The sequence below is a fragment of the Stenotrophomonas sp. SORGH_AS_0282 genome (assembly GCF_030818125.1).
GTDB lineage: Bacteria > Pseudomonadota > Gammaproteobacteria > Xanthomonadales > Xanthomonadaceae > Stenotrophomonas > Stenotrophomonas rhizophila_A.
Map to the genome: position 1 here is coordinate 3,884,065 of NZ_JAUTAB010000001.1, position 115,343 is coordinate 3,999,407.

The following is a 115,343-nucleotide window of genomic DNA, read 5'->3' on the forward strand; positions in this document are numbered from 1 at the left end:
GTCCACCTGGCCGACGAAATGGCGGTGGCGGTAGACCACGCCCTTGGGCACGCCGGTGGAGCCGCTGGTGAACAAGATGGCGGCGACATCCTCACCATCGGTGGCGGCCATCGGCTGCGGCTGGCGTGCGCCCTGCGCTTCCAGCTGGTCCAGGGTGGTGCCACCCCAGCCCCAGCGGCGGCCGACCGTGACCAGGCGCGTGGCGGACGGGCACCAGCGCAGCACCAGCCGCGCCACGTGGGCCAGGCCGATGCCGATGAAGGCTTCCGGCTGGGCCTCGTCCAGGCACTGCTTCAGCGCGCGCTTGTCGATACCCGGGTCGACCAGCACCGGCACCGCGCCGTTCTTGAACAGCGCGAACATCAGCAGGAAGAACTCCGGCGAGGGCCGCACCATCACCACCGCACGCACCCCGCGGCCGATGCCGTAGGCCGCCAGGCCGGCGGCCATGGCGTCGCTGCGGGCGTCCAGGGTGCGGTAATCGAGGGTCACGTCATAGCGCGCCATGCCCCCGGGGCCGGGCCGGCCGGGGCAGCGGATGGCGATCTGGTCGGGGCGTTCGCGGGCCAGTTCGGGCAGGCGCGCGGCGATGTTGATCGGGCTGTTCATCCGTTCATTGTCGCCGCTGCAGAAAATTCTTGCGCGGCGGCCGCAGGCGTGGAAAATTCGCCCCCTTCGCCCTTCCATCCCCCTGCCGCCCGAGGCGGCACGCCCATGTCCCATCCCTGCATGACGTGCGGCGCCTGCTGCACCCAGTACCGCGTGGCCTTCCACTGGATGGAATCGGACGAGGTCACCCCCGGCGGCGTGCCGCACCAGCTGACCGAGCCGCTCGACCCGCACCGCCTGTGCATGCGCGGCACCCATTCCAAGCCGGTGCGCTGCGTGGCGCTGGATGCGGAGATCGGGGTGTATTCACGCTGCAGCATCCACCCCAACCGCCCCAGCGTGTGCCGCGAGGTGGATGCGTCGTGGGAGTTCGGCAAGGCCAGCCCGCAGTGCGACAAGGCGCGGGCGATCCATGGGCTGCCGGCGCTGAGCCTGGAGAGCTGGGCCTGGCGCGATGGCGCGGACCACCCCGACGCGGCGTGACCGGTAGGTACCGACCGTTGGTCGGTACTCCGTCAAATCGGGTTCTGGTCCAGGAAAGCGCGGATTTCCGGCACAAGCACTTCGTGCTTGTCTTCCAGCACGTAGTGCCCGGCGTCCTCGAACGCGTGCACCTGCGCCTGCGGCAGCGCCGCCTGGAAGCCTGCCAGGAAGTGGTGGTCGAACACGAAATCGCGCAGGCCCCAGCCAATGAAGGCCGGTCGGTCGGCGAACGACGGCAGCGCCTTGCCGGCGCGTTCCAGCAGCGACCAGGCCTTGTCAGCCGGGCTCAGCGGAATGTCCTGCATGAAGCGGATGGTGCTGATCCGGTTGGCATAGCTGTTGTACGGCGACACATAGGCACGGCGCACGTCGGCCGGCATCTTCCGCTCAACGCCCAGCCACGAGGCACCGGACGAGAACGCGTTGAAGGTGCGGATGATCCACTCGCCGATCTTCCAGTGCCGGCCCAGCGCGATCTGCCACGGCATCTGCTTGGCCGCCGGCATCGGGAAGGCGGCGGTGTTGAGCACCACCAGGCGCTTGACCTGCGCATGGTGCGACAGCGCCCAGCCAAAGCCGATCATGCCGCCCCAGTCGTGCACGGCCAGGGTGACCGGGCCGGTGATGCCCAGGTGCGCCAGCAGCGCGTCCAGGTCGTCCACGCGCGACTGCAGGGTGTACTCGTAGTGCGCGTCATCGGGCTTGTCCGACAGGCCCATGCCGATGTGGTCGGGCACGATGCAGCGGTAGCGGTCCGACAGCCCGGCCACCAGCGTGCGCCAGTAGTAGCTCCACGACGGGTTGCCGTGGACCATCACCACCACCTCGCCATCGCGCGGGCCTTCATCGAGATAGCTCATCGTCAGGCCCGGGCGGACCTCGAAGCGCTGCGGATGGGTGGGGTAACCGGGAAGCTTGGGCATGGAAGCGCACCTGTGGAAAGGGCCGGTAGAACCGGCCCTCGAGTATGGAAAGAACCGCGCGGCGGCGCTGAAGTGGCGGTTTACCAGACCACTTCGGCCATCGAGCAGTTCAGGCCCGAACCGATGCCGAGCAGCGCGATGCGGTCGCCCTTCTTCAGGCGGCCCAGCTCCTTGAGCTTGCTCAGCACGATCGGCACCGAGGCCGGGCCGATGTTGCCGTGCTCACCGAAGATGGTCATCACCTTCTTCGGGTCGATGCCGAAGTTCTTGATGAAGGCAGCGGTGTGCGGCTGGCTGACCTGGTGGATGACGAACTGGTCCAGTTCCTCCACCGCCCAGCCCAGTGCTTCGCGGGCGGCCACGAAGGTCTTCTGGGCCAGCTTGATGCCTTCGATCAGCAGCATGCGGGTGTCGGTGACCATGCGGTCCAGGTTGCCCCGGCACAGCTGGTTCCACTCGGTGGCCGAACGGGTCACGCCACCGCGGTAACGCGGTGCGTCGGGCACCAGTTCGGTGCGCGCCATGACCATGGCGGCAGCGCCACAGCCCAGGGTCAGGGCGGCCATCTCGTTGCGGAAGTCGTCGGCGGTCACGCCCGGCAGGGCCATGCGCTCGAGGGTCTTCTCGTAGACGAGGTTGGCGGTTTCGCCATCGACGATCAGCGCATAGTCGATCTCGCCGCGTTCAAGCATGCGCGCGGCGATGTCCATGCCGTTGATGAAGGCCAGGCAGGCGTTGGCGACGTCGAAGGTCATGCACTGGTCGCTGACGCCCAGGTTGCCCGAGACGATGCTGGCCGTGGACGGCTCCAGGTAGTCGCGGCTGACCGAGGTGTTGACCAGCAGGCCGATCTTGTCAGCGCCGATGCCGGCGTCGTCCAGCGCCTTGCGGGCAGCCAGGGTCGCGGCGTCGGAGGCGAGCATGTCCGCGTCCCACAGGCGGCGGGCGTGGATGCCGGCGATATCGCCCAGCACGTCGGTACGGATGCCCAGACGATCCAGCGTCGGCTGCAGACGTTCGTTGATTTCCTTGGACGTCAGCGTGTGCGGCGCGTCGATGTGCGCTAGGCCGGCGATCGATACATTCTTGAAGAGCATCAGTTAGCGCCAAGGCTCAGGCAAAGGGGGCGCTATTGTAAGCCCCCTGCGCCTTCACCGCACCTTTACCAATTCACGTTCGGGCGTATGGTTCCGGCCCGGACCTGACGGGTTCAGCGTGGCGGGCACTGGAAGGCAGCAAAGCGCTGGCTGCCATCCGCCGGCAGGCCCGACGCCTGGACCGCATTTGCGCCGGCGCTGGGCGCCTCGTTGCGGGCCAGGGTTTCCAGTTCTTCCTGCACCCGCAGCGGGTTGCGGTTGTAGAAGCCGACCTTGTCCTTCACGGTGACCACCACCTCGCCCTTGGTGACGCAGCCGGTGGGAACCGGCCCGTTCGGCAGCACCCGCACGGCCTTGCCCACCGGTTCGATCGGCACCCAGGTGCAGGCGGTGGCGCTGAGGGTAAGAAGGGAGAGCAGCAGAATGCGCATGGCGGAGGGCTCGTGAAGATGAGAAAGGCAGTGTGCCTGAACGGGCTGAATCGCGGGTAGATGGACCCCGAGGGCCGGCCAACGGCCGGCGCTACCGGGAACTGCCGTTGGTTGATTGATCCAGATCCCAACCGCCACGTAGCAATTCGTAGGTCCGGCCGTTGGCCGGACACCGCGCGCAGCGCGGCCAAAGCGTCCGACGCGGGAAAAACGCCGGTCGAATCAACCCGACCGGCGTTTACACCCACCGAAGCCACCCGGTCGCCCGTTACGGAACCGGCTTGCCATCGGCATCGATGATGGTCACCTCGCCCAGGTTCAGCGCGCGCACCGGGGCTTCGGTCTGCTTCAGGTCGCCCACCACCACCCAGGTCAGGGTCTTGGGATCCAGCGTGGCGGCGGCCTGCTGCACCTGGGCCGGGGTCATCGCTTCGATCTCGGCCTTGCGCTTGAACACGTAGTCGTCCGGGCGCTGGTAGCGGACGATGCCGCTGATGGTGCCCAGCACCGCGCTGGCGGTCTCGTAGGCGCCCGGCAGGCTCAGGTTCTGGATGTTGCGGATGCGGGTGACCTCGGCCGGCGTGATGGTTTCGGCACCGGAGGCGAAGTCGGCGATTTCCTTCTGCATCTCCTTCATTGCCTCGGCGGTCTTGTCGATCTGGACCGGGGCCACGGCCATCCACGGGCGCTGGCCCAAGGTGCTGCTGGCCATGGTGCGGGCACCGTAGGACCAGTGCTTCTCCTCGCGCAGGTTCATGTTCAGGCGCGAGGTGAAGTCGCCGCCGAGCACGCCGTTGGCGATGTCGAAGCGGGTGGCACCCGCGTCCATGGTGGAGGGCACCACCTGGCCGGCGAACAGGTTGGCCTGCACCGCGCCGGGCTGGTCGATCAGGTACACGCGGCCCTTGGCCGGGCGCGCGACATCCACCGGGGCCTTGGCCTGCGGTGCCGGGGTGCTGCTCTTCCAGTCGCCGAGCTGGCGCTCCAGCAGCGGCACGATTTCCTTCAGGGTGGTGTCACCGACCACGATCAGGGTGCCCTGCTCCGGGCGCAGCCAATCGCGGTGGAAGTCGACCAGGTCGGCGCGGGTCAGCGACTGGATGTCGGCTTCGTTGCCGCTGCCGGTGAACGGAATGGCGTACGGATGGCCAGCCCCATACAACAGGGTGGGCAGCACCCGCATGGCCGAGGCGTTCGGGTTGACCTTCTCCTGCTGGATGCCGGCGATCCAGGTGGCCTTGACCCGGTCGATCTCGGCCTGGTCGAAGCGCGGCTGGCGGAGCATGTCCGCGTACAGGGCCAGCGACGGGGCCAGGTTTTCCTTCAGCGCCGACAGGTACACGGCGGCGCTGTCCAGGGTGGCCGATGCACCCAGGCTGGCGCCCAGTGCGTCGGCCGCATCGGCGAACGGCAGTGCGCCCAGCTTGCCGGCGCCCTCGCCCATCAGGTCCATGGTGAAGTTGGCGGTGCCGGACTTGCGGCCCTGGTCGGCGGTGAAGCCGCCGGGGAATTCATAGCTGAACTGCACCACCGGAATGTCATGGCGCTCGGCCAGGATCACCTGGGTGCCGTTCTTCAGCGTGGCGCGGTGCAGCTGCGGGAACTTCAGTTCCGGGAAGGTCTTGGTCTGCGGCACGCCGGTGCTGCGGTCCACCACGGTCGGGCTGGTGCTGAACCTGGGGTCCACGCCCGGCACGGTGAACGGCTTGGGGGTGGCCGACGGCAGTTCCGGCAGCGCCACGCGTGCGCCCGGTTCCACCACCAGGGTGTGGTCGCCCACGCCCAGCCACTTGGCACCGGCCGCGCGCACGTCGGCGGCGCTGGCGGCGTCGATGTTGGCCAGCGAACGGCGGAAGCAGCCCGGGTCGCCTTCGAACACGGCGCACTCGGCCAGCGCGTCGGCCTTGCCGCCGAACCCGCCGATGCGTTCGATGCCACGAATGAAGCCGGCGCGGAACGCGGTCTTGCCGCGGCTCAGCTCATCGGCGGTGGGGCCGTCCTTGACCAGGCGGCGCACTTCCTCATCGATGATCGCTTCGACCTTGGCCGGGTCCACGCCCTGCTTGACGGTGGCCATGATCACGAAGTTGGACCCCAGCTGCGAGGTGTAGGCACCGGCGCTGATGTTGTCCACCAGCTTGTCCTGGTGCAGCAGGCGCTGGTCCAGGCGCGAGGACTTGGCGCCGCCCAGTACCTGCGCGAACAGCTGCAGCTGGTCGATGTCGGTGGTGCCGGTCTGGGCGACGTTCCAGACACGGTAGATGCGTGCCTGCGGCACCTTGTCGGTCATGGTTTCGCGGGTCGATTTCTCGCGCTTGGCCACGTTGACCGCCGGCTGGGCCATGCTCGGGCCGGCCGGGATGTCGCCGAAGTAACGGGCGACCTTCTCCTTGGCGGTGGCCACGTCGATATCACCGGCCAGCACCAGCACCGCGTTGTTGGGGCCGTACCAGGTGCGGAACCAGTTCTTGACGTCGTCCAGCGAGGCCGCGTTGAGGTCGTTCATCGACCCGATCACGCCGTGGTGGTACGGGTGGCCTTCGGGGTACATGGAGCGGGTGAGCTTGTCCCACACCTGCCCGTAAGGCTGGTTCTCGCCCTGGCGCTTTTCGTTCTGCACAACGCCGCGTTGTTCGTCGAGCGCAGCCTGGTCGATCGCGCCGAGCAGGTGGCCCATGCGGTCCGATTCCATCCACAGCGCCATGTCCAGGGCGGTGGTGGGTACGTTCTCGAAGTAGTTGGTGCGGTCGGTGTTGGTGGTGCCGTTCTGGCCGGTGACGCCGACCTGCTTGAACGGTTCGAAGTATTCGCCGGCGTGGTTTTCGCTGCCCTGGAACATCAGGTGTTCGAACAGGTGCGCAAAGCCGGTGCGGCCGGCCGGTTCGTCCTTGCTGCCCACGTGGTACCAGATGTTCACCGCCACGATCGGCGCCTTGCGGTCGGTGTGCACCACCACGCGCAGGCCGTTGGGCAGGGTGAACTCTTCAAACGGAATGTCGACCTTGGCGACCTGCGCCGGCCTTGCCATCACCGGGGCCGGGGCGAAGCTGCCCAGGGCGGCGGAAAGCGCTACAGCCAGCAGCGCGGCACGCGGTCGAAGTCGGGAGGTCATTCCGTTTCCTTGGTCATGAAAGTGAAGGGGGATGCTAGCCCGGGACTACGGGTAAAGGCATCGGCCAACAGTCACTCCCTTTGTCAGGGAACTTTCCGGGCGCGTCGCTGACCGCCGCAGCGCCTTCTGCCGGCACCTGAACCCCTGTCCGGACAGTCGCGCAGCCCTGGATCGGACAGGTGTCCGGACAGCGGACACTCTGCGCATCCGACAAAACCCTTTCAAATCAACAACCAAAAGTTGGCACGGGGCCTGCTTATACCCAAGTGCGGAAAGGACGCGATCAAACCAAAGCTGACTGATCGCTGAACACAACACGGAATCTGAAAATTTCTCTTGCACTCCCAGATTCAGTGTACTACCTTACTACCACACCACTGCTCACCAACACTAAACAGGCCCCGTCATGAACACCAAGACCATCGCAATTGCCATCGCCCTCGCTGCCGGCTCCGCGTTTGTTTCGAACGTGCATGCCGCTTCCGCCATCACCACGCTGCCGACCGTGCAGGTCCGCCCCGCCGCCGACCAGCTGGCCCAGGCCGAAGTCGAACGCACCAGCAGCATCCCCACCCTGGCGCTGGTGGAAGTCCGTCCGACCGCCGGCCAGATCGCCGAATACCGTGCCGAACTGGCCAACAGCCAGCGCGTCACCACCCTGGCCGCCGTCGAGGTCCGCCCGACCGCCGAACAGCGCGAAGCCCTGGCTGCCGAGCAGGACACCCGCAGCACCGATTACATGGGTGCCCTGGCCTCGGCCGCCGGCACGATCGCCCGCGACGTGATCATCAACCTGCCGACCCTGCAGGTGCGCCCGTCGCCGAACGACCTGCAGGCCTTCGCGGTTGAAACCGCGTCGGTCCTGGTTCGTCCGTAACCGCAGGTATCGACCGACGGTCGATACCTGCCAGGGGGTCGCGGCGTAAAATGCACGAATGACCGCCAACCCTACGTTCCATGTTGTGTTGTTCCAGCCGGAAATTCCCCCGAATACCGGCAATGTGATCCGGCTCTGCGCCAACACCGGCGCGCGACTGCACCTGATCGAGCCGCTCGGTTTCGACCTGAGCGACAAGCAGCTCAAGCGCGCCGGCCTGGATTACCACGAATACGCTCGACTGCAGGTGCATCCGGACCTGGATACCGCCCTGCAGGTGATCGCGCCCAAGCGCCTGTTCGCCCTGAGTACCCGCGGCAGCGTGCGTTATGACACCCAGCAGTTCGAAGACGGCGATGCGTTCCTGTTCGGCCCGGAAACCCGTGGCCTGCCGCAGGACGTGCTGGATGCGTTGCCGCACGGCCGCCGCCTGCGCCTGCCCATGCAGCCGGACAACCGCAGCCTCAACCTGTCCAACACGGTCGCCGTGGTGATGTACGAAGCGTGGCGCCAGAGCGGATTCGCCGGCGGCGCTTAAAACGCGTTGATCCCCGTCAACTCGCGCCCGATCACCAGCTGGTGCACGGTTTCGGTGCCCTCATAGGTGATCACCGATTCCAGGTTCAACGCATGCCGGATCGCCACGTGTTCGGTGGTGATGCCGGCGCCGCCGAGCAGGTCGCGGCACTCACGGGCGATGTCGATCGCCATGCGGCAGTTGTTCCACTTGGCCAGGCTGACCTGCTGCGGCTGCAGCTGGCCGGCATCCTTCAACCGCCCCAACTGCAGTGACAGCAGCTGCGCGGTGGTGATGCGCCGGGCCATGTCGGCCAGTTTGATCTGGGCGCTCTGGGTGGCCGCCACCGGGCGCCCGAACAACACGCGTTCCTTGGTGTAGTTCAACGCCTCGTCCAGGCAGGCCACGGCCGCGCCGATCGGGCCCCAGCTGATGCCGTAGCGGGCCTGGTTGAGGCAGCCCAGCGGGCCTTTCAGGCCCTGCACGTTGGGCAGCCGGTTGCGTTCGGGCACGCGCACGTTGTCGAAGAACAGCGCGCCGGTGAGCGAGGCGCGCAGGCTCATCTTGTGCTTGATTTCCTGGGTGGTGAACCCGGCCATGCCCTTTTCCAGCACGAACCCCTGGATGCCGTCTTCGGTATGCGCCCAGACGATGGCGATATCGGCCACCGGGCCGCTGGTGATCCACATCTTGCTGCCGTTGATCACCCAGTCGCCGCCATCGCGCACCGCGCGGGTCTTCATCGCGGCCGGGTCGGAACCGCCGTGGGCTTCGGTCAGGCCGAAGCAGCCGATCATCCGGCCGGCTGCCATGTCCGGCAACCAGCGCAGGCGCTGTTCTTCGCTGCCGTAGGCGAAGATCGGGTACATGCACAGCGAGCTCTGCACCGAAACGAAACTGCGCAGGCCCGAGTCACCGCGTTCCAGTTCCTGGCAGATCAGGCCGTAGCTGACCGCGTTGAGGCCGCCACCGCCGTATTGTTCCGGCAGGCTGGAGCCCAGCAGGCCAAGCGAGGCGATTTCGGGAATCAGTTCATCCGGGAAGCGGCCCTCGTCAAACGCGTCGCCGATGATCGGCAGCACGCGTTCGTCGGTGAAACGCGCCACCGTGGCCTGCACTGCGCGCTCCTCTTCGGTGAGCAGCGAGCGGACATCGAACAGATCGTACGGATTGAGGGCCATGGGCGGCGACATCGGGGGCAGCAGCAGGACCTCCATTGTGATGCCTGGCCATCAGGGCGGCCAAGGCCGGGCGCAGCACGCTGCCGCCAAGCCACGCAGGGCGTGGCTCTACGCCGTTTGGTGCAACGCAGCATACGGTCGCCAACGTCGGCGAACTAGGCGGAAACGGCGTCTACCGGTACCCTGATGCACTGATCCAGCCGTTGCGCAGTGACACGTCGCGCGCGATTCCCAGGCAACCGCCGCCGGCTCCGGCCGGGACGGCACTACCCACGAGTTACGCACCCCCATGAGCGAAGAGACCACTGCCCTGCCCCCGCGTGAAGCCATGGAATTCGACGTGGTGATCGTCGGCGCCGGCCCTGCCGGCCTGGCCACCGCGATCCGCCTGCGCCAGCGCGCCATCGAGGCCGGCCGCGAGCTGTCGGTGTGCGTGCTGGAAAAGGGCTCCGAACCCGGCGCGCACATCCTGTCCGGCGCGATCATGGATACCCGCGCGCTGACCGAACTGTTCCCGGACTGGGCCGAACGCGGCGCGCCGCTGAAGCAGAAGGTCACCCGCGACGAATTCCTGTTCCTCAGCCCGGAGGGCGCGCGCAGCACGCCGCATGCGCTGCTGCCGGAATGCTTCCACAACGAAGGCAACTACATCATCAGCCTGGGCGAGGTCACCCGCTGGCTGGCCCAGCAGGCCGAAGCGCTGGAAGTGGCGATCTTCCCCGGCTTTGCCGCCGCCGAAGTGCTGTACGACGAGAACGGCGCGGTGATGGGCGTGGCCACCGGCGACATGGGCATCCGCAAGGATGGCTCGCACGGGCCCAACTTCGAACGCGGCATGGAACTGCATGCCAAGTACACGATCTTCGCCGAAGGCTCGCGCGGCCACCTGGGCCGCCAGCTGATCGCACGCTTCCAGCTCGACGCCGGCAAGGACCCGCAGGCGTACGGGATCGGCATCAAGGAGCTGTGGCAGATCGACCCGGCCAAGCATGAGCCGGGCCTGGTGGTGCACACCGCCGGCTGGCCGCTGGACAGCGATACCTACGGTGGCTCGTTCCTGTACCACGCCGACGGCGGCAAGGTCGCGGTGGGCTTCGTGGTCGGGCTGGATTACCGCAACCCGTGGATGAGCCCGTTCGAGGAATTCCAGCGCTTCAAGACCCACCCGTCGATCCGCAAGCACCTGGAAGGTGGCAAGCGCATCGCCTATGGCGCGCGTGCGATCACCGCCGGTGGCCTGTTGTCGCTGCCCAAGACCGTGTTCCCCGGGGGTGCGCTGGTCGGGTGCGAAGCCGGCTACCTCAACGCCAGCCGGATCAAGGGCAGCCACGCGGCGATCAAGACCGGCATGCTGGCCGCCGATGCCGCCTTCGACGCGCTGGCGGCCGATCGCCAGCGCGATGAGCTCAGCGCCTACCCGGCCGCGTTCGAGAGCAGCTGGCTGCATGATGAGCTGAAGCAGTCCAAGAACTTCAAGCAGTGGTTCAAGAAGGGCCGCAGCGTGGCCACGCTGATGACCGGTATCGAGCAGTGGCTGCTGCCCAAGCTGGGCATCCGCAACCCGCCGTGGACGCTGCGCCACAGCAAGGCCGACCACGAGTGCCTGGAACCGGCATCGCAGCACACCAGGATCGTGTACCCCAAGCCGGACAACGTGCTCACCTTCGACCGGCTCAGCTCGGTGTTCCTGAGCAGCACCAACCACGAAGAAGACCAGCCTTCGCACCTGACCCTCAAGGACGCGAGCGTGCCGGTACGGGTCAACCTGGCCGAGTACGCCGGGCCGGAAGCGCGCTACTGCCCGGCCGGGGTGTACGAATTCGTCGGCAGCGAAGGCCACGAGCAGCTGCAGATCAACGCGCAGAACTGCGTGCACTGCAAGACCTGCGACATCAAGGACCCCACCCAGAACATCGTGTGGGTCACTCCGCAGGGTGGCGGCGGGCCGAACTACCCGGCGATGTGATGCGGCTGCCGCGCCGGTTGCTGGTGCTGCTGTGCTGCCTGCTGCTGGGCGCGTGCGCACGTACGCCGCAGACGCCCGAGCAGGCGCGGCAGCAGGAACGCCAGCGTGCGTTCGCGATCTGCGGTGGCTGCCACACGGTCACTGCCGGCGGCGTGCACCGCTTCGGTCCCAACCTGCACGGCGTGCTGGGGCGCCGCGCGGGCAGCGTGGCCGGCTATCCCTACTCGCCTGCGATGCAGCGCGCCGACCTGGTCTGGACCGAGCAGACCCTGGATGCCTTCCTGCGCTCACCGGCCACCGTGGTGCCGGGCTCGAGGATGGTCAATGCGACGGCGGATCCGGAGCGCAGGCGGCTGGTCATCGAATACCTGAAGGAACAGCCGTAGGGACACCCCATGTGTGTCTGCGCTTCGATCAGGCTCCGCGCGGACACCCATGGGGTGTCCCTACGACTCGTCCAAGCTGGCCAGGTACACCTGCAAGGCGTCCTCGAACGCGCGGATGTCGTCGGCGCTGGCCGCCAGGCCCTGTTCTGGAATCCGCTGCATCAGCGCGCGCGCCTGGGTGGCCAGTGCTTCGGCGCCCAGCGTGCCCAGCCCTCCGACAATACGATGCAGCACCTCCACCGCGGTGTTGCTGTCGCCCATGTCGCGCGCTTCCCAGCCGCGCTGCAGGTCGTCGGCGGTGGCCTGGCGCATGCTGTCGATCAGCACCGTGGCCACGTGTTCGGAACCGAAGCGGCGCACGATCGCCGCGCGCGTGGGCGCCGCCGCAGGCACGGCTTCCACCGGCGGCGTGGCGTCACGCACAGCGTCGTCCGCATCGTCCGAGGGCAGCCAGCGGCGCAGCGCCTGGCGCAGCGTGGCCAGCGCCACCGGCTTGGCCAGCAGGTCATCCATGCCGGCTTCGCGGCAGCGCTGCACGTCTTCGGCCAGCGCGCTGGCGGTGAGCGCCAGCACCGGCATGCGCTGGCCCCTGCCACGTTCGCGCTCGCGGATGCGCCGGGTCAGCGTGTAGCCGTCCATCACCGGCATGCGGCAATCGGTGATGACCAGGTCGAAATGCGAGGATGCCAGCAACGCCAGCGCGGCTTCGCCATCCACCGCCAGCTCATGCTGCAGCCCCAGCTGCTGCAGCCGCCAGCGCATCAGGGCCTGGTTGGTGGGATGGTCTTCCACCACCAGCACCCGGCGCCGCGCCTGGCCCGGCGGCAGCGGGTCGACATCGCCGCCGGGGCGCTGCTCGTCACGCACGGTTTCCTCACCGGGCACCAGCGGCAGGCTCAACAGCACCTCCACGCGCGTGCCCTCGCCCGGCACGCTGTGCATCTCCAGTCGCCCGCGCATCAACCCCACCAAGCGCTGGCAGATGCTCAGGCCCAACCCGGTGCCCCCGTAGTGGCGGGTGATGGCCACATCGGCCTGGGCAAACGGTTTGAACAGCCGTTCGCGCTGCTCGGGTGAGATGCCGATACCGGTGTCGGCCACCGTCAGCCGCAAGGCCTGCGCCATCTCATCATCGCGCTCCACGCTCAATGCGATGGTCACCGCGCCTTCGTTGGTGAATTTGATGGCGTTGCTGAGCAGGTTGAACACGATCTGGCGCAGCCGCATGCCATCGACCAGGTGCTGGTGGGCGACGGCGGGATCGACCTCCAGGCTGAGCGAAAGGTTCTTGCTGGAAGCCTGTGGCGACAGCAGCTGCTGCACGTTGTCGAGCAGGCTGCGCAGCATGACCGGCTGCGGCTCCAGCGGCAACGCGCCGGCTTCGATGCGCGAGTAGTCGAGGATGTCATCCAGGATCTGCCGCAGCATCTGCGCCGAATCCTCGATGACCGCGATGATGCGCCGCTGCTCGCCATCCAGGTCGGTGTGCGACAGCGCTTCGACCATGCCCAGCACGCCACTCATCGGCGTGCGGATTTCGTGGCTCATGGTGGCCAGGAAGTTGGATTTGGCCGCGGTGGCCCGTTCGGCGTCGGACTTGGCGGCGGCTAGGGCATCGGCCTGTGCGCGCGCTTCGGTCACGTCCACCCAGTAACCGCTCCACAGCACTACACCGTGTTCGGCGGCATACGGCAATGCGCGGGTGCGCACCCAGCGCACGGCGCCGTGCGGGCTGGTGCGGAACTCCATGTCCAGCGCGGAGAAATCGCGCGCGGCGTCGTGCAGCGCGCGGTTGACCGCCTCGCGGTCGCGCGGGTCGATCTGGTCGACCAAGCGGGTTTCATCAGCGACCACTTCGGCGGTGCTGACCCCGAACATCGACTGCAGGTCGCCGGTGATGTACGGGAACGTCACCCGGCCATCGCTGTCACGGCGCGCCTGGTAGACGATCGCCGGCAGGTTGTCGGTCACTTCCACCAGCCGCTGTTCCAGCCGCCGCCGCATGCCGACCTCGCGGCGCAGCCGCCAGTAGCCCCAGCCATGCACGATGATGCCGGTGAGCAGCACCAGCGACAGCGGCACCGCCCAGCGCGCGACCGAGCGCCAGTCCAGCCCGGTGCGGTATTCGGCCAGCAACCAGTCGCCCCGGATGGCGGCGTGCTCGCGTGGGGTGAGGTTGGCCAGCACCCGGTCGAAGGTGGTGGCCAGCGGCGCATACTGGCGTTTGACGGCCAGCGACAGCTGGTCGCTGAAACCCGCCGGCGCGGCCACGTGCAGCTTGGCCGGATACACCTCGCGAACCACGCGGTCCACCATCGCCAGGTTACCCACGTAGGCATCGGCGTCGCCATTGGCCAGTCGCGACAGTGCCTGCTCAACGCCGCGCGCCGGCACGATGCGCGCCTTGGGTGCGTACTGGAGGATGTAGCCGCGCAGGCGCTCGGGGTCGGAGAGCAGGATGCTGCGCCCGTCCAGGTCGCCCAGCCCCAGCACCGAACGGCTGTTGTTCGGGGTGACGATCACGTTGGGCACGCTGATGAAGGGCTGGCTGAAGACCCAGTCATCGCCCAGGTAATGCGCATCGTTCGGCATGCCCATCACCACATCGACATCGCCGCGGCGCATCTGCTCGCGCACCTCGAACCAGTCGTGCGCGGGCACGCGGTTCAACTGTGCCCCGACCATGCGCAGCTGGCGCAGGTAATCGCCGGCCACCCCGCTGGGTTCGCCGGCCGCATCGATGAACGACAGCGGCGCCCCGTTCGGCGCATAGCCCATGCGCAACGGGGTGGCCAGGATGCGGCGTTCGGCCTCGCCCAGGATCAGCCGCGACTGCGCCGACCACTGCAGTGGCGGCAGCCAGCGCTTGTACAGCGCCTCGCGCTGCGCGGCGGTCACGGTGGACAGCGCGCTGTCGAGCGCTTCGGCCAGCGGCTGGCGGGCATTGGGCACGCCGAAGTGGAGGCGCTCGGGCGGCAGGTCGCTGGGCCGCAGCAGGGCGATACCGTCAATGTCCTGCTCGCGGATCAGGGTGCTGGCGACGTGCGCATTGCCGATGTACACATCGGCCTTGCCCTGGGCCACCATCGCCAGCGCGGCCCGGGTATTGGGCGCGGTCACCTGGCGGGCGGCGGGGAAGCGTGAACGCACCTGGTTGCTGGTAAGGAATTCCTGCTCGGTGACCACGCGCAGCCCGGCCAGGTCCGGGTCGCTTGAGGTCCGGGTATCGCCCACCCGGCCCACCAGGGCCAACGGCGCGTCGGCGTAGGAGCCGGTGTAGACCATGCAGCGGGTGCGGTCCGGGGTGAGGGTGATGTTCATCACCACGTCGACCTCGCCCCGGCATGCCGCATCCAGCACGTCTGCCCAATCGCGATACACCCGCACCTTCACCCGCACGCCGAGCTGCCGGGTCAACAACATCAGGTAGTCGTAGCCGAGTCCGTCGGGGCGGCCGTTGTGCATGAATTCGAATGGTGGCCAGCCGCTGTCGTACAGCCCCAGTAAGATGGTAGGGTTCCGGTCGATCCATTCAGCCTGGCGCGGTGACAGCGACGGTGCAGGCGCCGGAGCCGCGATGGCGCCCAGCGCGATCACCAGGCCCAGCACGACCAGCCAGCGGACAACCGAGGTACGCATGCTGTCAGTTCTCCCAGGAGTGATCCGCCCACCGCGACGTGCCCCGAGGGGCCGCTGCCTTAACGGCCATACTATTCCATGAGCTTGCGCATAATCATCGCCGACGACCACCCGGTGGTCCGCATCGGCACCAAATCCGTGATCGAATCCAGTGGCGTGGGCCACGTGGTGGCCGAAGCCAGCAGCGTGGATGAGCTTTTGGCCGTGCTCAAGGTCAAGGAGTGCGACGTGCTGGTCACCGATTACTCCATGCCCGGCGGCGGCCAGCCTGACGGTTTTGCCATGATCGGCCAGGTCCGCCGACACTATCCGGACCTGCCGGTGCTGATGCTGAGCGTCTCCAACAACCTGGCGATCCTGCGCATGGTGGTTGGAACCGGCGTGCTCGGGCTGGTCGACAAGACCTCGTCGATGGAAGAACTGCCGGTGGCGATCCAGACCGTGCACCGCGGCCAGCCGTATGTCAGCCGGACCCTGAAAAAACGCATCGACAAGATCGGCACGGAGGGCATGGGCGACGATCGCGCACGCGCGCTGTCGCCACGTGAGGTGGAAGTCCTGCGCCTGCTGGGCAGCGGCCTGATCGTGAAGGAAATCGCCGCGAAACTGCACAAGAGCGTGAGCACCATCAGCCGGCAGAAAGGCGATGCCATGCTCAAGCTTGGCCTGGACAATGACGCCGATCTGTTCGATTACATCAAGATCCACCGCTTCTGAAGGTGCGTCATCGATCCATGCCCTGTTTGCTGACACCACCGTTTCAATGACGAACACCGATCACCGCGTGCAGGGCCTGGACAACGATGACGTCGCCGCAGATTGGCCGGCAATCGACGACGCCGAACTTGCCTGGCTGCGCGGGCAGTATCCGGCGCTTGAGGGCGACTGCCACATGGTGTGGCACAGCCCGCGACCGTTTTCAGCGGCCGCGCTGGTGGAGTGCGGATCACGGCGCTGCTTCATCAAACGCCACCATCGCAGCGTGCGCACGGCCGACGTGCTGGCCGAAGAGCACCGTTTCATCGCGCACCTGGCCGCTGCCGGACTCCCGGTCGTGCAGGTGCTGCAGGCCTACGACGGCGCCACCGCGATCGCCCATGGCGACTGGACCTACGAACTGCACGCGCAGGGTGACGGCCATGATCTGTACCGCGACAGCCCCTCCTGGACACCGCTCGGCGATGCTGCGCAGGCGCGCACTGCCGGTGCGATGCTGGCCCGCCTGCACCTTGCATCGGCCAGCTACCCCGCGCCCCAGCGCAGCACGCACGTGCTGGTGGCGCGCGATGACCTGATCCGCGCCCATGATCCGCTTTCACTGCTGAAGCGTGAGCTGCCCGCCCGACCGGGGCTGGCCGGCTACCTGTCGCGCCAGCACTGGGAACACGACCTGCAGCGCGCGGTGCTGCCCTGGCACGCGGCCCTGGGCGAGCGCCTGGCCGCCGAGCCGGTGCTGTGGGGGCACAACGACTGGCACGTCTCCAACCTGCTCTGGCACGGCCACGGCGCCACGGCGTCGATCGCCACCGTGTTCGATTTCGGCCTGGCCTCGCCGACCAGTGCCCTGTTCGACCTGGCCACCGCGATCGAGCGCAATGCCATCGCGTGGCTGGATGCAGGCGGCGATGGCCCGGTGGCGCATGCCGATATCGCGCTGGCGCTGCTGACCGGATACCGCCAGGTACGGCCGCTGGGGGCCACCCAGGTGCACCTGCTGGCCGACCTGCTGCCGGTGGTGCACCTGGACTTCGCCCTTTCGGAAGTGGAGTACTTCCAAGGGGTTACCGGCTCGCCGGCCAACGCCGACGTGGCGTACCACACGTTCCTGCTGGGCCATGCCGACTGGTTCGCCAGCCGCCCGGGCCGGGCCCTGCTGGATGCCCTGCACGCCGCTGCCTGAACCACCGGGGTCGCAACGGCGGCCGATTGGTGTGAAACTAGCCGCTGAAGCGGGGGTGCCTGGCGTTGCCAGGCTGAGAGAGTCCCTTGGAACCTGATCCGGTTTGCACCGGCGTAGGGAGCTTGAGCAGCGAGCGCATCCCCCATTGCGGGCCGGTGCGCCTGCGCGCCGTCGCTTCGTCTCCTCTGGCTGATGACGAATCGAATGAACCGCTGCTACCGCCTCACGCTGTTGACCGCCGCCCTCTGCGCCGCCCTGCCGCTGTACGCCAGTGACGCCGACAGCGCCGCTGGCGAGCGCTCGCCCACCGACCTGGCCGGCATCCGCGTACAGGCGCGCAAGCCCGCCGCGCCGCTGGCACCGTCGAGCAGCTTTGGCAGCGCGGACTGGAAGAACACCCCGGCCTCGGTCAACGTGCTCGACAGCGCCTTGCTGGACCGCCTGCAGGTACGCACCCTGTCCGAGCTGGCCCGGCACGACGCGTCGCTGGGCGACAGCTACGCACCGGTGGGCTATTACCAGAACATCGCCATCCGCGGTTTCGCGCTGGACCCGGCCACCGGCTACCGCTTCAACGGGCTGTCCATCGCCGGCGAACAGCGGCTGGCGCTGGAAAACGTGCAGCTGGTGGAAATCCTCAAGGGTGAGGCCGGGCTGGCCGCGGGCGTGATGGCCCCGGGCGGGATCATCAACTACGTCGGCAAGCGCCCCGCCGATGTGCGCACCGTCACCCTGGCCACCGATTCGGAGGGCTCGCGCTACGCGGCGGTGGACCTGGGCGGCTGGCTTACCCCGCGCTTCGGGCTGCGCTTCAACGCGGCCTGGGATGACACCTCGTCCTACATCGAGCATGCCGACGGCCGCCGCAACTTCTATTCGCTGGCCGCCGACTGGCTGATCGGCGAACACGGCAAGCTGGAAGTGGATGCCAACTACCAGACCAGCGCGCAGCGTTCGGCGTCCGGTTACCAGCTGCTGGGCGGCAGCGAACTGCCGCGCGGCGTGGACCGCAGCCGCATGCTGGGCCACCAGCCGTGGCAGCAGCCGGTGGGCATCGACAGCACCAACCTCACCGCGCTGCATACCTACGATTTCAGCCCGGCCTGGCAGTCGCGCGTGTCGGTGGGCCACAGCCGCTCGGTGATCCAGGACAACGTCGCCTTTGCGTACGGCTGCTACTACGCTGCTGGCTGCGCCGATGGCAGCGTACCGGGCAACTACTTCGCGCCCAACGGCGACTACGACATCTACGATTACCGCAGCCCCGACGATGTGCGCCGCAATGACGAGGCACGCGGCGAACTGCGCGGCCGCTTCAGCACCGGCGCGGTGGAACACGAACTGTCGGTGGGGCTGAGCGCGTTCCACCGCACCGTGGACAAGCGCCAGAACGTCAACGAGTACGTGGGCACGGCCAACATCGGCGATGCGCAGGTACCCGTGTTCGATCCCTCGCCGCTGCAGCCGGGCCCGTCCGCGCGGCGCCTGGACAGCTGGCAGCGCGCGGTGTTCGCGCTGGACCGCATGCACGTCGGCGATGACTGGCAGTGGCTGGCCGGCGGCCGCTACGTGCGCCTGGATGAGCGCGCCTACGACAAGCGCGGCACCCCGGAACGGCACAGCCGGCTGTCGCAGTTCCTGCCACAGACCGCACTGGTGTGGCAGGCCACCGAACAGCTGAACGTGTACGCCAGCTACGTGGAAGGCCTGTCGCTGGGCCAGGAAGCGCCGTTCTGGACCTCCAACGGCAGCACCTTCCTGCCGGCCATGCAGTCGCGCCAGCGCGAGCTGGGGGTCAAGTACGCCGCCACCGACGGCCTGATGTTGGGCGCAGCGGTATTCCGCACCACGCAGCCGTTCCAGTACGCCAAGCCGGACGCCAGCGATGCCGGCTTCACCTTCGTGCAGGAAGGCACCCAGGCCCACACCGGGCTGGAGCTGACCGCCAATGGCCAGGTCACCGAACGGCTGGCGCTGAACGCCAGCGCCAGCGTGCTGCAGGCGCGCGCGCGCGATGCCGGCACCGCGTTCTACGACGGCCAGCAGCTGGTCAACGTGCCCAAGGTGCGTGCGGCCGTGCACGTGGACTATGCCCTGCCGTTCGCCCCCGGGCTGGCCGTAAGCGGCGGCTGGCGCTATGCCTCGTCGAATGCGGCCACGGTGGATGGCAGCGTCAAGGCACCCTCGTATTCGGTGTTCGATGCCGGTGTGCGCTTCCAGCACGCGCTGCGCGAGCATCCGGTGACCTGGACGCTGTCGGTGGACAACGTATTCGACCGCTTCTACTGGCGTGACACCGGCAGCAGCTATGGCGATTACTACCTGTTCGCCGGTGCGCCGCGCCAGGCGCGCCTGTCGGTCACCTTCGGCCTGTGAGCGCGCTCCTGCTCGAATGGAGCGCCGTCGCCGCCAGCCTGCTGGGAGTATGGCTGATGGCAAAGCGCCGCGTGCTGGCGTGGCCGGTGGGACTGCTGGCGGTGGGCCTGTATGCGGTGGTGTTCATCGAAGCACGGCTGTATTCGGACACCCTGCTGCAGGTCGCTTTCGGCGGTTTCCTGCTGTACGGCTGGCTGAGCTGGCACCGGCATGCCGAGCAGGATGGCGCGATCGTGATCGTGCCGCTGCCGCGCCGGCAATTGCTGCGCGACCTCGGCGTGGGGATCGCCTTCGGCATCGCGTTGGGCGCGGCCATGCACACCTGGACCGATGCCGCGCTGCCTTGGCTGGATGCGATGCTGGCCGCGCTCAGCCTGGTGGCGCAGTGGTGGCAGGCACGCCGGCACGTGGCCACCTGGTGGCTGTGGATCGTGGTGGACGTGGTCTACGTGGGCATGTACCTGGCCAAATCGCTGGACATCACCGCCGGGCTGTACCTGGTGTTCGTCGGCCTGGCCGTGATGGGTCTGCGCGCGTGGTCGGCCGCAGGCCATGCCGGGGCGGCACTGAAACCGCGCTAGGCTTGCGTGGATGAACCAGACCCCCGAACTGCTGCGCCGGCTGCTGCGGGCCAAGGACCACATGGACCGCGCCCCGCACGAGGCGTGGCCGGTGGCGCGGCTGGCGCAGGTCAGCGCGGTGTCGGAAGCTTACTTCGCGCGGCAGTTCCGCCAGGCGTTCGGGCTGCCGCCGCACCGCTACCTGCTGACGCGGCGCATTGAACGCGCGGTGGCACTGTGCCGCGACACCGAGCTGCCGATCACCGAGATCGCACTGCAGACCGGCTGGAACAGCCTGGGCACGTTCGGGCGGATCTTCCGCGACATCACCGGGCAGAGCCCGGGCGAGCTGCGTACAAACCTGGCCACCGGCACCGCCGCGCAGGCGCCGGAATGCATCGCGCGCGCGGCCGGCCGGCCCGATCTCAAGACCTCAGTTTCGGAGAAGCGGCTGGGCGGCGGGACCGGTAAAAAGGACCCACCAACAACGGAGGTCCCATGAACCAGGGTATTGAAACGGTCGGCCTGTACGTGCGCGACCAGGAAGAAGCACTCGCGTTTTACGTCGGCAAGCTGGGCTTTGTGGTGCACACCGATGCCGGCAATGGCGATTACCGTTGGCTCACCGTGCAGCACCCCGACCAGCCCGGTTTCCAGCTGGGCCTGTTCCGGCCCGGCCCGCCGGTGCACGACGCGGCCACCGCACAGGCGCTCAACGCGCTGGTGGCCAAGGGCGCAATGCCGCCGCTGGTGCTGACCGTGGATGACTGCAAGGCGGTCTACAAACAGTGGTCAGCCGCCGGAGTGGAATTCAACCAGGAACCAGTGGAGCGTTACGGCACGGTGGATGCAGGCTTCCGCGATCCGTCCGGCAACGGCTGGAAGCTGATCGAACGCGCCGCCACCGCCGGCGCGTAATGCCTCAGTCGAGCAGAAAGCGCATCGCCCCGGTGCCCAGCGTCGGGTCGGTGGAGCATCGGTCATGGGCGCGGCAGTGGGGTCGGCCGGCAGTATTGGCAGCTGGGGTTACGTGCCCATGACATGCGCGCGACGGGCGTTCCGTCGCGCGCACGTGTCATTCCCTCAATGCGCGCCGTGCGTGGAGCGGTGGCGGAACCTGCGCGACATCCATTCGCCGAGGTCATCCATCACGGTGAATGCCGCCGGAATCACGATCAGGCTGAGCAGCGTGGAAGTGATCAGGCCGCCGATCACGGCAATCGCCATCGGTGCGCGGAAGCTGGAATCACCGGCGAAGCCCAGCGCGATCGGCATCATGCCGGCGCCCATCGCCAGGGTGGTCATGATGATCGGCTGCGCACGCTTGCGGCACGCATCGATGAGCGCGTCATGCTGGCTCATGCCCTGTTCGTCTTCGGCCATCACCGCGTAATCCACCAGCAGGATGGAGTTCTTGGTGGCGATACCGATCAACATCAGCAACCCGATCAGTGCCGGCAGCGAGAGCATGTTCTGGGTGATCAGCAGCGCACCGAACGCACCGCCGGCACACAGCGGCACCGCCGCCAGGATGGTCACCGGCATCAGCGCGTGGTTGAACAGCAGCAACAGCACCATGTAGATGCAGATCAGGCCGGCGGCCATCGCCAGCATGAAGCCGATGAACAGCTCCACGAACACTTCGGCATCGCCGGTGTTGAGGAAGGTCACGCCCGGCGGCAGCTGCTTGACGCTGGGCAATGCCTGCACTTCGGTCATCACATCGCCCAGCGGGCGGCCGTTGAGTTCGGCGGTGAGGGTCACGTTGCGCTGGCGCTGGTAGCGCGAGATCTGCGATGGGCCACTGCCCTGGCGGATCTCGGCCACCGCCGCCAGCGGCACCGGGCCATCGCGGCCGGGCACGCGCAACTGCCCGATCAGCGCCGGGTTGGCCAGCGTGGCCTCGGCGAAGCCGACCCGGATCGGCACCTGACGGTCGGGCAGGTTGAGCTTGGCCAGGCGCTGTTCGTAGTCGCCGGCGGTGGCAATGCGCGCCGCTTCGGCGATGTCCTGCGTGGCCACGCCGAGGTCGGCAGCGCGTGCGGCGTTGGGCACGATCTGCAGCTCCGGGCGCAGCAGCGACGCGGTGGAGGTCACGCTGCCCAGCCCCTGGATGCCGCGCAGGTCGCGTTCCAGGGCGGTGCTGGCGTCCTGCAGGCGCTGCGGGTCGTCACCGGACAACACCAGCTGCAGCAGGTTGCCGGGCTCGGAGCTGACATAGCTCACGCGGACGCCGGGCAGGTTGGCCAGGCGTGCGCGCGCATCGCGTTCCAGCGCGCGCTGGTCGCGGTCGCGGTCATCGGCCACGCCCCAATCCAGGATCAGCGTGGCCTTGCGCGGTTCGCCCACGCCGGTGGCGCTGGGGTCGCCCAGGTCGAGCACGGCGCCCACGGCGGTGTAGACCTGCTTCAGCTCTGGCATGTCCTTGAGCAGCGCACGCGCACGTTCGGCCACGGCTACGGTTTCCTGCAGGCGGGTGCCCGGTGGCAGCTCCAGATTGAGGTTGCTGCGGCCCAGGTCGGACTGCGGAATGAAGGTGGCCGGGATCAACGGGACCAGCGCCAGCGAGCCCACGAACATGGCGAACGCCAGCCACAGGGTCCAGCCGCGGTGGCGCAGTGCCTTGTCCACCCAGCCCAGGTACCAGCCCATCAATTTCGATTCGGGCTTCTCTTCGCCGTGCGGCTTGAGCAGGTAGGCGGCCATCATCGGGGTGAGCAGGCGCGCCACGAGCAGTGAGAACAGCACGGCGGTTGCGGCGGTCCAGCCGAATTCGCGGAAGAACTTGCCGGCGATGCCGGGCATGAATGCCACCGGCACGAATACGGCGGCCAGGGTCAGCGAGGTCGCGATCACCGCATTGCCGATTTCGCCGGCGGCTTCGCGCGCCGCTTCCAGCGGTGGCTTGCCCATGCGCAGGTGGCGCACGATGTTTTCGATTTCCACGATCGCGTCATCCACCAGGATGCCGACCACCACCGACAGCGCCAGCAGGGTGATGATGTTGAGCGTGAAGCCGAAGAAGTACATCACCGCGAAGGTGGGAATGATCGACAGCGGCAGCGCCAGCGCCGACACCCACGTAGCGCGCCAGTCGCGCAGGAACAGCCACACCACCAGCAGCGCCAGCAGCGCGCCCTCCCACAGCATGGTCATCGACGAATCGTAGGAGCGGTGGGTTTCGTCGATGGCGGTGGTGACCAGGCGGAAGTCGATGCCCGGGTGCTCGGCCTTTATCTTGTCCAGCGCGTCATGCACGCCGGCTTCCACCTTCACTTCGCTGGACCCGCGGGTGCGCGACATCGAGAACGCCACGACCTTCTCGCCGTCCAGCAACGCCGCTTCAGTGGGGTCGGCCGCAGCGTCGGTCACCGTGGCCAGGGTGGACAGCCGGACCGCGCGGCCATCCGGCAGCGCGATGGAGTAGTCGCGCAGCGACTGCGCGTCACCGACCGTACCCAGGGTGCGGATGGTCTGCTGTGCGCCTTCGATCTCCGCCTTGCCCCCGGCGCGCTCGACCTGGATGCGCGCCAGTTGCTGGGACACGTCACCGGCGGTGATGCCCATCGCGATCAGGGCGTTGGGGTCCAGGTCCACGCGCACCTGGCGCTGCACGCCGCCCACGCGGGTGACCCGGGCCACGCCCGGCACGCCGTACATCGCGCGCGAAATGTCGCGGTCCACGAACCAGCTGGCCTCGTCCGGGGTCATGTGCGGGGCGACCAGCGCGTAGGTCATCAGCGAACCGCCGATATCGACCTTGGAGATCACCGGTTCCTGGATGTCCTGCGGCAGGTCGGTGCGGATGCGGGTGACCGCATCGCGGGTATCGTCGAGCGCGGTGGCGAGGTCGGCCTCGAGCTGGAATTCGATGGTGGTGGTGCTGACGCCTTCGCTGACCGAGGAGATCACGCGCTTGACGTTGTTGACCGTGGCCACCGAGTCCTCGACCTTGCGGGTGACCTCCGCCTCCAGCTGGCTGGGCGAGGCGCCCGGCTGGGTCACGGTGACCGTGGTCATCGGGAAGGCGATGTCGGGGAAGCGGGCGACCGGAAGCTGGTAGAAGCCCCACAGGCCGGCCACGCACAGCACGAAGAAGATCAGCAGCGCGGGTAACGGGCGCTTGATTGCCCAGGCGGAGACATTCATTTCGCGGCCGCCTTGGCATCGGCCACCACGCGCACGCGATCGCCTTCACCCAGGAAGCCGGCACCGTCCACCACCACGCGGTCGCCGGCCTTGACGCCTTCGAGGATGGCGGTACGGCCCTGCACCGCCTGGCCGGTGCGCACGCGCAGGCGCGCGGCCTGCTGCTTGTCGTTCACCGTGAACACATAGCTGTGGCCATCGCGCTGCACGATCGCGGCGGTCGGGAGGGTCAGCACCGGGCCCTCGCCGGTGACGATGCGGCCTTCGACGTACACCCCCGGCTTGAGCGTGCCCGGCTCGGGCAGGTCGGCATACAGCGTTCCGGTGCGGGTCTGCGCGTCCACGCCGGGGGTCACCGCACGGATGCGCCCGGTGACCACGGCGCCGGCATACGGCAGCTCCACCGTGTTGCCCACGGCCACGCCGGTGAGCTGGTCTTCGGGCAGTTCGGCGCGCCATTCCAGGCGGCCGTCGCGGATCAGGCGGAGCAGCTCGGTGCCGCCCGACACGACCTGGCCGGGCTGCACAAGACGCTTGGAGATCAGACCATCGGCGGGCGCGCGCAGGTCGGCGAAGTCGCGGCGCAGCTTGGCCGCGTCACGTGCCGCACGGGCGGTGGCGGTCTGTGCTTCTGCATTGATGCGGTTGGCGCGCAGTTCGTCGAGGCTGCTTTCGCTGATCAGCTGCTGCGCGGCCAGCTTGGCGCTGCGCTCGTAATTCATCCGCGCCAGGTCCTGCGCCGCCTGCGCCTGCTTCAGCGAGGCGTCGGCCTGGGCCAGTTCGCTGTCCAGCGTGCGGTGGTCCAGCTGCAGCAGCACCTGGCCCTGCTTGACCCACTGGCCGACGTCCACCGGCAGCGCGGTCACGCGCTGGCCGCTGATTTCGACGCCCAACTGCATTTCCTCGTACGCGGAGACCGGGCCGGAGACCAGCACCGTGCGCGCCATGGTCTGCTGCTGCACGGTGGCCAGCGAAACCGGCAGCGCGGAGCTGGCGGCCGCTGCCTCCGCTTCGGCTTTTTCGTCCTTGCCGCCGCATGCGGTGACCAGGGCGAGGGTGAGCAGGAGCAGTGAACTGCGGAGAAGAGGTGCACGCATGGAGGAGCTTCCGTGTCGAAACCGCGGGAACAGGGGAAAGGGAAAACGAATCAGGGGGTTAGGGCCAGGCGCAGTTCTATGCCGTCGAGCATGAGGCCGAGGCCTTGTTCGAAGCGCGTGTCGAAATCGACCTCGCTCCAGACCTCGCGGGCGTCCCAGCAGTGCGGGAAACGCGCTTCGGCCAGGGCCATGAAGGCCTCGCCCAGCGCTTCCATGCTGCCGTCGCCGGGCCAGGACTGTTCTTCGATGACAAAGCCCATCGCGTAGTACACCAGGTCCATCGAGGCAGTCGCGGCGAACCGCACCGAGGCGCCAGCGCCGACCAGCGCGGCGATGCTGGCCTCGCCCACCCGCAGCACGTTCTCGGTGGCCAGGAAGGTGCCGGCATACACCCGGGCACCATCGCGGCGGGCCTTGAACGCGATGCGGAACTCGCGGGCGATCTGCAGCAGGGTCTGCCGCCAGGGCTGGCCCTCGGGGATGTGGCGGGCGACGTCCACGATCATGGCGTCGGCCATGGCATCGACCAGCGCCTGCTTGCTCTTGAAGTGCCAGTACAGCGACGGCGCGCGGATGCCCAATGTGCAGGCCACCTTGCGCAGGGTCACGCCCTCCATGCCGGCCTCGTCGAGGATCTTGAAGGCAGCCTCGACGATGTTGTCCCGGGCAATGGGTTGACGCACTGGGGGCTTCTACCTAACGTTGTTAGGGGGCGAATCTAACAGTGTTAGGCTGGATCGTGCAAGTAGAGCCACGCACTGCGTGGCTGTGCTTCGTTGAGGCGCCGCGGAGCCAGTATTGACGTCCCTCCAGTGGACAACGCACGCTGGACGCGGCCCAAGGTCGGGCGTGAAACGGATGATGGGGACATGGAAGGGAATCTGAGACTGCGTCTTGCTGCGTTGGCCGCCATTGCCATGGCAGCGACGGTGACCGGGTGTGGGTCGCGTTCGCAGACGGGGACCGGGCTGCTCACTGAGTTCGAGTACCTAGGATGCGAAGGCGATTGGAACGAGGAGACCTACGCACCGGAAGTTGCCCGCAGCGAGATTGCCGAGCCCATCTCCTTCCTGGTCCGGAACGCCGATACGTGTGGCTACGACACGGCGGACAAACCGGAGGCGGAACTCGACGGCGACACGCTTGAACTGCGCTACACGCTGAGCAGTAGCGGTGGGTACGTGGCGGCGTGTTACTGCGAGTATCGCGCCCGGTTCGTGGTATCAGCGCTGCCGGAAGGCATCCGCAAAGTAAGCGTCAACGGCGATGACGCGCGCATCAAGGGCACGCTGCATCGTTGATTCGGTCGCGTGCTTCTTCCGCGCTGTCAGGCGCGTGGCATACTCCGCCAGCATCGCGTGCTGCCCTGTCTGGGTGGCCGCGACCCGCCACACTCCCATTGGCCTGCCGCATATGTCCTGGCTTCCGGTTCGTCCTGCTCCTGTGCACGTCACGAACCGGCACGCTGGCGCTAGGTGCTGGCGGCTGTTGTCCTGTCTGGTGCTTGCGGTACTCGGGCTGCCTTCGGCCCATGCGTTGTCGCCCGACCGCGCGCTTTCGCAGCTTCGGCATGACCGCTGGACAGCCGACGACGGCGCGCCGGCGCAGATCTTCTCCATTGCGCAGACGCCTGACGGCCTGCTCTGGCTCGGCTCGCGACAAGGCCTCTACCGCTTCGATGGCGTGCGCTTCGAGCGCATTACCACTGCCGGTGGGAAGCCGCTGATCGACGACGATGTGCTGAGCCTGAAGGCCGAGCCCGACGGCTCGCTGTGGGTCGGCTACTTCAATGGCGGCATGAGCCGGGTCGGCGGTCCTGCACCGGGCCAGTACGACTACCAGCGCGATGACGTGCCGCTCGGGTCGGTGATGGGCTTTGCGCGTGACGCACGCAAGCGGTTATGGGCGATCACCCCGGTGGCCGTGGTCTGGCTTGATCCTGCCACCGATACCTGGACATCCGCACAGGACATGGGCATCGACCCCGGCTGGCGGCCAGAGCGCCTGTACGCCGACCGCCAGGGCGGCATCTGGGTGGCGTATTCGGAGAACCAGGCCTTCGGCATCGTGCACCTGGCACCGGGCGCGACGCGCTTCCAGCCCTATCCCAAGCCGGTGCAGATCCCCTACTTCGATGAGGCCGCCGACGGCACGCTGTGGGCGGCCGACTACTGGGGCGTGCGCCCGCTGGCGCGCGCCGATGCCGATCCGCGCCATGCCCGTGCCACGGTGAGCTGGCTGGAGCCGGCGTTCAAGGGTGCCGGCCTGCGCTTCGACAGTGATGGCGGCATGTGGCTGAGCGCCTCCGGCGGCATTGCACGGGTGCGCGACGCGTCCACGCTGCGGGCGCCGGGCCGCGGGGTGGTGCTGCCGTCACCGGAGTCCTTCGGGCCGGCCCAAGGGCTCACCTCGGAAGTGGTCTGGACGATCTTCGAAGACCGGGAAGGCAACATCTGGACCGCTACCGCTAACGGGCTGGACCGCTTCCGCGACAACGCGATGGCGCCGATCGCGCTGCCCCGGCGCGACCAGTCCTTTGCCATGGCGGTGGCCACCGATGGCCGCCTGCTGGTCGGCAATGCGGATCGGGGCCCGATGTGGGTCAGCCCCGATCCCAGCCAGGCCAGCGGCTCCCGCATCGACGAGCTGGGCGGACCGGACATGGAAGGGGTGACCGCGCTGTATCGCGATGGCAACGGCACGCTGTGGGTGGGCGGTGCGCGCGGCACGCTGTCGCGGCTGGGCGCCACCGGACTGGAAAAGGTAGCGCTGCCGCCGGAACTGGAAGGCGACGGAATGATCGGCATGATCAGCAGCGACCGCGCCGGTGGGCTGTGGGTGAGCCGCCTCAACGGCGGCCTGCTGCGCCTGTACAACGGCCAGTGGGAAATGCAGAACGCGAAGTACGGCATGCAGGCAGGCGTGACCCCGCGTGCGTTGGCCGAAGACGCGCAGGGGCGGATCTGGACCGATGCCGGGCAGACCATTGGGGTGTTCGAGAACGGGCGGCGCCGCGACATCAAGCAGGATGGCCCGGACATCGGCCGCATCGGCGTGCTGCGCGCCCATGGCGACGAACTGTGGGCCGGTGCGGCGCGCGGCGTGTCGATGCGCGCGAACGAGCGCTTTCAGCGGCTGCTGGGCCGCGGCGGTGAACGCTTTGAGCACACCACCGGGATCCTGCTGCGGCCCAACGGCGAGCTGTGGCTGGGCGGGCGTGGCGGCCTCACCCGGGTGCCGGCCGCCGAGCTGGCGCGCTGGCGCGCCGACCCGGCCCATGCGGTGGCCTTCGAGCGCTTCGGCGTGCTCGATGGCCTGCGCGGCAGCACCGAAAAGACCGGTGGCGTGTCGTCGGTGCAGAGCGATGCGCAGGGCCGGATCTGGTTCGCGACCGATCGTGGCGTGCACTGGATCGACCCCGACCATATTCCGCGCAATACGGCCGCAGCGCCGCCCGCGCCGACGCTGCTGGGCGTGCAGGTGGACGACAAGGCGCTGCCACTGTGCCCGCACCTGCGCCTGCCCGCCGGCAGCCGCGACCTGCGCGTGGACTACACCGCGCCGGCACTGCGCATTCCCGAACGCGTGCGTTTCCGCTACCGGCTGGATGGGGTGGACGACGCCTGGCATGACGCAGGAACGCGCCGGCAGGCGCTGTACAGCCGGCTGGAACCCGGCAGCTACCGCTTCCGGGTGATCGCCAGCGATGACGCCGGCACCTGGTCACCGCAGGAGGCATCGTTCAACGTCACCGTGTTGCCCGCGTTCTGGCAGACCGGTTGGTTCGCGCTGGCGATGCTGGCGTTGGCCGGCGCGCTGGTGTGGCTGTTCGTGCGTTGGCGGGTGGCGATCGCGCGGCTGCGGGTGCAGCGCCTGTACCGGGCGCGGGTGGGTGAACGCGAGCGGATTGCCCGCGACCTGCATGACACCCTGCTGCAGTCGGTACAGGCACTGATGCTGCGCATCGAGTCCTCGCGCCGCCGGCTGGCGTTGGGCGATGCCGCCGGCGCAGAGTCCGGGCTGGTGCATGCGCTGGAAGAGGCCGAGTCCGGCCTGGCCGAAGGGCGCGACCGCATCCGGGCGCTGCGCCGCGACGAGGCCGGCGTCGACGATCTGGAGACGGCAGTGCGCGCATTGCCGGCCCAGCTGGAACTGCCCGCCGGGATCGCGTTCGCGCTCGAGGTACGCGGCCGGCCGCGTCGCTGGCGCCAACCCGAATTGGGCGAGGTGTACCGGATCGTGCGCGAGGCATTGGCCAATGCCACCCGCCACGCCCATGCATCGCGCATCACCGTCCGCATCACCTACGCGCTGCTGCACATCCTCGTCGAGATCGAGGACGATGGCTGTGGCATCCAGGACGAGGTGGTGGTCCACGGCGGCAGCGAAGGACATTGGGGCCTGCCTGGCATGCGCGAACGCGCGGCGCTGTGCGGCGGCACGTTGTCGGTGCAGGCACTGGCCACCGGCGGCACCCGGGTAGCGGTGCGCCTGCCACGCTGGCGGGGCTTCCGGCGCTGAGGAAAGCGCTTGCGTTGGGCAGCGCCACGATGCACGGTGCACTCCTCACCAGGACCTTGCCATGACCCTCCGCATCCTGACCATCGATGACCATCCCCTGATCCGCCAGGGCATCGCATCCATGCTGGAGGTGGAACCGGGCCTGGAACTGGTCGGCGAGGCCGCCGACGCACTGGACGGCATCGAACAGTACCGGCGCCTGCGGCCGGACATCGCGCTGGTCGACCTGCAGATGCCCGGTGTGGATGGGATCGAACTGACCCGCCGCCTGCGCGCGGAGTTTCCGCAGGCCCGCGTGGTCATCCTGACCACCTACCGGGGCGATGCCAATGCGCGCGACGCACTGGCAGCGGGGGCCTGCGGCTACCTGCTGAAGAGCTCGCTGCGCCGCGAACTGGTGGAGGCGCTGCACCGCGTGGCACAGGGCAAGCGCTGCCTGTCGGCGGAGATCTCCGAAGAGATCGCCCAGCACATCGGCGAGGAACCGCTGACCGCGCGCGAGCAGTCCATCCTGGCCGCGCTGGCGCAGGGGTGGGAGAACAAGCGCATCGCCAATGACCTGGGCATCTCATCGGAAACGGTGAAGTCACACCTGGCGCGCATCTTCGAGAAGATCGGGGCACGCACCCGTACCGAAGCCATCCATATCGCCCTGCGTCGTGGACTGGTGCGGCTGGACGACTAGCGCTTCATCATCGGCAGCGGCCGCAGCGGATGGCGCAGCCCATGCCGCAGCGAGAACTGGACCAGGCGCAGGTGGAAGCCCAGGCGCGGGAATCGCTCTACGGCGCGGGTGAAGTCATCCGGATGCAGGTCGAAGCGGAGCAGCCCCAGCGAAACATCGATCCAGTCGGCGCGGCGGAACGCCTCGATGCGGCGGTCCTGGTCCGGTGGGACGCGCGAGATCCGGTGGTGCTCGCTGATCATCGCCACCACCACCGGCACCAGTTCCGGCCGCTCCTGCTCGAGCAGGTACTGCCGGGCCAGCGCTTCGGAAGGCGCCAGGTAGTCAAACGTGCCAGCAGTCCAGATCCCGAGATCATGAAACGCAACGGCCACCGACAGGGCGTACAGATCGTGCACCGTGCCCGGCAGCATGCACCAGTGGAAATTGGCCACGCGGTAGGTGTGGTTGCGGTAGGAATGGAAGTCCTGGCCCAGCACCTCGGCGTGGCGCTCCAGGATCTCATCCAGCACAGCCAGGCGGTCGAGCATGGCGTTCTCCCGATGCACGGCGCGACGTCGTGCTGCTGGCAAGGGTAGCGCCGACGCGGGCCGGTGGCCGCCGCCGGCCGGGTTATCCGTAAATCCCCCATGTGGGGGCGACGGCGCCGCAGCCCCCGGATGGGGGAGCACCTGCGCGCCCGAACGACCGATGCCCCATCCTGCGCGTGCGTGGGAGGCTGCGCACGTCCCTTCTGCCGAGGCTGCCATGAGCTACTTCACCACCTCCGACGGTACCTCCCTCTACTACAAGGACTGGAGCAGCGGCCCCGTGGTGTCCTTCAGCCATGGATGGCCGCTCAATGCCGATGCCTGGGAAGCGCAGATGTTCTTCCTGGCCGGCAAGGGCTACCGCTGCATCGCGCACGACCGGCGCGGGCACGGGCGCTCCAGCCAGCCGTGGAACGGCAATGACATGGACACCTATGCCGATGACCTGGCGCAGCTGTTCGCGCACCTTGGCGTAACCGACGTCACCATGGTGGGCCATTCCACCGGCGGCGGCGAAGTGGCGCGCTACATCGGCCGGCATGGCACCAGCCGGGTGGCCAAGGCGGTGCTGATGGGCGCGGTGCCGCCGATCATGCTCAAGACCGCCGACAATCCCGACGGTCTGCCCATCGAGGTGTTCGATGGTTTCCGCAGCGCCTACCTCGCCGACCGCGCGCAGTTCTTCCTGGATGTGGCGACAGGTCCGTTCTTCGGTTTCAACCGCCCGGGCGCGAAGGTGTCCGAAGGATTGATCCGCTCGTGGTGGACGCAGGGCATGCAGTCGGGCCACAAGAATGCGTACGACTGCATCAAGGCGTTCTCCGAGACCGACTTCACCGCCGACCTCGCGAAGTTCGATGTTCCCACCCTGATCATCCACGGCGACGACGACCAGATCGTACCGATCAAGGCCGCAGCCCTGCGTTCGGTCACGCTGATCAAGGGCGCGCAGCTGAAGATCTATCCCGGCGGTGGCCACAGCCTGGGCGATACCGCCAAGGAGCAGCTCAACCAGGACCTGCTCGCGTTCCTCAGCACCTGAGCGCCTTCCCCCGCGCACCCCTTGCGCGCCGGCCATGCAGGCGCGCTGCTTCGTCACCGAGGACCTGCCATGAATACTGTTCCCCCCGCAGCCCTGCATGCCGTGCCGTCCGACGTCCGCGGCCCCTCCCGCAGCGAAGAATTCATCAGCGGCGGCGAGCGCGAGCTGTTCATCCGCAGCTGGCGCCCGACCGGGAAGGTGCGCGCGGTGCTGGCCATCGTGCCCGGCTTCAACTCCCATAGCGGGCACTACCAGTGGGCCGCCGCGCAGTTCACCGCGATGGGCCTGGCCGTGTATGCCGTGGACCTGCGCGGCCGCGGCAAATCCACTGGCGAACGTTTCCATGTCGAGCACTTCGACGATTACCTGGCCGACGTGCAGTCGCTGCTGGATGTCGCGCGCTCGCGCGAACCCGGGCTGCCGGTATTCCTGCTCGGGCACAGTGCCGGCGGGGTGATCGCCTCGGCGTACACGCTCGCGCACCAGGACGAACTGGCCGGCCTGATCTGCGAAAGCTACGCCTTCCAGGTGCCGGCACCGGCGCCGGTACTGGCACTGGTGCGCTGGCTCAGTGGCCCGTTCCCGAAGCTGCGGGTGCTCAAGCTGCCCAACAAGGAATTCTCGCGGCTGCCCGAGGTGGTAGCGGCGCTCAATGCCGATCCCCTCATCGCCAACGAGAAGCAGACGGCGCTCACCGTGGCGCAGATGCTGGTCGGCATCGACCGGCTCAGGCGCGGTTTTCCGAGCCTGCGCCTGCCGGTACTGATCGCGCATGGCACCGCCGACAAGGTCACCGTCCCCGCCGGCAGCCAGGTGTTCGACGACAACGCCGGTTCCGCCGACAAGACGCTGCTGCTGTACAAGGACCACGCCCATGACCTGCTCAACGATGCAGGGCGCGAAGGCGTGGTGCGCGACTTCCAGCAATGGATCGAGCGGCACCTGCCCAGCGACGTCGCCGTGGACGCGGAGCGCAGTGCGTGATCATGCCAGCGCGATGCCCTTCACCAGGCGCGAGGCGAGGCGTTCGTGTTTGAGCCGTGCCAGCCACCACTCCAGCGCCCTGCCCTGGTGATCGCCGCGCCAGGCCACGTACAGCAGGTTGGGCTCGCGCGGGTCGGCCATGCGTTTTTCCACCAGCGCGCCGCGGGCGAGCAGTCCGGCCACGCGCTCGCGCGGCAGCCAGCCCACGCCCAGGCCGTCGCACTGCGCGCGGATCTTGGCACGCATGCTCGGCACCGCCAGCGACGGCTGCCCACCGAGCACGCCATAGCCGCGCACCTCCAGCCTGCGGGAGGTATCGGCCACCACCACCGCGCGGTGCTGCAGCAATGCTGACGCATCGACCGGCTCCGGCGCCCTCGCCAGCGGATGATGGGGCGCCACGGCAAAGACCCACTCCATCACGCCCAGCTCGAACCAGCGCAGGCCTGGAATGACCGGCGGTTCGTTGGTGGCGCCCACCACCAGGTCGGCACGCCCGTCGCGCAGCGCGTCCCAGGTGCCGGTAAGGACTTCGTGGGTAATCCGCAGGGTGACGCCGGAGGCGAGCGCGTCGAAGGCATGGATGACCGGCAGCAGCGTTTCGAATTCCAGGATTTCGTCGGTAACGATCCACAGCCGGTCTTCCCAGCCACCGGCCACCTGTTTGACCCGGCGGGTGAGCCGGGACACATCGAGCATCAGGCGCGCCGCTTCCTGGGCCAGCAGATGGCCGGCCGGGGTGAGCTGCAGGCGGTAGCGGCGGCGGTCGAACAGCAGGGCATCGAAGCGCGCCTCCAGCTGGCGGGCGGCGTGCGACACCGTGGACGGCGCCTTGCCCAAGCGTGCCGCAGCACGCGACAGGCTGCCGCTCTCGCGGATGGCTTCCAGCAGGGCCAGTTCGTCGGCAGACAACATGTTCGATCCCTTCGAACGAGTTCGTCGCGATTGTGGCACGGAAACAGGAGAACGCCCGCGCAGTATGGGCTCACGGCACAACGCCACCATCGAAGGAGATCAGCATGAACCGTTTCAGCAGCAAGACCGTCCTTGTCACCGGCGGCAGCAGCGGCATCGGCCTGGCGGCAGCCAAGGCCTTCGCGGCCGAAGGCGCCCGGGTGGTCATCACCGGCCGCGATGCCGCCGCATTGGAGCAGGCTGCAGCGGCGGTGGGCAGCACTGCGCTGGTGGTGGTGAACGATGCCGGCGACATCGCCGCCGCGCGCGCCCTGGCCGAGACCCTGGCCGCCGCCGAGGTGCGCCTGGACGCCGTGTTCGTCAACGCCGGCGCAGCGAAGTTCGCCGCCTACCCGGACGTGGACGAAGCGCTGTGGGACCAGATCTTCAACACCAACATCAAGGGCCCCTACTTCCAGCTGCAGGCACTGCTGCCGCTGCTCAACCCGGGCGCGTCGGTGGTGATCAACGGCTCGATCAACGCCCGCATCGGCATGCCCAACACCTCGGTGTACGCGGCCAGTAAAGCCGCCGTGATCTCGCTCGCAAAAACGCTCTCGGCCGAACTGCTGCCGCGCGGCGTGCGCGTCAACGTGCTCAGCCCGGGTCCGGTGTCCACCCCGATCTACACCAAGCTCGGCCTGGATGCCGCCGCGCTGGACGCCACCGCCGCACAGATCCAGAGCCAGATTCCGCTGGGCCGCTTCGGCACCCCGGAAGAAATTGCCGCCACCGTGCTGCACCTGTCCTCACCCGAATCGGCCTACATCGTTGGCACCGAAATCATCGCCGACGGTGGCATGAGCCAGCTCTGACGCCCCGCCCTTTTCCAGGAGAATCGTCATGAAACTGCTTTCCCGTTCGTTCCGCCGCGCCGCCACCGCGCTGGTGCTGATGCTGGCCGTGCATGCCACTGCGCAGGCGGCCGGCAGCGCGGCCATCCAGAGCCACAACGCCAACGTCAACGGCGTCACCCTGCATTACCTGCAGGCCGGCCAAGGCGATGCATCGCCGGTGGTGCTGCTGCACGGCTATGCCGAAACCAGCCACATGTGGCGCCCGTTGATGCCGCAGCTGGCCGGCCGCCATGTGGTCATCGCGCCGGACCTGCGCGGTGCAGGACAGTCCTCCAAGCCGGAGGGCGGCTATGACAAGAAGACGCTGGCGCAGGATATCCATGCGCTGGTGAAGTCGCTGGGCTATCCCAAGGTGAAGATCGTCGGCCATGACATCGGCCTGATGGTGGCTTACGCGTACGCCGCCCAGTACCCGGACGAAGTGGACAGCATCGTGTTGATGGATGCATTCCTGCCCGGCGTGGGCGACTGGACCCACGTGTGGCTGCTGCGTGATCTGTGGCACTTCCACTTCTACGGCGAAACCCCGCTGAAGCTGGTGGATGGCCGCGAGCGCACCTACTTCGAGCACTTCTGGAACGACTTCGCCGCCGACCGCACGCACTCCGTGCCCGAGGCCGACCGGCAGTTCTATGCGTCCGAATACGCACGCCCCGGCGGCATGCGCGCGGGCTTTGAGTATTTCAAGAACTTCGAACAGGATGCCAAGGACTTTGCGGGCTTCGCCAGGACACCGCTGCACATGCCGATGCTGGTGCTGTCCGGTGAGAAGGCCGGCGGCCAGTTCCTGATTGACCAGGCCAAGCTGGTGGACACCAACGTGGAAGGCGTGATCGTCAAAGGCTCCGGCCATTGGCTGATGGAAGAAGCCCCGGAGCAGACGATCCCCGCGCTGGTCGCGTTCCTGGACAAGTAACCGCCTGACTACCCAGCCTCGCCGTGCGCGTTCAACCACTCGCGCGGCGAGGCGCCGGTGCGCCGGCGGAAGGCGCGCGAAAAGGTGGGCGCATCGGCGAAGCCGAGCTCCAGCGCTACCTGCTTCACCGGACGACCGGCGCGCAGCAGCGAGGTGGCCACGTTGAGTTTCCAGTCCAGCGAATACGCCGCCGGCGTGGTGCCGGTGGCGGTCTTGAAGGCAGCGGCGAATGCGCTGCGCGACATGCCTGCGCGTTCGGCCATGCGTTCGAGGGTCCAGTCGGCATCGGGTTCGGCGTGCACCGCCATCAGTGCCTTGGCCAGGCGCGGGTCGGACAGGCCCATCATCATGCCGGGCGACACCTGCGCCTTGCCCGGATGGTCGATGATCCAGCGCAGCACCTGGATCAACACGACCTCGAACAGGCGGTTGGCGAGCAGGCGCGACCCGCAGCGCAACTGGTCCGATTCGGCGAACAGCAGGTCCAACGTCGCCTGCAGGCCGTCAATGGCGCCCAGTGGCAACACGATCGCTTCCGGCAGCGACTGCACGATCGGGTTACGGGCGCCACCATCGAAATCGAGCGTGGCGCAGGTGAAGTCCGAGCCGTCCACCGGCGGGTTGATGAATTCGTGGTGCACCGCGCGCGGAAACAGCAGCAGCGTGGGCTCGCTCAGATGTGTGCGCGCCAGGCGCGAGCCGTCGCGATACAGCAGGTCCATTTCGCCCCGGCGCAGCACGTGCAGGAAGCCGCGGCCAGGCTGCGCGTCGAAGTGCTGGTGCCCGCACAGCGGGCCGGCATGGAACAGCGTGGCCTGGACCCGGAACCGCTCCAGCACCGGGGTCAGACGGTCGATGGAAGGACTGGACGAATTGACATCTATGAGCGACATAAAGACACCAAACGTCCCGACCGGGTTCCTATTATGCCCATCAACCGGCCGCCCCGCGCCGGCATTCAAAGGAATCCACACCATGTCCCGTATCCCGCTGATCAACGCCGCCGACACCACCGGCGAACGCCAGGCCCTGCTCGGCCAGATCCATTCCGCCTTCGGTGCCACCCCCAACATGTTCCGTGCCGTTGCCAATTCCACCGCTGCCCTGAAGAGCATGTGGGGATCGTTCGGCGCGCTGGGCGGCGGCATCATTCCGGCCGCGCTGGGCGAGAAGATTGCCGTGGCCATCGCCAACCGCAACGCCTGCGAGTACTGCCTGGCCGCGCACACCGCACTGGGCCGCAAGGCCGGTGCCAGCAGCCAGGAAATGAGCGCTGCGCAGGGCGGTGAGTCCGAGGATCCCAAGACGGCTGCTGCGCTGCACTTCGCGCTGCGCGTGGTGGAAGGCCGTGGCCAGATCGACGATGCCGATGTCGCCCAGCTGCGGAACGTGGGCTTCAATGATGAAGCGATCGTCGAAATCCTCGCCCACGTCGCGTTGAATCTGTTCACCAACTACGTCAACGTCGCCTTTGCGGTGCCGGTCGATTTCCCCGGCGTCAAACTGCGTTGATTCCAGCGGTCCGTGCTGGCCGGGTTCCGGCCAGCCAACCCAGGTGTTCCCTCCGTCCTGTTGCGTGAGACTACGGCAATGACCACAACCTACCGCCCGATCAACTGCGAGTTCCACGATGTGCTGGAAGCCACCGCCACCAGCCAACGCCGCGTGACCATCGTGTACGTGGACGCGGCGGGAGAGGAATGCACGGCGCTGGCACGGATCACGGACCTGCGTGCGAAGGAGGGCGCCGAGTACATGCACCTCGACGACGGAAGCGTGGTGCGCCTGGATGCCATTGCGAGCGTGGACGGCGTGCGGCTGGCCGCGTTCTAAAACCTTGGTATGCAGCCTGGTGTCCGCGCCGGTCCAACCGTGCATACCAAGAGATGGCTGTGCGCCACCCGGTGCCGGATCGATAGTGGGGCCTCACCCAAGGAGTCCACCATGTCCGACATCATCATCACCGACAAGCTGCTGTCCGCCTCCGCCTACACCGCGATCATCAACGCGCCGATCGAGAAGGTGGACATCGCGGACTGGCTGTTCAACCTGCCCGAAGCGGAGTATCAGCGCTGCTGCCCGCCCGACCATATCTCCGCTGGCTCGACCCGCACCGACGATGGCACGCGCATGTCCATCAATGTCGAGATGATCGGCAATACGCTGATGGTCCAGCACTACGTGGCCGAAATCGCCAGGCCGAGCCTGTGCCGCATGGTATCCACGTCGGACGCGTTCACGCCCAACGGTCGCACGCGGGTGCAGGTGATCTGGACGCTCAGCGTGAACAAGATCGACGAGAACACCTGCGAATACACCAACAGCGTCGTGGCCCACCCCACGCAGGAATTCCTGGACTTCATCGCCGAACACGGCACGCCGTTCGAAGACGCGGCCGACGCCCGCCAGCGCGATGGCGGCAACCACAACGGCCGCGAGACCCCGTTGTTCGCCGCCAGCATCGAGCGACATGCACTGGCTTCGGCTGCAAGCGCGTTGCTTTGACCTGGAACAGGTTCTGGCAGACGTCGTTCGCAACGCCGGTGAGTCCTTCCACCAAGTTCCCTGAACGCGCCCTTCATTCATGTACCGGTCAGTTCAATATTCAGGGTTGATTAGATCGCCTAACGGATAATTCACACCTGTCGACCGTCCTTCTCTCTCCCCTCCCCAAGGGGGACGGTCGGCAAAACCAAATAATAAAAAGGTGTGTTCCCGATGATGAAGACCTCCCTGCTTGCCTTGGGCCTGATTGCTGCCCTGCCGTTCGCTGCTTCGGCTGCCGATGGCCTGTCGTACAACTACGTGGAAGGCGGCTACGTGAACACCGATACCAAGGGCGGCTCCGCCGACGGTTGGGCGGTGAAGGGCTCGGCCGCGATTGCGCCGAACTTCCATGTCTTTGGCGATTACAACTCGCAGGAAACCGACCGCGGCAACGTTGATGTTGACCAGTGGCGCGTGGGCCTGGGCTACAACTACGGCATCGCGCCGACCACCGACTTGGTAGCCCGCGTCGCCTACCAGAAGTTCGATCCGAAGGAAGGCCTGGATTTCAACGGTTACGCCACCGAAGTGGGCGTGCGCACCGCGTTCACCCCGATGATCGAAGGCTACGCGATGGCCGGCTACGAAGACTTCAGCAAGAAGCACGGCATCAACCCGGACGGCGAGTTCTACGGCCTGGTCGGCGCGCAGGCCAAGTTCAACCAGAACTGGGGCCTGAGCGGCCAAGTGAAGCTGGCCAAGGGTGGCGACAAGGAATGGTTCGTCGGCCCGCGCTTCACCTGGTAAGCCTGTAGCTGCACGGTACGTTGTTGGATGGCGTGATCTCTCTCTCCCTCACGCCATGAAGCCCGGCTTAGTAGGCCGGGCTTCACTTATATGGTGCCTACCTCGTCGGGGTGCCACGCAGAAACCCAGCGGAAGCTGGGTTTTCGCGTTCTGGGCATCCGGGCGGGGTTAAAAAAAACCCCGGCAATGCCGGGGTTTTTCCTGATCATTTGAACAGCGTGTCCGGATACTCCGGCTTCTGTTCGCGGGCCAACAGCGCGCGCAGGCCCTCTTCCGGGGTCTGCTCGCCGTGCAGCACGGCGCGGACCCGGTCGGAGATCGGCAGGTCGATGCCGTGGCGTCGCGCCTGGCGCATGACTTCGTCGGCGGTCTGCACCGATTCCACCACCTGGCCGATTTCGCGGATCGCGTCCTGCAGTGACTGCCCACGCCCCAGCGCCAAGCCCAGGCGACGGTTGCGCGAGAGATCGCCGGTGCAGGTCAGCACCAGGTCACCCAAGCCAGCCAGGCCCATCAGGGTTTCCGGCTTGGCGCCAATCGCAGCGGCCAGGCGCAGCATCTCGTTGAGGCCGCGGGTAATCAGGCCGGCACGGGCGTTGAGGCCCAGCTGCATGCCATCGGCCACACCGGTGGCCACGGCCAGCACGTTCTTCATGGCGCCACCGAGTTCGGCACCGACCATGTCGTCGCCGGTATAGGCGCGGAACGCCGGGCCATGCATGGCTTCGGCCACCTGCTGGGCGAACTCGGCATCGTCGCCGTGCACGGTAATCGCGGTGGGCAGGCCCAGCGTGACTTCCTTGGCGAACGACGGGCCGGTAACCACCGCCAGCGGCACTTCCGGCCCGAGGACCTCGCGCGCCACTTCATGCAGGAAACGCCCGGAGCCGGGTTCGAAGCCCTTGGTGGCCCAGGCCACGCCGGCAGCCGCCGGGCGCAGCGGCGCCAGCGCGCGCACGGTTTCACCGAACGCGTGCGACGGCACCACCACCAGGATCCAGGTGGCATCCTTGACGGCCGCAGTCAGGTCCGTGGTGGCGCGCAGGGATTCCGGCAACGGAATACCCGGCAGGTAGCGGGTGTTCTCGTGGCGCTGGTCGATGGCCTCGACCATCGCCGCGTCGCGGCCCCACAGCACGGTCTGGCGACCGTGCCGTGCAAGCAGGCTGGCCAGGGCGGTGCCCCAGGAGCCGGCGCCGAGAACGGCGACCTTGTCTGCGTTGTTGCTCATTGCTGCAGCGCCGATCAGGCGTTGCCGGCCGGCTCGGAATCGGCGAGCGAGGTTTCGCCCTGTTCCTGGCGCTGGCGCAGGGTTTCGGCGTACAGGCCTTCGAAGTTGATCGGCTGCAGGAAGAACGGCGGGAAGCCGCCGGCCTGGATCAGCTCGCTCACCAGCGAACGCACGTACGGGAACAGGATGTTCGGGCACTGGGTGCCCAGCAGCACGTCGATCGACTGCGGGTCCAGGCCGACCAGGCCGAACACGCCAGCCTGCTGCACTTCAGCCACGTAGGCGGTCTTGTCGCCGGCCTTGCAGGTCAGGGTCACGGCCAGCACCACTTCGAAGGCGCTCTCACCCAGGCGCTGCACGCGCTGGTTCAGGTTGAGCTGCAGCTCCGGCTGCACGGCTTCGTTGAACACGGCCGGCGCGTTGGGCGATTCGAAGGAAACGTCCTTGACGTAGATCTTTTCGACGGTGAACGCGGGGCCGGTGGCGGCGTCGGCCGGCGCGATGGCGCCGTTGGTGTTCGCTTCGGACATTTCCTGTTGCTCCAGAATGAATGCAGTAAAAACGGATTGTTACATGCCCTGCGATGGGGGCGTGTGGCGGCGCGCACAAGGCATGCCGCGCAATCCGGGCAAAATCAGTTGCGGCCCTTGACCAGCGGCAGCTCGGCCTGCTGCCAGGCGGGCAGGCCACCGTCGAGCACGTGCATTTGCTCGAAACCGGCCTTCTTCAAGGCCTTGGCGGCGGTTTCAGAGGCGGTGCCGGTGCGGCACACCAGCACCACCGGGCGCTGCTTGGCGTTGGCCACCAGCTTGTGCTCCGGTCCGAACTGGGCAGGCTGCACGTTGCGGCTGCCGGCAATATGGCCCTTCTCGAAATCGGTGCCCGCCGACAGGTCGACCACGACCGCCCCGCCAGCATTGATCAGCTGGGTCAGCTCGGCCGGCTTGATCGACTTGTAGCCGCGCAGCAGGCGGCGCACCTCGGTGACGAGGATGGCGACGGTCAGGCCCACGAAGGCCATCGACAACATCGGGTTTCGGCCGGCAAAGGCCAGCAACTCTTCGTAATTCACTTAGATCACGGGTCGATTAGCGGGCGCCGATTGTCGCACATGCGGGCGAACCGGCGTCCAGCCCTGGGCCAGCTCAGGATTCCTGCCACAGGTCCGGCAGCCCACTGGCCTGCAGCCAGCGCTTGCCATCGGCATCCCAGCGCCAGATTTCCTTGACCCGCACCGAACGTTCGGACTGGGTGTTGATATTGATCACCCGGACCTCGGCATTGCGGCCGATCCGGCCGTCGGGCAGCGGCACGTTGTCGCCGGCGCGGTAGCTGGAGATCTTCACCTGCTCGAACCTGCGCAGTTCCAGGTCGGTCAGCGGGTGCTCCTTGGCGTAGGCCGGGTCCAGGTACGGCAGCATGTCTTCCACGGTGCCCCAGCGCATGGTCGAGTCGTACTTGACCTGGGTTTCCTCGAGCTGCTTGCGCTGCTTCTTGGTGGTTTTCTGCTCGCCGGCGAATGCCGACACGGAAGTCAGGGCCAGCAAGGCCAGCAGCAGGATCTGGAAGGTGCGACGCATGCGAATTCCCCAATCGGCAAGGCGCCCATCCTACCGCCTTGCGAAGGCAACGAAACGTCCGGTCAGTTCAGCTGCCGGCTTGCCGGCCTCGCCGGGCTGGCGGGCCACCACCTCGATGCGGGCCTTGCCGCGCTGGGCGAAGGTGGCCAGGAAGGTGTCCCAGTCCGCATCGTCGGCCGCCTGCGCCTGGGCCAGCAGGTCCTCATAGACCGGGGCCAGGTAGCGCACGTGGCTGTCGGCCACGTAGACATCGGCATCGAAGCCGGCCAGACGCAGGCGCAGGGTGACCAGCGCCCAGCCGGACAGGGTCAGCGCCGAGGACAGGCTGCCGCCGAAGGCGTTGCCTTTGTCATTGACGTTGGCGGCCAGCGGCGCGCGCAGGGCCAGCACGCCATCGGCATAGGCATCCACGCGGATCTGCATGGCCGCTACCGGCGGCATGCGCTCCAGCACCTGCTGCAGTGAGGCCAGGTGCGCAGGGAGGGAATCTTGTTCAGACATCAGTACGGCGACGTTGCAACGAAGGCCTCGCATAATGCCTGCAATGAACAGCCACGCACATGTGCCGGATTGGACCCTGGTGTCGCTGCGCCCGCGCGGCCAGCACGCACCGCTGCGGCGCGCGGCCGAAGCGCTGGGCGCGCAGGTGATCGGCTTGTCGCCGTGGGCCCTGGTGGCCCGCCACGATGCGGGCACCCGCGCGGCCCTGACCCAGGCGCTGGGCGCCGACCGCGTGGTGTTCAGCAGCCCGGCGGCGGTGCATGCCGCCGCGCGGCTGCAGCCGCTGCAGGCCCCGCACGCCGGCACCTGGCTGGCGGTGGGCGCCGGCACTGCCGCTGCGCTGCGCGGGCACGGCGTTGACGACGTCGTGGCCCCCACCCGGATGGACAGCGAAGGCCTGCTCGACCTGCCGGCGCTCGCCCAGCTGCAGGGGCTGCGCGCGGCGCTGGTCACCGCCCCCGGCGGGCGCGGCATCATCGCCAGTACGCTGCAGGCCCGTGGCGCGACGCTGCAGCGGGTGGATGTTTACCAGCGCAGGGCGCTGCGCCTGCCGCCCCGGCAACTGCAGCGGTTGCGCCACCAGGCCGGGCCGTGGGTGCTGGCGCTGAGCAGTGCCGAGGCCCTGGCGCTGCTCAGCGAACAGCTGCCGGCGGACCTGCTGGCGCAGCTTCGCCAGGCGCACGTGGTGGCCGCCAGCGAGCGCTTGGCCGCGCTGGCGACGGACGCCGGATTCACGCGGGTCACCCTCGCCGCCGGCCCGCTGCCGGCGCAGCTGGCGCAGGCCGCACACGCGGCTGTCACCACTGCGGCAACTTCCTGAACAGGGGTCGTTTGCGGCCTTGCAGGGCCTGCGGGCGGCGAGCGATGCTGTGCACTTCGTCGATCGCCAGCTCGTGAATGCACCGGCGCGGTCGACAAGGATGCCTGCATGAACGACATGGTTCCGCCCCCGCCCCACCGACCGCTGCGCTGGATCGTGCCGCTTGCCGCGCTTGCGGTGGTGGCCGGTGGCGCCGCGTGGGGCTGGACCCAATGGCAGGCGCAGCAGGCGCGTGTCGTGCAGCGCGAGGCCGATGCCGCCGTGCTCGTGCAGGGCCTGGCCGGCAGCGTGGAAGCGCTGCGCCGCGACCAGCGCTCCACCTCGCAGCGGGTGCAGGATGCAGCCGCCACCAACCGGGTGCTGCGCGATGAAATGCTGGGCCTGAGCCAGCGCAACGCCCTGCTGGAAGAGAACCTGGCACGGCTGGCCGACAGCACCCGCCACAACGCGCAGGCGCTGCAGCTGGAAGAGGCCGAACTGCTGCTCAGCCAGGCCGGCCAGCGCTTGGCCTTCGCCGATGACGTGGAGGGCGCCAAGCGGCTGTATGCACTGGCCGCCACGGCACTGGAAGACGTCCAGGGCACCGAATTCCTCAATCTGCGCCAAGCGCTGATGCAGGAACGCAACGCGGTCGATGCCCTCGGCCCGGGCGTGCGCGCCGGCATCAACCAGCGCCTTGGCAACTTCTCGCAGTCGCTGCTGGCGCTGCCCGAACAGATCGCTCCGGCGACGGACACCGATGCGCCGCCGTGGTGGCACCAGGTGCTGGCTCCGTTCGTGACCATCACCCCCACCGCGGTGCAGGGCCCCCTGACCCGCGCCGAGCGCACCGCCGCGTGGGATTCGCTGCAGCTGGAGCTGACCCTGGCCCGTGCCGCGGTTGAACGTGGCGACCAGGCCGGTTTCGAACAGGCATTGGACCGGGTGGCGCTGTGGATGCCGCGGCTGTGGCCGGATTCACCCGGCCTGCGCGAGCGTCGTGGTGAACTGCAGCAGTTGCGCACCCAAGTGCTACGCCCGCCGCTGCCCGAACTGGGCAGCACCCTGCAGCAACTGCGCGCCATGCGCGATGGGAGTTGATACATGAAGCCGATTCAATCCGTGGTGGTGCTGTTGCTGGCCGTGGTGCTGGGCGTGGTGGCCGCGCAATGGCTGGGCACCGAATCGCTGCGCCAGTACGGCGAGGTGATCTACCGCGCCGGCGGCAACGATTACCGCTCCACCGTGCCGCAGGTGGCACTGATGGTGCTGGTGGGCCTGCTGGTGCTGTGGCTGCTGTGGAGCCTGGTGGCCTCGCCGTTCCGTGCCTGGGGCCGCTACCGCCGCAAGCAGGGCCGCGCCCGCCTGATCGAAGGCATGCAGGCGCACGAGTACGGCCACTGGCAGCGCGCCGAGAAGCTGCTGGGCACCGCCGCCGAGGACGAAGAAGTGAGCGCGGTGGCCTACGTGACCGCCATCCGCAGCGCCGAAGCGCGCGGGGACCAGGCCGCGGTGGACCAGTACCTGCAGCGCCTGTCCACCACTGATGCCACCGCCTATGCGCTGATGCAGGCCGAACGCCTGCTGCAGCAGGAGCGCCCGGTGGATGCGATCAACGCGCTGGATGCCCCGGGCATCCAGCCGCTGCCGCCACGCGGCCTGTGGCTGCGCACCGAAGCGTTGGCACGTGCCGACCGCGCGCACGAGGCCTACGGCCAGCTGGGCGCGCTGCGCAAGCAGAAGGTGCTGCCCGATGAGGCCGTGGCCGAACTGGAAGTGCGCCTGGCCGCGCAGTCGCTGCTGGAGGCGGGCGATGTGAATGCGCTGGCCGCGCAGTGGGAAGCCACCCCGAAGGCCCTGCGCAGCGACCCCGATGTGGTGTCGGCCTACGCGCTGCGCGCCGTGGCGCTGGATTGGGATGAACCGGCCCTGCTCAACCTGGAACAGGCGCTGGATACGCGCTGGGACGAATCGCTGGTGACGCTGTACGGTCAGATGCCGGTGGAGAAGCTGGCCACCCGCCAGGCCAACCTGCAGCGCTGGCTGGGCCAGCAGCCGTCCAGCCCGGCCCTGCTGCTGGCGCTGGGCCGCATCGCCGCGCGCCAGGGCGAGCACGTCCAGGCCGAGGATTACCTGCACCGTGCCCTCGCCGCCGGCGCCGGCTCCCCCGCCTGGGAAGCGCTGGGTGAGGTTTTCACCGCACGCGGCGAACCCGCGCTCGCCGCGCAGTGCTACACCAACGCCCTGCGCCAGCAGCGCGGGGAAGACAGCGTGGTGCTCGCGCGCCCGGTCGCCCCACTGGCGGCCGTAGTGCCCGAACGCGCCACGGTCGAAGAACAATCCTTGATGAGCGAACCGCTGCCGGTGCGCGACATCCATCGCGACGAGCGCGATGAATACGGCAACCCGATCCGCTGACGCCGTCCCCCCAAAAAAAAGGCCGCCCATCGGGGCGGCCTTTTTTCTTGCGCGCGATGCGAACGACTCAGCGTTCGACGATCGCCACCACGCCCATGCCGCCGGCGGTGCAGATCGAGACCAGCGCGCGGCCGCCGCCGCGTTCGGCCAGCTGCTTGGCCGCCGTGGCGATCACGCGCGCACCGGTAGCCGCAAACGGATGGCCGGTGGCCAGCGACGACCCCAACGGGTTGATCTTGGCCGGGTCGATCCTGCCCAGCGGCGCATCCAGGCCCAGGCGGTTGCGGCAGTAGTCTTCGCTTTCCCACGCACGCAGGGTGCACAGCACCTGCGCGGCGAAGGCTTCATGGATTTCGTAGATGTCGAAATCCTGCAGCGTGAGGCCATTGCGCTTGAGCATTTCCGGCACCGCGATGGTCGGCGCCATCAGCAGGCCTTCGCCGTGCACGAAGTCCACCGCCGCCACCTGCGAATCGCGCAGGTAGGCCAGCGGTTCGTGGCCATGCGCGCGCGCCCATTCCTCGCTGGCCAGCAGCACCGCCGACGCACCATCGGTGAGCGGGGTGGAGTTGGCGGCGGTGAGCGTGCCACGGCCGGAGACCTTGTCGAAGGCCGGCTTCAGCGTGGCCAGCTTTTCCAGCGAGGTATCCGCGCGCAGGATGTTGTCGCGCTCCACGCCGCGGAACGGCGCGATCAGGTCGCTGAAGAAACCGCGCTCATAGGCCGCGGCCAGCTTCTTGTGCGAAGACACCGCCCACTCGTCCTGCGAATCGCGGGAGATGTTCCACTCCTTGGCCATGTCTTCGCAGTGGTCGCCCATGCTCTTGCCGGTACGCGGTTCGGCCACGCCCGGGAATTCCGGCTTCAGTTCGCCCAGCTTGAAGCCGCGCACGATCGCCTTGATCTTGTCGCCGGTGGTCTTGGCGCGGTTGGCGGCCAGCAGGCGCGCGCGCAGCTTCTTGCCGTACACGATCGGCACGTCGGAGGTGGTGTCCGAACCGCCGCCGATGCCCGATTCGATCTGGCCCAGCGCGATCTTGTTGGCCACCGCGATGATCGTGTCCAGCGAGGTGCCGCAGGCGCGCTGCATGGTGATGCCCGGGGTGAGCGGGGACAGGCCCGAGGACAGCGTGGCTTCGCGGCCCAGGTTCCAGTCGCTGGAATGCTTGATCACCGCGCCCATCGCCACTTCGCCCAGCTGCTGCCCGTGCAGGCCGAACCGTTCCACCAGCGCGCCAAGCGTACGTACCGACATGCCCAGGTTGCCAACGTCCGAATAGGCGGTGTTCTGGCGGCAGAACGGGATGCGGACGCCACCGAGAATGGCGACGGGACGAGCGTTGGGCATGGAGATACCTGGCATGGGAGGGGTGTCTGCAACATGGCCTGCACGAAGGAGCAGGCATAATGGGGCCAAGTGTAGCTGCCGCCCTGTGATGGGCCAACTGTGAACCCATGAGCAAACCCGACCCCGGCATGAATGCCCTTGGCGTACTGGCATTGGAACTGGCCGGAGGAGACGCCCCCCGCCACGCGGCCCTGACATCCGCGCAGGCGGGCGAACTGGCCGACCGCGTTGGCCGCGACCTGGCCAAGCTGGTACCCGGCGTGAGCGGACTCGATTTCGTGTTCGCCGGCGCCCATTTCGACCCCGCCGAAGTCCTGCGCCCCGGCTGGCCGATCCACCGCCGCCTGGAAGAACTGCAGATGCGTGCGCCCGGCCGCAACGAAGGCCCGCGCCTGCTGGCGTTCGGCGCCGGTGCCGACGGCGAAGTGCCGCTGCCGTTCCAGGCCGATGCGAGCCTCACCGGCGGTGGCCTGCGCGTGGTGCCGTTCCTGCTGACGGGCACCGACGTGGCCCAGACCACGGCCGTAGCCGAAGCACTGGAAGAGGTGCTGCTGGCCCAGGGCATGGCGCAGGCCGATACCGCCCTGCAGGCGCAGAATGCCTTCGGCGCGCAGATCGAGCACGCCCGGTATTTCACGGTGAACGACCTGGCCGCGATGATGTCGATGCAATACGACAACCAGGGCCTGGCCGAGTTGTGGCCGCTGATAGAAACGGCGCTGATGGCGCCGCAGTCGGAGCAGTGGCTGGACAGAGCGCCGGAACCGCTGCTTCGATACGCTGACGGCGAAGTGCGTATGGCACTGTTCGATCCGGCCGGCTGGTGCAGCTACTACAGCCACGACAAGGGCAACTGCGATCGCCTGCAGGGCATTTACGAGCAGTACCTGATGCGCCAGCGGCAGATGGCTGCCGTGCTGGAAGCGCACGGGCTGCCGGTGCTGTTCGTGCATTGCGAAGCGGGCCAGGATGCGCGGGAATTGTTGACCCGCTGACGGTGACGCCGCGCAGCCACGCAGGGCGTGGCGCTACCGTTCAAGAAAAACGCCGGCGATGCCGGCGTTCTTCGTTTCACGGGGCCGGCCAACGGCCGGCGCTACCGGTTACGGTGCGGCTTTGATGACCGCACACGCCAGGCGCGCACCGGCGTTGCCGGTCGGCTGGGTCTTGTAGTCGTCCGGGTCGGCATGCACGATCAGGCCACGACCGATGATGTCGCTGTCGTTGCCTTCGCCGATGTTGACGTTGGTCGACACGGCTGCATCCACCACCGCGTTGCCCTGGGCGTCGGCCTTGATGTTGGGGATGTCGCCACCGTGGTGCGGGGTGGTGGCCACGTTGCCGTGGTCTTCCTTGCTCGGGTTGAAGTGGCCGCCGGCGCTGTCGCCGTTCGGCGCGCTGCAGTCGCCCTTCTCATGGATGTGGAAGCCGTGTTCGCTGTTCGGCTTCAGGCCGCTGACCTGGCCCTTCACGTGGACCTTGCCGTCGACGACGCTGAAGGTCACGTTGCCCTTGACGTCATTGCCCTGGGTCGGCGCCAGCTCGGCCACGGCGGTGTGGTTGGCGTGGGCTTCGCTGGTCATGGCCGGCGGTGCTTCGGTGGTGCGCGCGGTTTCGGCGATCGGCGGGGTGGCGGTGGCGGCATCGGCCGGCGCGTCGGCCGGCTTGTTGCAGGCGGTCAGGCCGATGGCGGCGATGGCGGCAAACAGCGAGGTATGGATCAGACGCATGTGGATCTCCTTGCGGGTAACGAGTGGAAAAGCGACGTCGGGGGCAGCGCGTTCAGCGCGTGACCTTGATGACGCCGCAGGCGATGCGGGCGCCGGCATTGCCTGCCGGCTGGCTGCGGTAATCGTCGGCGTTGGCATGCACCACCAGCGCGCGGCCGACGATATCGGTGGCTGCACCGCCGCCGAGGGTAACCGCTGGCAGGCGCACATCGACGGCGACCCGGCCCTGCGCATCCGCGCGCAGGTTGTCCATGTCGCCAGCGTGATGCGCCCCAACGCTGTTGCGGCCATGCGGCTGGTTGGCCGGATTGAAATGCGGCCCCGCACTGCTGGCGTCAACGGCACTGCAGTCACCGCGCTCATGCACGTGGAACGCGGCGGTCTGCAACGGCTGCAGCCCACCGATGGTGCCGGTGATATGCACGCCCTGCGCATCGGGCACCAGCACCAGACGGCCGCTGACAATGCTTGCCGAGGCAGGCGCCAGGTTGGCTTCGGCCAGCTTGGCGGTGCTCACCACCGGTACGGCCTGCACCGGCGCGCTGCGCTGCTTAGGCGCGGAACTACAGGCGGCCAGCACCAGCAGTGACGGGATCAGCAGGGCGAGGTGGGAACGACGCATCTGGAACTCCTTCTGTGCAAACTAACGTCATGGTCGTCCACGGACCATGAAAGGCACCGCGACGCGGTGCTTACATGCCATGGACAGGGATTCATCCGCCGCGCCGGCGCCCGGCGCCGAGCTTGCGGGTCAGCGTGTTGCGGCCCATGCCCAAGCGCGCGGCGGCTTCGGCACGGCGGCCGTGGGTGATCTGCAGGGCCGCCTCCAGCAGCGCCTGGTCCACCCGGTCGCGCACCTGCGCATGCAGGCCTTCGGCGCCCTCGGCCAGGCGCTGGCGCGCCCACGCTGACAGCATGGCTTCCCACTGGCTGGGGTCGCCCTGCGTGCGGGTGCGCGGCCCGGCACCGCGATGCAGCGCGCTGTCCACATCGGCCACGCCGATGGTGTCGGAGGCGGCCAGCGCGGCCATGCGCCAGCACACGTTTTCCAGCTCGCGCACGTTGCCCGGCCAGTCGTGCTCGCGCAGCGCCTGCAGCGCAGCGGCGGTGAGCCGTTTGGGCGGCGTATCCAGCTTGCGCGCGGCGGCGGCCAGGAAGGTGTCGGCCAGCTGGGCGACATCATCGCGGCGCTCGCGCAGCGGCGGCAGGCGAAGCCGCACCACGTCCAGCCGGTGCAACAGGTCGGCGCGGAAGCGGCCCTGCGCCACCAGCGTTTCCAGGTCCTGGTGGGTGGCGGCGATCACGCGCACATCCACCCGGATCAATTCGCGGCCACCCACACGGAAGAACTCGCCTTCGGCCAGCACGCGCAGCAGGCGGGTCTGCAACGGCAGCGGCATGTCCCCGATTTCATCCAGGAACAGCGTGCCGCCATTGGCCTGCTCGAAGCGGCCTACATGGCGGCGCTGCGCGCCGGTGAATGCGCCGGCTTCATGGCCGAACAGCTCACTTTCCAGCAGTTCGGACGGAATGGCGGCGGTGTTGAGCGCCACGAACGGGCCCTGCACGCGCGGCGATTCGTGGTGCAGCGCATGCGCCACCAGTTCCTTGCCGGTGCCGGTTTCGCCGTTGATCAACACCGACAGCGGCGCCTGCGCGAGGCGGCCGATGGCGCGGAACAGCGCGCGCATGGCCGGCGTGTCGCCGACCAGCTGCGGGCGCTGGTCAGGCGCGGACTCCACTGACGGGAGGCTGGGCTCGACCAGGGTGGTGTCCGGCTCCGGCAGCACGCGCTGGGCCAGGGCCACCGCATCGTCCAGATCGAACGGCTTGGACAGGAATTCCTGCGCGCCGCCACGGAACGCACCGGCGGTGCTGGCCACATCGGTATAGGCCGACATCACGATCACCGGCAGTTGCGGGTGCGCGGCCTTGAGCTTGTCCAGCAACACCAGACCGTCGTCGCCCGGCATGCGCACATCGGTGAACAACAGGTCCGGGGCGGGTTGGCTGCCCAGCATCTCCAAGGCCGCCGCCGCGCCATCGAAACCTTCCACCGCATAGCCGGCATCGCGCAGCGCGGTGCTCAGCACGAAACGTACCGCGCGGTCGTCATCCACTACCCAGACACGCTGTGCGGTGGCCTGGCTGTCAGCCGCCATGCGCGGTCTCCTCGGCAGCGGGGGTGCCCTGCCCGATCGGCAGATGCACGGTGAATACGGTATGCCCCGGGCGCGAGCGGTAGGTCAACGTGCCGCGGTGTTCGCGTGCCACCTGCTGGGCCAGTGCCAGGCCGAGCCCGGTGCCTTCGGCGCGGCCGCTGACCAGCGGCAGGAACAGGTGTTCGGCCAGCGTTTCGGGCACGCCGCGCCCGTCATCGGCGATCTCCAGGCGCAGCGCCATCGGCTGCAGCTGGTCGCCGATGCGCACCCCATGTTCCACCCGGGTGCGGAGGGTGACTGTGCCGGCGCCGGCCTGGATCGCGTTACGCACCAGGTTCCATATCGCCTGGGTGAGACGGTCGGCGTCGCCGTCGAATTCGGGAATGCTGGGGTCGTAATCGCGCTGCAGGCGCACCGCCCAGCCGCCTTCGCTCTCGGCCAAGCGCAGCACGCGCTCCAGAGAGGCGTGGATGTTGAGGGGCGCATGCGGCGCGGCCGGAGCCGGCGACAACAACTGTTCCAGCAGCCCGTTCAGCCGTTCGATCTCCGAGCCGATCAGCTCGATCAGCTCGCGCTCTTCCGGGTCGCGCTGGGCGCTGCGACGGGCCAGCAGCTGGGCCGCGCCCTTGAGGCCGGCCAGCGGGTTGCGCAGCTCGTGGGCCAGGCCTTTGAGGGCGGCACTGAGGGCGCTGGGCAGGGCCTGGGTCGGGTCCAGCCCGGGGAATTCATCCACCGGGTGCGCTTCCAGCAGCCAGCCATCTTCCTCATGCCGGCTCAGCCAGCCCTCGGCAAAGCGCGGGGCCTCGCCGGGCAGGGCCAGCGCCAACCGGTGCAGGCGCAGGGTGTCGCGCTCGCCGCGCGCCAGGAAGTGCGCCAGCGCCTCGCCCTGCACCTCCAGCGAGGCCAGCGGCTGGCCGAGCAGGCGCCGCACGCTTACCCCCAGCCAGCGCGCAAAGGCCGGGTTGCAGCCGGCGACGCGGCCTTCGGCATCGGCCCAGGCGACCGGGGTGCCAAGGACTTCGAGGGACGGAGACGGTGGTGCGGGGGTCATTGCACCAATGTAGTGCAAAACGAGGGTCTATTTCCCCTTCCGTCCGGCACCACGCAGCCACGCAGCCCGCCGCTAATCCACGAACACCTTCGCCCAGTCCTCCCGGACACTGACCAGCGGCCACCCGCGCTCCTTCGCCAGCGCCACCGACTTCTGGGCGCCCGAGGTATACGCAATTTCCCGCTCGTCATCATCGTGGGTAACCAGCAACGCCAGCGAGGCGCCCTTTCCCTGCGTGGCGAACTGCAGCATCTGGATGTCGCCATTGGAGTTGCCGGCAGCGAAGATCGGGCGCGCGCCAATCCGGCTCCAGATCCGTACCACTTTGTTGGGGCCATCATCGAACACCTCCAGTTTCGAGGTGTGGACCACCTTGCCGATGCCGTCTTCTTCGCGGTACTGCAGCGCGACGGTGGTGCCGACCACGCGCTCGGGCGGAACGCCGTACAGCTCGCGGGTGATCGGCCGCATGAAATCGCGTCCGCCACCGGACACGATGTAGTTGGTGAATTGATTGGCTTCCAGGTACTGCAGCAGCTCGCGCATGGGCGCGTAGGCGGTTTTCAGGTAGGGGCGTTTCAGCACCGGGTTCTCCGCGCTGCGCAGGAACTGGTCGGCCTTGCTGGCGAACGACTCCACGTCATCTTCGGCATAGGCCGAAAGCAGGCCGGCCGCCATTTCCTTGAGCGTGGTGTCATCGCCTTCGTAATGCTTGGTGATGACATCGCCCAGCCACGCCTGGTCCTTTTCATGAACGGCTTTCCAGGGTTGCCGGTCGCGTAGCGACGGGTCTGCTTCAGCCTGTTCGGCAATGCGGCGCAACAGGAAGCCGGCCTGGATCGGCATGGGCTTTTCGCACCACAGGCAGCCGTCGTTGTCGAACACGGCGATCCGTGCGGCCGGCGGCACGTAGTCGGGGCCGTCCTCCAGGGTGACCCGTGCGACGAAGGCGATGATGGCCTGGCGCGTGGCGCCGGCGTTCCAGCTTTTGAGCAGTCCTTCGTGCATGGATATGACTCGAGGGGGGCTTGAAGCTGGAATGCTAGCCCTGGCGCACGGCGGCTACCTGCGCAGAATCACTGCGCTGGGCGCAGTAGTTCTACTGGGTGCGGCGCCTCAACGCCATGATCGCTTCCGGCAGCTCCACACGCATCTGTTCGCGCAGCGCGTCAGCCACGCCGTGGTAGCGCCGACGCTGGAAGAGGTAGCAGCCGACGAACAGCCCCAGCATCATCAGCATCGGCCAGGCGGCCGCGACTACCAAGGGCATCGCCACGCACAGCCCGCCGATGGCAAGCGTCATCCAGTTGCAGATGCCTTCCACGCGGACCTGGTTGCGCTTGGCATCCACCACTACCAGCCCACGCATCACCGGGTAGTAGCGCCCAGTGAGGTTCATGCCGAAGCTCTCGCGGAAGGCCATGCGGCCGTCGGGAAGCGCGCGGAATACCAGCGGCAGCCACCTCTGGGTGGCTACATCGCGTTCCAGGCAGTTCAGCACCAGCCTCTCGCGCATGGCGGCGTTGGCGGGTATGCGCTCGTTGAACAGGCGGATGCCGGTGACGAAGTAAAGCGGATTCCAGGTCAGCTCCAGGATGATCTCCAGCACCATCACCGCGACCACTACGTAGAAGATCGCCATGCGTGGGTCCTCAGCCGCCAGCGGCCGTAATGGTGGGCAGGGCGGCACCCTTCGGCCACAGCAGCCAGAGGTTGCCCTTCTGCTTCATGTCCCCCGCCAGCTTGCCGGCGGCGTCGCCCGTGCCCCAGTACAGGTCGGCGCGGACTTCGCCAGCAATGGCGCCGCCGGTATCCTGCGCGGCCACCGGGCGCACCACCGGGCTGCCATCCGGACGCGTGGTGGACAGCCACAGCAAGCTCCCCAGTGGCACCACGGTGCGGTCCACCGCGACGCTGTAGCCGGCGGTGAGTGGCACGTTCAACGAGCCGCGCGGGCCTTCGTCGCCGTCCGGCCCCTTGGTGAAGAACACATAGCTGGGGTTGCTGGCCAGCAGCTCGGTCACGCGCTGCGGGTGCGCATCGGCCCAGGCGCGGATCGCGTCCATGGTGACGTCTTCCTTCTTCAGCTCGCCCTGCGCCACCAGCCAGCGGCCGATCGGGCGGTAGGGATGCCCGTTCTGGTCGGCGTAGGCGATGCGCAGCTGGCGGCCGTCGTCCAGGCGGATGCGGCCGGAACCCTGGATCTGCAGGAACTGCAGGTCCATCGGGTTGGACAGCCAGGCCAGCACGGGCGCGTTTACGCCCTTGGCGGAGATCTTTGCTGCGTCGTCGTAGGGGCGAAGCACGCGCCCATCCACGCGGCCGCGCAGGCGCTTGCCCTTGAGCTCGGGGTAGAGCTCATCGAGCTGCACGCTGACCATGTCGGTCGGCACGCCATAGACCGGTACGGGCGTCCTGGCAGTGCGGGTGAGGGTGCCGCTGTACACCGGCTCGTAGTAACCGGTGATCAGGCCATCGGCGCGGTGGCCGCCGGCACGGAGCGAATAGACCTCCAGATGGTCCTGCAGGAACTGGCGGATGGCCGTTGGGGTGTTGGCGATGTTGGCAGCCGCCGCGCAGGTGGGCGCCCAGGTGGCGTCACTCTTCAGCCGCGGGCAGGCGCTGCGCCAGGCACTGAAGCCGGCCTGCAGGTCGCTGTCGCTGACCGCGGGGAGCGCTTTCCAGTCCGCCTTTGCGTAGGTGGCGGGACTTGCAGACGGCGGCGCATCGGACTTGGGAGTGCTGACGCTGCAAGCGGTGAGCAGGGACAGACCTAGAAGGGTCAAGGCAGGGTGCTTGATTGCAGCGGTGATGCGCTTGGCCTTCATGGATGCTCGTTCTGGGCGGTATCAGCGATTGATTGTAGGGGGTTGCTGAAGCAGCGGACCAACCGGCCGCTCTACCGCTGCAGGAGCAGCGAATGCAGGATGCGGGCGTCCTCGACGTCGAGGGTGGGCGGCAGGTCGTCGCGGCCACGGAAACGGCGGTGGAAGGCGCCGGCGGCGGCGGCGCGGTCGTCAAGCGGGTAGCCGAAGGCCTGCAGGGCCAGCCACGGGTCGAAGCCCTCCGGCGCCGGGCCGTCACTGGCGCGGGGCCAGACGCCGAAACCTGCTTCGACCAGCCGCTGCCACGGGAAATAGCGGCTGGGGTCCTGCTTGCGGGCCGGCGCCAGATCGGAGTGGGCGATGATCTGGGTGCGCGGGATGTTAAGACGGGTGCACAGATCATCCAGCAGGCGGATCAGCGCGGCGATCTGGTCCGCGGCAAACGGACTGCTGCCGTCGTTGTCGATCTCGATGCCGATCGACGCTGAGTTGAGGTCGGTGATGGTGCCCCAGCGGCCGCCTCCGGCATGCCAGGCACGGCGGTTGTCGGCCACCAGCTGGTAGAGGTGGCCATCCGAGCCCACCAGGTAATGCGCACTGACCTTGCCACCGCTGTTGGCGGTACGCAGGGTGTACAGGCTCTGTTGCACGTTGTCCTGGTCGGTGTGGTGCAGCACGATGATGACCGGGTTGCGCACGTTGTGGTTCGGCGAAGGTACCCACGTCGCCAGCGGGCTACGCACATCGGTGCTGGCGCAGGCGGCAAGCAGGAAGGCGGTGAGCAGCACGAGCGGGAGGCGGATTCGGCGCATTACCCGATTGTGCTTGATTCGAGAGCGGGTTGCGCGGGTCCTGGCCTCACCACGAGGATGCGAGTCCTGGATCGCGAAATCCCACCCGCGCAGATTGGGGTCCACGTGCCTGCGCGGGTGGTGAACGACGCCGTGCGTTCCTCGTGGCCCTGAACTTTCTTCCTTCTCAACCCCGAACGAACGACAGGTTGTAGAGGAATGGCAGCCATGCAAGGAGGGCCAGTGCAATCTCAAGGATTCGCGCCCTCCTCCAATCGGTGATCCTGATGATGATCGCCATTGTCTGGATCAACAGCACCACCACGCCTGCCTGAACAACCTGCAGCGCACGCTCCGGGTTCAGATCGTAGACGTCAAACAGGCCAAGGGCTCCAGACGTGTATCTGTTGTAGGCCACCGCATGGAACAGCGCCGCGCACGCAATCCAACCGACGTAGTAGACGATGTTGATCAGGCTCTTCATTCGGCTGCCTGGAAGGATGGATAGTCGTGGCGAGCGGGCAGAAATCGTAGTGCAACACGATGCTCACCGGCTTGCGCACGTTTTGGATCGGGGAGGGCAGCCACGTGGCCAGCGGCTGCGCAAGGCGCATTTTACGAGCTACCTGGTGTCACGAGGGATTGCGCGATCAATGAACCGGACAAACGCGGTGTAAAGGAGGCCGCTCATTACGCCGATGAGCGAGAAGAGGATGAGTCGCCTGGGTGCCCAGTCCACCCAGAATCTCGGATTGGACCATATTGCTTCCCAGGCGCCGCGCGCGAACCCACCCTCCAAGACCAGCCAGCCCACCAAAGCCCCGGCCGCGCCAAAAACAATGTACCTGGGGCGCCATCTGGGGAAAATGCCGTCGACCAGCAAGACAAGTGGACATCCCACGATCAAGCCAATGATGGCACCTATGATCAGGAAAATACCCAACACAGGCAGTGCACCATGCACAGACGTTCCGCTCGAGGACATGACAGGGATCAGAAAGAACATGCCACTGGCCACTGCAGTGCTCAGTGGCACTGCAAGCATCCTGGCAGGCAGATTCCAAGCACTCATTGACAAACCTCAACTTTCTTTCCATCCATTATGGACGGCCAGCACTTGGCGGGTGGTGCGCCCGGTATCCACGGCAGCTTGTAGGAGTTGACCTTAGAGCCGATGTTATCTGTATTCGGCCCCGTTTCATCGTGGATCCGCCATATGTGAACTTGCGGTGCGAGAGCATTGGCATAGTCGAGGATCCAGACATGTGCGTCGCATCGCTGGGAACGGTCACCACCGGTACCCATAAGCCCAAACGGCATTGCCGACTGCGAGAGCCAGAAACAGGCAGCCAACAGACAAGGCCGCGCCCGGTGACCGAAGAACTTCAATGCGGTCAACCAAACGCTTCCGCGCCTCACTCAGCGAGTCGCGCTTCAAGCCAGCCCAAAGCATGAACATGTAGACCGATAGCACTGCAAATACGATTGAGTGCAACCACGCTGGAAGAACCGTTCCATTCATTACTACAAATCTCCAAGATGGAAAATTGGCGCGTTCGCGATATCGGGCACATTGATCATTGAGCGGCCTGTGGGCGCGGAACTTTAGACGAGAGCTATCGCCTTTCGCTGCAAATCCGATCCTGGTCGACACCGGAGGCTGCGCCACGATCCGGGAAACCCAGAGGCGACTCCCCTCCCCGGACGGATCACGTAGTTTCTGAGGTCAGCTAAAGGCTTGAATTCTTGAAGGCCTCTTTCGCAAGACCAATAATTTCCGCGAGCTCTCTCACATCGATCCAAGCCTCGGATACATCCAACAAGCGATTACCACCAGCAAGGGAGTCCAGCACGACTTCCGCTGCGACCACCCTAACCTGATGGCCAACCTTCACTGCAAAGGCGAAGCAATTCTCATCCTCCAAATTGTTCGTCGAGGCTTGGTAGGTATAGTCAGTCTGGAAGTTATCGGGAATCTCATCTTCATCCATAAGGATGTAGGGAAGCATTCCATTCAGCAGAAAGCGGAATGTATCATCCGCACCAAGACTTGACACATCGGAATTCTCTGGCAGATCCACAAGAGCATTACCGGGCGACAAGCTACCAATGTCTGCCGAGAGCGCTGATACCCTCGCTCGTCGTGGGAATAGCCGTCCATCTACAACGAAGTGAAAAATGCCATTCCCCATGCCAGGCTTCTCGTTCCAGGATTGGACGCTCGCGGCGATGAGTGCGAAATTGTTTGGGTCGCCGAAGACAGTCATGTACGGTCAGTAATGCAGGCAAGAATGATCATCGGGAACTCGACGGTTGAAGATGATTAGGCGTTGGGAACTAAGACTTTATTAAAGACATGTTGTATAGGAACAGGGTAACGACAACGATCGCCAGGAAGACCTCCGGGAGCCTAGTCCATTTCCAGTGGCGCAAACGAGCGACGAGTACGCAGAGAAGGACTGGAAGAGACAGAAATGACACGACGACGGCAAGCCGGACCCAGTCCCCGTAAGGTCCCAAAAGAAGTTGAGGCATCAATCTCAAGCCCCTATTCCAATGGGAATAGGCAGAAAGTAGCTCGACCAGCGCACATAGCACCCAGAGGCAAAAGTACGCAAGGTGAATCAGGTTGTACTTCGCTCCTGCCATGATCACGCTCCTGACTCATGCAATCCATTCACCACGATCTAGACACAATTTTACTCCAGTCAATGATTGCAGGCGCCTGCACAGCCGGGGTCTCATGAGGCTTCAGAACATCCCCTGATCAGCGGTGGTGCCGTCCGCGGCACCACCTTGCCACCTGCCACGCTAGTCTCGAAATACTTACTGTCACTCGACCTCCCCTTCTACCTGTCCTTGGCCGCTGTCCGCTTACGTAGCAAGCTGGGCCAGATCAAAGAGTAAAGGATGCCCGCGAGCAGACCTATGACCGCAAACACTGCAAGTCGCCTGGGCGCCCGTTCAATCCAGAAGGTGCTGCTTGCCCAGATGTTGTTCCAAGCGTCACGCGCAAAGGCGCCCTCGACTATGAGCCAAGCGAGCACCGCACAGAACGCGCCCAACGCGACATGGCGGAACTTCGCGTGAGGTAGTACGGCATCAACAATGAGAATCGCTGGGAAGCCAACCACCACGCCGAAGATAGCTGCCACCATGCCTATGATCGAAGAAAAGTAGATCGTCTCAATTTCTGTCCCTGCATTGACGCTCAGTGGTAGGCCGATCAGGAGCAACCCGCAGATGCCGGCGCTGAGAGCAACCGCAAGAATCTTCGAAAGCGCAAGACGTTGGTTCACTGGCAGACCTCTATCGATTTTCCCAACGAATCGCGAACGATCAGTGCGCTTGGGTAAGCCTTCAAGCGAAACACGTGCCGCGGATCGGCCTTATCCTCGTCCATGGAAATTTTAGGAACGCTCGAATCCGGCCAACCAGGTCTGGCCTCGCCACATCGCCGTCCTCGAACCTGACGTACTCCGAGCGCGCGTCGTCGACACAGTCGAGCTGTGTCTCAACGATCATCAGGAAACACTTCTGAAGAGGCTCCTACTCAGGCCAAACAATCTCTTCGGCATTCATCCAGTGGAGTCTGCCGGGCATCTCTAGAGGCTTAACAAAGAAGTCCTCTACCGCATGCCATGCGGCCAGGGGTAACACCAATGAGCCAAGAGGAACGAACTGGTCGTCACCGACATCCACAATTGCGTTCATCTCATCCTTGCTTCCAATGGAGTAGTAGGCCTTCCTTGCCCTAGCAAGATCGTAGCGAACAGACATCCGACCATTCCCGTCATGCAGAACTACGAGGACTGCAAGTGAAAGTCCACCTTCTATGTAGCTAAAGACGCAGTCTCCGCCACCCCTGCTCCACTCTGCGGCGGAACAGTTCAGGAAGCTTTTCGCGTACTCGGAAAGCTCGGGGGACCGATCCACTTCACGACCAAGAAATATGCAATTGAATTCTGACATCTGCTTTACTCACTAGCGGGATGCATGCGGGAGTTCAACGTAATTGCATTGCCATCCTTCATAACGATGTGAAGCGCATCAACCTTCGTGTGGCTATATCTTTCAGAATTTAACCCCTGAATCCACCCTTCGATTGAGCTCGATTGCATCCTTACCACCCATTGTTACTGTTTGGCTCTGGAAGGTTTCCGTCACTAACCGAACAAAGCCCTTCTGCTTCAGCTCGGTGCTTGGGTCATCGATTCGACTGGAAGCGGCCATCCTTTCACGTAGCCCTGGTACGTCAGTGTCGGCAAGCTCCACGTTGCCGCCAGTTCGGGCGCTCTTTGGATGTTCTGCACAGGAAGTGGAAGGACAATCAGCTTTGGTCTGATGGGATCCACTTCGATGGTTGACTCATTGAGTCCGAGCATCACGCGCCCGAGATTGGGTAGAGAGGAACATCGTTGATCGGGACACCGTGAGCATCAAAGATGCGTTCTAGAGCGCACGAAAACTGATCGATACGCTCCTGCTCATCCAGAGTGAAAGACATCTTGATCGCGGACGAAATCTCGGCGCATTCCTCCAGAGCGTGCGCGTACGCGATTGCATCGCTCGCCGCTTCAAAATTTCGATCTGGGTATGTCTCTGGTTCGGCCAGGGCGTGCTGTCTAAGACCCTTAGCCAGCACCAACGTTGCCTGATGATTGAGCAAGCCATGTGTCGCTAGCAGCCTAACGAACTTGATAGTGCCGATGACGTAAGTTCCTACCCAGGCCTTAGCGGAATTCCAGCTACTGGTAATGTTCGCGCTTGGATCAGACATTGACAGTAGTTCGAGGTACGCCTGTTAGCTTAGATTTTCCATGCCGTCTCCGTAGGGAATGAGCTTGACCAAGCCAGACCTGACAGATCTGTACCTTGCAGTGCACTTCGCAGCGCCGCAAGTTCACCCATGCTGACCACGGCATTCGTTGGCCTGACCTTGACCGATCAAGTAGCCGAAGTTATGGGGAGCCGGCACCCTCGTGAAGTTTCAGCGACGCCGATTGGACGTTTCCAGTAGAGGCGAATTCATGAAAGCACCTTCTTACCGGCTCGATGTCATGTGTCGTCATGCATCGCTGATACAGGTCCCCAAGGATTTCAATCTCCCCTTCGCCCGCAGTTGGATTTGTGATGGTATCTACCTCGTGATCTCCGTCGTCGGTGTAGCGACTAAGCATAAGCATGAAGTTTCCGCTGTCTGCATATAGTGCCAGTTCGTAGACTCCGACCTCAGGCACGGGATCTTCACTCAGGCTAACAATTCCGCTCATTGCCGAAAATAGCTGCAGCGCAGCGTCAATCTCTTCATTGGAAGGATCATTCCGAACTGGCAGCTGCGTGCGCGCAGTATCCGAACTTACGTAGAATCCGGCTAGTTTCACGATTTCTTCTCTCTGATTGAGCGCATACCCTGGGTCCAAGAGTAGGTCTTTGGTAGACCGGTCTTGTTGTCAACCGCTCTGACACTAAGGGAATTCAAGCCAGCAGCCTGGGCCGCCGCAGCGATGTCGCCCTTACAGAATCCGCAGACGTCTTTTCCGGAGACAGAGATGCTCATGTCCGCACCGACCGCAAGCCCAGCATCATGCACCTTCTAGATAACAGCGATCTCTGCATGAGCCGTCGCCATGTTGCCATTGGGCAACACCTTGCCTGACCTCTCTGATCGAGCAGCGACGCGATCCGCTATCAGCGTTGGTATGCCGGCATTTCCTTGGTCAAATTCTCCCCCAGTCGGATTTTAGTGTACGAAGGTTCTTCCTCCAATGGTGGTCGTGGCAGTGACAGTTGGAACGACAATTCGGTCCGACAGACCGCCACCGTTCTGAGGCGGAAGGCCAAGAGCATTTGTTTGAGGCACCTCCAGCTCAGAGGGGGTGGCCGCCGGCGGCTTTCGAATGCCAAGTGACCCCGTTACAGGGGCAACTCCAGATTTCACCGTCGCGGCGTTCCCCAGTAGATTCGCCAGTCCCCCTACTGTCAAAGTGAGTGACCGACGACGCTCTTCACTCATGTCGGACGCACTTGCAGCAAGGTAAGCGGCGCTCGCGAGCGCACTGTTTATCTGAGCATCCTGGACCGCAAAGAAGCTGCGCCAAGCCATGTTGGTCGGAAGGTAGTCTTCTGACCGGAAGCTTTCCAAGCCTGACCTGAGCAGTCCTTCCATGTAGGTGCTCTCGTTGCTGGTCTTCTCTCTGTATATGTACCTTTCAAACCAGGTCAGGTTTGTATCCGAATATGCATGCTTGTCTACGCTGAGTCCTGCGTAGGGGAAGCCGATTACGGTGTCCGGACCCGTTCCAGATAGCTGTCCGGTCACCTGACCGCCGGGCGTCAAGCCTCCGCCGTTCTGGGCTACGTAGGTGCTGTAGTAGATATCCCAGTTTGCCTCGACCGGTGTCTCAACGATCATCAGGAAATACTTCTGATCAGTTTCCTGACCTTCGATGGCTACAGGCTAGAAGACAACGTTCTCATATGGCTGGTCGACCTCGGGCAAACCCCTCAATGCACTGAAGAGCCTCTGACTGACAAGCGGGGCACTCGCGTATCCAGCCAGTGAATAGTCGACCTCGTGCCCTGGGTGCGTGACCGAGAGGCTATGGCTACCGGGCTCCATGAAGTTGACCGGCGGTTCGATCAGGTGCCAATCGTTGATGACTCAGATCGCCCAGAACCCATCGGTCCATAATAGCTATGTCCGCCCGCATCAAATAGCGTTCCATGCGACTTCCCTGTCGGCAACTGTAGCCAATTCCTCGGCCTCACTTGCGGTCAGACCAATGCGGAAACCACTCGAACAGTAATGGCGCTAGGATCGTCGACAGCTGAGACTGCCTCGTATATCGACTCAGAGGAAGAATGCAGCGACTCGTTCTCAACGGCAAATAGCAGTGCCGACAAAGCGCGAGCCCTGCTGAATGCGAAGAGATAAGCGTTGTCTCCCGACGAGTCACCGGCGTCATGAAGATCGAAATATTGCTCGTCGGCTTGCTCTGCCAGCATCTTTATCTCTTCAATCTTGGATGCCAAAACATCGCGCCCCAAACTCAGTTCGCCTAGAACGGAAAGCACGACACTATCATGCACTTTCGCAGATTCGATTGCATAGCCACACGCTGCCAATACAGCAGCCCTTCTTTGCGAAGGGCTGGCTTGCCTCAATCGGGTCATCAGATCCACAGACACCGCTTCCAACCTCATCATTCTTCATTCCTTCTTGGAGATACCTTTGACGTTTCCCTGGGCTTCGGTTTTAGCGGCGTAGACACATTTGCACCCGTCGGTTCAATGCTGGACTGACAGGTTGGACACACTGGACGGGTAGCACCAATATCGACCACTTTCAGCCCGTTTTCGCTTGCATATTTGATGATATCAGCTTCCGCATGGCCAGTGCCTGCGATGACCTTCTCCCCAGGCTTAGCTGTTACACCAGGTCGCAGGTACCCTCGGGGCTCACTGGTACTAATCACGACAGACCGGACACCATTGGCATCCTCGACAATCGCAACCCCCATCGTGATTCGACCCCGAGAGTTTTCAGGTATTTGAGCCTGCAGCTCAGACACTCTGTTTTGGACAACCTCACTTGGTTTTCCATATACACCACCAATCTCCACCGGCTTCCCGGAGGGCGTTCCAGCGTCTGCCACACCGCTCGGCTCCGCGCCGCCCTTGGTGGATTCGACTTGGCCTTTGGGATTTTCGGCAACGTGCGTCTCCGGAAGGGGACGAGCTTGTCCAGCCGCAGCAGCTTCACGCTCCAGCTTAGACAATCGCCTTGCCTGCACGGCCGCACGCAACGCAGTTAACTCGCCCATACTCATGACCGCGAGGGCTGCGTCCAAACCAACCTCGCCCTTCGTGTACCCATTCGAGGTTACATCAGCGAGGTTCCACTTGTCGGTGAATCCAGTTTCGTATTTAAGCGTGTCCCATGCACTGCCTGCATAGTCCGAAATCGACGTAATTACTCCCATGCCTTTTTCTTTGACAAGGCCGATGGCACCAATCTCCTGAATTCGATTGATGTCGTACTTGGCTTGTTCGTACTGCTGGTAGGCGCTGTAGATGGGATTCATCGCGGCCATGTCGATGACCATGCCCCCCGCATTTGCGGTTACACCTGCAATCTGCCCGCCGCCGCCGAAGATCATGCTCAAGGCAAGATTGGTGGCCGCTTCTTGGCCTTTCCCAGCCATCGCGAGTTGCATGGCGGTGTCTTTCCCGCAGCTTCCAGCGGCCGCACAAGTAATCTTGTAAAGTGCATCCTGCTTGCTGGTGTGGGTCAGAAGACCGCTGGCAATCTCACCACTTCTGTCGCTTTTTGCTGCGGCTATGGCCAGATCCACCGCATTGTCGCTAATCCACTTTTGATAAGCGGCATCACTGTGGACCAGCGTGGCGTACGCGGCGCCCAGTTTTTCCTGCTCCGTTGCGCACTGCGGGGAACTGGCAGCGCCAGTGCAGGCGGCGATCAGGGATTGGTTGCGGGAATCTGAAAGAGCAGCAAGCTCCTTCTCGGTGCCGCAGCCCTCCTTGTCTCCCTTGAGGCAGCCGAGCATCGCGTCGAGATACTGCATGCGCTCACCGTGGCTGAGGTAGTTGTTCTCAATGGCGTTCTGCGCAATACCGGCGCCCAGCGCTGCACTTGCAAGCCCGCCCGAGCCCACAGATCCTGCAAGCGCACCCACTGCCTGAGACAGGGCGAGGACTGTCTGCCTATCCTCCTCGGTAAGGTTACTGGTCTCGCCCCTGTAGAGGTACTCCGTGATGAATTTCGCGGCCAGCTCGCCCCCGACCGCGGCGGTTGCGCCACTCCCCGCGCTTCCACCGTTTGCCTCGGCCAGCAGTGCGCCGAGCACCGCATGTGAGATCAGCTGGAGAGTCGCGTCCGGATTCTCTCCGTGGTTCGGATCGAACTGGCTGCCAATGAAGTTGGCCGCATAGGGGGCAAGCGCATTTGCTGCAACCTGGCTGCCTCCTTGTCCTGCGACGCCAGCTACAACGGCGGCAGTCACCGCATCAAGCGCACGACTGTAGCTACCACCGGTGCTCCACTTCAGTGCGTCTTGGAAACCAGGACTGTTGTCGGCCAGATAGTTCTGCTTGCCTGCCTCATCCAACTTCGAGTAATCGTTCCACTTGGTGCTGTCTTTCTGCAGCTCACGTTCGTATTCAGCTCGTGCCACCTTGCTCTTGTAGGCGAACACATCTCCGGCCACCTGCTTGCTTGTCGCCACCACGGTGCCCGCAGCCGACGACATCGCCTGTTGCTCCTGCATCAGCTTCTGCAGGTCGGGCAGCGCATTGATCGCCTCGTGCGCCTTGCTGGCATCGGTGTTGACACCCAGCTCTGCAGCCGTGACCTTCTTTCCACCGATGGTGATGTTGCCTTCGGTCAGGGTTGCGTAGGTCGTGGAGCTGTCGCTGCCGCTGCTGGTCATCGGCACGCCACCACTGAAGTTGGTGCCGTCCGCGCTGCCAAACTTGCCGCCGGCCACGTTGGTGCCGATGTCCTTCAACTGACCGGCGGCATTCTTGTCGGCGCCTTCACCGGTGCCCTTGTTCCCAAACCCACCGCTGATGCTTGCCGAGCTCGCCCGGTAGTCCATCTCGTTCTTGAGGTCGGTAAAGGTCAAGCTCTGCGCGGTCAGCTCGCTGTTGGCGGCATTGGTGCTGGCAATGGCGCCGCCCACCAGGTTCACGTGTCCGGCGTCGACGTGGTAGCCGCCATCGCCCGCGAACAACCCGGACTGCTGGCCGACTCCCTTGTAGCTGCCGTTGGCTTTTCCCGCGCTGGCATAGCCGCTGGCGTCCCACGCGGTGCCGACCGACACCTGCACGCGGCCGCCCACCTGGCTGTCCTTGGACATGCTTTCGGCAACGTCCTGCAGCGATTCAATGGTCAGCGTGCCGCCAGTCTTGACGTCGATGCGGTCCGCGGTTGCGGTGGCGCCGCGCAGGGTGGTGTCACCCTCGGCCTTGAGCGAGATGTTCTGGCCGGTCAGGGTGGTGTTCTGCCAGGTGCTGCTGTCGGCGTTGGACTTGCTGCTGCCCACGCTGGCTTCGGCGTACACGTACACGCCGGTCTGCGCGCCAACCGATACGCCCACGCCCACTTCGGCGCCTGCGTTGTTGCTCCTGCTCTTGTCCTGCAGGTGCGCCTTGCCTGCTTCGAGCAGGATATCGCCGGCCGAATCCAGCGCCAGCGTGTTGCCGGCGCTGAGGTTGCCCTGCACCACGTGGATGTCGCCGCTGGTGCTGGTCAGGTTGACGTTGCCGCCGCCCTGGATGGTGGAGCCACGCGAAACGGTGCTGCTGCCCTCGGCACTGCTGCTGGAGGACTTGAAGCCGATGCCCGCTTCGGCACTGAACAGCGAGCCGCTGCCAGCGCCGCCGGCGGCCGCCGAGATTGCGCTGGCCGCCTGGTAGGCATTGGCACCGGCCGCCATGCCTTGCATGGCCTGCAGGCGACCGTCCGACTGGCGTGCCGAATCCACGTTGTTGATCAGGTCGATGAAGGGCGACTTGATCCGCGCGAACACGCCAATCTTCAGGTCCTTGTCGCTCTGCGAGTTATGGCCGCTCTCATCTGCGGTGAGCAGCTCGATCTCGGCGGCAGTAATGTTCACATCCTGAGCGGCCACCACGTTGCTGGCGATCTGGGTGTACTTGCCGCCCGCACCCAGGTTGACGTTGCCGCCCAGGCTGCCGATGGTGCTGGCGACCTGGGAGACCATGCCGCTGTCGTCCTCGTGCTGCTGGCGGTGCCAGCCGGCGAACTTCTCGGTGTCAGAGATCTGCACCGTGCCGATGGCCTTGCTGTCGGCGGTGTTGGCGTTGCTCACCGTGTCCTGGCCGCTCTGCACGGTGAGGTTGCCCGCGGCGCGGATGGTGACGTCCTTCTCGGCGGCGATGTTCGCCGCGGTGAGGCTGATGTCGCCTTCGGTGGTGGCCATGCGCACGCCGCCGCCCACCGACAGCTGGGTGCCAGTGATGGTGTCGCTCTGGCCGGTGCCGTCGCTGCGCGAGTTGTTGGTGCCGAACGGCAGGCCGCTGGTGTTGTTGGCGAAGCCCCAGCCCTTGCCGGCGCTCTGGCTGGTGCTGGATTCGGTGTTGTGGGCCACGTCGAAGACGATGTCCTTGGTGGCCAGCAGCAGCGCGTCGCCTTCTGCCGAGAGCTGCGCGCCCTGGCTGGTGATCGAGCCGCCATTGGCGATCAGGGTCATGTCGCCGCCCGCACTCAGCTGGGCCACGCGGGCGTCGCTGGTGGAGTGGGTCTGGTTGCCGCTGGAGCGCTGGCTGCCGCCGGTGACCACCACCGAGGTGGTGGCCGCACGCACGCCGGAGGCGGTGCCTTCGGCATTGCGGGTGATGTCGCCCATGATCGAACCACTGTCGGCCATGCCGTCGGTGGTGGAATCGCGGGCACTGCGGTAGGCCTTGGTGGGGTCGTAGGTGACGCCCATCGAGAGGCCGCTGGACTTGCTGGACTGGCTGTTCTGGGTGTCCAGCGTGTCCTGGCGTGCCACCAGGTTGATGTCCTTGCCGATCAGGGTCAGGTCCTGCCCGGCGGCCACGTCGGAGGCGGCGATGGTGAGCTGGTTGCCTGCGTTGAGCTGCACGTTGCCGTCCATCGAGCCCACTGCCGATCCCACCTGGGTGGTGGACTGGCTGGCACTCTCGTTGTTGGACCTGGCGCTGCTGTACCCCACCGAGGCCACGCCATTGGCGAAGCCACCGGTAATGCCCGACTTCTTCTGGCTGAAGCTGCTGGCTTCGCTCAGGGTGTCCTGCGCGGATTCGATGGTGATGTTGTTCACCGCCGCAATGCGCAGGTCGTTGTCGGCCAGCACGGTGGAGCCGGTGATGGAGACGTCGTTGCCCGCGATGATGTCCACCGACTTGCCGCCGACGCTGGAGCCGACCGCGTAGCTGGCCGCGCTCTGCTCGTGGGTGGTGGTGGTGGTGCTGGAAAGCGTCTTCTTCTTGCGGGTGGTTTCATCCACCACCAGGTCGTGGGTTTCCTGGGCGGTGGTCAGGGCGACGTTGCGGCCGGCCGAAAGCACCACGCCACCGTCGCTGCTGTCCACGGTGGTGGACTGCAGCGTGAGGTCGCGCCCGGCCTGCAGGGCGACGCCTTCGCCGCCGCTGAGCTGGTTGCCCAGCACCCAACCGCTGGCGGCGGTCACCTCGCGCGAGTGGTTCCGGCTCTTTGCGCCGCTCTCGAAGGTCTGGGTGTCGACCACGGCGACGCTGTTGATGTCACGGCCGGCCTGGGCGACCAGGGCGTTGGCCGCCGAGACATTGGCGGCCGCCAGGTTCAGGTCACGGCCCGCGTTCAACACCACGTCGCCGGCGCCGGTGATGGTGGTGCCGGTGTGGGTGAGCTGGCTCTGGTTGCTGAAGTTGCGGGCGTCGTGAGTGAGCGACACGCTCCGTTGCTCGGCGACCGAGGTCAGGTTGATGTCACCCCCGGCCACGATGGCGGTGAGGCCGTCGGCACCGGCGTTGGCCAGCTGGGCGGCGCGCAGTTCCACGTTGCCGCCGGCGTTGACGCTCAGCACGCCGGCACCGTCGGTGTTGGTCACGTACAGGCCAGCCACGCGATCCAGGGTGGTGGTGCGCTGGGTCAGCAGGTCGCCGTTGTCCTGCCATTCGCGGGTGGTGGAGGCCACGGTGATGTCACCGCCAGCCTTGAGCGCCAGTACGTCGGTGGCGGTGACGGTGCTGCCGATGATGTCGATGTTGCCGCTGGCCTTCAGGCCCACCTGCTGGCCACTGATCTGCCCGCCGCCGATGTTGCGGATGTTGCCGGCGTCGATGCTGACCAGCTGGCGCCCGGCGATGGAGCCGTTGCTGACCAGGTCGCCACGCAGCTTGATGTCCACGTCGGCACCGGCCAGAAGTGCCCCGTTGTGGTCGAGGTCGCCCGGCATCACGCGCAGGTAGACCTGCGGCACCAGCGCGCGGGCAGTTGAGCCGTCGGCCAGGGTCACGTCCTGCTCCACCAGCCACACGATGTCGCTGGTGAGCCGTGCCATCTGCTCGGCGGTCAGGGCCACGCCCGGGCGCAGGCCCCATTCGCCGGCCACGGTGGCGCCGGCTTCCAGCAGCGCGCGGTACTGATCTTCATCGCTGGCGTAGCCATCGAGGAAGCGGCGGCCGGTGAGCTCACCGATCTGTTCGCGCACCAGCTTCTGCTCGTAGAAACCGTCGCCCAGGCGCTTCTGGGTCTGGGAGGGCTCGTAGCCGGCGCGCTGCAGCAGGTAATCGGAACTGAGCCAGCTGCGGTAGTTGGCGAATTTCGGATCAGTTTCGACCAGGTAGCTGCCGCGGTTGGCATCTACGTTGAACAGGCTGGCGCTGGGGGCGCTGGCGTTCGGTGCGGTGGTCACCACCAGGTGCGGATCGTTGCCGGCGGCGGCCACGGCCTGCTTGCGGTCGAGTGCAGCGTTGGCGCCACTGCCGGCATGGTTGCCGCCCTGCGCGGCCGTCGGGCCGGTGGCGGTGGCCTGTCCGGCCTGGACGGCACTGATGTCCTGCACGCCGCTGCCGCCCGGCCCTGCCGAGCCGACCTGGCCTGGTCCCTGCGCGGTGGCGGTGTCGGCCAACTGCGCGTGGGCATTGCCCGGGCCCTGCACGGCGGTGCCGTTCTGGCCCTGCGCTGCGGCGGCGGCATTCGGGCCCTGCGCGGAGACCGGTCCCGCGCCCTGCCCGGCACTCTGTCCCGGTCCCTGTACCGCGCCGGCACCGGGGCCGACCGAACCCGCACCGGGCCCGCCGGTATTGAGATTGGCCATGCTGTCACCGTCGCGCACGTTGGGTGCGTCGCGGCCGGTGTTTTCATTGCGCAGGTTGCCTACGTCGATGGTGAGCTTGCCACCGGCGACGATGCCCGAGCCCAAGACACCGGTCTGTTCAGAGATCGGTGCGGCGCTCCATGTGGTCTTCGACTTGTTGTACGTATAGGACTCATTGAAGAAGGAATGGGTCCGGTACAGCGTCTTGGCAATGTTGGTGACCGACGCGTCCTGGGTAATGCCGAAGGTGGCGAAGTCGCCACCGGCGGCAATGCTGGCGTACTCGTTGCGTAGTGCATCGGTGGTGATGCGCATGTTGCCGCCCGCATTGATCACCGCATCAGAACCGGCCGACACCACCACGTCTTCCACCGTGGTGCGCGTGGCCACGCGGCGCTCTTCATTGCCGCTGGTGTTTTCCGGATGGCGCTGCATGTTGATCAGCATCGCGTCCGGATTGTCGTAGTCCGGATAAGTGATCAGCTGCACGCACGTGGTGGTGCAGGTACCGTAGGCGTTGCTGTAGGTCAGGTTGTCCGATTCATAATGGAACGCTGGGCTGCCCGGCTGCGACGTCGACAGGTCGCGGAAGGGGTCTTCAGCGCCGGCCCCGAGCTGGTCGGGATTGTTGCGGTTGTCCGCGCGGAGCACGTAGTAGATCACCATCGTGCCGCCCTGCACGTCCAGACGCGCGCGTTCGCCGCGCGCGCCGTACAGCCCGCCGCGCGCGAAGTAGTACGCACTGGTATTGGGGGTCATCTTGACCACCGCCCTGCGGATCTGCTGACCGTCCGGCGTGATGTAGGCCGAGTCCTCCAGGATGTCAGCCGGGTTTAGGTAATACACCTCGTAGGGCTGGAAGTTGGAGGTGTTGCGCAGGCTGCCGGTGTTGTTGCCGTTCTTGAACCACCCCGGCTGGTTCAGGGTAACGGGGGCATGCCGGGTGGTCTGCTGCTGCACCACCACGTTCTCGCGGATGTTGTTCACCGCTAGCGCGTTGATGTCCAGGTTGCCGGCGATTTCGATGGTGGAGCTGAGGTTGTCGATGCGCTGGGCAGTGCCCACCGCGTTCAGTCCGTTCAGGCCACCGCCGATGGCGGCGTCGCCATCGCTGAAGACCAGGCTCTGGCCGGTGTTGCTCAGCACGCCCACGCCCAGGTCCAGGCGCTGGCGTGCGGCAATGGTCGCCGATCGCTGCACGCCGCCCACGTTTTCCGCTTGGTTGTTGAGCGTTCCGGCGTTGATGGCGATGTGATCGCCATAGATGCGGCCGGTGCCGATGTTGACCAGCGTCCCGGCGTCGACATGGGTGGTACGCCCATCCAGCAGGCCGCGGTTGACCAGTTCGCCGGCGGCGACCAGCCGGGTGAGGCCGACAGAACTGATCTCACCGGTAGCTGCGTTGTAGACGTTGCCGGCGCTGATGTTGACGTTGGCACCCTGCAGCTTGCCCAGGTTGTCCAGGTTGCCCTGGATGGCCAGGGTGAGCGTGCCGTTGGCGGCCAGCTCGCTGGTGTTGGTGTAGCTCTGGCGCAGCTCCAGGGTCATGTCGCCCTGCGAGAGCACCCTGCCGTCGCCGGTGATCTCGCGGGTGCGGATGATCTGGTGGGTACCGGCCACCAGGGTGCCACCCCCGTTGGCGATGCTGTCTGCACTGATGTCGGAGGTCTCCGACGCGGACACCTGCCCGCCGGTGTTGTCCAACAGCCCGCCGAGCTGCAGCGTCAGGTTGTCGGCCAGGACCTGGCCCTGCTGGTTGACCAGGCTGCCGCTGGTCAGCTGCAGCTGCTTGCCCTGCAATCCCAGCGCCGGGCCATTGGGCGCGCTGAGCGTGTTGCGGTTGTCGACGCTGGCGGCCTGCACGGTCAAGGTGCCGGCGGCGGCGACCAGCCCGCTGCGGTTGTCGAGCGCGCCTGGCAACGCGATATCGGCGTTGCCGCCGACGCTGATGGCGCCGCCGGCATTGTTCAGCGCCTGCACGCGGAGGGTGAGGTCACCCGCCCCCTGGAGCGAGCCACCGGCATTGTCCACGCTGCTGGCGTTGAGCGTGATGGCGCCCTGGCCGAACACCACACCGGCGCGGTTGTCGAACGCACCGCTGGTGATGTCCAGCGTGCCGCTGCTGTTGATGCCATTGCCGTTTGCGTTGGCGTTGATCAGTGCCTGCCCGGCGGTGTCGATGCGCAGGTTGCCGGCGGTCTGCAGCAGGCCGCCCGTGTTGTCGAGCAGGCCGGTGCGCAGCACGCCGCCACCGGTGAGGCTGGCGATGGTGCCGCCCCGGTTGTCCAGCGCCTGGCCGCGGGTGTCCAGCTCCAGCGTACCGGCGATGATCCGGCCGACTTGGTTGTCGATGCCGGCCGCGCCCAGGTGCAGGTCGGTACCGGCCTGGATCAGCCCGCCGGCGTTGGCCAGCCGGGTAGCCGTATCAAGCTGCAGCACCGCGCCGGCGGCGAGGATGCCGGCGGTGTTGTTGAGCGACTGTGCGCGGATGTCGGCGCTGCCGCCGGCATTGATCGTGCCCTGCGCGCTGTTGTCGAGCAGGCCGTCCACGGTGAGGGTGAGCGGTGCACTGCCGTCGGTGTGCAGGATGCCGGCGCGGTTGTCGACGCTGCCAGCGGTGACCGTGGTGGCACCGCCGGTGAGGATGCGGCCACCCCGGTTTTCGAGCGCCCCGCCGAGGGTGAGCTGGTGGCCGCCGGTGCCGGCCGCCTGCACGGTGCCCTGGTTGTTGAACAGGTGCGCGGCGCGCAGGTCCAGGGTGCCATTGGTGGCCAGCGTACCGGCAGTGTTGTCGAGGCGGCCGCGCACGTCCAGCGCCAGGGCCTCGGTACCGGCGGCGGTGAGCGTGCCGCCCGCCGTGATCAGGTCACCGGTCTGGATGCGGATGCGCTGCGCGGCGGTGGTGCCGTTGCGCAGGTCGGTGCTTTCGCCCAGCAACTGCAGGGTGCCATTGCTGAGCAGCTTGCCGCCCTGGCCATTGAGCGTGTGCGCGTTGATCGCAAGCGTGCCGCTGCCGGCGTGCTGCACGGTACCGCCGGCATTGCCAAAGGTCGCTGCGGTGATCTGCAGGTCGCCATTGCTGGCCAGGGTGCCGTTGTTGCCGTTGTCCAGGCTGCCCTGCACCGACACGGTGCTGGGGCCCGTGCCACCGGACACCACGGTGCCGCCGCGGTTGTCGAAGCCGGTGGCCACGATGTCCAGCTGGTTGGCGCTGAGGGTAGCGTTGCGATGATCGACTTCCCCCGCACGCAGGGTCAGTGCCCCGGTGGTAGCGATGCTGCCCTGCTGGCCGAGCAGGCTGCCGGTGTGCAGGGTGAGGCCACCGTCGCCTGCGTGGGCGATGCGGCCTGCCTCATTGATCAGGCTGCCTGCGTTTACCTGCAGGGCGTTGGCATTGCTGTCCACGGTGCCGCGGCTGTTGTCGAACTGACCGGTGACGTCGATGCGGGTGTCGGCGCTGCCGGCCGAGCTGAGCGTGCCGCCAACGTTTGAGAGCGCGCCGGCGCTGATCTGCTGCGCGCCATTGGCGGCGATGGTGCCGCCATTGTTGCCGAGCGCATCGCGTACCTGCAGGACCATGGCCTGTTCGCCGGTGGCGCTGAGGGTACCGCCTGCATTCTGCAGGCTGCCGGCAATGACCTTGATGTCGCGCGCGGCGGTGGTACCGCCGCTGATGTCCAGGGTCTCGCCTTCAAGGTTCAGCGCGCCATTGCTGACGATGCGGCCAGCCGCGCCCTGCAGGGTCTGCACGTTGATCTGCAGCTGGCCGTCGCCTGCCTGCTCGATGGCGCCGCTGCGGTTGTCCAGGGTTCCGGCGCTGATGTCGGCGTCGCCCGCACTGGCGACCAGGCCGGCGTTGCTGTTGTCCAGCAGCCCGTCCACGCCCACGCGAAGGTCGGCTGCGCTGTGCAGGGTGCCGCCCTGGTTGTCGAGGCTGGACGCGGTAATGGCGAGATCGCCACTGGTGAGGATCTTGCCGCTGCGGTTGTGCAGCGCCTGGTCGATCTGCAGCTGGCTGGCACCGGTACCGGCGGCCTGCACCGTACCGGCGTTGTTGAGCAGCGCACCGGCGCGAAGGTCCAGCGTGCCGTTGCCGGCAACGGTGCCGCCGCTGTTGTCGAGCTGGCCGCGCGCGTGCAGCACAAGGGCATCGGTGCTTGTGGCGGTGAGCGTGCCACCGGCGGTGGTCACGGTGCCGCCGTCGATGCGGATGCGCTGCGCGGAGGTGGTGCCGTCACGCAGGTCGATGTCGTCGGCCTGCACGGTCAGGCTGCCATTGCTCACCAGCGAGCCATCGGCACCGAGGACGCGGACCGCCGTGATGTCGAGCAGGCCGCTGCCGGCCTGCTGCACGGTGCCGCCGGCATTGCCGAAGGTGGCCGCGTTGATGGCGAGGTCGCCGTTGCTGGCGATCAGGCCCTGCCCGCCATTGTCCAGCGTGTCCTGCACGGTGAGGCGGTTGGCCCCGGTGCCGGTGGCCACCAGCTTGCCGCCGCGATTGTCGAAAGAGCGCGCGTACAGCGCGATCTGCGCCGCCTGCAGCGTGGCACCGCGATGATCCACGGTGGTGGCCGAAAGGGCCAGGTCGCCTGCGGTGACGATGGCGCCGTCGCGGCCGTCCAGCGTGCGCGTGTCCACCGTGAGACCCCCGGTGCCGGCGTGGTTGAGCGTGCCTTGCTCATTGCGCAGGCTGCCGGCGCTTACTGCCAGCGCGCCAGCATTGCTGGCGATCAGGCCCTGGCTGTTGTCCAGTTCGCCGCTGACGGTGATCTGGCTGTTGGCCGTACCGGCCGAGCTCAACGTGCCGTCGCGGTTGGACAGCGTGCCGGCCTCGATGCGCTGGGCACCGTTGGACGCAATGGTGCCATCGTCGTTGCCGAGGCGGTCGCGTACCTGCAGCAGCATGTCGGCCGTGCCGGCGGCATTGAGCGAGCCACCGCTGTTGTCCAGGCTGCCGGCCTGCACCGTGACCTGGGTGGCGCCGACCGCGCCATCGCGCAGGTCCAGTTCCTCGCCCTGCAGCTGCAGCGCGTCGCTGGCGACCACGCTTCCGCCCGCGTTACGCAGGGTGGCGGTGTCGATGTGGAGACTGCCGTTGCCGGAGATGGCGCCGCCGCTGTTGTCGAGCAGGTTGGCCACGCGGATCTGCGAGGCCGCTTCACCGGCCGCGATCAACTTGCCGTGGTCGTTGGTGAAGGTGCCGGCCGCGATGTTGACCGCGCCGTTGCTGCCGAAGGTGCCGCCGCTGTTGTCCAGCAGGGTGCGGGCCTGCACCTGCAGCACGCCGGTGCCGAGCGCGCTGAGCTGGCCACCGGCGGTGACCAGGCGCTCGCTGTCGATCTGGATCTGCTGCGCCGAGGTGGTACCCCGGCTCAGGTCCAGGCTGTCGCCGCGAAGCTGCAGGGCGCCGTTGCTGAGCAGGCTGCCGGCCGTACCGTCCAGGCGCGCCACCTCAATGGCGAGTGTGCCGTTGCCGGCCTGCTGGATGGAACCGCCCGCGTTGCCCAGGGTCTGGGCCGTGATGGTCAGATCGCCATTGGTGGCCAGGCTGCCGCCGTCACCGTTGTCCAGGATGTCGGCAACCTGCACCGTGTTGGCACTGGTACCGGTGGCGACGATGCTGCCGCCGCGGTTGTCGAGCGACTGCGCGCTGAGGTCGAGCTGGCTGGCCGCCAGTGAGGCGCCTCGATGGTCGATCGCGTCGGCGCTGAGGGTGACCGCGCCGCCGGTACCAATGTGCCCGTCCTGTCCATCCAGGCGGCCAGTGCTGATCGACAGCCCCCCCGTACCGGCGTGGCTGATGGCGCCGTCGGCGTTGACCAGCGTGCCGGTCTGCAGCTGCAGCGCCGCGGCATTGCTGGCTACGCTGCCGGCGTGGTTGTCCAGGGTGCCCGCCACCACGATGCGGGTGTCGGCGGTGCCGGCCGAGGTGAGCTCGCCGCTGCGGTTGCTCAGCGACCCCGCCTCGATCTGCTGTGCACCGTTGGCACTGAGGGTGCCGCCATCGTTGAGCAGGGCGCCGCTTACGCTCAGCTGCAGGGCCTGCTCGCCCAGCGACAGCAGCGTGCCGTTGCTGTTGTCCAGCGACCCGGCGCGGATGTCCACCTGGCGTGCGCGGGTGCTGCCCTTGCGTACATCCAGCGCCTGCGCCTGCAGCTGCAGCAGGCCGTTGCTGGCGATGCTGCCCGCGCTGCCCTGCACGGTATTGGCGGTGATCTGCAGGGTGCCGTCGCCGGCGTGATCGATGCTGCCGCCGGCGTTGAGCAGGCCGTCGGCGTCGATGCGCAGGTCGCCATTGCTGGACAGCGTGCCACCCTGGTTCTGCAGCAGGCCGCCGGCGCGCAGCGTGCTTGCCCCGGTGCCGGCGGCGACCATCTTGCCGCCGTTGTTGATGAGCGTGGTGGCCTCGATGGCCAGCGCACCGTTGCTGCCGAGCAGGCCACCGGTGTTGTCCAAGGTGCGGCTTACCTGCAGGTTCAGCGCATCGGGGCCAGCCGAGGTGAGCGAGCCGCCGGCGGTGACCAGATCGTTGGTATGGATGTCGATGCGCTGGGCAGCGGTGGTGCCGTCGCGCAGGTTGGTGGTGCCGCCCTGCAGCAGCAGGCTGCCGTTGCTGAGCACGCTGCCGCCCTGGCCCTGGAGGGTAGCCGCATCGATGCGCAGGCTGCCGCTGCCGGCCTGCTGCACGGTGCCGCCGGCGTTGCCCAGTTGCGCTGCGCTGATCTGCAGGTCGCCGTTGCTGGCCACGGTGCCGCCGTCGCCGTTGTCCAGGGTGCCCTGTACGTCCAGGCTGCTGGCCTGCTGCCCGGTGGCGAGCACGCGGCCGCCGCGGTTGTCGAAGGACGCGGCGGTCAGGCTGACCTGGTTGGCGATCAGCTGCGCATTGCGGTGGTCGGCAGTGCCCAGCTGCAGGAGCAGGTCGCCTGCGGTGGCGAGGGTACCGCCCACGCCATCCAGGCGATCGGCGCGCAGGCGCAGGCCGTCGCTGCCGGCGTGGCTGATGCTGCCCCGCGTGTTGACCAGGGTGCCGATGCCCAGGCCGAAGCTGGCCGCGTTGCTGGCGATGCTGCCATCGCGGTTGTCGAGCGTGCCGATCGTCCAGGCGCTGGCGGCGCTGCCGCCGTGCGCCAAGGTGCCGCCCCGGTTGAGCAGTGTCTGCGTGTGCAGCTCCGCGCCCTGGGCCAGGGTCATGTGCCCGTCGCTGTTGTCCAGCGTGGCTACCCGGGCGGTGGTGGCGCCCTGCACTTCCAGGGTGCCGCCGACGTTGCGCAGGCCCTGGCCCTGCACCTTCAGGGTGTCTACACCGAGCGTGCCGCCGCTGTTGTCCAGGCTGCTGCGCGCGTCCAGCTGCAGCACGCCGGTGGCGTCGATGGCGCCGCCGTCGTTGTCCAGCGTGCGCGCGATGTTGAGCATGCCGGCCGCCAGGGGAACCGTCGTGGCGGGCGGCGGGGTGGTGCCTGTGCCGGTGCCTGTGCCGGGCGTCGGGATGCCCGTGCCGGTGCCGGGTGTGCTGCCGCTGCCAGGTGCGGTACCGCCGGTGTTGCCGGTGCCGTCGCCTGGCGTGGTGGTGGCAACGGTGCCGATCTGCCCCTGCAGGTTGCGGACGTCGGCCCCCTTCAACTGCAGCGCCTGCGCGCCCACCTGTTCGATGCTGCCGGCGCGGTTGCGCAGCGCGTCGGCGTTGAGTTCGAGCCGGCGTGCGTTGAGCGTGCCGCCGCTGTTGTCGATGTCGGCGGGGGTGTCCACGCGCAGCTCGCGCTCGGCGCTGAGCGTGCCGGCGTTGGCAACGCCGCCTGCGGCTTTGATGCGGGTGTCCTGCTGGGCGTGCAGCGCGCCGGTGTTTTCCAGCCGTCCTTCGGCGGTGACCACCAATTCGCCGGCCTGCGCACCGATCTTGCCGGCGTTGCGCATGCCCACGCCCTGCTCGTTGCCGACCAGCCAGATCCGGTTGGCATACATGCCACCCAGCGCGCCCACGTCCAGGGCGAACGCCGCGGCACCGCCGCCGGCGGCCTGCGGGGTCACGGCGGTGTTGTCCGCGCTGACCACGTTGTTGCCCAGGCTGGCCTGCAGCTGGTTGGCCCAGATGCCGGCGTTGACCTGCAGCGAGCGGGTGATGATGTCGGTGTAGTCGGTGCGGCTGGCATCCAGGCCGGCACCGGCAATGCGGATGGCGCCCCCGGCCACCCGGTAGCCTTCCAGCGCACCGTTGCTGACGATGGGCGTGCCAGTGGTCAGGGTGACGCGGCTGGCGTTGAGGAAGCCGGCGCCGTCGATCTGGATGCCGGCCGGATTGGCGATGATCACCTGCGCGCGGGCGCCGGCCACTTCGATGTAGCCGTTGAGCTGGCTGGGACTGCTGCTGTTGATTTCATTGAGGATGACGCGCGCGGTGCCGGTGGCCAGCCACGGGTTGCCCTGCACCCAACCGCCGATCTGGGTCTGGGTATCGCCACGCGAGTTGTTGAGGATCACGCCCTGCGCGCCAACGTCGAACTGCTGGTACTGGTTGCGCGAGACACCCGCCGCACTGGGCGTGGTGATGTTGACCTGCGGGGTGCCGTTGGCCGAGCTGACCACGGTGGGGCGCTGGTCGGCCGGCGCGTTGGGGTCGGCGATGATGCGGCCGGCGCTGGGTGACTGCTGCGCCGAGAGTGGCTGCACCACGCCCACCCAGCCCAGCGCCAGCCACAGGGCGAAGCTCACCGGGCGCAGCGTGGCCACCGTGTTGCCACCGCGCGCGTCGCAGCCGCCGCGCGGTGCGGTGACCAGCTCCGAGGCGACCTGCATGACACCCAGCGTGCGGTTGAAGACCAGACGGTAGACTCGATTCACGGCGTTGCTTCCTTTCAATGCGGTGGTAAGGGCGCGCACCGGCAGGGTGCGCAGTACCGTACGACGGACGTCAGAACGAGACGCCGAGATTCATGCCAAAGGTGGTGTAGGCGGTCTGGAAACCGGCGGGCTTGTCCAGCGGGCTGCCCACGAAGCCTTCCCATTGCACGTGGCGGGTGCCACCGCGCAGGCCCAGCGCCATGCCGGTGAGGCGGTCGCCGAGCAGCCATCCGGTGGACGGGCCGCTGACCTGGCCGTGGTCGATCGCCACGTAGCTCTCCACTGCGCCGCCGAGCGCGAACGCCAGCTCATTGCGCAGCAGCCAGCCGCGCTCACCGGTGAGCGAGACTTCACCGTCGAAGCCACGCACGGTGTAGCGGCCGCCGATGGAGAAGCGGTCCTGCGGGACCAGCCGCGAGCGGTTCCACTGCGCGCGCCAGCTGCCGGTGTAGCGCACGGCCTGGCTGCCCCACTGCATCGGCACGGTGAGCTGCGCATCGGCGGTGACCACCTTGCCGCGCGCGGTGCCTTCGCCGAACCCCTCCTCCGGTGCGTGCAGCGCATCGAACGCGCCGGTACCACGTCGGTATGCCAGGTTGCCGTCCAGGGTGGCCTTGCCGATGAACTGGCGGTGGGCGAGCCCGAGTTCCCAGCCGGCCATGCGCCGGCGCTGCACCAGGATTTCGGTGTCGTCGATGAAGTTGTCCGATTCGCGGTACCAGCCGCGCGCGTGCATGCTGGTCTTTGCGCGCGCGTTGCGGAACAGCATGCGGGTGAGGCGCAGTTCGGCGTTGCGGCTGGAGCCGCTGTATTCGTACGTCTCGAACGCGCCGGCCACGGTCTGCTGGTAGTCGTACTCGCTGGCGTTGGCACCCAGCAGCCACCACCCCATGGGCACGCTGTAGTGCGCGGCCCAGCTGTCGGTGCCGCGTGCGCTGCCGTTGAACACGGACTTGCCGGCGTTGAAATAGAACAGGTCGCTGATCCCGGCCAGGTTGTCCAGCGACACCGTGGCACCGGCCTGCAGCTTGCCGGTGGAGGTGCTGCCGGCGTCGTCCAGGGTCAGGTTGAGGCGCACGGGCGCGCGCTGGCTCCAGCTGATGAGCAGGTCGCTCTCACCGGGCCGGGCCTGTTCGCCTTCCTGCGGCGGTGCGATCTGGATGTCCACGGTGGCGGTCGGCACGCGCTGCAGGTTTTCCAGCGCCTGTTCGATGTCGCGCAGGTTGAGCAGGTCGCCGGGGCCGACCGCCAGTGCGTTCCACAGAGCCGGGGTGCGTCCTTCACCGCTGGCGAAGCGGACCGCGTGGATGCGCCCTGGGACCACCGTCAGCGTGAGCGTGCCGGTCTTCAGGTCCTGCGGGGCGGCAAGGATGCGGGTGGTGACGAAGCCGCGGGCGATGATCGCGTTCTGCACGCGCTTCATCACGATGTCCACGCCACCGGTGCCGAGGCAGCGCCCGGTGGCGCGATCGTTGCGCGGATCGGCGGCCTTCAGCGCCCAACCGAAGCGTTCGGCCAGTTCACCGTCGAGCACGATGTGGTTGATGGTGAAACAGGGCGATTCGTCGACCGGCAGGCGACCGACGGCTTCTTCCGGGGCTGCCTGCAGGCGTACGTCAGGCGTGGTTTCCTGCTGCTCGCGCAGCACCCGCTCACGCTCCTGCTGGCGCAGCAGTTCCTGGTCTGACGGCCCGGCCACCTGTGCAACGGCGGCGGCCGGCAGGCAGGCGATTGCCACGGCCACGGCCACGGCCAACGGCCAGCGCAGCGCACGGCTGCGTTCGATACGTCCCTGATCCACGTTCACGCGCTTCCCTGGCAGAAAATTCTGATGCCTCCGATCCTGAAACGGCCGGCGGGCGGGGAACTTTAAAGCAACCCTGCGATCCGAAACAGCTCTGGATCCTCCCTTTCGTTTGTAGGAAAACTACGCATCGCGCGTGAAAGTGAGACATCGCCCGGGGCGTGCGCGGGCATAAAAAAACCGGCGGCCCGAAGACCGCCGGTAGCAACGTCAATGGTCAACGTGCATTACCGCAATGGTGTAACCCCGAAGAAACTGTGACCTCTATCAGACCTCGTAAGCGGACTCGCCGTGCGAGGTGACGTCCAGACCGGTGCGCTCGGCTTCCTCGGTGACGCGCAGGCCGAACACCAGGCGCACCACCAGCAGGATGGCGACGGTGACGACCGCGCACCAGGCGATGGTGAAGCCCACGCTGACCAGCTGCACCCATACCTGGTGGCCGATGTCGAGGTCGGCCTTGGTGCCGCCCAGCGACTGCGCGCTGAACACACCGGTGAGCAGCGCGCCGACGATGCCGCCGACGCCGTGCACACCGAACACGTCGGCGGTGTCATCAACCTTGAGCAGGCGCTTGAGGCCGGTGACGCCCCACACGCACACCACGCCGGTGACCAGGCCGATCACGATCGCACCCAGCGGACCCACGGTGCCGCACGCCGGGGTAATGCCGACCAGCCCGGCGACCGCGCCGGACGCCGCGCCCAGCGCGGACGGCTTGCCCTTGCTGACCGCTTCGACCAGGGTCCAGCCCAGCACCGCAGCGGCGGTGGCGAGGATGGTGTTGATGAAGGCCAGCGATGCCACGGTGTCGGCAGCAGCAGCCGAGCCGGCATTGAAGCCGAACCAGCCCACCCACAGCAGCATCGCGCCGATGTAGGTGAACGGCACGTTGTGCGGCTTCAGGGCGGTCTGGCCGTAGCCGATGCGCTTGCCGACGAAGTACGCGGCGACCAGGCCGGCCACGCCCGCGTTGATGTGCACCACGGTGCCACCGGCGAAGTCGATCGCGCCCATTGCGCCGAGGTAACCGCCGCCCCACACGATGTGGGCCATCGGGATGTAGCTCAGGGTGAACCACAGTGCCGAGAACAGCAGCACCGCCTTGAACTTGATGCGTTCGGCGAACGCACCGACGATCAGCGCGGTGGTGATGCCGGCGAAGGTGGACTGGAAGGCGACGAACAGGTAATCCGGCAGGCCCTTGATCGGGGTGTTACCCACCGAATCGGGCGCAAAGCCCTTCAGGAAGGCGAACTGGGTGAACGAGCCGAAGAAGGCGTTGCCTTCGCTGAACACCGCGCTGTAGCCATAGGCCACCCACAGGATCAGCACCAGCGAGAACACCACCAGGATCTGGCTGAGGACGGACAGTACGTTCTTGGAGCGGACCAGGCCGCCGTAGAACAGGGCCAGGCCAGGCACCACCATCAGCAGCACGAGCAGGGTGGAGGTGAGCATCCAGGCGACGTCGCCATGGTCGAAGGTGGGCGCTGCGGCAGCTTCCGCGGCGGCGGCCGGGGCCGCGGCTTCCGGGCCGGGCAGCGGTTCGACGGCAACAGCTTCCGATGGTGCGGGGCTGACCTGGGCCTGGGCATGCGCGGTGCCTGAGAAGGCACCCACCGCCAGCGCGCTGAACAGCATCAACAGGCACACCGCGTGGAACCGGGCTTGCCACCCGGTGAACAAGGAAGTCTTCATTGTGGGCTCCGAGTGGGGTTAGAGCGCGTCCGCGCCGATTTCGCCGGTGCGGATGCGGATGACCTGTTCAACGGCGGTGACGAAGATCTTGCCGTCGCCGATCTTGCCGGTGCCGGCCGCGTTCTGGATCGCTTCAACCACCGCGTCCAGGCGTTCGTCGGTGACCACGGTTTCGATCTTGATCTTGGGCAGGAAATCCACGACGTACTCGGCGCCGCGATACAACTCGGTGTGTCCCTTCTGGCGACCGAAGCCTTTTACTTCAGTCACGGTAATGCCCGACACGCCCGCATCGGAGAGGGCCTCGCGGACCTCGTCGAGCTTGAACGGCCGGATGATGGCGGAGATCAGTTTCATGCGCATGTCCCGATGGTGGATGGAACCGGCCTGCAGGGCAGGCCGATGTCAGGTCAACCGGCGGCCACTTGCACATGGCCACCGGTTGTTGCGCCGAACGCTGCATGGACCGCGATGACGCGGGAGGGAGGTGTGGCCCATGCTGCGCGTCCGGTCTCTCTTTTCCCCTGGTGGTGCGGCAGAAGCAGCCGACTAACAGTCGGCTCTACCGGGTGGTGCGTGCGGATTGTCGCGTGGTGCGTGCGGAATGCCGCGTGGTGCGTGTTGCCGCGTTTTGGCTCCCCAGCCATGGCGCGTTGGTGCAGAAGCGGTGGCGATGACGAAGGTGGGAGGGAAGTCCTTCGGCATCGCCACCTGTTGCTCAGTTGGCGTAGTACATCTGGTATTCGAGCGGGTGCGTGGCGGCGCGGAAGCGGGTCACTTCCTGCATCTTCAGCGCGATGTAGCCATCGATGAAGTCGTCGGTCATCACGCCGCCGGCCTTGAGGAACTCGCGGTCCTTGTCCAGCGCTTCCAGGGCCTGGTCCAGGCTGGAGCACACCTGCGGGATCAGCTTCTCTTCTTCCGGCGGCAGGTCGTACAGGTCCTTGTCGCTCGGTGCGCCCGGGTCGATCTGGTTCTTGATGCCGTCCAGGCCGGCCATCATCAGTACGGTGAAGGTCAGGTAGCCGGACTGGATCGGATCGGGGAAGCGCATTTCAATGCGGCGCGCCTTCGGGTTGGACACCCACGGAATGCGGCACGAGGCCGAGCGGTTGCGGGCCGAATAGGCCAGCATGACCGGGGCTTCGAAGCCCGGCACCAGGCGCTTGTAGCTGTTGGTACCGGAGTTGGCGAAGGCGTTGATGGCCTTGGCGTGCTTGAAGATGCCGCCGATGTACCACAGCGCCAGCTGGCTCAGGCCGCCGTAGCCGTCGCCGGAGAACAGGTTGGTGCCGCCCTTGGACAGCGACTGGTGCACGTGCATGCCGCTGCCGTTGTCGCCGACGATCGGCTTGGGCATGAAGGTGGCGGTCTTGCCATTGCGGTGGGCCACGTTCTTGATGACGTGCTTCATGCGCAGCAGTTCGTCGGCCTTCTGCACCAGGGTGCTGAACTTGGTGCCGATTTCGCACTGGCCGGCGGTGGCCACTTCGTGGTGCTGCACTTCGACTTCAATGCCGACCTGTTCCAGCGTCTTGCACATTTCAGCGCGCAGGTCGTGCAGCGAATCGGTCGGCGGGACCGGGAAGTAGCCGCCCTTGACGGCCGGACGGTAGCCGCTGTTGGCGCCGTCGAACTTGTCGCCGGTGCTCCAGGCGGCTTCTTCGGAGGAGATCTTGAAGAAGGTGTTGCCCATGTCGTTGGCGAACTGGACGGAGTCGAAGATGAAGAACTCCGGCTCCGGGCCGAAGAAGGCCTGCTCGGCAATGCCGGAGGACTTCAGGTAGGCCTCGGCGCGCTTGGCGATGCCGCGCGGGCAGCGGCCGTACGGCTGCATGGTGGCCGGGTCGAGGATGTCGCAGCTGATCACCAGGGTCGGGTGCTGGTAGAACGGGTCGACGTAGGCGCTGGCCGGGTCCGGCAGCAGGACCATGTCGGACTCATTGATGCCCTTCCAGCCGGCGATGGAGCTGCCGTCGAACATCTTGCCTTCTTCGAACAGGGACGGTTCCACGATGCTGACCGGGAAGGTGACGTGCTGTTCCACACCGCGCATGTCGACAAAACGCAGGTCGATGAACTCGATCTGGTTGTCCTTGATCAGCTTCTCAACATTTTCCACGGACATCGGTGAAACCTCAGATGGGTGATTGCCTGTGTGGATAGAGCAATCCCCGTGCCAACTTTTCGTGGCGCACAAGTGATTGATTTCACACGGCGTGCACCCGGATGGACGCTGAACGCGGCGCACCATTGCGGTGCAATGGCCGCACCATGCACACATTTGGTGCGGGTTGTGATGTTTTATGATTTCACCGCACCAGCCGGGCACGGCCCGGCTCTACCCCTTCATTTTTCGAGCAATTGCCCGCCGATGTCCGATCTGTTCTCCGCCCTGCTGTTGGGCATCCTTGAAGGCCTCACCGAATTCCTGCCGATTTCCAGCACCGGCCACCTGCTGATCGCCCAGCACTGGCTGGGCGCACGCTCGGACTTCTTCAACATCGTGATCCAGGCCGGTGCGATCCTGGCCATCACCCTGGTGTTCCGCCAGCGGTTGTGGACGCTGGCCACCGGCCTGCACGACCGCGCCAACCGCGATTACGTGCTCAAGCTGGGCACCGCGTTCCTGGTGACCGCGATCGTGGGCCTGCCGGTCCGGCTGGCCGGCTGGGAGCTGCCCGAAACGGTGACCCCGGTGGCGTGGGCGCTGATCATCGGCGGTATCTGGATGATCCTGGTGGAAGCGCGCACCGCGCGCCTGCCCGACCGCGACGAGGTGACCTGGAAGGTGGCGGTGCTGGTTGGCCTGGCGCAGGTGGTGGCGGGCGTGTTCCCGGGCACCTCGCGGTCGGCGGCGGCAATCTTCATCGCCATGCTGTTCGGCCTGAGCCGGCGCGCGGCCGCCACTGAATTCGTGTTCCTGGTGGGTATTCCCACCATGTTCGCCGCCAGTGGCTACGCATTCCTGGAACTGGCCAAGGACGGCAGGCTGGCCAGCGAGAACTGGGCCGACGTGGGCGTGGCCTTCGTTGCCGCCGTCATCACCGGCTTCGTCGTAGTGAAGTGGCTGCTGGGCTACATCAAGGCCCACCGCTTCACGGCGTTTGCGTTCTACCGGATCGCACTCGGTGCGGGCCTGCTGCTGTTCCTGCCTGCCGGGAACTGAACAGCGCCGCGCCGCCGCAACCCCACCCGGGGTGCTCCAGCGTTCTTCCCCGGGTTCCCAAGGAGATGTCCCATGAAAACCACCCGCAACCTGATGCTGATCCTGCCGCTGGCCCTGCTGGCTGCGTGCAGCAACCCCTCCAGCCAGGCCCCCTCCGGCCCCGGCCGCGACGACCTCGCCCCGGCCCCGACCGCCGCCGCCGACCAGAAGGCCGCCGTGCAGCTGGACGTGCAGCGCCTGCAGGGCAACCACTGGGTGCTCGACAGCGCCACCGACAGCGCCGGCAAGCGCATCGATGCGCTGTTCGCGCGCGCCGACAAGCCGGTCACGCTGGACTTCATCGATGGCCGCCTGGCCGTGAGCAATACCTGCAACCGCATGGGCGGCGGCTACACCCTGGCCGACGGCACGCTGACCGTTTCGCCGATGGCCTCGACCATGATGGCCTGCACCGACAAGGCGCTGATGGCGCTGGACCAGGCGGTGGGTTCGCGGCTGGAAGGCGCGCTGAAGACCGAGCTGGGCGGCGAAGGCCAGCTCACCCTGCGCACCGCCAGCGGTGACGTGCTGGTGTTCAGCCCGCAACCCACCGCCGAAACCCGCTTCGGCGGCCCGGGCGAGACGATCTTCATCGAGGTGGCCGCGCAGACCAAGCCGTGCCCGCACCCGATGATCCGCGACAAGCAGTGCCTGCAGACCCGTGAGATCCACTTCGACGACAAGGGGATCAAGCAGGGTACGCCGGGCGCGTTCGAGAACTTCTACGACGTGATCGAGGGCTATACCCATGAAGCCGGCACGCGCAACGTGCTGCGGGTGAAGCGCTTCAACGTGGCCAACCCGCCGGCCGATGCGTCGTCGAAGGCGTATGTGCTGGATATGGTCGTGGAGTCTGCGACCGAGAAGTGACCAGCATTGCGTGGGCCGGCCAACGGCCGGCGCTACCGATGCACTGTGCCGCCCGATGATCGATCGGGCGGCTTTTTTTACGCCAACGCCGGGTTGAGCGTGTACGTGCCGTGCAATGCGGCTTCGGCCAGCACGTGGCCGTGCATGGCCTTGTGCACGTCGGCAGCGGTGAACGGCGTGGGCAGCTCGAGCGTGGCCACGTCCAGCGCGAACAGGCGGAAGAAGTAACGGTGCACGCGCGCGTCGTTGAACGGCGGGTACGGGCCGTCGTAGCCCAGGTACTGGCCGGCCATGTCCGGGTTGCCGGCGAACCAGCCTGTGAAATCGTTCAGGCCCTGGCGCGCACCGGCCGGGCCGGCAGGCTGCGGCTTGCCCTTGGCGGTGAAGCCATCGCTGCAGCTGCCTTCGGCGATCTCGCGCAGGTCGGCCGGAATGTCGGCCATCGCCCAGTGGGTGAAGTCGGCACGTGGCTGGTCGACGGGCACGCTGCAGTCGCTGCGGCCCACCGTTTCCGGCACCGTGGGCACGTCCGGGTCGATGCACAACAGGGCAAACGAACGGGTGCCCTCGGGCACCTCGCTCCAGGCCAGCGGCGGGTTGCGGTTGGCGGCGAAGCCGTTGGCATCACCTGCGGCGAAGCTGCTGTCGATCGGCGCGCCGTTGCGCAGGCGGGTACTGGTGAGTTTCATCAGGGTCTCCTTACGCTTCGGTATAGCCAAGCCGCACCGCAACCGGGGTGAGCTGGGCGAACGCGGCAGACAGGACCTCGCTGTACTGGCGCCAGTGGCCGGCCGGGAAGCGCGCCGGGCCAAGGGTCTGCGCGGGCGGGAAATGCACGCCGAACAAGCGGCCCAGATGCTCGGCCATGGCGGCCGGGTCGTTGCCGATCTCGTCGACGCGCACCACCGCGTGCGGGTACAGGTCCTGCTCGTGCAGCGTTGCGATCTGGGCAAGTGCGCGCGCCAGCCACTCGGCCACTTCGTGCACCGAGTTCACCGCAAAAGGTGCCGGTGCGCCGTGTGCCAGCCACTCCAGCAGCATGTCACGCGGGTCGCGCAGCACCAGCAGCAGGCGGCCTTCGGGCAGCTGCGGGCGCAGCGCCCACAGCAGCGCGTTGTCCCACCAGAGCAGCCAGTCGATCACGTTGCCATCGGCCAGGCCGCGTTCGGGCAGGGCGGCGCGCCACTGCGCCACCAGCTGCTCCGGCGCCAGCTTGCCGGTGGAGAGGTCCTGCAGCGCGTGGTAGCTCTGGAACGCATCATTGGGCGGGTTGGGACTGAAGCGATCGCCACGCACCACCGGGCTGGCCGCCGCGATAGCGGCGACGACCCGCTCTACGCCCGAACCCGGCGCGCCCCATACGAACATGGGGCGACTGCCGGCGTCGGCGGCAACCTCGCCCAGCGCCGGCCAGCTCAACGGGGCCTTGGCCTGCGGCGGCAACGGCAAGCGCATGGAGGCTTCGTTGGCATGCAGGCTGGTCCAGGTGGCCAGCGCGGCGGCGTGCTGACCGGCACGGTCCTGCACCGCGCCCAGCCAGGCGCGCAGGCCCGGCTTGGCCTCGGCCGGAACCTGCTCGATCAGCTGCTCCACGTGCGCCACAGCCGCCGCCGGGTCACGCGCCAGCAGGGCCTCGACCACGCGCATTTCACCGCTGCTGCGGCCGGGCTCCAGCGCAATGATCCGACGCGCAATGGCTTCCGCGGCGGCGGCATCGCCGGCCATGTCGTGCAGGCGCAGGCGCGCTTCCAGCGCCGGCAGGTGATCCGGCACGGCCGCGATCCAGCGATCGGCCACGGCGGCGGCCTCGGCACTGCCGACCACTTCGATGGCCAGGCGGGCCATCCACAGGTTGTGTTCCTGCGGGTGCGTTTCCAGCGTGGCATCCAGGGTGTCGCGGGCCTGCTGCTCGCGGCCCAGGCGCTGCCAGGCCATCAGCAGCAGCTGCAGGGTCTGGCGGTCGGCCGGCCACTGTTCCAGCACCGGCAGCAGGTGTTCCAGCGCCTGCAGCGGCTGGCCCGACTGCAGGGCCAGCTCGCCGGCCAGGCGGCGCATCGCCGGGGTGTCGGTCTCGGGCTGGGCCAGCACCTGGCCCACGATGGCGGCGGCGTTTTCGGTATTGCCCTGGCGCAGGGCCAGCTGCACCAGCAGGCCCTGCAGCGAAGTGATGGCCGGGTTGATCTCCAGCACGCGGCGGAAGGCCTGTTCGGCAAACGCCAACAGATCCTTGCCCAGGTAGGCAAAGCCCAGCGCATAGAGGATACGTGCATCGTTGGGCAGCGCCTGGCTGGCGGCCGAGAGCAGCGCCAGCGCACGGTCGGCATCATTGCGGCGCAGCGCGATCATGCCCTGCAGCGCCACCACTTCGGCGTTGTCTTCCTCGACGCGCGCGGCGGTGCGGGTGATCCGCTCGGCCTCGTCCACATCGTTGCGCGACAACGCCAGGTGGGCCTGCATCAGGTAGGCCGACAGTTCGTTGGGATTGAGCTCTGCGGTGCGGTCCAGCGCGCTGTTGGCGGCGTCGAACTGGCGCAGCGCCAGCAGCAGGCCGGCGTGCTGCAGATGCAGTTCGGCGTTGTCCGGGGCCAGCTCCAGCCCACGCTGCAGGCTGGCCAGTGCTGCGTCGTGCTGGCCCTGCTGCTGCAGCGCCAGGGCCAGCCAGCGGTGCGCCTGCGGCTGCTCCGGCTCGGCCTGGATCCATTCGCGCGCCAGCTGCGCGGCTTCTTCCACTGCGTTGCGGCGCAGGGCTTGGAGAATAGTGTCTTGCATGACGGTCCGGCTTGGGGTCAAACCCCGATTGTAGAACACCGGCGCCGGCGCGCCGGGTCGTCCCTCAGCGCAGCGCTTCCAGGCTCAGCCGCTGGGCCACCCAGCGTTCGGAGAAGCCATCGCCGCGCCAGTTTTCCAGGAACCCGCAGTGGCCGCCCCATGGGGCGATTTCCAGCCGGGCATGGGCCGGCAGGCGCCAGCCGTGGAAGGTGGCGTAGGGAATCACCGGGTCGTCCTGGGCCATCAGGATGTCGGCCGGCACTTCCAGCCCCGACAGGCGGTCGCCGGCGATGGAATAGCCGTCGAAGTAAGCCTGCAGGGTGCCGAATTCGGTGTGGTGTTCCACCAGCCAGGCGGTCAGCGCGCGGATGTCCAGCTTCAGCACGCGGTCGTCCCAGTCGCTCAGCTCGGGGAACAGGTCGCGCTTGCGGCGCAGCGAGCCGGCCCATTTGCGGCGGAAGTACCAGTCATACATCGCCGGGCCGTTTTCGATGCTTTCCATGGTGATCGCCGGGTCCAGCACCGGGCAGACCGAGGCCACCCGCCGCAGCGGCACCCCGGCCGACGGCGCGCGCAGCGCCAGCCGCAGCACGAAGTTGCCGCCCAGCGAGTAGCCGGCCGCCACCAGCGGCAGCTGCGGCCAGCGCCGGGCAATGTCGCCGGCGGCCTGTACCACTTCGTCGATGCGGTTGGAGTGGAAGATGCCGGGGTTGAGGTGGTGGGTGTTGCCGTGGTCGCGGAAGTTCAGGCGCACCACGTCGTAGCCGGCCTCGAGCATGCGCGCGGCGGTCATGCGCATGTAGCTGGATTCGGAACTGCCTTCCCAGCCATGCAGCAGCAGCGCCATGCCGACCGGCTCACGGCCTTCGATGCGGCTGTGCCAGCCCTGCAGGCGCACGCCTTCGCCGCCATCCAGGATCAGCTCTTCGGTGAGCGCGCCGGTGGCGGCCAGCAGCACCAGGCCGCGCTGCATGCGCATGCGGCTGGAGCTGAGCATCGACTGCAGGTGCGGGTTGCGCAGCCAACGCGGCGGACAGTAGTCGGCAGCGGTCAGCATCGCGCTATTGGGCGTTCATGGCCGCCACGATGCGCGCACGCGAGGTTTCCGCGATGCGGCGACGGCCTTCCAGGTCATGGGTGCCAATGGGCGCGAGGAAGTGCACCTCGGCCCGCCGTGCCGGTTCCCCCAGCAGGCGAAGGAAGTTGGCGAAGAAGCTTTCGCGCTCGCCGAACGCGACCACGGTCTGCGCGTCGCCGCGCACGCCGTAGCGCAGCGCCACCGGCTGTACCGGCACCTGGGTTTCCACTGCGGCCTGGAAGATGCGGGCGTGGAACGGGCCCACTTCATGGCCACCGCGGGTGCGCCCTTCCGGGAACACGCCCACGGCCTTGCCTTGCTGCAGGCGCTCGACCATCAGCTGCATCACTCCGCCCAGCGATTCGGTGCTGCCACGCTGGTGGAAGATGGTCTGCCCGCGTGCGGCCAGCCAGCCGACCACCGGCCAACCGGCGATTTCGCGCTTGGCCACGAAGCCCATCATGCGCTGGCTGTGCAGCATGGAAATGTCCACCCAGCTGACGTGGTTGGCCACGAACAGCACCGCGCCCGGCAACGGCGTGCCGATGCGGTGCAGGCGGAAGCCGAAGATCCACATCAACCCGCCCGACCAGGCATTGACCAGCAGGTGCTCCAGCGTACGCCCGCCCACGCGCAGGTTGCCCCACGGCGGCAGCATGCCGACCAGGAGCAGCGGAAGGAACAGCAGCAGGTGGACCAGCAGCAGGGGAACGCGGTACAGGTAACGGCACACACGCGCCACGCCGCCACGCGAGGCCGAAGGGGGGGAAGTCATCCGCGAACGATACCCGAGCGCTGCGGGGTCTGCCAGCGTGGCGGGCCATCCGCCACAGCAGGTCAAGCCGGGCTCAGCCCGGGCGGACCGCCGGGACCACGGCCAGGGTCAGCCGCGAAGTGCAGACCAGCTTGCCGGCCTCGTCTTCGATGCGGATGTCCCACACGTGGGTGCTCCGGCCCACGTGCACGGCCCGCGCGGTACCGGTGACGGTGCCACCGCGCTGGGCGCGGATGTGGTTGGCGTTGATCTCCAGGCCCACGCAGACCTGTTCGCGGGTATCCACGCACAGGTTGCCGGCGCTGCTGCCCAGGGTTTCGGCCAGCACCACCGAGGCGCCCCCGTGCAGGATGCCGTAAGGCTGGCGGGTGCGCGCGTCGACCGGCATGGTGGCCTGGACCCAGTCGTCACCGGCGGCGGTAAAGACGATGCCAAGGTGTTCGATCAGGGTGTTGCGGCTGAGCGCGTTGAGCGCCTCGATCGAAACCGGCTCGCGGAATACCTGGGACATGCGCTGCTTCCTTGGAACGAAGAGTAATTACAGGATGGGCACCAGGCCGGCGCCGAACGCGGTGAGCATGCGCACCAGCAGCCACTTCGGGCCGACGTTGACCTCGGGGAAATCGCCCACGGCCACATAGCAGCGGTGGAAGTCCGGGTCCTGGCGGCGCAGCGGCTCCGGGCATTCCGGGCCGGGCTGGAATTCGTAATCGGTGGCGTAACGCCACGGCCAGAAATCGAGCACCGGCAGTGCTTCGGAGGCCTTGCCCACGCTGTAGTTCAGGCCCGACAGCACCGGCGGCTTGGTCCGCGGCGCCACCACCCAGGAGTTCTCCGGGTGGATGTCGCGCAGGATGCTCTGCGCCAGCGCTTCGGCAAACGCCGGGTCATCGATGATGACCGCGCCTTCGGTGTTGTAGTTCTCGCTACGCGGGTCGAAGTTGTGGGTGCCGATCACGCCGATGCGGCGGTCCACCACCAGCGATTTGGCGTGCAGGCCCATGCGCGCGCCGCTGCGGGTCACCGGCAGCGGCTTGTTCACCGCCTTGGTGCCCAGGAACGAGGGCCGGGTTTCGGCACGCAGCACGCGGCGCTCCACCACGCTGCCGTCGGTACGGCGGCGCGCGGCCGGGCCGGGGGTGGGCTGCGGGCGGTCGCCGGCGTCGTCGGTGGCTGGCACGGTGCCGGCGTCTTCCTGCGCCACGGGCGGTGCGGTGGCGCCCGCGGTGTCCGCCCTGCGCCGGTTGCTGCCGCTGCTGCGCGCGTTGCTGCCGGCCGCGCTGCCACCCAACAGGCTGCTGCGCCCGCTGTCGGTGCTGGGCGTGGTGCCCAGCGGGGCCGGCACCAGGTTGCGGTAGTCGACCGGCGCATCCAGCGGGAACGGCTTGAATTCGTAGATGTTGAAGCCCAGCTCGCGCATGTTGCGGCGCTTGTACTTATAGGACAGCGCGTAGACGATCGGGTTGTCGGTGGCGGCCAGGCTGTTGGTGGAGACCACGATGCGCGGCGGTTGTTCGCGCTTGCGCAGTGCCTCGAACAACTTGCGCGCCGGCTTGGACAGCACCAGGTACGGGGTCTGCAGCAGCACTTCGCTCTGCGCGCCGGCAATCAACGAATCCAGCTGCGGCTCAGTCACGTGCTGGCCGTTGGCCGGCTGGCTGGCACGCTCGCGGCGGTGCTTGCGCGGCAGGTCGGCCACATAGCGGACCGAGCGCACCGGCAGCGCGGTATCGACGAACATGCGCTGGATGTAGGCCGGGTCGATCGCCTCATCGATCACCTGTTCCACCCGCGCCGGGCGGCGGTAGTCGGCCGGCGGCATGGCCGGGGCGCCCTGCTTGAGCAGGGTATTGCCCACATCGTTCAGGCGCTCGGCCGGCACGCTGCGCTGGGCCCGCCAGAACGCATCGAAGTTGGCTGCCATGCCGCGCGCTTCGGGGCCGGCCAGCAGTACGTCGCGGTCGCGGAAGTTGTATTCGCTGTCCCAGTCGTAATAGTCGTCCTGGTAATTGCGCCCGCCCACCACGCCCAGCGCATCGTCGATCACCAGCAGCTTGTTGTGCATGCGCTGGTTGAAGCGGCGGAAACAGCAGATCACGCTGCCGGCGTAATCGGCGTAGTTCAGCCGCGCCTTGCCGAACGTCGGGTTGTAGACGCGTATTTCGAAATTCTGGTGGCTGCTGGCCAGCGCGGCCAGGATCTCCAGGTCGGAGATCGCCGAGAGCTGGTCGATCAGCACCCGCACCTTCACGCCGCGCCGGGCGGCGGCCAGCAGTTCGTCCAGCACCAGCCGGGCGCTGTCGTCCTTGTCGAAGATGTAGGTCTGCAGGTCGATGCTGCGGGTGGCGCTGCGGATCAGGTTGATGCGCGCCACCAGCGCGGTTTCGCCCTCGTCCAGGATGGTGGCGTAATGGCGAGGCGCCGCTTCGGTGGATTCGCTGAAGGCCTGCCCACCCAGGGCGCGCAACGGCGAATCGAGCGCACAGCGGTCGGGCTGGTCGCAATCCACCGCATGGGAACGCGCCTGCGCCGCAATGCCGGCCGCGCGCTCGCGCTGCGCGTTGGACAGCGACGCACAGCCGCTGCCCAGCAACAGGATTGCCAGCACGATCACCCGCAGCAGGGGATTCACGGTTTCAGCGCCTCGTTGAGACGCGCACGCAGGACGAAGGTCACTCGATCACTCAGGGCTAGCTGCCAGCTGTCCATTCCATACCGGCCACGCTGGACGGTACCGCGGCTGACCACATCGCAATCATACCCGGCCCGGGGGCAGGACGCCGCTTCAACCTGCAGGGTCTCGGGGTGGGATACCCCGCGCAGGATCAGCCGGCCATGGATGCCGCCGCCCTTTTCGACCAGCTGCGGGTCGTAGGGCACCGAATCGAACTCGACCACCGGGTAGCGCCCGGCGTCGAAGAACTCCTCGCCCCGCATCCAGCCGGTGTAGCGGTCCTTCCCGGGAATCTCCACGTAGCCGGTGAACATGCGCAGGTGGACCTGGTGGCGGCCATCGGCCAGCACGTCGATGCGGCCTTCAAAGCGCGGGAACACCCCTTCGATACGCTGGCCCAGCCGGGTACGGATCTCGAAGCCCAGGCGCGAGCGCGCCGTATCCAGCTCCATCACGTGCCTGGGTGCGGCCTGGGCCGGGGGCAGGGCCGTCACCGGGGGTTCGGCACGCGCCGCCCCCGCCGCCAGCCCGAGCAGACAGCACAACAGGGTTCGTACTGCTGTCACGGCTTACGGCCACCAGAACTGGGTCAGCCTGGCCGCACCGGGTTCGATGGCACCCTCGAAGGTAAGGACCGCGATACCGCCGGGCGGCATGCCACGGTAGTCGCTGCTGGTTCCATCGGTCAGGAACGGAACGAACTGCTCCAGCCCCGGGTTGTGGCCCACGACCAGCAGCCGTTCCACATCGGCACGGTCACTTACCAAGCCGAACAGTGCACCGGGGGTCGCCTCATACACGCCGTCTTCCAGCTTCTGTTCGGCATACCCGGTGATGCCCAGCACGGCTTCCAGCGTTTCGCGGGTACGCCGCGCCGGTGAACACAGCACGCAGTCGGGCAGCAGCTTGTTTTCTTTCAGCCACTTGCCGGCGGCTTCGGCTTCGGCCAAGCCAACCGACGACAACGGCCGGTCAAGGTCGGCCTGACCGGTACCCGCAGGTTCGGCATGGGCGTGGCGCAGCAGGATCAGTTCTCGCATAAGGCTCTCTTCTGGCTCAGGCAATCTTCAACCACTTCAACAGTGGCTCCCAGTCACTCTGGTGCTCGCGCACCTGCGCGGAGCGGTAATCGAACATGCTTCGGCCCAGGCCGGTCATGACCACGTAGGCTTGTGTATCGCGCAGCTTGGCAACGACCGGGTACGGCCACTCCTCCAGCATCTGCTCGGCCTGGCGGGAGGTCTGGGTCCACGGTTTGGTGCGGTTGAGCACCAACCCCACCGGCAGCTTGCGCTTGTGCACGCGCGGCACCTTGGACAGGGTGTTCAGGAAGCCGACGATGGCTTCGATGTCCAGCGCCGAGGGCAGCACCGGCACCACCACCGCGTCGGCCACGTCCAGGAAGGCGTCCAGCTCACCGGCCCGGGCGCCGGCGGGGGCATCGATGACCAACACCTCGGTATCGTCAGGTACGTGTTTGAGCGGGTGCTTGCCGCTGGCATCAATGGGCAGCACCGCGCTTTCCAGCCCGGCACGGCGTTCTGCCCAGCGGGTGCTGGAGCCTTGCGGGTCGGCGTCGGCCAGTACGGTCCGTTTGCCGGCCAGGGCGGCCTGCGCCGCCAGGTGGGTGGCAATGGTGGATTTACCCACCCCACCCTTGGAACCGGCTACCAGGATCGTCTTCATGCCAGCCTTGCTTCCGGGGAACGTGACCCGAGCGTACACCGCCCTCCGTGATGGAGATAGTCGCGCGGCTGAACCTCCTGCATCCCGCGCCGCTTTGCTATCGTGCGCGATCCAATGGACTGCATGCCGGCATGAGCGAGTTACAGGACCTCAGCGCGTTGATCCGCGCCAATACCCCGCTGATCGTGATCGAGACCCAGGACGAGGGTCGTGTGGTGGAGCTGTTCCGGCAGACCCTGATGCATGTCTGGCGGGCCCTGCACCGCTGGTCCATCACCGAAGGGCTGCGCCGGATCGACATGGACCGCGAGGACGACGCGGTCGGCCCGCCCGATGCCAGTTCGGCCCTGCAGATGATCCGCCAGGCCGACCAGCGCGGCATCTACCTGCTTCTCGATTTCCACCCCTACCTGGGCTATGCCAGCCACCAGCGCGCGCTGCGCGACCTGATCCAGCGCCGCCACTGCGAGGCCCACGTACTGGTGCTGATCGGCGCCAAGGTGGAGCTGCCGGCCGAGCTGGAGGCGCTGGCCACCCGCTTCAACCCGCGCCTGCCCGACCCCAACGCGCTGCTCAAGATGCTGCGCGAGGAAGTGGCCGCCTATGCGCGAGAGAACGGCGGCCGCCGGGTCGAAGTGGACAACGATGCGGTCAAGAAGATCCTGCACAACCTGCGTGGGCTGAGCCTGGTGGATGCACGGCGGATCGCCCGCCAGCTGATCTTCGCCGACGGTGCGATCAGCCAGGACGACCTGCCGCAGCTGGCGAAGCTGAAGTTCGAGCTGCTCAACCGCGCCGGGCACCTGCATTACGAATACGACACCACCCGCTTCGCCGACGTGGCCGGGGCCAACCGGCTCAAGCGCTGGGTCAACCAGCGTCGCCCGGTGTTCCTGGGCGGCCAGGGCCCGGCCGGGCTGGACCCGCCCAAGGGCATGCTGCTGCTGGGCGTGCAGGGCTGCGGCAAATCGATGCTGGCCAAAGCCACCGCCGCCGGCTTCGGGGTGCCGCTGCTGCGCCTGGACTTCGGCAGCCTGTACGACAAGTTCCACGGCGAAACCGAGAAGAACCTGCGCGAGGCGCTGGCCTCGGCCGAGCAGCTGGCGCCGTGCGTGCTGTGGATCGACGAGATCGAGAAGGGCCTGGCCAGTGGTGGCGAGGACGGCGGCGTGTCCCGGCGCGTGCTGGGTCACCTGCTGACCTGGCTGGCCGAGCGCAAGAGCCAGGTGTTCATCGTGGCCACCGCCAACCAGGTGCATGAACTGCCGCCGGAGCTGCTGCGCAAAGGCCGCTTCGACGAGATCTTCTTCGTCGACCTGCCCGATGCCAACACCCGGGTGGAGCTGCTGCGGCTGCACCTGGGCCGGCGCACGCTCAATGCCGACGATTTCGCGCTGCCGGCGCTGGCGGCGGCCAGCGATGGTTTCTCTGGAGCGGAAATCGAACAGGCCGTGGTGGCCGGGCTGTACGCGGCACATGCCGAACAACGTGCGCTGGACACCGAGCTGCTGATGACCGAGATCCGCGGCAGCCGCCCGCTGTCGGTGCTGATGGCCGAACAGGTCAACGGCCTGCGCGACTGGGCACGCGGGCGTACCGTCAGCGCGGACGAATAGACCACGCTCCAGCACGGTGCGGCGACCGGCTTCGAGCAGGGTCGAAGCCGGCTAACCTGCGGGTGTTACGGCCAAGCCGGCGGCTGCGCCGCCCAGGCCTGCTGCACTTCGGCCAAGGTGGCACGTTCACTGTCACGCCAGCCCGGCAGTGCCTGCGCGTAGCCGTCGCTGGTGCTCCAACGCTGCGGCTCGGTGCGCACGGCGGCGGCGTACCACTTCACCGCTTCGTCCTTGCGACCCAGCGTCCACAACGCCAGCGCGTAGGTCTGCGGCACCCACGATGCGTTGCCGCGCAGACCCTGCTGGGCGCTGTGCCACTGCACCAGGGCCGCCTCGGCGTCACCCTGGCGGAACAGATCCCAGCCATGGTTCCAGCGCACCATGCGGCCCGGCACCGAGGTACCCGGCGCATTCTTTTCCGCATCGGCGTACAGCTCGCGGCCCAGCTCCGGGCGGCCCTGTGCATAGGCCACGCTGGCCAGCTGCACGGTGGCTTCCAGCGCCTTGCGGCCACGTTCGCGTTGTTTCATCAGCTGGTCGACGACATCGCTGCTGTCGGCCGGCACGACCACGGGCGTGACCGCAGCCACGTCGTCATCGAAGTAGAACTCCTGCAATGCCGGCAACGATTGCGCTGCCGCCCCGAACACATTCATCCCCGCCGCCAGCACCATGCCGGTCAGCATCTTTCTTGCCACTGCCATACAAACTCCCCCAGGTTGTCACAACAACCTCCCTCCCCGATCCTAACCGCAGCTCGCCCGCGGTGCGAGTCCCGAAGGCCAGAAAATGCCCGGCTGATACAATTCCGCCCTTTCCGGCCGCCCTCGCGGTGGCCGTGCCAGCCGTCAGCACGGGCCAGCCATGACCAGTACCGCCGAACTCACCTCGCCTTCGTCCGCCAACCTGCCTGCCGGGCCGCTGGACGACAGCTACACGCTGGACCACAAGTACACCCGTACCGATGGCCGCATTTACCTGAGCGGGGTGCAGGCGCTGGTACGCCTGCCGCTGATGCAGCGGCTGCGCGACCAGGCCGCCGGGCTGGACACCGCCGGCTTCATCAGCGGCTACCGCGGCAGCCCGTTGGGCGGCTTCGACCTGGAACTGTGGCGCGCCCGCCAGCACCTGGAGGCGGCGAAGGTGAAGTTCACCCCCGGCCTCAACGAGGATCTGGGCGCGACCATGGTCTGGGGCACCCAGCAGACCAACCTGTTCCCCGGGGCCAGGGTCCAGGGCGTGTACGGCATGTGGTACGGCAAGGGCCCCGGCGTGGACCGCTGCGGCGATGTGTTCAAGCACGCCAATGCGGCGGGTACGTCCGTGCACGGTGGCGTGCTGGCGCTGGCCGCCGACGACCACGCCTGCCGCAGCTCCACCCTGCCCCACGGCAGCGAAGATGAATTCGTCAGCGCGATGATGCCGGTGCTCAACCCGGCCGGCGTGCAGGACATCCTGGACATGGGCCTGCTCGGCTGGGCCATGAGCCGTTACACCGGGCGCTGGATCGGCTTCAAGACCATCGCCGAGACGGTGGAATCGTCCGCGTCGGTGCAGGTGGACCCGTTCGCGCGCCGGATCGTGCTGCCGGAAGACTTCGAAATGCCCGCCGGCGGGCTCAACATCCGCTGGCCGGACCCGCCGCTGGACCAGGAAATGCGCCTGCACCGCTATGCGGTCAAGGCCGCCCAGGCGTTCGCGCGGGCCAATGGCATCGACCGGGTGGTGATGGATTCGCCGCGTGCGCGGCTGGGTATCGTCACCACCGGCAAGAGCTACCTGGACGTGCTGCAGGCGCTGGAGTACCTGGGCCTGGACGAGCGCGCCTGCGCCGACATCGGCATTCGCGTGTACAAGGTCGGCATGACCTGGCCGCTGGAACCGGAAGGCATCGCGCGCTTCGCCCAGGGGCTGGAAGACATCGTGGTGGTGGAGGAGAAGCGGGCCTTCATCGAGCGCCAGATGAAGGAGCAGTTCTACAACTGGCCGGCCAGCTGGGGCCAGCGCCCGTCCATCGTCGGCAAGTACGACGAAGCCGGCCAGTGGATCCTGCCGTCCACCAACGAACTCACCCCGGCCACCATTGCCGGCGTGATCGGCCGCCGCATTCAGCGCTTCTTCACCAATGACTCCATTGAACAGCGCCTGCGCTGGATGGATGCCAAGGAGGCCGAACTGGCACTGCCGCGTGCCAGCTTCCCGCGCGTGCCGCATTACTGCTCGGGCTGCCCGCACAACACCTCCACCCGCGTGCCGGAAGGCTCGCGTGCGCTGGGCGGGATCGGGTGCCATTACATGGTCACCTGGATGGACCGCAGCACCGACACCTTCACCCACATGGGCGGGGAAGGCGTCACCTGGGCCGGCCAGGCCGCGTTCACCGATACCGAACACGTGTTCCAGAACCTGGGCGATGGCACCTATTTTCACAGTGGCTCGCTGGCGATCCGCCAGGCGATTGCCGCCGGGGTCAACATCACCTACAAGATCCTCTACAACGACGCGGTGGCCATGACCGGCGGCCAGCCGGTGGACGGCACCCTGACCGTGCCGCAGATCGCCCACCAGATGCGCGCCGAAGGCGTGCAGACGATCGTGCTGGTGAGCGATGAGATCGGCAAGTGGAACAAGCGCGAGCTGTTCCCCGAGGGCGTGGAATTCCATGACCGCGCCGAGCTGGATGCGGTGCAGAAGCAGCTGCGCGAGGTGAAGGGCACCAGCATCCTGATCTACGAACAGACCTGCGCCACCGAGAAGCGCCGCCGGCGCAAGCGCGGCAAGCTGGTGGACCCGCCCAAGCGCGTGGTGGTCAATTCGCTGGTGTGCGAGGGCTGCGGCGACTGCGGCCAGAAGAGCTTCTGCGTGTCGGTGCTGCCGAAGGAAACCGAATTCGGGCGCAAGCGCGATATCGATCAGTCCAACTGCAACAAGGACTATTCCTGCACCACCGGTTTCTGCCCCAGCTTCGTCACCGTGCACGGCGGCACGCTGCGCAAGGGCTCGCGTAGCGAGCGCAGCAGCCTGCTCGACAACCTGCCCGCGCCGACCTTCCGCACCACGCTCGAGCAGCCCTGGAACATCCTGATCACCGGCGTGGGTGGCACCGGCGTGGTGACCATTGGCGCGCTGCTGGGCATGGCCGGGCACCTGGAAGGCAAGGGTGCCAGCGTGCTCGACCAGACCGGACTGGCCCAGAAGGGTGGCGCGGTCACCACCCATATCCGCATCGCCAAGCGTCCGGAAGACATCCATGCGGTGCGCATCGCCGCCGGCGAAGCCGACCTGGTGGTGGGCTGCGACATGGTGGTGGTCAACGACTACTGGGCGCTGTCGAAGGTGCGCGCCGAGCGCTCGCAGGTGGTGCTCAACACCTATGAAGCCATGCCGGGCACCTTCACCACCCGCCCGGACATGCAGTTCCCGGCGGCCGACATCATTGCCGGCATCCGCGTGGCGCTGGGCGGCCGCGACCCGCTGCTGCTGGATGCCACCCAGCTGGCCACCGCGCTGCTGGGCGATGCGATTGCCTCCAACCTGTTCATCCTGGGCTACGCCTGGCAGCAGGGGCTGGTGCCGATCTCGTTCGAGGCGCTGATGCGCGCGGTCGAGCTCAATGGCGCAGCGGTGGCGATGAACCAGCAGGCATTCGCGTGGGGCCGGCTGGCCGCCGTGGATCCGCAGGCGGTGCAGCAGGCCGCCGGTCTGGTCCGCAACGGCCATACCGATGCCGAGCGCACCCCGGGCCCGCTGCACGACCTGCCGCCGGGCGAGTGGGAAGGCAACGAATGGGGCGCCACCGCGGCACCGCGCGAGACCGGCGACGAGCGCGAACTGCGCGGCCTGCCCGGGCATGGCGGCGGCAGCGACGTGGCATTCCTGCCGCTGGATGACGAGCGCCTGTCGCGTTCGCTGGATGAGCTGGTGGAACGCCGCGTGCGCTTCCTCACCGAGTACCAGGACGCGGCCTATGCCGCGCGCTACCGCACGCTGGTCGACCGCGTGCGCACGGCGGAGTGGGACAAGGCCGGCAGCACCGCGCTGACCGAAACCGTGGCGCGTTACTACTTCAAGCTCATGGCCTACAAGGACGAGTACGAAGTGGCGCGCCTATACACCAGCGGCGAATTCCAGCGCCGCCTGCAGCAGCAGTTCGAGGGCGATTTCCAGGTGCACTTCCACCTGGCCCCGCCGCTGTTCGCGAAGAAGGACGAACAGGGCCGCCTGATCAAGCAGGAATACGGGCCGTGGATGCTCAAGGCGTTCGGGCTGCTGGCCAAGCTTAAGTTCCTGCGCGGTGGCACGTTCGACATCTTCGGCCGCACCGAAGAGCGCCGGGGCGAGCGCCAGCTGATTGCCGATTACGAACAGACCGTGGCACTGCTGCTGGAAGGGTTGAGCGATGACCGCGTTGCGTTGGCGGTCGAGATTGCCAGCATTCCGGAACATATCCGCGGCTATGGGCATGTAAAGGAAGCGCACCTGCACAAGGCCAAGGCGCGTGAAGCGGTGCTGCTGGCGCAGTGGCGCAACCCGAAGGCACTGCATATCGTGCAGGTGGCGTAATCGCTGACCCTGCGTATCAGGGCGATGCGTTTTCGAACGCACCGCCCTGACACCCGGAACGCACGCGCACCCCCAGGGTAGAGCGGACCGTTGGTCCGCTGCGCGCGAAGCGCGCTGTCGCCCGCATTCGCAGCTTCCGGCATCCCGCGAAAGGCAGCGGACCAACGGTCCGCTCTACCGTCCGCCGCCGCTGTGTCGCACGGGTCCGGCACACCGAAAGTGTGCCACTCATTCCACGTTGCACCACGGCGACGCAATGCCGCTCCTGTCACGGCCCACACTGAGGCTACACTTGCATCACGCCTGCCAGGTGACCCGCCGACGCTGCACAAGCGCAAGCCGCACGCCCTGTTGCGGGAAACACCGATGCCCTAAGGGCGCAAAGACAAGGAAGCTGACATGCCGAAGATGCCCCTGCAGGTCGCCGCTGTCGCAAGCCTCGCGCTGGCTGCTTGTGCAACGCCCGGGGCGGCAACGTCCCAGCCCACGGAGATTCAGGAGAGCAAGCCAATGCAAGGTGCACGCTATACCTACCCCGACCCTCCGGTCGTGACCAGCGGTGAGCTGGTGTCCGAGGGCGATCCTGCCATCTCGGCGAAGATGAACTACAAGCCGGTGGAATGGCCGTTGCGCTTTGAGAAGCATAGCTTCGGCCCGCGCTGCTACGACACGCTTGAATGCCATGTGATCTACGACAACTTCAAATTTGGCGGGGATAAGCCTACGAGGTCATCAGCGTCCTATGGCCCAGATTACCTCAAGGGTTGGAACGGCAGCTACGGCGCGGTTCCCAACTTTCCGTCTGCCGCCAAGGTGATCTGGCGTTCGAAGGATGGCACCTTGCACGAGGCCGAGATTGATATCGGGGAAATCTTCAAGGATCAACTGATGCGCCATTTCGTACCTCGTGAGGAAGCCGCTGATCTTCCTAATGGAAAGAACGAAAGCCCGCCGTCAATCCTCCTGGAGGTGAACGATCGCGTGATTCGCGTTTACATGGTGGCGTCAGTGCCAACGAAGCACCTTCAGACGCCCGGCAATCGATACAGCACCTCGCGCCGCGATCTTGTATTGGTAAAGACGTATACCTATTGAGCAAATGGAGTGTTGCCGTGGGCAAAGTTAATTCCAGCGCAGGTAGTCGTCCTGCGACCGCAGATGACTTCCGGATGCAGCAGGATGTCCGGCAGCAGTTGCAACAGCTTTCAGTCCCTGTTCTCCAGCGCAATGCCACTGCAAATGAGTACTTGTTCTTCGCGTTCCTGGATGGAACGGGTCAAGACCTGAACAACCCGAGGCTTGGCCCAGCTACCACTGTCGGAACGCTGTATGAGCAAGCGCTGGCTAAAGCGGACGAGCCAGACAGCCGCATAGGTGCACACTACTCAAGAGGCATCGGAACCCAGTCGAGGACGATGGCACGTACATGGGACGGTATGCTTGCATACACTTGGGAAGATGGAATCAAGGACGCGTATCGCGACTTGGCAATTCAGGCAAGTGCCTGGGTCAACAATGATCCTCAAGCCGAAATCCGCGTTGTCGGCATCGGCTACAGCCGTGGCGCGGTGCAGACGGCCGGCCTGCTCCGGTTGATTGATGAGTACGGCATCGTTCCTGAAGAAGGCCTTGGGTTTGGCCATGACAGGAACGGCAACATCAGCGTCATCAGCCGGTTACCACCGCTGGTGCCGCCAGGCCAAGCCGCACAGGCCACCCTGCTGCTGGATCCAGTGGCGACCAACATGCCCGCCAACTTCGACGCGCGCCTTCCACCGAGCGTGATCTCGCGCGTGGCGATCATGGCCGCCCATGAGCAGCGCGAGCTGTTTCCGCACCAGGCCATCAACGATCCCGGGATGACGCCGGATGGGCGTGCGATCAACGTCGCCGCGCCAGGTGGCCATTCCAACGTGGGCGGCGGGAACCGTGATGCTGGCCTGGAGATCCTGACCGGCAACGCCGCCATCGACTATCTGAACACGTTGCGCGACCAGCCACTGTTCGAGAAGCGCGCCGTGCCGATGGACCTGGATACGATGACGCTGTACCAGGCCGGCGGCGCGACCGCGCTGTATGGCTTGAAGATCGACCGCGACGGCGAGCGCAATCTGCGTGATGCACTGGCCAACTGCAAGATCGTCGATCCGTGCAACGACTCCGAGCCGATTGACCAGGCGCTGGCGGCGCGGTTCGAGCACCGCTCCATCCAGCCCGATCCGGCGGAACAGGCGCAGCTGCAGGCCCTGGTGGAGCTGGCCGCGCAGCGCGATCAGCGGAAGGCGCCGGACGCCCCCGGTCACGTGGACAATCCCACGCTGGCCCGCATCCGGGAAGGCGTGCAGGCCGCCGAGGACAAGGGGGAGGTCAGCTTCGCTAACGGGCTGGAACGCGAACAGTTCTGCCGCTCGGCGCTGGCCTGCGCGATGGACAACCGGGAGACGCGCCAGGCGCTGTATCCCGGCAGCAACGACGGCCCGCTGCAGGGGAGCGAGATCTCCCGCGTCGATGAGGTTGTGTTCGGATCGAAGGGCTACGCCTTCCTTGTCCAGCATGGCAGCGGACCGCATGACCAGCAGCGGGTGCCGTTTGATATCGAACTGGCCAAGGAGACGCCGGTAGCGGTGTCGGACCAGAAAGTGGAGGCTGCCGCCCGCGAGATCGAGCAGCAGCAGGCGTTCCAGTTGCAGCACGCCGCCCCACAGCAGGCGCCAGAGCCGGCGCTGGGCGGGTTTGCACGGTAACTATCGTAAGGACACGCCATGCGTGTCCAGGTGGCGGGCCGCGCGACTCACCGCCGCCAGACACGCAGCCGGTTGTTGGCCGGCATCGCCACATCGTCAACCAGCCGCAAGCCCTGCGCTGCGGCCAGCGCATCCACCGCCTCGGCATCCCGGATGCCCGATTCCGGGTCCCGCGCCTTCAGCCACCCATCGAACTGTCGGTTGCTGTCGCTGCTGTAGTTGCCGTTGTAATTGAATGGGCCATACACGCACAGCAGCGCATCGTCGGCCATCACCGCCGGCAGCCCGGCGAAGAGTGCCTGCACGTGCGGCCAGCTCATGATGTGCAGGGTGTTGGCGCTGAACACCGCATCGAAGCCCAGCGGGGACGCCGGCAGTGGGGCCAGGCCCGGCACCGGCGCAAGTACCGCCTGCAGCGGCCACGGCGCCGGTGCGTTGGGCAGCCCCGCCGCGGCCAGGCGCTCGGCGATACCCGGCAGGTAGTCCGGATGGTCGCTGGCCTGCCACTGCAGGTGCGGCAGCTGGGCGGCGAAGTATTCGGCATGCTGGCCGGTGCCGCTGCCGATCTCCAGCACGCGCTGGCGGTCCTGCAGCAGGCGGCGCAGTACCGCCAGGATCGGGTCGCGGTTGCGCTCGCAGGCCTCGGACCAGCGTTGTTGGCTCATGACGTTCGGAAATGTCGGATCAGCGCACATCCAACCATGACCGCAGTCACTTGTGCCAGCACCGGGTCGCAAACGACAGTCGAAGGCTGATCGTTCCCGGGGAATCGAACGCTGTGCAACGCCGTGAGTTTTTGACGCTGTCTGGCATGGGCCTGGCGGGCCTGATGGTGCCGCACGCCCGCCTGATCGCCGCCGAGCAGCTGCTCGAGCCGGCCAACGCGGTCCGCAACAAGGCGCTCGCCGAGGCCGCACTGGCTGCCGCCAAACGGGCCGGGGCCAGCTACTGCGACGTCCGCATCGGCCGCTACCTCAACCAGGCGGTGATCACCCGCGAGGCGCGGGTGCAGAACGTCACCAACAGCGAGTCCTCCGGAATTGGCATCCGGGTCATCGTCAATGGGGCGTGGGGCTTCGCCGCCACCCACCAGCAGACCCCGGCCGCGATCCTGGCCACGGTGGAGCAGGCCGCCGCCATCGCCCGTGCCAACGCCACCATCCAGACCCGCCCGGTACAGCTGGCGCCGGTCAAGGGGGTGGGCGATGTGAGCTGGAAGACGCCGATCCGCAAGAACGCCATGGCGGTGCCGATCAAGGAGAAGGTCGACCTGCTGCTGAGCCTGAATGCGGCCGCGACCAACGCCGGCGCCGACTTCATCAACTCCACCCTGTTCCTGGTCAACGAGCAGAAGTACTTCGCCTCCAGCGATGGCTCGTTCATCGACCAGGACGTGCACCGCATCTGGCTGCCGTTCACCGCCACCGCCATCGACAAGGGCACCGGCAAGTTCCGTACCCGCGCCGGGCTGTCTTCGCCGATGGGCATGGGCTATGAATTCCTGGATGGCGACGCCAGCGGCAAGATCCAGCTGCCCGGCGGGATCACCGCCTACCGTGACTCGTACGATCCGGTGGAGGATGCCATCGCCGCCGCCCGCCACGCCCGCGAGAAGCTCAAGGCACCGTCGGTCAAGCCGGGCAAGTACGACCTGGTACTGGACCCGTCCAACCTGTTCCTGACCATCCACGAGAACGTCGGCCACCCGCTGGAACTGGACCGCGTGCTCGGCTACGAGGCCAACTACGCCGGCACCAGCTTCGCCACGCTGGACAAGCGCGACGCCGGCTACCGCTGGGGCAGCGAGCGGGTCAACTTCTTTGCCGACAAGACCGCCCCGGGCAGCCTGGGTGCGGTGGGCTACGACGACGAAGGGGTCAAGACCAAGCGCTGGGACCTGGTCAAGGACGGCATCCTCGTCAACTACCAGGCCACCCGCGATGAAGTGCACCTGCTGGGCGAAACCGAATCGCACGGCTGCAGCTACGCCGATTCCTGGTCCAGCGTGCAGTTCCAGCGCATGGCCAACGTGTCGCTGGCACCGGGCAAGACCCCGCTGAGCGTGGCCGACATGATCAAGGACGTGGAGAACGGCATCTACATCCACGGCCGCGGCTCGTATTCCATCGACCAGCAACGCTTCAACGCGCAGTTCGGCGGGCAGCTGTACTTCCAGATCAAGAACGGGCAGATCGCCGGCATGGTCGAAGACGCCGCTTACCAGATCCGCACGCCGGAGTTCTGGAACGCCTGCAGCGCGATCTGCGACGAGCGCGATTTCCGCTTCGGCGGTTCGTTCTTCGATGGCAAGGGCCAGCCCGGCCAGGTCTCGGCGGTGTCGCATGGCTCGGCGACCACGCGTTTCGACGGCATCAACATCATCAACACCGCACGCAGCCTGGGCTGAGCCGCCCGGCCACCGTGCCAAACGTCACTACCGTTGGACCGCCGCGCCCGCAAGAATCGATGCACCGCTGTACCGCTGATCCCGCCTTGTTCCTGCCACCCCCACACCGACGTGGAGAGCTGCCTTGCAAAGACGTGACTTCCTTGCCCTGACCGGGCTTACTGCTGGCGGCCTGATCGTGCCGGCGTTCTTCGGCAAGGTGATTGCCGCCGAGCAGCTGCACAGCACCCTGGACCCGGCGCTGAAGAAGCGCTTGGCCGACGCCGCGCTGGCCGCCGCCCGCCAGGGCGGCGCCACCTACTCCGATGTGCGTATCGGCCGCTACCTGCGCCAGTTCGTGATCACCCGCGAAGACAAGGTGCAGAACGTGGTGAACACCGAGTCCACCGGTGTGGGCATCCGCGTGATCGTCAATGGTGCCTGGGGCTTTGCCGCCACCAACCAGCTCAATCCCACCGACGTGGCGCGTGCCGCCCAGCAGGCGGTGGCCATCGCCAAGGCCAATGCCGGCGTGCAGACCGCCAAGGTGCAGCTGGCCGCTGCGCCGGGTGTGGGCGAGGTGAGCTGGAAGACGCCGATCCGCAAGAACGCGATGGAAGTGCCGATCAAGGAGAAGGTCGACCTGCTGCTGGACGTCAACGCCGCCGCGATGGGTGCCGGCGCCAGCTTCGTCAATTCGATGCTGTTCCTGGTCAACGAGCAGAAGTACTTCGCGTCCACCGATGGCTCCTACATCGACCAGGACGTGCACCGCATCTGGGCGCCGATGACGGTCACCGCCATCGACAAGGCCAGTGGCAAGTTCCGCACCCGCGAAGGGCTGTCCGCGCCGATGGGCATGGGCTACGAATACCTCGATGGCGCCGCGAGCGGCAAGGTGCTCACGCCGAACGGCGTGGTCAACTACGGCTCGTCGTACGACATGAAGGAAGACGCCATCGCGGCGGCCAAGCAGGCGCAGGAGAAGCTGAAGGCGCCGTCGGTCAAGCCGGGCAAGTACGACCTGGTACTTGACCCCTCGCACACCTGGCTGACCATCCACGAATCGGTCGGCCACCCGCTGGAACTGGACCGCGTGCTGGGCTACGAGGCCAACTACGCCGGCACCAGCTTCGCCACCCTGGACAAGCGCGAGCAGCACTTCCAGTACGGCAGCGACCTGGTCAACATCTTCGCCGACAAGACCCAGCCGGGCAGCCTGGGCGCGGTCGCCTACGACGATGAAGGCGTCAAGACCAAGCGCTGGGACCTGATCAGCAACGGCAAGCTGGTCGATTACCAGACCATCCGCGACCAGGCCCACATCCTGGGCAAGACCGAATCGGACGGCTGCTGCTATGCCGATTCCTGGTCCAGCGTGCAGTTCCAGCGCATGGCCAACGTGTCGATGGCGCCGGGCAAGACCCCGCTGAGCGTGAGCGACCTGGTCAAGGACGTCGAGAACGGCATCTACATCATCGGCGACGGTTCGTTCTCCATCGACCAGCAGCGCTACAACGCCCAGTTCGGCGGCCAGCTGTTCTATGAAATCAAGAACGGCCAGATCACCCGCATGCTCGAAGACGTGGCCTACCAGATCCGCACCCCGGAGTTCTGGAACGCCTGCAGCGCCGTGGCCGACGAACGCGATTACCGCCTGGGCGGTTCGTTCTTCGACGGCAAGGGCCAGCCGGGCCAGGTTTCGGCGGTCTCGCACGGTTCGTCCACCGCGCGCTTCAACGGCATCAACGTCATCAACACCGCGCGCAGCCTCGGCTGACCGGTCAGGAGCCCTTATTCCATGAGTATCTTCACCGAAGCCCAGGCCAAGGCCATCCTCGACAAGGTCATCGCGCTGTCCAAGGCCGATGAGACCACCGCGGTGCTGGCCGGCTCGATCAACGGCAACATCCGTTTCGCGCTCAACAACGTCTCCACCAGCGGCATCGTCGACAACACCGAACTGGCCGTCACCGTGGCCTTCGGCAAGCGCGTTGGTACCGCCTCGATCAACGAGTTCGACGACGCCGCGCTGGAGCGCGTGGTCCGCCGTGCCGAGGACCTGGCCCGCCTGGCCCCGGAAAACCCGGAGTTCCTGCCGGCCATCGGCAAGCAGACTTACACCGCCAGCCCGACCTTCAGCGAATCCACCGCCGCCATCGACCCGGCGTTCCGCGCCAAGGTCGCCGCCGATTCGATCGCGCCCTGCCGTGGCAACGGCCTGATCGCCGCCGGCTTCCTGGAAGATGGCCAGGGTTTCCAGGCCACCGCCAACAGCAACGGCAACTTCGGCTACCAGCGCACCACCAACTTCGACTACACCTGCACGGTGCGCACCGAAGACGGGCGCGGCTCGGGCTGGGTGGGCCGCAACCTGAAGGACGCCGCCGACTTCAAGGCCGACCAGGACGTGCGCATCGCCATGCGCAAGGCCACCGAATCGTCCGAAGCCAAGGCGCTGGAGCCGGGCAAGTACACCGTGATCCTGGAACCGGCGGCCGCTGCCGGCCTGATCAGCTTCATGATGAACTTCTTCGATGCGCGCTCGGCCGATGAAGGCCGCAGCTTCCTGTCCAAGAAGGGTGGCGGCAACAAGCTGGGCGAGCAGGTCTACGACCCGCGCGTGAACATGTACGCCGACCCGTGGCACCCCGAGGCACCGGTGCTGCCGTGGGACCAGCAGGGCCTGCCGCGCAACAAGCTGGCCATCATCGAGAACGGCAAGGTCGCCAACCTGGATTACTCGCGCTTCTGGGCGCAGAAGCAGGGCAAGACCGCCAACGCCACCCCGGGCAACCTGCTGATGAGCGGCGGCGACAAGAGCACTGCCGAGCTGGTCCGCGGCACCCAGAAGGGCATCCTGGTCACCCGTACCTGGTACATCCGCATGGTCGATCCGCAGACCGTGCTGCTCACTGGCCTGACCCGCGACGGCACCTTCTATATCGAAAACGGCCAGATCAAGTACCCGGTGAAGAACTTCCGCTTCAACGAATCGCCGGTGATCATGCTCAACAACATTGAAGAGCTGGGCAAGCCGGTACGCGTGGCCGGTGACGAATCCAGCTTCGTGATGATGATCCCGCCGATGAAGCTGCGCGATTTCACCTTCACCTCGCTGTCCGACGCGGTCTGATGGCGCGCGTGCGGCAATGAACCGCGCGCAGTTCCTGCGGTTGATGCTTGGCGGGGCCGCCCTGGCGGCCCTGCCCTCGTTCGCCCGCGCGCAGGCCGGGCGTTACGACTTCTGGTTCACCCGGCTCAAATACGACTCCGGCGACTGGGACGTGGACGCGCGCATGCCGTCCAACCTGATCACCTCGCTGATCGACTACACCACGCTGCGGGTGGACCCCACCGAACATGTGGTCGCGCTGTCCGACCCGCGCATGCTGGAAGCCCCGTTCTGCTACCTGGCCGGGCACAAGCTGGTGGAGTTCAATGCGGCCGAGCGGCAGAACTTCGTGCGCTATGTGCGCAACGGCGGCTTCGTGTTCGTGGATGACTGCAACCACGATATCGATGGATTGTTCGCCAAATCGTTCGAAGCGCAGATGGCCAAGCTGTTCGGGCCGGCCGCGCTAAAGAGGCTGCCCAACACGCATGCGCTGTATCGCAGCTTCTTCAGGTTCCCGGACGGGCCACCGGCCACCGGCTTCGAGCTTAATGGCTGGGGCGATGATCTCGTGCACGATTACCTCAAGGGCATCGAGGTCGATGGCCGGCTGGGCGTGCTTTACAGCAATAAAGACTATGGCTGCGAGTGGGATTATGACTGGCGCAACAAGCGCTTCCTGGCCGAGGACAACACCCGGTTCGGGGTGAACATCGTGATGTATGCGTTGAACAACTAGGTTTCGCTGATTTCTTCAGCCACGCAGGGCGTGGCTCTACATTCATTGCTGCGAGCGTGCCATGCAAAACGATAGCCCCATTGACGCCCTTCTCTCCAAGCTGCAGCCCCTGCGCGATGCGCTGGGTACGGCCGTGGTCGGCCAGCATGAGGTGGTGGAGCAGCTGCTGATCGGCCTGCTGGCCGGTGGCCATGTGCTGCTGGAAGGCGCGCCAGGGCTGGGCAAGACCCTGCTGGTACGTTCGCTCGGGCAGGCGCTGGAGCTGCAGTTCCGGCGCGTGCAGTTCACCCCGGACCTGATGCCCAGCGACATCCTGGGCACCGAGCTGCTGGAAGAAGACCACGGCACCGGCCACCGCCATTTCCGTTTCCAGCAGGGCCCGATCTTCACCCACCTGCTGCTGGCCGACGAGCTCAACCGCACCCCGCCCAAGACCCAGGCGGCGCTGCTGGAAGCCATGCAGGAACGCACCGTCAGCTACGCCGGCACCACCTACCCGTTGCCGGCGCCGTTCTTCGTGCTGGCCACGCAGAACCCGATCGAGCAGGCCGGCACCTACCCGCTGCCGGAAGCCCAGCTTGACCGGTTCCTGCTGCACGTGCGGGTGGACTACCCCACCGAGCAGGAAGAGCGCGACATCCTGGTGCAGACCACCGGCAGCAGCAGTGGCACCGTTCCCAAGGTGATGCACGCCGAGGATGTGCTGGCCCTGCAGGCGGCGGTACGGCAGGTGCATGTGAGCGATGACGTCCTGGGCTGGATCACCCGCCTGGTGCGTGCCAGCCGTCCGGGTGCCGGTGCGCCGGATGCGGTAAACCATTGGATCAAGTGGGGCGCCGGCCCACGTGCCGGGCAGTCGCTGGTGCTGGCGGCCAAGGCCCGCGCGTTGCTGCAGGGGCGTTTCGCGGCCACCCGCGACGACGTGCAGGCGTTGATCGCGCCGGTGATGCGCCACCGCCTGCTGCTCTCGTTCGCCGCCGAAGCCGAGCAGAAGGGCGCCGACGATGTGATCGCCGCGCTGCTGCAGGCCGTGCCCTTCCCCGCCTGAGCCTTCCGTGAGCCCGCACGCCCCAATCGCCATCCCCGCCGATGTCCGCAGCCGCCTGAAGGCGCTGCGGCTGTTGCCGCGGCGTGCGATTGGCGCGCAGGGCATCGGCCAGCATGCCAGCCGCAGCCGTGGCGCTGGTTTGGAATTCGCGCAGTACCGTGCCTACGAGCCCGGTGACGAACTCCGCCAGATCGACTGGAAGCTGTACGCCCGCTCGGACCGCTTCTTCGTGCGCGAGTCCGAGCGCGAAAGTCCGGTCACGATCTGGATCCTCGTCGATGCCACGGCATCGGCCGGGCAGGCCGACCGTGCACGCCCCGCGCTGTCGCGGCTGGACCATGCCTGCGCCACCGCGGCCTGCATCGTGGAACTGGCGCTGCAGCAGGGGGACCGCTTCGGCCTGGTCGCCATCAACGGCGACGGCGTGCAGCTGGTGCCAGCCGGTAGTGGTGCGCGCCAGCGCGACCGCATCCACCTGCTGCTGCACCGCCTGCGTGCGCGTGGCGCATGGCCCGCTGCGGACGCACTGCGCCCGGTCTGGGAACGCGTACAGGCCAACGACATGCTGGTGGCGCTGGGGGATGGCTTCGACGACGCCGGCACCGTGCTGCTGGAGCGGTTGGCCGCCGCCCGCCGCGATGTGGTGCAACTGCAGATCCTGACCGCCGACGAGCGTGATTTCCCGTTCCAGGACGGCCACCGCTTTCGCGATCCGGAAACGGGTGAAGAGCTGCTGGGTGATGGCCGCGCGATCCGCGACGCGTACCTGGCCCGCTTCGCCGAGGCGCAGCGCGTGCTGCAGGCACGGTTGCAGCGCGGCGGCGTTGCCCATGTGGTGACCCATACCGACCAGCCGCTGGACGCGCCGCTGCGGCTGCTGGCGGGGAGCGCGCGATGAGCCTGTCGCTGCTGTTCCCGCTGGGCCTGCTGGCGTTGGCGTCACTGCTGGTGCCGTTGCTGATCCATCTGGCGCGCCGCCACCAGTACGCGCCGCTGGAGTTCGCCGCGCTGCGCTGGCTGCGCGCGAAGGCCCGCCCGCGCCAGCGGATCCGCGTCGACGAATGGCCGCTGCTGCTGGTGCGCCTGTTGCTGCTTGCCGCGCTGGCCGTACTGCTGGCCCGGCCGCTGCTGCACGGCGCGCCGGTGCAGACGTCGCCATGGGTGGTGGTGGCGCCGGGACTGAGCCCGCCGACGCTGCCCGCAGGCAGCGAGGGTCGCTGGCTGGCGCCCGGGTTCCCGCCGCTGCGGGACGCGGCGCCGGCCGGCCAGCAGCCGGTTTCCAGCCTGCTGCGTGAGCTGGATCAAACCCTGCCTGAGGGAACGGCATTAACGGTGTACGTCCCCGATCCGATGCGCGGGCTCGACGGCGAGCGGCCACGGTTGTCGCGTGCGGTGAACTGGCGGCCGGTGGCGATGCCGGTGGCCGCACCCGTGCAGGACACCGCGCCGCAGCTGCGCGTCAGCGGCGACGACCAGGATCCGTCCGAACGGGGCGTGCTCGATGCCCTGCAGCGCGCGTGGAGCGGGCAGCCGCTGTCGGCGCCGCTCGCCACCGATGCCGTGCCGGAACAAGGTCAGGTCGGCGTGTGGCTGGTCGATGCGCCACTGCCGCCCGCTTGGCAGGCCTGGGTGCACGATGGCGGCAGCGTGTTGGCTGTGTCGACCAAAGCGGCCACCGGTACCGGTACGACGGTGCTGCAGGATGCCAGCGGCAAGGCAGCGGTCATGCGCCATGCGCTCGGTCGCGGACAGGTGCTGCGTTTTACAGCCGCGCTGTCACCCGATGCACTTCCGATCGTGCGCGAACCTTCGTTCCCGCGCCGCCTGCTGGAGCAGTTGCGGCCGCTGCCGTCGCCGCAACTGGCGCCGGCTGCCGTGCAGGCGCCGCTGACCGGTGCCAGCCCGCCGCTGGCACAGCCGCGTGAACTGGCGGCCTGGCTGCTGGCGGTGATCGTGCTGCTGTTCGCCCTGGAGCGTTGGATGGCCACCGCACCGCGACGTGGGGCAAGCGCATGAAACGCGTTCACCAGGCATGGCAGCGCGCGCGGCGCCGGCGGTGGTGGATCACCGCATTGCTGCTGGTGCCGCTGGCGCTGGCCCTTACCGCCATCGCCGCGCGCGTAGCGGGCATCAACATCGGCTCCATCGTGCTGCTGGCAACCCTGCTGGTCGTCGCGGGTGCCGCCACCTGGCGCGCGCGACGACTGGACCGGCACTGGCTGGTGCGCCAGCTGGACACGCATGCCATCGCGCAGGACAGCGCCGATCTGCTGTTCGCCGATACCGCCGCACTCAATCCCCTGCAGCAACGCCAGCAGGCGCGCATCACCGCCGCGCTGCAGGCCGCGCCGCCGGACCTGCGCGCCGCCTGGCCGAAGCGCTGGCTGGCCGTGTCGTGGTGTGGCGGAATGCTGGTGGCCGTGCTCGCCGCAGGCTGGCCTGTACCGGGCGCACCGGTGCCGGGCCTTCCCGGCCGTGCCCCGCCTCCCGCCAGCCCGGCCCAACCGCCCAGCCTGCAGTCCTCCCGGCTGCAGATCCAGGCACCGGCCTACACCGGCCAGGCCCTGCGCACCCAGACCGCACTGGACGCCAAGGTAGTGCAGGGCAGTGCACTGGACTGGTCGCTGCGTTTCAGCGCACAGCCCACGCAGGCCGCATTGCAGCTGCACGACGGCACCCGCATCGCGCTGCGCCGCGATGGTGAGGCGTGGGTGGCGCAGTGGAAGGCGGCCAGGCCCACGCTGTACCGCATCGTCACCGAGCCGGCGCTGACCGCACCCAAGCTGTATCGCCTGGATGTGGTGCCCGACCGCCCGCCGAGTGTCCGCGTGATCGCACCGGACCGCACCCTGGTCCTGGCCACGCCCGGCCAGCGCCAATGGACCCTGCAGTTCGAGGCCAGCGATGACTTCGGTGTGGCGGCAAGCGCCGAACTGCACCTGACCCTGGCCCAGGGCAGCGGGGAGAACATCACCTTCCGTGAGCAGCGCATCGCGCTGGCCGGCACCGGCCCGGCCACCCAGCGCCGCTTCGCGCGCACGCTGGACCTGGCTGCACTCGGCGCCGGACCCGGCAACGATGTGATCGCGCAGCTGCAGGTGCGCGACAACCGCACGCCTACCGCGCAGACCGCGCAAAGCACCAGCCTGATCCTGCGCCTGCCCAGCGAAGAACAGGTACTGGGCACGGATATGGAGGGCATGGTCAAGAAAACCCTGCCAGCCTACTTCCGCAGCCAGCGCCAGATCATCATCGACGCCGAAGCACTGATCAAACTGCGCCGCCAGCTGCCGGCCGACGAATTCGTGAAGCGCTCCGATGCGATCGGTGTGGACCAGCGCATTCTGCGCCTGCGCTATGGGCAGTTCCTGGGTGAGGAAAGCGAAGGGGGCGCCAAGCCGCCGCCGACCAGTGACAGCCTGCCCACCAGCGACGTGCCTGCCGACGGTCATGCTGACGAGCACGATCACGAGACTGCCACTGCCCAGACGGGTCATGACGACCACGACCATGCCCCGGCCAAGGCCGACGGCGCGCCGACATTCGGCGCCGCCACCGACGTGCTCTCCGAGTACGGCCACACCCACGACCATGCCGAAGCCGCCACCCTGCTCGATCCGCAGACCCGCGCGATCCTGAAGGCCGCACTGGACCAGATGTGGTCGTCGGAAGGTGAACTGCGCCAGGGCCACCCCGAGCGCGCACTGCCGTTCGCCAACAAGGCACTGGCCTTCATCAAGCAGGTGCAGCAGGCCGAGCGCATCTATCTGGCCCGGGTCGGGCCCGAGCTGCCGCCCATCGACGAAAGTCGCCGCATGACCGGCGACCGCACCGATCTCGGCAGCCGCTCCTCCACCATTACCCCCGTGGACGCACCCGATCCCGCCATCGTGGCGGTCTGGCAGCAGTTGGCCGACACCCGCAGCCCACCGGACCTCGACGCGCTGAGCCAGTGGCTGGGCCGCCATCAATCGCGACTGACCGACCCCCTCAGTCTTGCGGCGGCAGTCGAAGAACTGCGCCTCGCACCAGACTGTGCATCCTGCCGCACCACATTGCGCGCACAACTGTGGCGCGCGTTGCAGCGACCATTGCCGCAGTTGGAACGCCGCAGCGCACCGGACCCGATGGCGCAGCGCTACCTGGACGCACTGGAGGGCACGCGATGAGCATGGCCCCATGGATCGCCATCGCCCTGGCCCTGATCACCATCGCAGGCAGCGTACGCATCCTCCGCGTGGAGCCACGCCGCGCATGGCTGCCTTCACCCGGACCCGCCGCATTGCTCGCGTTGCAGGCACTGTCCGCCCTCCTGCTCTACTTCACCCTCGTACCACCACAGCGCAGCGTGGAAGCCGGCCAGCTCACCGTACTGACCGGCAATGCCGCATCGGCAGGC

Annotated in this window: 92 protein-coding genes and 1 riboswitch (2 of these 93 only partly in view); of the genes, 41 read left to right on the forward strand and 51 right to left on the reverse strand. The window is 67.0% G+C overall.

The annotated features are described in order from the left end of the window. Window positions 1-609: the 5' portion of an olefin beta-lactone synthetase gene (oleC, locus tag QE395_RS17635; RefSeq protein WP_249833480.1), read on the reverse strand. Its footprint begins 1,047 nt before the window's first position; the window shows 609 of its 1,656 coding nt (coding positions 1-609); the start codon lies at window positions 607-609; its stop codon lies off the left edge, out of view. A 105-nt stretch (window positions 610-714) separates the two neighbouring features. On the opposite strand from oleC, the gene QE395_RS17640 reads away from it, so the two are divergent. Further along, window positions 715-1,092 carry a YkgJ family cysteine cluster protein gene (locus QE395_RS17640; protein WP_068848335.1) on the forward strand — a complete coding sequence of 126 codons (378 nt, stop codon included), beginning with the start codon at window positions 715-717 and terminating at the stop codon, window positions 1,090-1,092. 32 nt (window positions 1,093-1,124) lie between these two features. Here QE395_RS17640 and QE395_RS17645 read toward each other — a convergent pair whose 3' ends face one another. The 4 genes from QE395_RS17645 to QE395_RS17660 form a co-directional block, all read right to left on the reverse strand. Further along, window positions 1,125-2,015 carry an alpha/beta fold hydrolase gene (locus QE395_RS17645; protein ID WP_210133006.1) on the reverse strand — a complete coding sequence of 297 codons (891 nt, stop codon included), beginning with the start codon at window positions 2,013-2,015 and terminating at the stop codon, window positions 1,125-1,127. A gap of 80 nt (window positions 2,016-2,095) precedes the next feature. Further along, entirely contained in the window at window positions 2,096-3,112 is a 1,017-nt protein-coding gene (locus QE395_RS17650; RefSeq protein ID WP_068848332.1) for a 3-oxoacyl-ACP synthase III, read from the reverse strand. A gap of 113 nt (window positions 3,113-3,225) precedes the next feature. Then, window positions 3,226-3,543, reverse strand: coding sequence for a DUF4156 domain-containing protein (locus QE395_RS17655; RefSeq protein WP_068848330.1), 318 nt, complete (start codon window positions 3,541-3,543; stop codon window positions 3,226-3,228). A gap of 268 nt (window positions 3,544-3,811) precedes the next feature. Further along, window positions 3,812-6,655: a pitrilysin family protein gene (locus tag QE395_RS17660; protein ID WP_249833479.1), complete on the reverse strand. Its 2,844-nt coding sequence runs from the start codon at window positions 6,653-6,655 to the stop codon at window positions 3,812-3,814. 406 nt (window positions 6,656-7,061) lie between these two features. Here QE395_RS17660 and QE395_RS17665 point away from each other — a divergent pair, with 406 nt between their 5' ends. Together QE395_RS17665 and trmL are read left to right on the forward strand one after the other, a co-directional pair. Then, window positions 7,062-7,532, forward strand: coding sequence for a hypothetical protein (locus tag QE395_RS17665; RefSeq protein WP_095362501.1), 471 nt, complete (start codon window positions 7,062-7,064; stop codon window positions 7,530-7,532). A 58-nt stretch (window positions 7,533-7,590) separates the two neighbouring features. Beyond that, window positions 7,591-8,070 carry a tRNA (uridine(34)/cytosine(34)/5-carboxymethylaminomethyluridine(34)-2'-O)-methyltransferase TrmL gene (trmL, locus tag QE395_RS17670; protein ID WP_095362500.1) on the forward strand — a complete coding sequence of 160 codons (480 nt, stop codon included), beginning with the start codon at window positions 7,591-7,593 and terminating at the stop codon, window positions 8,068-8,070. On the opposite strand, the gene QE395_RS17675 is transcribed toward trmL, so the two are convergent. After that, the gene (locus tag QE395_RS17675) at window positions 8,067-9,230 is read right to left on the reverse strand and encodes an acyl-CoA dehydrogenase family protein (protein ID WP_306990556.1); all 1,164 of its coding nucleotides are present in this window, start codon (window positions 9,228-9,230) and stop codon (window positions 8,067-8,069) included. The genes trmL and QE395_RS17675 overlap by 4 nt on opposite strands. A 289-nt stretch (window positions 9,231-9,519) precedes the next feature. Between QE395_RS17675 and QE395_RS17680 the strand changes: the two genes are divergently transcribed. Further along, window positions 9,520-11,196: an electron transfer flavoprotein-ubiquinone oxidoreductase gene (locus QE395_RS17680; protein ID WP_068848322.1), complete on the forward strand. Its 1,677-nt coding sequence runs from the start codon at window positions 9,520-9,522 to the stop codon at window positions 11,194-11,196. Beyond that, window positions 11,196-11,582 carry a c-type cytochrome gene (locus tag QE395_RS17685; RefSeq protein ID WP_068848320.1) on the forward strand — a complete coding sequence of 129 codons (387 nt, stop codon included), beginning with the start codon at window positions 11,196-11,198 and terminating at the stop codon, window positions 11,580-11,582. The genes QE395_RS17680 and QE395_RS17685 overlap by 1 nt, the downstream gene beginning before the upstream one ends. Window positions 11,583-11,642: 60 nt before the next feature. Here QE395_RS17685 and QE395_RS17690 read toward each other — a convergent pair whose 3' ends face one another. After that, window positions 11,643-15,221, reverse strand: coding sequence for a transporter substrate-binding domain-containing protein (locus QE395_RS17690; RefSeq protein WP_306990120.1), 3,579 nt, complete (start codon window positions 15,219-15,221; stop codon window positions 11,643-11,645). Window positions 15,222-15,299: 78 nt separating this feature from the next. Here QE395_RS17690 and QE395_RS17695 point away from each other — a divergent pair, with 78 nt between their 5' ends. The 6 genes from QE395_RS17695 (at window position 15,300) to QE395_RS17720 (ending at window position 20,975) form a co-directional block, all read left to right on the forward strand. Continuing rightward, window positions 15,300-15,938, forward strand: coding sequence for a response regulator (locus QE395_RS17695; protein WP_068848316.1), 639 nt, complete (start codon window positions 15,300-15,302; stop codon window positions 15,936-15,938). Window positions 15,939-15,984: 46 nt separating this feature from the next. Beyond that, on the forward strand, window positions 15,985-17,121 hold the full coding sequence (locus QE395_RS17700) for a phosphotransferase (protein ID WP_306990122.1): 1,137 nt from the start codon (window positions 15,985-15,987) through the stop codon (window positions 17,119-17,121). 41 nt (window positions 17,122-17,162) lie between these two features. After that, window positions 17,163-17,258, forward strand: a riboswitch (TPP riboswitch). 67 nt (window positions 17,259-17,325) lie between these two features. Further along, on the forward strand, window positions 17,326-19,497 hold the full coding sequence (locus QE395_RS17705) for a TonB-dependent siderophore receptor (RefSeq protein WP_306990124.1): 2,172 nt from the start codon (window positions 17,326-17,328) through the stop codon (window positions 19,495-19,497). An 8-nt stretch (window positions 19,498-19,505) separates the two neighbouring features. Continuing rightward, the gene (pnuC, locus tag QE395_RS17710; protein ID WP_095362641.1) at window positions 19,506-20,078 is read left to right on the forward strand and encodes a nicotinamide riboside transporter PnuC; all 573 of its coding nucleotides are present in this window, start codon (window positions 19,506-19,508) and stop codon (window positions 20,076-20,078) included. 10 nt (window positions 20,079-20,088) lie between these two features. Continuing rightward, the gene (locus QE395_RS17715; RefSeq protein WP_210132999.1) at window positions 20,089-20,559 is read left to right on the forward strand and encodes an AraC family transcriptional regulator; all 471 of its coding nucleotides are present in this window, start codon (window positions 20,089-20,091) and stop codon (window positions 20,557-20,559) included. Next, window positions 20,556-20,975, forward strand: coding sequence for a VOC family protein (locus QE395_RS17720; protein WP_184126239.1), 420 nt, complete (start codon window positions 20,556-20,558; stop codon window positions 20,973-20,975). Before QE395_RS17715 ends, QE395_RS17720 begins: the two co-directional genes overlap by 4 nt. A gap of 165 nt (window positions 20,976-21,140) precedes the next feature. Here QE395_RS17720 and QE395_RS17725 read toward each other — a convergent pair whose 3' ends face one another. The 3 genes from QE395_RS17725 to QE395_RS17735 are packed head-to-tail and all read right to left on the reverse strand — an operon-like array spanning window position 21,141 to window position 25,986. After that, a complete protein-coding gene (locus tag QE395_RS17725; protein WP_217537674.1) occupies window positions 21,141-24,206 on the reverse strand; it encodes an efflux RND transporter permease subunit in 3,066 nt (1,021 codons plus the stop codon). Beyond that, window positions 24,203-25,303: an efflux RND transporter periplasmic adaptor subunit gene (locus tag QE395_RS17730; protein WP_184126242.1), complete on the reverse strand. Its 1,101-nt coding sequence runs from the start codon at window positions 25,301-25,303 to the stop codon at window positions 24,203-24,205. Before QE395_RS17730 ends, QE395_RS17725 begins: the two co-directional genes overlap by 4 nt. 50 nt (window positions 25,304-25,353) lie before the next feature. Next, entirely contained in the window at window positions 25,354-25,986 is a 633-nt protein-coding gene (locus QE395_RS17735; RefSeq protein WP_095362489.1) for a TetR/AcrR family transcriptional regulator C-terminal domain-containing protein, read from the reverse strand. Between the two features lie 186 nt (window positions 25,987-26,172). Here QE395_RS17735 and QE395_RS17740 point away from each other — a divergent pair, with 186 nt between their 5' ends. The 3 genes from QE395_RS17740 to QE395_RS17750 all read left to right on the forward strand — a co-directional run bounded on the left by QE395_RS17740 (window position 26,173) and on the right by QE395_RS17750 (window position 30,509). Beyond that, entirely contained in the window at window positions 26,173-26,604 is a 432-nt protein-coding gene (locus QE395_RS17740; protein ID WP_306990129.1) for a hypothetical protein, read from the forward strand. 187 nt (window positions 26,605-26,791) lie between these two features. Then, entirely contained in the window at window positions 26,792-29,824 is a 3,033-nt protein-coding gene (locus QE395_RS17745; protein WP_306990131.1) for a sensor histidine kinase, read from the forward strand. A 61-nt stretch (window positions 29,825-29,885) separates the two neighbouring features. Then, window positions 29,886-30,509 (forward strand): response regulator transcription factor, encoded by a 624-nt coding sequence (locus QE395_RS17750; protein WP_093535221.1) that lies wholly within the window; start codon window positions 29,886-29,888, stop codon window positions 30,507-30,509. On the opposite strand, the gene QE395_RS17755 is transcribed toward QE395_RS17750, so the two are convergent. Next, the gene (locus QE395_RS17755; RefSeq protein ID WP_306990134.1) at window positions 30,506-31,039 is read right to left on the reverse strand and encodes a hypothetical protein; all 534 of its coding nucleotides are present in this window, start codon (window positions 31,037-31,039) and stop codon (window positions 30,506-30,508) included. The genes QE395_RS17750 and QE395_RS17755 overlap by 4 nt on opposite strands. A gap of 217 nt (window positions 31,040-31,256) precedes the next feature. Here QE395_RS17755 and QE395_RS17760 point away from each other — a divergent pair, with 217 nt between their 5' ends. Together QE395_RS17760 and QE395_RS17765 are read left to right on the forward strand one after the other, a co-directional pair. Beyond that, window positions 31,257-32,081: an alpha/beta hydrolase gene (locus QE395_RS17760; RefSeq protein ID WP_306990137.1), complete on the forward strand. Its 825-nt coding sequence runs from the start codon at window positions 31,257-31,259 to the stop codon at window positions 32,079-32,081. A gap of 69 nt (window positions 32,082-32,150) precedes the next feature. Then, a complete protein-coding gene (locus QE395_RS17765; RefSeq protein ID WP_306990139.1) occupies window positions 32,151-33,065 on the forward strand; it encodes an alpha/beta hydrolase in 915 nt (304 codons plus the stop codon). On the opposite strand, the gene QE395_RS17770 is transcribed toward QE395_RS17765, so the two are convergent. Next, window positions 33,066-33,980, reverse strand: a complete 915-nt coding sequence (locus tag QE395_RS17770; protein WP_306990141.1) for a LysR family transcriptional regulator — start codon at window positions 33,978-33,980, stop codon at window positions 33,066-33,068. A gap of 104 nt (window positions 33,981-34,084) precedes the next feature. Here QE395_RS17770 and QE395_RS17775 point away from each other — a divergent pair, with 104 nt between their 5' ends. Together QE395_RS17775 and QE395_RS17780 are read left to right on the forward strand one after the other, a co-directional pair. Then, on the forward strand, window positions 34,085-34,834 hold the full coding sequence (locus tag QE395_RS17775) for an SDR family oxidoreductase (RefSeq protein ID WP_306990142.1): 750 nt from the start codon (window positions 34,085-34,087) through the stop codon (window positions 34,832-34,834). A gap of 28 nt (window positions 34,835-34,862) precedes the next feature. Continuing rightward, a complete protein-coding gene (locus QE395_RS17780) occupies window positions 34,863-35,792 on the forward strand; it encodes an alpha/beta hydrolase (protein WP_306990144.1) in 930 nt (309 codons plus the stop codon). Window positions 35,793-35,800: 8 nt separating this feature from the next. Here QE395_RS17780 and QE395_RS17785 read toward each other — a convergent pair whose 3' ends face one another. Next, on the reverse strand, window positions 35,801-36,685 hold the full coding sequence (locus QE395_RS17785) for an AraC family transcriptional regulator (protein WP_093535235.1): 885 nt from the start codon (window positions 36,683-36,685) through the stop codon (window positions 35,801-35,803). Window positions 36,686-36,767: 82 nt separating this feature from the next. Here QE395_RS17785 and QE395_RS17790 point away from each other — a divergent pair, with 82 nt between their 5' ends. From QE395_RS17790 to QE395_RS17805, 4 genes are all read left to right on the forward strand, one after another. Then, a complete protein-coding gene (locus QE395_RS17790) occupies window positions 36,768-37,304 on the forward strand; it encodes a carboxymuconolactone decarboxylase family protein (RefSeq protein WP_306990147.1) in 537 nt (178 codons plus the stop codon). Between the two features lie 78 nt (window positions 37,305-37,382). Beyond that, on the forward strand, window positions 37,383-37,625 hold the full coding sequence (locus tag QE395_RS17795) for a hypothetical protein (protein WP_068848286.1): 243 nt from the start codon (window positions 37,383-37,385) through the stop codon (window positions 37,623-37,625). A 111-nt stretch (window positions 37,626-37,736) separates the two neighbouring features. Next, the gene (locus tag QE395_RS17800; protein WP_306990150.1) at window positions 37,737-38,297 is read left to right on the forward strand and encodes a hypothetical protein; all 561 of its coding nucleotides are present in this window, start codon (window positions 37,737-37,739) and stop codon (window positions 38,295-38,297) included. Between the two features lie 216 nt (window positions 38,298-38,513). After that, window positions 38,514-39,086, forward strand: a complete 573-nt coding sequence (locus QE395_RS17805; protein WP_068854490.1) for an Ax21 family protein — start codon at window positions 38,514-38,516, stop codon at window positions 39,084-39,086. Window positions 39,087-39,291: 205 nt separating this feature from the next. Here QE395_RS17805 and QE395_RS17810 read toward each other — a convergent pair whose 3' ends face one another. From QE395_RS17810 to QE395_RS17830, 5 genes are all read right to left on the reverse strand, one after another. Continuing rightward, window positions 39,292-40,317 carry an NAD(P)H-dependent glycerol-3-phosphate dehydrogenase gene (locus QE395_RS17810; RefSeq protein ID WP_068848280.1) on the reverse strand — a complete coding sequence of 342 codons (1,026 nt, stop codon included), beginning with the start codon at window positions 40,315-40,317 and terminating at the stop codon, window positions 39,292-39,294. A 14-nt stretch (window positions 40,318-40,331) separates the two neighbouring features. Then, window positions 40,332-40,847, reverse strand: coding sequence for a protein-export chaperone SecB (secB, locus tag QE395_RS17815; protein ID WP_068848278.1), 516 nt, complete (start codon window positions 40,845-40,847; stop codon window positions 40,332-40,334). Window positions 40,848-40,951: 104 nt separating this feature from the next. Next, a complete protein-coding gene (locus QE395_RS17820) occupies window positions 40,952-41,389 on the reverse strand; it encodes a rhodanese-like domain-containing protein (protein ID WP_306990154.1) in 438 nt (145 codons plus the stop codon). A 73-nt stretch (window positions 41,390-41,462) separates the two neighbouring features. Then, complete coding sequence (locus tag QE395_RS17825; RefSeq protein ID WP_249833460.1) at window positions 41,463-41,897, reverse strand: hypothetical protein; 435 nt, start codon at window positions 41,895-41,897, stop codon at window positions 41,463-41,465. 30 nt (window positions 41,898-41,927) lie between these two features. After that, window positions 41,928-42,398: a YiiD C-terminal domain-containing protein gene (locus QE395_RS17830; RefSeq protein WP_306990157.1), complete on the reverse strand. Its 471-nt coding sequence runs from the start codon at window positions 42,396-42,398 to the stop codon at window positions 41,928-41,930. Between the two features lie 43 nt (window positions 42,399-42,441). On the opposite strand from QE395_RS17830, the gene QE395_RS17835 reads away from it, so the two are divergent. The 3 genes from QE395_RS17835 (at window position 42,442) to QE395_RS17845 (ending at window position 45,615) form a co-directional block, all read left to right on the forward strand. Continuing rightward, window positions 42,442-43,218 carry a uroporphyrinogen-III synthase gene (locus QE395_RS17835; RefSeq protein WP_306990159.1) on the forward strand — a complete coding sequence of 259 codons (777 nt, stop codon included), beginning with the start codon at window positions 42,442-42,444 and terminating at the stop codon, window positions 43,216-43,218. Between the two features lie 108 nt (window positions 43,219-43,326). Further along, the gene (locus QE395_RS17840; RefSeq protein WP_306990161.1) at window positions 43,327-44,298 is read left to right on the forward strand and encodes a uroporphyrinogen-III C-methyltransferase; all 972 of its coding nucleotides are present in this window, start codon (window positions 43,327-43,329) and stop codon (window positions 44,296-44,298) included. A gap of 3 nt (window positions 44,299-44,301) precedes the next feature. Further along, a complete protein-coding gene (locus QE395_RS17845) occupies window positions 44,302-45,615 on the forward strand; it encodes a heme biosynthesis HemY N-terminal domain-containing protein (RefSeq protein WP_306990163.1) in 1,314 nt (437 codons plus the stop codon). A gap of 67 nt (window positions 45,616-45,682) precedes the next feature. Here the strand turns inward: QE395_RS17845 and QE395_RS17850 are convergent, their stop codons facing one another. Beyond that, window positions 45,683-46,978 (reverse strand): acetyl-CoA C-acetyltransferase, encoded by a 1,296-nt coding sequence (locus QE395_RS17850; RefSeq protein ID WP_249833456.1) that lies wholly within the window; start codon window positions 46,976-46,978, stop codon window positions 45,683-45,685. A 92-nt stretch (window positions 46,979-47,070) separates the two neighbouring features. On the opposite strand from QE395_RS17850, the gene QE395_RS17855 reads away from it, so the two are divergent. Continuing rightward, window positions 47,071-47,958: a hypothetical protein gene (locus tag QE395_RS17855; RefSeq protein ID WP_068848262.1), complete on the forward strand. Its 888-nt coding sequence runs from the start codon at window positions 47,071-47,073 to the stop codon at window positions 47,956-47,958. Window positions 47,959-48,066: 108 nt separating this feature from the next. On the opposite strand, the gene QE395_RS17860 is transcribed toward QE395_RS17855, so the two are convergent. From QE395_RS17860 to glnA, 21 genes are all read right to left on the reverse strand, one after another. After that, entirely contained in the window at window positions 48,067-48,693 is a 627-nt protein-coding gene (locus tag QE395_RS17860) for a superoxide dismutase family protein (protein ID WP_184126260.1), read from the reverse strand. A gap of 52 nt (window positions 48,694-48,745) precedes the next feature. Then, entirely contained in the window at window positions 48,746-49,315 is a 570-nt protein-coding gene (locus QE395_RS17865; protein ID WP_306990170.1) for a superoxide dismutase family protein, read from the reverse strand. A gap of 91 nt (window positions 49,316-49,406) precedes the next feature. Further along, on the reverse strand, window positions 49,407-50,855 hold the full coding sequence (gene ntrC / locus QE395_RS17870) for a nitrogen regulation protein NR(I) (protein ID WP_306990172.1): 1,449 nt from the start codon (window positions 50,853-50,855) through the stop codon (window positions 49,407-49,409). Beyond that, on the reverse strand, window positions 50,845-51,906 hold the full coding sequence (locus QE395_RS17875; RefSeq protein WP_068848254.1) for an ATP-binding protein: 1,062 nt from the start codon (window positions 51,904-51,906) through the stop codon (window positions 50,845-50,847). Before QE395_RS17875 ends, ntrC begins: the two co-directional genes overlap by 11 nt. Before the next feature lie 72 nt (window positions 51,907-51,978). After that, window positions 51,979-52,914: an HAD family hydrolase gene (locus QE395_RS17880; protein WP_306990174.1), complete on the reverse strand. Its 936-nt coding sequence runs from the start codon at window positions 52,912-52,914 to the stop codon at window positions 51,979-51,981. A gap of 91 nt (window positions 52,915-53,005) precedes the next feature. Next, window positions 53,006-53,548, reverse strand: coding sequence for a hypothetical protein (locus tag QE395_RS17885; RefSeq protein ID WP_306990177.1), 543 nt, complete (start codon window positions 53,546-53,548; stop codon window positions 53,006-53,008). Window positions 53,549-53,558: 10 nt separating this feature from the next. After that, window positions 53,559-54,734 (reverse strand): MltA domain-containing protein, encoded by a 1,176-nt coding sequence (locus tag QE395_RS17890; protein ID WP_306990178.1) that lies wholly within the window; start codon window positions 54,732-54,734, stop codon window positions 53,559-53,561. Between the two features lie 71 nt (window positions 54,735-54,805). Then, the gene (locus QE395_RS17895) at window positions 54,806-55,543 is read right to left on the reverse strand and encodes an N-acetylmuramoyl-L-alanine amidase (protein ID WP_306990181.1); all 738 of its coding nucleotides are present in this window, start codon (window positions 55,541-55,543) and stop codon (window positions 54,806-54,808) included. Window positions 55,544-55,709: 166 nt separating this feature from the next. Next, complete coding sequence (locus QE395_RS17900) at window positions 55,710-56,006, reverse strand: hypothetical protein (protein ID WP_249833450.1); 297 nt, start codon at window positions 56,004-56,006, stop codon at window positions 55,710-55,712. A 1,246-nt stretch (window positions 56,007-57,252) separates the two neighbouring features. Next, window positions 57,253-57,789 (reverse strand): Imm42 family immunity protein, encoded by a 537-nt coding sequence (locus QE395_RS17905; protein WP_306990183.1) that lies wholly within the window; start codon window positions 57,787-57,789, stop codon window positions 57,253-57,255. Window positions 57,790-58,371: 582 nt separating this feature from the next. After that, on the reverse strand, window positions 58,372-58,821 hold the full coding sequence (locus QE395_RS17910) for a hypothetical protein (protein ID WP_306990185.1): 450 nt from the start codon (window positions 58,819-58,821) through the stop codon (window positions 58,372-58,374). Between the two features lie 250 nt (window positions 58,822-59,071). Then, window positions 59,072-59,494 (reverse strand): hypothetical protein, encoded by a 423-nt coding sequence (locus tag QE395_RS17915; protein ID WP_306990188.1) that lies wholly within the window; start codon window positions 59,492-59,494, stop codon window positions 59,072-59,074. A 412-nt stretch (window positions 59,495-59,906) separates the two neighbouring features. Next, a complete protein-coding gene (locus QE395_RS17920) occupies window positions 59,907-60,302 on the reverse strand; it encodes a hypothetical protein (RefSeq protein WP_306990190.1) in 396 nt (131 codons plus the stop codon). 181 nt (window positions 60,303-60,483) lie between these two features. Beyond that, complete coding sequence (locus QE395_RS17925; RefSeq protein ID WP_306990192.1) at window positions 60,484-60,906, reverse strand: hypothetical protein; 423 nt, start codon at window positions 60,904-60,906, stop codon at window positions 60,484-60,486. 359 nt (window positions 60,907-61,265) lie between these two features. Beyond that, window positions 61,266-61,937 carry a hypothetical protein gene (locus QE395_RS17930; protein ID WP_306990194.1) on the reverse strand — a complete coding sequence of 224 codons (672 nt, stop codon included), beginning with the start codon at window positions 61,935-61,937 and terminating at the stop codon, window positions 61,266-61,268. A 362-nt stretch (window positions 61,938-62,299) separates the two neighbouring features. Next, window positions 62,300-62,728, reverse strand: a complete 429-nt coding sequence (locus tag QE395_RS17935) for a hypothetical protein (RefSeq protein WP_306990196.1) — start codon at window positions 62,726-62,728, stop codon at window positions 62,300-62,302. After that, a complete protein-coding gene (locus tag QE395_RS17940; protein ID WP_306990198.1) occupies window positions 62,728-78,168 on the reverse strand; it encodes a hemagglutinin repeat-containing protein in 15,441 nt (5,146 codons plus the stop codon). Before QE395_RS17940 ends, QE395_RS17935 begins: the two co-directional genes overlap by 1 nt. Before the next feature lie 70 nt (window positions 78,169-78,238). Continuing rightward, window positions 78,239-79,975, reverse strand: coding sequence for a ShlB/FhaC/HecB family hemolysin secretion/activation protein (locus QE395_RS17945; RefSeq protein ID WP_306990200.1), 1,737 nt, complete (start codon window positions 79,973-79,975; stop codon window positions 78,239-78,241). Window positions 79,976-80,239: 264 nt separating this feature from the next. Then, complete coding sequence (gene amt / locus QE395_RS17950; protein WP_184126271.1) at window positions 80,240-81,673, reverse strand: ammonium transporter; 1,434 nt, start codon at window positions 81,671-81,673, stop codon at window positions 80,240-80,242. 18 nt (window positions 81,674-81,691) lie between these two features. Then, the gene (locus QE395_RS17955; protein WP_068854487.1) at window positions 81,692-82,030 is read right to left on the reverse strand and encodes a P-II family nitrogen regulator; all 339 of its coding nucleotides are present in this window, start codon (window positions 82,028-82,030) and stop codon (window positions 81,692-81,694) included. A 361-nt stretch (window positions 82,031-82,391) separates the two neighbouring features. Beyond that, window positions 82,392-83,801: a type I glutamate--ammonia ligase gene (glnA, locus tag QE395_RS17960; protein WP_184126272.1), complete on the reverse strand. Its 1,410-nt coding sequence runs from the start codon at window positions 83,799-83,801 to the stop codon at window positions 82,392-82,394. A gap of 246 nt (window positions 83,802-84,047) precedes the next feature. Between glnA and QE395_RS17965 the strand changes: the two genes are divergently transcribed. Together QE395_RS17965 and QE395_RS17970 are read left to right on the forward strand one after the other, a co-directional pair. Next, window positions 84,048-84,842, forward strand: a complete 795-nt coding sequence (locus tag QE395_RS17965) for an undecaprenyl-diphosphate phosphatase (RefSeq protein ID WP_184126273.1) — start codon at window positions 84,048-84,050, stop codon at window positions 84,840-84,842. A 72-nt stretch (window positions 84,843-84,914) separates the two neighbouring features. Continuing rightward, a complete protein-coding gene (locus QE395_RS17970; RefSeq protein ID WP_306990205.1) occupies window positions 84,915-85,751 on the forward strand; it encodes an META and DUF4377 domain-containing protein in 837 nt (278 codons plus the stop codon). Between the two features lie 77 nt (window positions 85,752-85,828). On the opposite strand, the gene QE395_RS17975 is transcribed toward QE395_RS17970, so the two are convergent. From QE395_RS17975 to QE395_RS18015, 9 genes are all read right to left on the reverse strand, one after another. Beyond that, a complete protein-coding gene (locus tag QE395_RS17975; RefSeq protein WP_095362462.1) occupies window positions 85,829-86,440 on the reverse strand; it encodes a YbhB/YbcL family Raf kinase inhibitor-like protein in 612 nt (203 codons plus the stop codon). 10 nt (window positions 86,441-86,450) lie between these two features. Continuing rightward, a complete protein-coding gene (locus QE395_RS17980) occupies window positions 86,451-88,520 on the reverse strand; it encodes a tetratricopeptide repeat protein (RefSeq protein ID WP_210132965.1) in 2,070 nt (689 codons plus the stop codon). 64 nt (window positions 88,521-88,584) lie between these two features. Further along, complete coding sequence (locus QE395_RS17985) at window positions 88,585-89,577, reverse strand: alpha/beta fold hydrolase (RefSeq protein ID WP_095362460.1); 993 nt, start codon at window positions 89,575-89,577, stop codon at window positions 88,585-88,587. A 4-nt stretch (window positions 89,578-89,581) separates the two neighbouring features. Next, on the reverse strand, window positions 89,582-90,373 hold the full coding sequence (locus tag QE395_RS17990) for a lysophospholipid acyltransferase family protein (RefSeq protein WP_095362459.1): 792 nt from the start codon (window positions 90,371-90,373) through the stop codon (window positions 89,582-89,584). Window positions 90,374-90,446: 73 nt separating this feature from the next. Beyond that, window positions 90,447-90,884 (reverse strand): hotdog fold thioesterase, encoded by a 438-nt coding sequence (locus QE395_RS17995; RefSeq protein WP_068848225.1) that lies wholly within the window; start codon window positions 90,882-90,884, stop codon window positions 90,447-90,449. Between the two features lie 27 nt (window positions 90,885-90,911). Then, window positions 90,912-93,005: a phospholipase D family protein gene (locus tag QE395_RS18000; protein WP_306990210.1), complete on the reverse strand. Its 2,094-nt coding sequence runs from the start codon at window positions 93,003-93,005 to the stop codon at window positions 90,912-90,914. Further along, window positions 93,002-93,499 (reverse strand): YceI family protein, encoded by a 498-nt coding sequence (locus tag QE395_RS18005; RefSeq protein ID WP_095362457.1) that lies wholly within the window; start codon window positions 93,497-93,499, stop codon window positions 93,002-93,004. Before QE395_RS18005 ends, QE395_RS18000 begins: the two co-directional genes overlap by 4 nt. Before the next feature lie 117 nt (window positions 93,500-93,616). Further along, window positions 93,617-94,087: a histidine phosphatase family protein gene (locus QE395_RS18010; protein WP_306990212.1), complete on the reverse strand. Its 471-nt coding sequence runs from the start codon at window positions 94,085-94,087 to the stop codon at window positions 93,617-93,619. 16 nt (window positions 94,088-94,103) lie between these two features. Continuing rightward, entirely contained in the window at window positions 94,104-94,733 is a 630-nt protein-coding gene (locus QE395_RS18015) for a ParA family protein (protein ID WP_093535299.1), read from the reverse strand. A 131-nt stretch (window positions 94,734-94,864) separates the two neighbouring features. Between QE395_RS18015 and QE395_RS18020 the strand changes: the two genes are divergently transcribed. Beyond that, entirely contained in the window at window positions 94,865-96,349 is a 1,485-nt protein-coding gene (locus QE395_RS18020) for an AAA family ATPase (RefSeq protein WP_068848215.1), read from the forward strand. Between the two features lie 65 nt (window positions 96,350-96,414). Here QE395_RS18020 and QE395_RS18025 read toward each other — a convergent pair whose 3' ends face one another. Then, window positions 96,415-97,053, reverse strand: a complete 639-nt coding sequence (locus QE395_RS18025; protein WP_184126281.1) for a tetratricopeptide repeat protein — start codon at window positions 97,051-97,053, stop codon at window positions 96,415-96,417. A gap of 160 nt (window positions 97,054-97,213) precedes the next feature. Here QE395_RS18025 and QE395_RS18030 point away from each other — a divergent pair, with 160 nt between their 5' ends. The 3 genes from QE395_RS18030 (at window position 97,214) to QE395_RS18040 (ending at window position 103,656) form a co-directional block, all read left to right on the forward strand. Next, window positions 97,214-100,912, forward strand: a complete 3,699-nt coding sequence (locus QE395_RS18030; RefSeq protein ID WP_306990217.1) for an indolepyruvate ferredoxin oxidoreductase family protein — start codon at window positions 97,214-97,216, stop codon at window positions 100,910-100,912. Between the two features lie 399 nt (window positions 100,913-101,311). Then, a complete protein-coding gene (locus QE395_RS18035) occupies window positions 101,312-102,007 on the forward strand; it encodes a hypothetical protein (protein ID WP_306990219.1) in 696 nt (231 codons plus the stop codon). Between the two features lie 74 nt (window positions 102,008-102,081). After that, window positions 102,082-103,656 carry a DUF2235 domain-containing protein gene (locus QE395_RS18040; RefSeq protein ID WP_306990221.1) on the forward strand — a complete coding sequence of 525 codons (1,575 nt, stop codon included), beginning with the start codon at window positions 102,082-102,084 and terminating at the stop codon, window positions 103,654-103,656. A gap of 47 nt (window positions 103,657-103,703) precedes the next feature. Here QE395_RS18040 and QE395_RS18045 read toward each other — a convergent pair whose 3' ends face one another. Continuing rightward, a complete protein-coding gene (locus tag QE395_RS18045; RefSeq protein WP_306990222.1) occupies window positions 103,704-104,321 on the reverse strand; it encodes a DUF938 domain-containing protein in 618 nt (205 codons plus the stop codon). A 113-nt stretch (window positions 104,322-104,434) separates the two neighbouring features. Here QE395_RS18045 and QE395_RS18050 point away from each other — a divergent pair, with 113 nt between their 5' ends. The 9 genes from QE395_RS18050 to QE395_RS18090 form a co-directional block, all read left to right on the forward strand. Then, the gene (locus QE395_RS18050; RefSeq protein WP_306990224.1) at window positions 104,435-106,063 is read left to right on the forward strand and encodes a TldD/PmbA family protein; all 1,629 of its coding nucleotides are present in this window, start codon (window positions 104,435-104,437) and stop codon (window positions 106,061-106,063) included. 124 nt (window positions 106,064-106,187) lie between these two features. Then, window positions 106,188-107,822 (forward strand): TldD/PmbA family protein, encoded by a 1,635-nt coding sequence (locus tag QE395_RS18055; RefSeq protein ID WP_068848202.1) that lies wholly within the window; start codon window positions 106,188-106,190, stop codon window positions 107,820-107,822. 21 nt (window positions 107,823-107,843) lie between these two features. Beyond that, window positions 107,844-109,178 (forward strand): TldD/PmbA family protein, encoded by a 1,335-nt coding sequence (locus tag QE395_RS18060; RefSeq protein WP_068848200.1) that lies wholly within the window; start codon window positions 107,844-107,846, stop codon window positions 109,176-109,178. 16 nt (window positions 109,179-109,194) lie between these two features. After that, window positions 109,195-109,896, forward strand: a complete 702-nt coding sequence (locus QE395_RS18065) for a DUF4159 domain-containing protein (RefSeq protein ID WP_210132958.1) — start codon at window positions 109,195-109,197, stop codon at window positions 109,894-109,896. Between the two features lie 61 nt (window positions 109,897-109,957). Next, entirely contained in the window at window positions 109,958-110,944 is a 987-nt protein-coding gene (locus QE395_RS18070) for a MoxR family ATPase (RefSeq protein ID WP_068848196.1), read from the forward strand. Between the two features lie 7 nt (window positions 110,945-110,951). Then, the gene (locus QE395_RS18075) at window positions 110,952-111,842 is read left to right on the forward strand and encodes a DUF58 domain-containing protein (protein WP_068848195.1); all 891 of its coding nucleotides are present in this window, start codon (window positions 110,952-110,954) and stop codon (window positions 111,840-111,842) included. Next, window positions 111,839-112,960 carry a BatA domain-containing protein gene (locus QE395_RS18080; protein ID WP_306990229.1) on the forward strand — a complete coding sequence of 374 codons (1,122 nt, stop codon included), beginning with the start codon at window positions 111,839-111,841 and terminating at the stop codon, window positions 112,958-112,960. The genes QE395_RS18075 and QE395_RS18080 overlap by 4 nt, the downstream gene beginning before the upstream one ends. Continuing rightward, window positions 112,957-115,113 carry a hypothetical protein gene (locus tag QE395_RS18085; protein WP_095362636.1) on the forward strand — a complete coding sequence of 719 codons (2,157 nt, stop codon included), beginning with the start codon at window positions 112,957-112,959 and terminating at the stop codon, window positions 115,111-115,113. Before QE395_RS18080 ends, QE395_RS18085 begins: the two co-directional genes overlap by 4 nt. Beyond that, a protein-coding gene (locus QE395_RS18090) for a hypothetical protein (RefSeq protein ID WP_306990232.1) crosses the window boundary here: on the forward strand, window positions 115,110-115,343 show its start. The gene runs 1,593 nt beyond the window's last position; the window shows 234 of its 1,827 coding nt (coding positions 1-234); the start codon lies at window positions 115,110-115,112; its stop codon lies beyond the right edge, outside the window. Before QE395_RS18085 ends, QE395_RS18090 begins: the two co-directional genes overlap by 4 nt.

Coding starts and splice junctions, on each gene's coding strand:
- QE395_RS17855 (WP_068848262.1), top strand. CDS start 47,071: ATGAGCAAACCCGACCCCGGCATGAATGCCCTTGGCGTACTGGCATTG.
- QE395_RS17860 (WP_184126260.1), bottom strand. CDS start 48,693: ATGCGTCTGATCCATACCTCGCTGTTTGCCGCCATCGCCGCCATCGGC.
- QE395_RS17655 (WP_068848330.1), bottom strand. CDS start 3,543: ATGCGCATTCTGCTGCTCTCCCTTCTTACCCTCAGCGCCACCGCCTGC.
- QE395_RS17990 (WP_095362459.1), bottom strand. CDS start 90,373: ATGACTTCCCCCCCTTCGGCCTCGCGTGGCGGCGTGGCGCGTGTGTGC.
- QE395_RS17880 (WP_306990174.1), bottom strand. CDS start 52,914: ATGCACGAAGGACTGCTCAAAAGCTGGAACGCCGGCGCCACGCGCCAG.
- QE395_RS17915 (WP_306990188.1), bottom strand. CDS start 59,494: ATGTCAGAATTCAATTGCATATTTCTTGGTCGTGAAGTGGATCGGTCC.
- QE395_RS18025 (WP_184126281.1), bottom strand. CDS start 97,053: ATGGCAGTGGCAAGAAAGATGCTGACCGGCATGGTGCTGGCGGCGGGG.
- QE395_RS17730 (WP_184126242.1), bottom strand. CDS start 25,303: ATGCGTGCACCTCTTCTCCGCAGTTCACTGCTCCTGCTCACCCTCGCC.
- QE395_RS17965 (WP_184126273.1), top strand. CDS start 84,048: ATGTCCGATCTGTTCTCCGCCCTGCTGTTGGGCATCCTTGAAGGCCTC.
- QE395_RS17700 (WP_306990122.1), top strand. CDS start 15,985: ATGACGAACACCGATCACCGCGTGCAGGGCCTGGACAACGATGACGTC.
- QE395_RS17705 (WP_306990124.1), top strand. CDS start 17,326: ATGAACCGCTGCTACCGCCTCACGCTGTTGACCGCCGCCCTCTGCGCC.
- QE395_RS17975 (WP_095362462.1), bottom strand. CDS start 86,440: ATGAAACTCACCAGTACCCGCCTGCGCAACGGCGCGCCGATCGACAGC.
- QE395_RS18060 (WP_068848200.1), top strand. CDS start 107,844: ATGAGTATCTTCACCGAAGCCCAGGCCAAGGCCATCCTCGACAAGGTC.
- QE395_RS17690 (WP_306990120.1), bottom strand. CDS start 15,221: ATGCGTACCTCGGTTGTCCGCTGGCTGGTCGTGCTGGGCCTGGTGATC.
- QE395_RS17720 (WP_184126239.1), top strand. CDS start 20,556: ATGAACCAGGGTATTGAAACGGTCGGCCTGTACGTGCGCGACCAGGAA.
- QE395_RS17980 (WP_210132965.1), bottom strand. CDS start 88,520: ATGCAAGACACTATTCTCCAAGCCCTGCGCCGCAACGCAGTGGAAGAA.
- QE395_RS17765 (WP_306990139.1), top strand. CDS start 32,151: ATGAATACTGTTCCCCCCGCAGCCCTGCATGCCGTGCCGTCCGACGTC.
- QE395_RS17865 (WP_306990170.1), bottom strand. CDS start 49,315: ATGCGTCGTTCCCACCTCGCCCTGCTGATCCCGTCACTGCTGGTGCTG.
- QE395_RS17785 (WP_093535235.1), bottom strand. CDS start 36,685: ATGTCGCTCATAGATGTCAATTCGTCCAGTCCTTCCATCGACCGTCTG.
- QE395_RS17725 (WP_217537674.1), bottom strand. CDS start 24,206: ATGAATGTCTCCGCCTGGGCAATCAAGCGCCCGTTACCCGCGCTGCTG.
- QE395_RS17740 (WP_306990129.1), top strand. CDS start 26,173: ATGGAAGGGAATCTGAGACTGCGTCTTGCTGCGTTGGCCGCCATTGCC.
- QE395_RS18045 (WP_306990222.1), bottom strand. CDS start 104,321: ATGAGCCAACAACGCTGGTCCGAGGCCTGCGAGCGCAACCGCGACCCG.
- QE395_RS17675 (WP_306990556.1), bottom strand. CDS start 9,230: ATGGCCCTCAATCCGTACGATCTGTTCGATGTCCGCTCGCTGCTCACC.
- glnA (WP_184126272.1), bottom strand. CDS start 83,801: ATGTCCGTGGAAAATGTTGAGAAGCTGATCAAGGACAACCAGATCGAG.
- QE395_RS18085 (WP_095362636.1), top strand. CDS start 112,957: ATGAAACGCGTTCACCAGGCATGGCAGCGCGCGCGGCGCCGGCGGTGG.
- amt (WP_184126271.1), bottom strand. CDS start 81,673: ATGAAGACTTCCTTGTTCACCGGGTGGCAAGCCCGGTTCCACGCGGTG.
- QE395_RS17810 (WP_068848280.1), bottom strand. CDS start 40,317: ATGAGCAACAACGCAGACAAGGTCGCCGTTCTCGGCGCCGGCTCCTGG.
- ntrC (WP_306990172.1), bottom strand. CDS start 50,855: ATGGCGGCTGACAGCCAGGCCACCGCACAGCGTGTCTGGGTAGTGGAT.
- QE395_RS17640 (WP_068848335.1), top strand. CDS start 715: ATGTCCCATCCCTGCATGACGTGCGGCGCCTGCTGCACCCAGTACCGC.
- QE395_RS17935 (WP_306990196.1), bottom strand. CDS start 62,728: ATGAGGTTGGAAGCGGTGTCTGTGGATCTGATGACCCGATTGAGGCAA.
- QE395_RS18010 (WP_306990212.1), bottom strand. CDS start 94,087: ATGCGAGAACTGATCCTGCTGCGCCACGCCCATGCCGAACCTGCGGGT.
- QE395_RS17775 (WP_306990142.1), top strand. CDS start 34,085: ATGAACCGTTTCAGCAGCAAGACCGTCCTTGTCACCGGCGGCAGCAGC.
- QE395_RS17830 (WP_306990157.1), bottom strand. CDS start 42,398: ATGTCTGAACAAGATTCCCTCCCTGCGCACCTGGCCTCACTGCAGCAG.
- QE395_RS17685 (WP_068848320.1), top strand. CDS start 11,196: ATGCGGCTGCCGCGCCGGTTGCTGGTGCTGCTGTGCTGCCTGCTGCTG.
- QE395_RS18005 (WP_095362457.1), bottom strand. CDS start 93,499: ATGGAGCTGGATACGGCGCGCTCGCGCCTGGGCTTCGAGATCCGTACC.
- QE395_RS17645 (WP_210133006.1), bottom strand. CDS start 2,015: ATGCCCAAGCTTCCCGGTTACCCCACCCATCCGCAGCGCTTCGAGGTC.
- QE395_RS17890 (WP_306990178.1), bottom strand. CDS start 54,734: ATGAAGGCCAAGCGCATCACCGCTGCAATCAAGCACCCTGCCTTGACC.
- QE395_RS17660 (WP_249833479.1), bottom strand. CDS start 6,655: ATGACCTCCCGACTTCGACCGCGTGCCGCGCTGCTGGCTGTAGCGCTT.
- QE395_RS17850 (WP_249833456.1), bottom strand. CDS start 46,978: ATGCCAGGTATCTCCATGCCCAACGCTCGTCCCGTCGCCATTCTCGGT.
- QE395_RS18020 (WP_068848215.1), top strand. CDS start 94,865: ATGAGCGAGTTACAGGACCTCAGCGCGTTGATCCGCGCCAATACCCCG.
- QE395_RS17665 (WP_095362501.1), top strand. CDS start 7,062: ATGAACACCAAGACCATCGCAATTGCCATCGCCCTCGCTGCCGGCTCC.
- QE395_RS18040 (WP_306990221.1), top strand. CDS start 102,082: ATGCAGCAGGATGTCCGGCAGCAGTTGCAACAGCTTTCAGTCCCTGTT.
- secB (WP_068848278.1), bottom strand. CDS start 40,847: ATGTCCGAAGCGAACACCAACGGCGCCATCGCGCCGGCCGACGCCGCC.
- QE395_RS17885 (WP_306990177.1), bottom strand. CDS start 53,548: ATGGCGATCTTCTACGTAGTGGTCGCGGTGATGGTGCTGGAGATCATC.
- QE395_RS17955 (WP_068854487.1), bottom strand. CDS start 82,030: ATGAAACTGATCTCCGCCATCATCCGGCCGTTCAAGCTCGACGAGGTC.
- QE395_RS18065 (WP_210132958.1), top strand. CDS start 109,195: ATGAACCGCGCGCAGTTCCTGCGGTTGATGCTTGGCGGGGCCGCCCTG.
- QE395_RS17895 (WP_306990181.1), bottom strand. CDS start 55,543: ATGCGCCGAATCCGCCTCCCGCTCGTGCTGCTCACCGCCTTCCTGCTT.
- QE395_RS18080 (WP_306990229.1), top strand. CDS start 111,839: ATGAGCCTGTCGCTGCTGTTCCCGCTGGGCCTGCTGGCGTTGGCGTCA.
- QE395_RS17770 (WP_306990141.1), bottom strand. CDS start 33,980: ATGTTGTCTGCCGACGAACTGGCCCTGCTGGAAGCCATCCGCGAGAGC.
- QE395_RS17760 (WP_306990137.1), top strand. CDS start 31,257: ATGAGCTACTTCACCACCTCCGACGGTACCTCCCTCTACTACAAGGAC.
- QE395_RS17795 (WP_068848286.1), top strand. CDS start 37,383: ATGACCACAACCTACCGCCCGATCAACTGCGAGTTCCACGATGTGCTG.
- QE395_RS18030 (WP_306990217.1), top strand. CDS start 97,214: ATGACCAGTACCGCCGAACTCACCTCGCCTTCGTCCGCCAACCTGCCT.
- QE395_RS17900 (WP_249833450.1), bottom strand. CDS start 56,006: ATGAAGAGCCTGATCAACATCGTCTACTACGTCGGTTGGATTGCGTGC.
- QE395_RS17930 (WP_306990194.1), bottom strand. CDS start 61,937: ATGATCGTTGAGACACCGGTCGAGGCAAACTGGGATATCTACTACAGC.
- QE395_RS17835 (WP_306990159.1), top strand. CDS start 42,442: ATGAACAGCCACGCACATGTGCCGGATTGGACCCTGGTGTCGCTGCGC.
- QE395_RS17800 (WP_306990150.1), top strand. CDS start 37,737: ATGTCCGACATCATCATCACCGACAAGCTGCTGTCCGCCTCCGCCTAC.
- QE395_RS17920 (WP_306990190.1), bottom strand. CDS start 60,302: ATGTCTGATCCAAGCGCGAACATTACCAGTAGCTGGAATTCCGCTAAG.
- QE395_RS17695 (WP_068848316.1), top strand. CDS start 15,300: ATGAGCTTGCGCATAATCATCGCCGACGACCACCCGGTGGTCCGCATC.
- QE395_RS17805 (WP_068854490.1), top strand. CDS start 38,514: ATGAAGACCTCCCTGCTTGCCTTGGGCCTGATTGCTGCCCTGCCGTTC.
- trmL (WP_095362500.1), top strand. CDS start 7,591: ATGACCGCCAACCCTACGTTCCATGTTGTGTTGTTCCAGCCGGAAATT.
- QE395_RS17905 (WP_306990183.1), bottom strand. CDS start 57,789: ATGACTGTCTTCGGCGACCCAAACAATTTCGCACTCATCGCCGCGAGC.
- QE395_RS18015 (WP_093535299.1), bottom strand. CDS start 94,733: ATGAAGACGATCCTGGTAGCCGGTTCCAAGGGTGGGGTGGGTAAATCC.
- QE395_RS17790 (WP_306990147.1), top strand. CDS start 36,768: ATGTCCCGTATCCCGCTGATCAACGCCGCCGACACCACCGGCGAACGC.
- QE395_RS17970 (WP_306990205.1), top strand. CDS start 84,915: ATGAAAACCACCCGCAACCTGATGCTGATCCTGCCGCTGGCCCTGCTG.
- QE395_RS17750 (WP_093535221.1), top strand. CDS start 29,886: ATGACCCTCCGCATCCTGACCATCGATGACCATCCCCTGATCCGCCAG.
- QE395_RS17845 (WP_306990163.1), top strand. CDS start 44,302: ATGAAGCCGATTCAATCCGTGGTGGTGCTGTTGCTGGCCGTGGTGCTG.
- QE395_RS17715 (WP_210132999.1), top strand. CDS start 20,089: ATGAACCAGACCCCCGAACTGCTGCGCCGGCTGCTGCGGGCCAAGGAC.
- QE395_RS17825 (WP_249833460.1), bottom strand. CDS start 41,897: ATGCGTCGCACCTTCCAGATCCTGCTGCTGGCCTTGCTGGCCCTGACT.
- QE395_RS17840 (WP_306990161.1), top strand. CDS start 43,327: ATGAACGACATGGTTCCGCCCCCGCCCCACCGACCGCTGCGCTGGATC.
- QE395_RS17755 (WP_306990134.1), bottom strand. CDS start 31,039: ATGCTCGACCGCCTGGCTGTGCTGGATGAGATCCTGGAGCGCCACGCC.
- QE395_RS17995 (WP_068848225.1), bottom strand. CDS start 90,884: ATGTCCCAGGTATTCCGCGAGCCGGTTTCGATCGAGGCGCTCAACGCG.
- QE395_RS18035 (WP_306990219.1), top strand. CDS start 101,312: ATGCCGAAGATGCCCCTGCAGGTCGCCGCTGTCGCAAGCCTCGCGCTG.
- QE395_RS17780 (WP_306990144.1), top strand. CDS start 34,863: ATGAAACTGCTTTCCCGTTCGTTCCGCCGCGCCGCCACCGCGCTGGTG.
- QE395_RS17985 (WP_095362460.1), bottom strand. CDS start 89,577: ATGCTGACCGCTGCCGACTACTGTCCGCCGCGTTGGCTGCGCAACCCG.
- QE395_RS18070 (WP_068848196.1), top strand. CDS start 109,958: ATGCAAAACGATAGCCCCATTGACGCCCTTCTCTCCAAGCTGCAGCCC.
- QE395_RS17650 (WP_068848332.1), bottom strand. CDS start 3,112: ATGCTCTTCAAGAATGTATCGATCGCCGGCCTAGCGCACATCGACGCG.
- QE395_RS17680 (WP_068848322.1), top strand. CDS start 9,520: ATGAGCGAAGAGACCACTGCCCTGCCCCCGCGTGAAGCCATGGAATTC.
- QE395_RS17875 (WP_068848254.1), bottom strand. CDS start 51,906: ATGACCCCCGCACCACCGTCTCCGTCCCTCGAAGTCCTTGGCACCCCG.